The sequence below is a fragment of the Maribacter sp. C-4077 genome, assembly GCF_055378385.1.
On sequence record NZ_AP038807.1, the window covers coordinates 1,511,887 to 1,627,229 of the forward strand.

Consider the following 115,343-nt stretch of genomic DNA (forward strand, 5'->3'; position numbering starts at 1 on the left):
TCACTTTTATCGGTTATTGCAACGGGCTAAAAACGTTTATTTGTTATACAACACGGAACCCGATGTACTGGAAGGAGGTGAAAAAAGTAGGTTGATAACGCAAATACTAACGGATGGAAATAGACGGGATGTAATAGAAAAAATAGCATCTCCCAATATTGGGGAATTTACCGTACCACCAAAAATGGTCCATAAGACACCTAGCCTTATGGATTTATTGCAAAGTTATGCCCAAAAGGGATTTTCTCCCAGTTCATTAAGTAATTATATTAGAAATCCAATAGATTTTTATAAACAGAATCTATTAGGCATTCAGGATAATGAAGAGGTAGAAGAGAATATAGCTGCGAACACCATGGGTACCATCATCCACGACACGCTTGAAGAACTCTATACACCTTTCCTAGACAAAGAAATAGACCGCGAACAACTTATCAAGTCAAAGGATTCCATAGAATCCATCGTGCATAAAAACTTTCAGAAATCCTATATGGATGGCGCCTATGACAGTGGAAAAAATCTAATTGCCTATAATGTAGTGGTCCGGTATATAGAGAATTTCTTGGACCATGAAATTGAAGCGCTTGCATCGCACAGGATTAAAATTATAGGGTTGGAACGAAAACTATATCTGGAAATTATCCTTCCCAACTCCAACCAGAAAGTAGTACTCAAGGGAAAACTTGACAGAATAGATTTATGCGACGGCGTGACCCGTATTATAGACTACAAAACAGGAAAGGTAGAAAAGCGCCATATTGAGATAATCGATTGGCAAAATCTCACCGAATCCTATGACTGCGCCAAGGCATTTCAACTACTCTGTTATTCGTATATGTTTCTGGCCGAAAACCCCCTGGAGAATATACATGCGGGCATATACAGCATCAAAAATCTAAAGGACGGCCTGATGCTCTTTTACAAAAAATCATCTACCCGAGATTCAAAAAAGAATCCTAATATAGGCAAAGAGGTCATCCTTGAATTTGAAAAATTGTTGTTTCAATTGATAGAAGAAATCCTGAACCCTGATATCCCGTTTTTGGAAAAAGTAGTGTAATTTACTTTTTATCGGGCCGTGTAGGTCTTACCTCTATTTTGCTAGGCAATGTTCTTGGATGCATTTTCAAAAGGTCCAGAACCAATTGGCCTATATCCTCCGGTTGAATTTTCCAGGCATCGGAATCATCGGGAACATTATTATTAAAATGAGTTGCCACGGAGCCCGGCATAATAGTAGTTACTTTTATATCGTACTTTCGTAAATCCAGCATGGCAGCCTGGGTAAACCCGACTACACCAAATTTGGAAGCATTGTACCCAGCACCATTGGCAAAAAAATTGGTTCCCGCCAAACTGGCCAAGGTCATGTAGTATCCCTTTGACCTTTTCAATGCGTCAACGGAAGCTTTTAATGTATGAAAGACCCCATTCAAATTAGTGTCGATCATTTGGTGCCATTGTTCATCTGTCATTTCATCGATTGCGGCAAAATTTCCCACACCGGCATTTGCAAGTACAATATCTAGCTGTCCCCATTTTTCAAGGATGCCGTTAACGGCTTTTTGCTCATCGGCTATTTTGCATACATCAGAAACAATACCCAAAACCTTATCGCTCTTTAAGCTCTTTAGGCCCTGGTCCACACTGGCCTCCGATCTGCCACTAATGGCTACCCGCATACCGACATCCAACAACGTTTGGGCAACCCCCAAACCTATTCCCTTTGTACCTCCCGTAATATACGCTACTTTGTCCTTCAAATTCATAATAAAAAATTATTACAAAGCTATCAATCAATTTGGGTTAAAGTAGCGGATATAGGTAAACATTTAACGATTTCGATTTATTATATTTAACGGTTTCAAAAAATTAATAGATGAACAAAATTGTACGTTGGTCAATTACCGCTGCGTTAGCGGGCTTTTTATTCGGGTTTGATACCGTAGTTATTTCAGGGGCCGATAAAAAATTACAGGCACTTTGGGATAGTTCCGATTCATTTCATGGATGGGTAGTAATTTCCAGTGCTCTTTGGGGTACTGTATTGGGTGCCATCTTCGCAGGTATTCCTACGGATAAATGGGGTAGAAAAAATACCCTTATTGCCATTGGATTATTATACAGTATTTCTGCCATTGGATCGGCCTTGGCCAATGACCCGATAACCTTTGCCTTCTTTAGGTTCATTGGTGGCGTGGGTGTGGGTATATCCACGATTGCCGCTCCCGCCTATATTTCGGAAATCTCTCCTGCGGATAAAAGGGGAAAACTTGTAGGCTTTTATCAGTTCAGTCTAGTATTTGGAATTCTGATCGCGTTTTTGTCGAACTTCCTTTTAAGTGGAATTGGAGATAATGATTGGCGATGGATGGTGGGCGTAGAGGCATTTCCAGCCATCATATATACATTATTTATCTTATCTGTGCCCAAAAGCCCACGGTGGTTATTGATCAACGGAAAACCCGAAGAGGCGGGCAAAATACTTCAGTTAATCAATCCAAATAGAAACGTGGACGAAATGATCCAAGAAATTCAAAAAAATAATGCAATGCCAGAAAGTCATGAACACATATTCATGAAAAAGTATCGGTTCCCCTTGATCCTAGCTTTCCTAATCGCTTTTTTTAATCAGACTTCGGGAATCAACGCGTTCCTATATTACGCACCCAGGATTTTTGAAGAGGCCGGACTTGGGGAGAGCACGGCACTTTTGAGTAGTGTGGGCATTGGGGTGACCAATATGATTTTCACGTTGATAGGCATCAACTTGATCGACCGTTTGGGAAGAAGGCAATTAATGTATATAGGTTCTATTGGTTATATAATATCCCTCTCGTTAGTAGCCTGTGCTTTCTTCCTAGGGTGGGATGGAATGGCGGTTCCTATCTTCCTGTTCATTTTTATTGCAGCGCATGCCATTGGTCAAGGAACCATTATTTGGGTATTTATTTCTGAGATATTCCCCAATCACCTACGGGGGAGTGGTCAATCTTTTGGCTCATCAGTTCATTGGGTCATGGCAGCGGCTATCCCCGCCGCAGTGCCGTTTCTTTTTTCCAGTATCGGAGCGGGAATGGTATTTGCTTTCTTTGCTTTTATGATGGTTTTACAGCTTTTATTCGTAAAATTCATGATGCCCGAAACAAAAGGGATAACCTTGGAAGAATTGAGCAATATTCTTATAGGTAAAAAATAAGAAGCGCTAAAAAAATACCAAGAAGGAAAAATCAAGGAAGTTTGAAACTATATAATAAGGAAAAATACAACGATCTTGGTCTGGATACCAAAGTTCCTTCAAGTGGTTACAGAGCCCTTAATAAGGATGGTACGTTTAACGTTCATAAAGAAAATGTTTCCTTTTTTGAGGGAATGAATATTTTTCATTCCCTGGTTTCCATGTCATGGCTTCAATTTTTATTGGTTCTTGCCCTAGGATATTTTACGATTAATCTGGTTTTTGCATCCCTTTATTTATTAATTGGAACGGAGCACTTGACCGGAATATATGGCACGACCAAATTGGATCAATTCATTGAAGCTTTCTTTTTTAGTGCCCAGACCATTACCACCTTGGGATATGGCCAAATAGCACCTTTAAACCTAGCCGCTAACATTGTCGCCGCTTCAGAATCGCTTTTGGGCCTGTTGCTGTTTGCCTTGGCCACCGGACTTATGTATGGAAGGTTTTCAAAACCCGTAGCCAGCATTAAATACAGTTCCATTGCCGTAATTGCTCCATATAAAGAGATAAATGGCTTTATGTTCCGGGTAGTGAATCCCAAAAAGAACCAATTATTGGAGGTAGAAGTGAACGTAAACCTTTCCTTAAAAAGAGCGAATTCAGATTTACGCGATTTCTACTCCTTGGAACTGGAGCGTTCCAAGGTAGTCTTCTTTCCCACCATGTGGACCATTGTGCACCCTGTTTCCAGTGAAAGTCCAATTTATGGATTCAATCAACAAAATCTTATTGAAAAGGAAGCCGAGTTCATTGTTGTCATAAAAGCATTTGACGATTCATTTTCACAATCCGTCTATTCTCGATCATCCTACAAGGCCAATGAAATAAAATGGGGAGCCAAGTTCACATATCTTGCCAAGAGGAATGATACAGGCCTATCTATTGATGTGGGAAGAATTGATGACACCTTTGAAATAGACCTGAACCAATAATCAGACTCCTAAAAACAAAAAAGCCACACTTTCGTGTGGCTCTGGTGGAGAATACCGGATTCGAACCGGTGGCCTCTTGCCTGCCAGGCAAGCGCTCTAGCCAACTGAGCTAATCCCCCATTTTGCGTGGCAAAGGAAATACTTTTTCAGAACGTATCAAAATCCATCCTAATCTTTCTTTGTACTCAATATCAATACAGGGATGGGGACTGAGAACTCAGATTTTAAAATAGTACTCTTCTCCCAAAGCTTTTTAAAGAAGCCCCGCTTTCTTCTAAAGACACACAATAGTTCCGGGTGTTTGGATTGAAAATGCTCCAATACGCCCAAATAGGTAGTCGCATTTTCAGTGATTGTCAACTGGGAGCTTATGTCCATCAAGGCCGTATTTATCTTTAAATCTTCATCTGAATATCCCGGGGTCTTCACCAATAATAAATTAACCTTGGATCGATGCTTTTCAGAAATGGTAATCAAGGGGTTTAAGATTCTTTTCCTTTTTAGGATACCAGATCTAAAGGCGACCAATATATTATGAAATGGCTTGTACTGGGTTCCTTTGGGTACGACCAAGGTTGGGATATTTGTCTGTTTTACGATTTTACCAGATGTTGGACCCAAATAGACTTCCTCCCGTATGTCATTGCTTCTAGGAGCTAGAATGATCAAATCTATACCAAGTTCCTTATCGATTTCCACAAGTCCATCTACCAATTCCCCATTATAAGAAGCAATTTTTATATCGATTTGTTTTGCATCGATCTGTGCGATTACTCCCTTTAAACGCTCCTTTCCACTTTCGGCAACTTTTTCCGAAACATTGGCCAAGGTTCCTGTTTTGGAAGTAACGTTAAAGACTTCCATTACATAAACCTGGGCACCAAAATCGGTTGCAAAGTCTACGGCATATTGTAAGGTTTCGCTGGCATCGGGAGATGTGCCAATGGGAACAAGGATATTCTTCATGGTGGTTTTGTTGTTAAATCCTCTAAATTTACAATTTTAATACATCGGATGGTGATTCAGCCTGCAAAGATATCGGAAATTCCAGAAATTCTATCCATGACAAGGGCCTGTAGAGTGCACATGGAATCCAAGAATATTTTTCAATGGACGACAGAATATCCATCCGAGGAAAAATTCCTTTCAGATATAGAAAGGCAGGAATTATATGTCCTGAAGAAAGAGGAACATATTATTGGGTGTATTGTCATCTCTACGCTCATGGACGAAGAATATAGGGAGGTCGCCTGGTTATCGCCCAATTCCAAAAACCTGTACGTTCATAGATTGGCGGTACATCCAGAGCATCAGGGAAAGGGTTATGCCCAACAACTGATGGACTTTGCAGAGAACTATGCCCGGGAAAACGATTTTAAATCTATCCGGTTGGACACTTTTAGTCGGAACAAAAGGAATCAGCGATTTTATGAGGCAAGGGGTTATAAAAAATTGGAGGATATTTACTTTCCAGAACAGAGTACCTACCCCTTTCATTGTTATGAACTTGTAGTGTAAAGCCATTTTGAAATCCACTGTCACCTTAAAAAGAATCAATAGCCTGGCCATACCGGCCACGGTTGCCGGAATTGCAGAACCCCTACTTTCCATTACCGATACGGCGATTGTGGGTAATATTCCCATAGACGGGCTGGAATCACTTGCGGCGGCCGGAATCGTAGGATCCTTTTTATCCATGCTTATTTGGGTGTTGGGTCAGACCCGAAGTGCCATTTCGGCCATCATCTCCCAATACCTGGGAGCGGGAAAACTCGAAGAGGTAAAGACCTTGCCCGCACAGGCCATTTACTTAAATATAGCCCTGAGTGTGCTCATTTTGTTGTCCACCGTATTTGTAATCCGTGAGATTTTTGAGCTATTGAACGCCTCCGGTAAAATTCTGGAATATTGCATCAGTTACTACTCCATTCGGGTTTGGGGCTTTCCCCTTACCCTTTTCGTATTTGCCGTCATGGGTATTTTTAGAGGGCTGCAAAATACCTATTGGCCCATGGTCATCGCGATTATGGGAGCGGTACTCAACGTGATACTGGATTTTCTTTTGGTCTATGGGGTAGATGGAATTATTGCCCCCATGTATTTGGACGGAGCGGCATGGGCGAGCCTTATCGCACAATCCGTTATGGCCATTATGGCACTATGGCTCCTATGGAAAAAGACCGAAATAAGTCTCGTACTGAAATTTCCGATACATCCAGAATTGGGACGCTTGGTGATAATGAGCCTAAACCTTTTTGTAAGGGCCCTGGCATTGAACACCGCCCTTATTCTGGCGGTACGAGAGGCGACCGCCTTGGGCGATAAATTCATAGGCGCACATACCATTGCCATCAATCTTTGGCTTTTTTCGGCATTTTTTATCGACGGATATGGAGCCGCCGGAAACATTATGGGAGGAAGGCTTTTGGGGGAAAAGAACTATGCCGACTTATGGCTTTTGGCAAAGAAAATTGTGAAATATGGAATCTATGTAAGCTTGGTCCTTATGGCGGTATCCTTTCTGTTTTATAAACCAATAGGCCGACTCTTCTCCAACGAGGAGCTGGTGTTGAACGCTTTTTATGGTGTATTTTACATTATCATAATAGGCTTACCGATAAATACCATCGCCTTTGTTCTTGATGGCGTGTTTAAAGGGTTGGGCGAAATGAAATACCTGCGCAATACCCTGCTCATCGCAACCTTTTTAGGATTTATACCCGTGCTTTTCTTAGGGAGGTATTTAGGTTGGGGACTTACGGGCATTTGGGTAGCGTTTACGCTGTGGATGCTGATACGGGGTGGGGCCTTGGTCCTTAAATTCCGAAGAAAGTTTCGACCCCTGTTACAAAACCATTAATTTTGATGAAAACCTTTTTGTTATGGGAACCGATAGGGAAAACGGCAGTCTTTACACCAGTATGAACGGCAATGTGGCGACCATAGAGTTTGGGCATCCCGCCAGTAATTCCTTCGTGGCGGTTCTATTGGACCGGCTGGCCAAGGAATTTGACAAACTATCCGAAAACAAGGATGTACATGTGATCATTTTAAAGTCCGAAGGGGAAAAGGCCTTCTGTGCCGGGGCCTCCTTTAACGAATTGATGGCCGTATCCAACTTGGAAGAAGGCAAGGAGTTTTTCAGTGGGTTTGCCCATGTCATCAACGCCATGCGAACCTGTAAAAAAGTGATCGTAGGCCGCTTACAGGGAAAAACCGTGGGCGGGGGCGTTGGATTGGCCGCCGCCTGTGATTATGTATTTGCACATGAAAATGCCGCCATAAAACTATCGGAATTGAGTATTGGAATCGCGCCCTTGGTCATTGAACCGGCCGTGGAACGTAAAATAGGAACGGGCGGACTATCAGAGTTGTCACTGGCACCAACCGAGTGGAAATCGGCCTACTGGGCCCAGGAAAAGGGACTGTTTTCCAGGGTATTCGATTCCTTTTCAGAGATGGACAAGGAACTCGACTTTTTCACCCAAAAATTGGCCTCCTACAATCCAGATGGACTAACGGAATGGAAAAAGGTCTTGTGGAAGGGGACCGATCATTGGGGCCAATTATTGATTGAGCGTGCTGCCATTACAGGTACCTTGGTACTTTCAGATTTTACCCGAAATGCGCTTTCAAAATTCAAACAATAGGCAATATGACAAAGTTTATACCGTTGTTGTACGTAACAATTTAACTCCATGGAAATTCTGCAGTTTTTGAACGGGGATCTCATTTTTCCCATACTTGCCCTCTTTGTCGTAGTTGTGTATTTTGTGAACAGAATACGTACAAGGCGTAAGTTCAAACGCTAGCCCTAGCCATTCCTCAACTTCCAAAATTCAGAGGAAATTCCAAATTAACAGGGATTAGATCCGCGGTTTTAACCAGACACTGGACATAATCAAGTTTGAACTTGTGCTTGATATTTGAGCTTGAACTTGTATTTGTACTTGATATTTGAGTTTGTATTTGAATTTGAAACTTGAACTTGATCTTATGAACGTGTCTTCAACCAGCCCGTGATACTCAATCGTTGGCGGTTGGCCGGTTTTACCTCGTGTTCAATTTTTTGGCTTTCAAATATGACCGTCCTACCGGGCATTGGAAAAACCCGCTTGGCATATTCCTTTCCATTTTCATCGTTTAGGTAAAGTAACAACTCTCCCCCGTGTTCAGGTAACCAATCGTTCTCGTTCAAATAACACACGACGGAAAGTCTGCGCCCGTCATCATTTTGAAAGGTATCCAAATGCCGTTTGTAAAACTTGCCTTCTGGATATACCGCATAATGAAATTCCTTTTTTAAGATACCCAGAAAACAGGTCTTGTTGAGATAATCGGAAAGTTCGTTGATCCGATTAAAAAATGACGATTGGATAGTATTTAGTTTGGCCTCGTCCATCCAGAGAATGAAGTCGCCCCGTATTTCCGCTTTAATGATTTCATTGGTACGGTTCCCAATGGCCGCTTTTTTAAAATAGTCCTCTTCATATTTGTGGAGCAGGTCGGCACGTAGTCCGTTGATGGTTTCCTCGGGAAAAAATGTATCCAGGATACTGTAACCGTCCCTGAGGATATCCTCGATCAATCGCTCAAAAAGCGGATTCTCCTCAAAGTCAAGTTGTTCTACCAATCCGGCCATTTCGATTTTTTTAAAAAGCCGACAAATGTAATTCTAAATCAGATCGGTTTTACAAATTGAATACCTTTGTACAATCAATGAATTCTTATGGGAACTATTAGGATTACCAAACAGTTCAATTTTGAGACCGGCCATGCGCTGTATGGCTACGACGGCAAATGCCGAAACGTACATGGGCATAGCTATAAACTTTCGGTTACAGTAATTGGAAAACCCATTACGGATACCTCCCATGTGAAACTGGGAATGGTCATTGATTTTGGCGACTTGAAAAAAATTGTCAAAGAGGAAATCGTGGACAAATTTGACCATGCCACGGTATTCAACAAAAATACGCCCCATGTGGATCTTGCCAAAGAACTTACGGAAAGAGGTCATAACGTGATTTTGGCTGATTACCAGCCTACCAGTGAAAATATGGTCATAGACTTTGCAAAAAAAATTAAGGCCAGACTTCCCAAAAACATCGAACTATTCTCTTTGAAACTTCAGGAAACGGAAACCTCCTTTGCAGAATGGCACGCTAGTGACAATTAAGGCGCAAACATTTCCTATCTTTATCCATCATGACCACTATACATCTTCCCATTGGCAAAAAGGTATACTTTGCGAGCGATAATCATTTGGGTGCCCCCAATACCGAAACGAGCTTTCCAAGGGAGCAAAAATTCGTGAAATGGCTGGATGGGATTAAGACCGATGCCGGTGCCATTTTTCTTTTGGGCGACCTCTTTGATTTTTGGTTCGAGTATAAAACGGTTGTGCCAAAAGGTTTTACCAGAACTTTAGGGAAACTTGCAGAACTATCGGATGCTGGAATTCCCATTTATTATTTTGTGGGCAATCATGACCTTTGGATGAACGGCTATTTTGAGGAAGAACTGAATATTCCAGTGTATCATGCACCCAAACAATACCAGATAAACAAGGTTTCATTTTTTATAGGACATGGTGATGGCCTAGGCCCTCATGACAAAGGATACAAACGAATGAAAAAGGTGTTTACCAATCCAGTGGCCAAATGGTTCTTTAGGTGGCTACATCCAGATTTGGGGGTAAAGGTAGCCCAGTACTTCTCGGTAAAAAACAAATTGATTTCCGGCGATGATGATGCCAAATTCTTAGGGGAGGACAAGGAATGGTTGGTACAGTATGCCAAACGTAAACTGGAGAATCAGCACTACGATCACTTTATATTCGGACATCGACATCTACCCTTGGAAATCGACCTCAACGAAAAATCAAGGTATACCAATATTGGGGATTGGGTAACCTATTTTACCTATGCCGTTTTTGATGGGAAGCATCTTACCTTAGAAAAACATTAAAGTTTACTCCATTTCATTGGCAGAACGCAACCTTTTCTCAATTTAGTATCCTAATCCAAAAAAGGCTCGATGCTCAGAACACTGAATTTTCTCCTGGTATTTTCGGTTTTTATTGTTGGATTAACAGGTTGCGACAAAAATGAGGACCCACCCATATATGAACCTTATTCCCTCAACGGAAAATGGCATTTGGACAGCTATGGTGGGGGATTTACTGGTCAATTCACAAATTACAAAAGTGATATTATCATTTGGACTTTTGACACAATAAACAACCAAGTTCATATAAAGAACAAAAGAGATTATTTTGGGCCTGTGCAAGGCTTATATCCTTATCAAATTAAAAAATTGGGTGAGGATGAAATTCTCTATCTCAATGATTCCTTACAAGGGGCATTTTATATCAACGAGAACGAATTGATATTTAACCCTACTGGTCTTGTAGCTACATTTAAAAGATGATAGGTTGCATGATCATTCCTTTTCATGGTCCTCGATATCCTTGGAAAGATCCAATCTTCTAAAGGATGGCCATGCCAGCGCTGTTAACCCAACGGTTAGAATAGTCATACTTCCACCAAAAATAACGGCCGTAACCGTTCCCATAAGTTTGGCGGTAACCCCACTTTCAAAAGCGCCCAATTCGTTGGAAGAGCCCACGAACATGGAGTTTACCGATGCAACCCTACCCCGCATATTGTCCGGTGTCTTTAATTGTAGGATGGTCTGACGAATGATCATGGACACTCCGTCAACGGCACCGCTCACAAATAGTGCTATTACCGATAGCCAAAAATACGTGGACATCCCAAAAACGATGATACAGACCCCAAACCCAAAAACGGCCCAAAGGAGTTTTTTTCCCGCGTTTTTATGCAAAGGAAAGCGAGTAGACCCCAACATGGTAATGGATGCACCTACGGCTGGGGCGGCCCTTAGAATCCCAAAACCTTCAGAACCTACATGTAAAATATCCTGGGCAAAAACAGGTAAAAGGGCAACGGCGCCTCCAAAGAGTACCGCGATCATATCCAAGGTGAGGGCGCCTAAAATGGCCTTGGTATTGAATACAAACTTTAAACCCTCCTTTAAGCTTTGAAAGACCGGTTCCCCAATTTTGGGGTTCATGATCGGTTTTCGTGGTATTTGGAACAAGGTAATCAATGCCAATACCGAAAATCCAAAAATGACGCACATGGACCAATGTACCCCAATAAAACTAATGGAAAATCCTGCCAATGCAGGACCTAAAACCGAAGCCAATTGCCAGGTAGAGCTGCTCCACGTGGCCGCATTCGGATAAATTTTCTTCGGCACGATAAGCGCAATCAAGGAAAAAATCGTGGGACCCAAAAAGGCACGCACCAGACCGCCCAAAAAAACAAGGGCGTAGATTCCATACAAAATGGTCTTTGTTTGCCAAGTGTCTTCCAAACCGGGCCAACTCAACAAAAATAGACCGAAACTAATCACCGAAAAGCCCAAAATACATTTCACCAAAAGGTTCCGCTTTTCCTTTTGGTCCACGATATGGCCTGCAAAAAGTGCCATCCCCACGGCCGGGATTACCTCCATCAAACCAATGATGCCTAAGGACAACGGGTCCTTTGTCAAGGTATACACTTGCCATTCGATTACAATGAACTGCATGGACCAAGCAAAGACCATGGCAAAGCGCACCAATAAAAAAATATTGAATTCCCTAAACCGCAAGGCTGCATACGGGTCAATCTTTTTGGTCATGCATTCGCTATTTTATATCCCTGATTTTTAGCTGAAGACTGATGTTCCCCTGCCACTCATTTTCGTCGATGGAGAATACGGCATCAAAGGGTTTCCTACTGGTAACCCTGGCAAGTTTATTCCCAAGATTGAACCCAATGCCGTCAATCCTGTGGCTATCCTCCTGTGTAACGGATACCTTTAAATGGGCATCTTCCTGCCCTACAGTTCTGGCATAGCCCGTATCCACTAGATTTTGGGCCATAAAGACAGGAGCCATATTTGCCGGTCCAAAAGGTGCGAACTGGCGGATAATCCGTAATAATTTTGGGGTAATGTCCTTAAGTTCGATTATGGAGTCGACCAGGATTTCAGGAGATAAGAGGGCAGGATCTATGGTTTCCTTGACCACCTTTTCAAACTGCTCCTTGAATGCCTGATACTGTTCCTCCAATAAGGTGAGTCCGGCGGCATATTTATGGCCACCGAATTGCTCGATACAATCCGAACAACGTTCCAAGGCATTATACACATCGAAACCTTTAACCGATCGGGCGGAGGCGGCCAATTTATCCCCGCTTTTGGTAAAGACAAGCGTTGGTCTATAATAGGTTTCCGTCAATCTGGAGGCCACGATACCAATAACACCTTTATGCCAATGCTCTTGAAATACCACCGATGTGAATCGGTCTTCCTCCTTGTTGTTCTGAATCTGCAGAAGGGCTTCTTGGGTAATTTCCTGGTCCAATCCTTTTCTATCGGAATTATATTTCTCTATTTCCGATGCAAACCTCATAGCCTTGGAAATATCCGTTTCGGTGAGTAGGTTTACGGCATGTTGGCCGTGCTCCATTCTACCGGCGGCATTGATACGGGGCGCGATGATAAACACAACATCGGTAATGGTCAGGGTCGATTTTTTAAGTTGTTGTATGATGGCCTTGAACCCGGCCCTTGGATTCTGGTTGATAACCTGTAGGCCATAAAACGCCAAGATTCGGTTCTCTCCGGTTATCGGAACAATATCGGCCCCAATGGCAGTTGCCACTAAATCAAGGTAGTACAACAAATCATCTATAGTTTCACCTCGTAGAGAACCTAAAGCCTGAACCAGCTTAAACCCCACACCACAACCGCAGAGTTCATCATAGGGATAGTTGCAATCCTCCCGTTTGGGGTCCAAGACGGCAACGGCAGCGGGCAAAACAGAATCCGGACGGTGGTGGTCGCAAATGATAAAATCGATTCCTTTTTTGGAAGCATATTCAACCTTCTCAATAGCCTTGATACCACAATCCAAGGCGATGATGAGGCTAAACCCATTGTCCTCGGCAAAGTCGATGCCCTTATAGGAAACCCCGTAACCCTCATCGTATCTATCGGGAATATAGGTGGCCACATTGGGGTAATACGAAAGTAAATAGGAAGATACTAGGGCTACGGCCGTGGTTCCATCTACATCGTAATCGCCATAAACCAGGATATTTTCATTTTCGGCTATGGCCTTTTCTATCCGGGCTACCGCCAAATCCATGTCCTTCATCAAAAAAGGATTGTGCAATTCCTCCAATTGTGGCCGAAAGAATTTTTTAGCCTCCTCAAAAGTTGAAATACCCCGCTGAAGCAATAAATGGGCCACGATTTTTTCCACACCCAAGGCATTGGCCAATCGCTCAATCTCAACTTGTTCCGGTCTAGGTTTTATCGTCCAGCGCATTTTCTAAAGCTCAAGTTCAAACTCAAATATCAAGTTCAAAGGGTATCTTGTCCTTGTTTTTTGTTCTTGATAATAGTAGCAATAATTCTTACAAGTTGTTCTACTTCGTTCAACAATTTATTTCGCATTGAGCTGTCCCCATAGTTCACCCGGTCCAAAATTTTTAAATTTACCCTGGATTCTTTTAATTCTTTTAGAGTAATCGAGACCTTGTTGATATAATCTTTATCTGAGTTTGCGCCCTGTGCTTCGCCAAAATTCAATGCAGAACTACCACCAGATCTCAACAGTTGGTTACCATAATAATGACCTGTCATATCTGAGGGCATATCTCTGCAGAAGAAAACGATATCCGCTGCAAAATTTACAAGTCTTTCTTCTAAATCAAATTTCCTCTCGGGATTCATCGCTATTCCTTTGAACTTGAACTTGACGTTTGAATTTGAATTTAACTATTGTGAAATATAGTTTTAATATCCAACTCGGCAAACCTTCTAAACATCTCCATTACCCCGCAATATTTCTCTACCGATAGATCTACGGCGCGTTGTAGTTTTTTTTCTTCAAGGTTAGGGCCGTGAAAATGGTATTCAATAATGACCTTGTCATAGTATTTAGGGTGCTCGTCCGTAAGGTTGGCGATGGTTTCGATATGAAAATCGGTCACTTCCAATTTCATTTTTTTGATAAGCGCGGCAACATCCAAGCCCGAACATCCTGCCAATCCGGATAGCATCAACGCTTTGGGTCTTACCCCACTCCCATCGCCACCGTCTTCCTTGGCGATATCTATGCGTATCGTTTGCCCCGATGGATTATTGCTCTCAAAGGCCATGTTTCCCAACCATTTGGTGGTAATGTGATTTGTTGTACCCATAATTTTTTGTTTCTTGTGGACTACAAAAATACCATAATTAACCTCCAAAAAATAGCCTATGGCACTTGTAAATCCTTTGGACCCCAGCCACGACCCCGAAACAAAAAAATTAGCCGAATTTTTCAACGAGACTTTGGGCTTTTGCCCTAATTCCGTTTTGACCATGCAGCACCGTCCTGCCATTTCAAAAGCCTTCATAAACCTAAATAAAGCGGTGATGGCGAATGAAGGTAGGGTCACTTCCGCACTTAAGAGGATGATTGCCTGGGTCAGTAGTAATGCCACGGGCTGTCGCTACTGTCAGGCACATGCCATTCGAGCAGCAGAGCGATATGGGGCGGAACATGAACAATTGGAAAATATATGGGAATACAGAACCCACCCTGCCTTCTCCGATGCGGAACGGGCCGCTCTGGATTTTTCACTGCAAGCCTCCCAAGTACCCAACGCCGTGGATGCCGAAATAAAAGAACGACTTTATAAATACTGGAACGAAGGTGAAATTGTGGAAATGTTGGGAGTGATTTCCCTGTTTGGCTACCTCAACCGCTGGAACGACTCCATGGGAACCTCCATTGAGGATGGAGCGGTACAAAGTGCCGACCAATACTTGGGAAAACACGGTTGGGAGAAAGGGAAGCATGATGGCTCTCTGTATTAGTTAAAAGTTGATGGTTCATGGTTGTTGGTAAAAAAGTGATTTTTCTGTCACTTCGAGCGCAGTCGAGAAGTAATTTGTTTTTGAAACCTGCTCATTTACACCACAAAACTCCTAAATAACCAAATCGTCAACATCCCCCAAAAGGTACCCGTGGCCATACTCAAGATGGCCAAGACAATGGCATGGGGCATCCACTTGAGATTGTAAGCCGCAGTAACCGCCGGAGCCGTGGCAATACCGCCCACATTAGCCATACTGGCAATAGGTACCCAAGCCATATTCACGTTCAATGCTTTGGCGACCAAGACCATAAAAATAAAATGGCCCAAAAGCCAAACACATAAGAATCCGAAAAAAGGAAGGTTAAAACCTAGTGTGGCAATCTGTAATTTTAATCCCAAAACCGCCATCACCACGATAATTAAAATACCCCCTGACTTTAGGGCGAATCCAAAGTTCCATTTCGACAAAAAGTTACTCAAAGCCAACCCCAAAAACGAAAGTAGCACCACTTTTACAATGAAGCTGTCAATAAGGTAATTGCTTACAACCACTATGATAAGTAGCACCAAGGCACATAACCATGGGTTCCATTTGCTTCCCTTTTCCAAACGGATATCCTCAGGAATGGCAACATCCGATACCCGAAACCACTTATTTAATATTTCGCTCTTTTTGATGGTCTGGAACATCAAAATCGTCCAGACATTCACCAAAATATTGTCCATCACCAAAACCGTCAAAAAGATATTCTCCGGGCATTCCACCAACTCCTTTAATACGAGCTGACTCGTACTTCCCCCGATCCAACTGCCCACAATGGGCGGAATGCCCATCCAATAGTTTTCCGTTACCAAGGTCTTTGAAATCAACTCGGACTCTGAAAAAAGTAGCATAAGGACTATCGGGAAAACCGCTATAAAAAAAGAGCCGGCCACAAAAACAAGTATCGGCTTATAGCCTATGGACTTCAACTGACCCAAGGACAAACTGCTCATAACAGCTATGATGGCCAAGGGAATAAAATAATCCCGACTGAAATTATGGATTTCGGCTTGGGAATAGTCTACGTTAAAGGCATACGAAATAATGGCAGGGATAATGTAAGCAAGCAAAATGGCAGGAATCCAATCGAACAGTGACTTAATGTGCCTATTTTCCCATCGGTCCAAATAATAGACAGCGATTACCGTAAATCCGGAAATGATCCATGGTGCCCACATGGGTACAATTTAAGCTAAATTTTAATTGTGTTATGGAATTATTTTTTACCCCCAACTACAATCACTATCTCTCCTTTTGGAGGCTTTTCGGTATAGTGTTTTAGTACTTCCTCGGCGGTGCCACGGATGGTTTCCTCGTACATTTTGGTAAGTTCCCGGGATACGGAAACGGGCCTATCCGCACCAAAATACTCCACAAAACTGTTCAATGTCTTTTGAAGTTTATGCGGGGATTCGTAAAAAATCATAGTTCTGGTTTCTTCGGACAAAAGTGTCAGTCGGGTTTGTCTTCCCTTTTTGACCGGCAAAAAACCTTCAAATACAAATTTGTCATTAGGCAGACCACTGTTGACCAATGCGGGCACAAAGGCCGTGGCACCGGGCAGGCATTCCACTTCCACACCCGCTTCCACACAGGCGCGGGTCAATAAAAACCCAGGATCGGAAATGGCTGGCGTCCCCGCATCTGAAATCAAGGCAATTGTACTACCTGCCTGGATGCGATCCACAAGTCCGGATACGGTTTTGTGTTCATTATGCATATGATGGCTCTGCATGGGCGTAGATACCTCCAAATGTTGTAAAAGCTTTCCGCTGGTACGGGTATCTTCGGCCAAAACCAAATCGGCCTCCTTTAAGACCCGAATGGCCCTTAAGGTGATATCCTCCAAATTGCCAATGGGCGTAGGCACAATATATAGTTTTCCCATGGTTACAAAAGTAAAGACCCAACACCAAGTGCTGGGCCTTATTGCTATAAAAATACCGTCGCTTTATAAAAATCTACGTTCTATGAGTTCCATAAACCGTATCTCATACTCTTCCTTTCCTTCCCAATTATCATAATCCGGTTTTACCATATTCTTAATGAAGGATACGGAACGCTCATGACTGTCTATCGTAGTCAATTGAGACAATACCCTGTTGTAATCCTCTGCACTGCCGTTAAAAAGATGTTTTATAAAACCGAGCTTGTTGTTAAGATCTACTTGAAGTTCCCTTGTTGCCAATCGCTCGTTCAAGGATTTAGGGGTCTCCTGTTTTTTGGAAGTTGGCGGGGGCATGAACAACTCCTTGTCGTTCTTCATCAAATCCGGTTTGGACATGAACTCCGTCAAGACTTCTTCCAAATTTTCAGAATTGGGCATTTCTGAAACCATATCCTTTATCGTTTCCATACCCGGTGTCATGATATCCTCCTCATGTGGATTGCTTTCAGGAACGGAGGTATTGGCGCGCATTACGGCATTCGCCATTTTTTCGAACTTTTCGGCAATGACGTTTTTGGAAACGTCCACCTGAATGTCGTTCAGTTCCTCTTCTATAAACTTAAGTACCGCAATCTTCTCGTAAAGTTTCTTGGCAGCTTCGTACAAGTCCGTAATATCATTTATCTCCCTGGAAGTAATGATGTCTGTGGACATTTTAATCAAATCTGCCCTTAATTTTTCCTTCATAACTACAAATTAGTTTATTCCGCGCGAAAGCCGCACCTTTTTTTAATAACTTTAAGATTCTATAAATAGAACGGAAAAACCCCTTATTTTCGTTTAAAAATACAAAATGTTTCTCGAAAATACCGTTAATCACCAGGAACAATTCGGCTGGATAGAAGTCATTGCCGGGTCCATGTTTTCGGGCAAGACCGAGGAATTGATACGCAGGCTAAAACGGGCACAGTTCGCCAAACTCAAAGTGGAGATTTTTAAGCCCATGGTGGATACCCGATACGATGACGATATGGTGGTTTCCCATGATGCCAATGAAATACGCTCCACTCCTGTACCGGCAGCCGCGAACATTCGTATTTTGGCCGACACTTGCGATGTTATTGGCATAGACGAGGCACAGTTTTTTGATGATGAAATCGTTACCGTTTGCAACGACCTTGCCAATAAAGGGGTTCGGGTAATCGTTGCTGGGTTGGACATGGACTTCAAGGGCAACCCATTTGGACCAATGCCGGCGCTTATGGCCACGGCAGAATATGTGACCAAAGTACATGCCATCTGTACGAGAACCGGGAATTTGGCCAATTACAGTTTTCGAAAATCCAACAACGACAAGCTTGTCCTGTTAGGTGAAACGAACGAATATGAACCCCTAAGCCGTGGTGCCTTTTACAAGGCCATGTTAAAGGAAAAAGTGAAGCATATGAAGGTAGATTCTGTGGAAATCGAAAATCCCAATAGAAAACCAAATGCCTAAGGCCCTGGAGACCGTTCTGGAAATAGACTTGAAGTCCCTGGAACATAATTATCGTTTTCTTCGGTCCAAATTAAATCCGGGCACCAAATTTCTTTCGGTCGTCAAGGCCTTTGCCTATGGTAGCGATGCGGACCAAATTGCCTTGAAACTACAGGAACTGGGAACCGACTATTTTGCCGTGGCCTATGTAAAAGAAGGCGTTGCCCTGCGTAAAGCTGGGATTACGAAACCCATTTTGGTACTCCATCCCCAACCCGTTAATTTAGAAATCCTCATCGCGTTCCAGTTGGAACCCAGTATGTATTCCTTTGGGATCCTGAACCAATTCACTGCGTTATTGAATCGGAAAGAAATCAACCGATATCCGGTACATATCAAGTTCAATACCGGATTGAACCGATTGGGATTTGCGGAAAAGGACGTTGAATCCCTTTTGGAGCTATTGGAAAATAAGGATACTTTGAAAATTGTTTCCCTATTTTCCCATTTAGCCGCCACCGAAGACCCAAAGGAAGAAGCGTTCACCAGAAAGCAGATTGCCAAATTTGAAAAAATTAGTGTTGAAGTAACCAATCGGTTAAAAATTCAACCCATAAGGCATATTCTCAACACTTCTGGAATCCTGAATTATCAGGAAGCACAATACGATATGGTACGAAGCGGAATAGGCTTGTACGGTTATGGAAATGAAGCCAGATATGACGCGGAACTAAAACCCATCGCCACGCTAAAAACCATCATATCACAAATACACCATTTGAGTCCAAGCGATACCGTAGGCTATAACAGGGCTTATGTTTCAAGGTCTTCCCGTGTTTCGGCTACCTTGCCCATTGGCCATGCAGATGGTATTGGAAGACAATATGGCAAGGGCAAAACCTTTGTGTTGGTCAACGGTAAAATGGCGCCAATTATTGGAAACGTCTGTATGGATATGATTATGATCGATATTACGGATATCCCCAGTAAGGAAGGGGATGAGGTGATTCTATATGGCCCTGAGCTATCCGCCCATGAAGTGGCAAAAACCGCGAACACCATTTCCTATGAGTTGATTACAGGGATTTCACAACGGGTAAGAAGAATATATTCCAGTTAAAATTTGATTTATTTCACATTTTATTAAGAATTATTTTTTCTTACATTGCATCCTTATAAACCAATAAAACACTAAATCATGCTAAAAGAATTTAAGAATTTTATTATGACCGGAAATGTCATTGACCTGGCAGTTGCGGTTATACTTGCCGGGGCCGTTGGTCTTGTTGTCAACGGGTTTGTTTCAGATATAATGATGCCGATCGTAGGACACTTTGCCGGTGGTCTGGACTTTGCCGACATGAAAATCGTATTGGACGAAGCTGTTGTAGGTGCCGATGGAGAGGTTACAAAACCAGAAAATGCCATTATGTACGGAAAATGGGTCAACGCCATCATCAACTTGATTACCGTAGGCTTTGTACTGTTTATGATCGTTAAGGCCTACAACAAGACCAAAAAGAAAGAGGAGCCTGCTCCGGAAGCACCAAAAGGCCCAACAGCCGAGGAGTTGCTTATGGAAATTAGGGACGCCTTGAAAAAGTAATTATCCCTTTACAGGATAAACCGCTGCACCGCAGTCTAACTTTAAAAACCGTCAACATTGCTTCGCTAGCAGTTTGGCGGTATTTTTTTATCCGATAGTCAGATTTAAAAACACTCTAAAAGCTAGGGAGACAATCAATTTAGGACTTTACAAGGCTGGATTATAGGTTTTGCACAAAATGTTATTTTTGAAACTTTTTGTTATATTTTAATTATTAATTCCGAATTCCCTTGTCCAAGTTAGGGTAATACCTATTTTTGCGCGAGAATTTTAAACTAAAGAATTATGAAGGTAGCTGTAGTTGGCGCCACGGGCATGGTAGGTGAGGTGATGTTGAAGGTATTGGCCGAACGCAATTTTCCCATTAGTGAACTTTTGTTGGTCGCCTCGGAACGATCTGTAGGCAAAAAAATGCCCTATAAAGGTGAGGAATACTCCATTATTGGATTGGCTGATGCCGTGGCGGCCAAGCCGCACATCGCCATTTTCTCCGCAGGTGGGGATACCTCATTGGAATGGGCACCAAAATTCGCGGAAGCTGGAACGACCGTTGTTGACAACTCATCCGCTTGGCGTATGGACCCGGATAAAAAATTAGTGGTTCCGGAAATCAATGCCAATGTTTTAACTAGCAATGACAAAATAATTGCGAACCCAAACTGCTCTACCATACAATTGGTCATGGCACTTGCACCGCTTCACAAAAAATATAAAATGAGACGGGTCATTGTATCCACGTACCAATCGGTTTCAGGTACGGGGGTGAAGGCCGTTCAACAATTGGAGAATGAAATCGCAGGGGTAAGCGGCGAAATGGCCTACCCGTATCCCATTGGTAGAAATGCCCTTCCCCATTGTGATGTATTCCTAGAAAACGGGTATACGAAAGAGGAAATGAAGTTGGCCCGAGAGCCCCAGAAAATATTGGATGACAGAACCTTTTCGGTTACTGCGACCGCCGTACGTATTCCAACTTCCGGAGGACATTCAGAATCCGTCAATGTGGAGTTCCACAATGATTTCGATTTGAACGAAGTCAGACAAATCCTAAACGACACGCCAGGCGTTACGGTCCAGGACAACCCGGACACCAACACCTACCCCATGCCCATCTACGCGCATAATAAGGACGAAGTTTTCGTGGGTAGGATCCGTAGGGACGAAACAAATCCCAACACTTTAAACATGTGGATCGTTGCGGACAACCTTAGAAAGGGTGCGGCCACGAATGCGGTCCAAATTGCGGAATATTTGGTGGAGAAAGGTTTGGTTTAAACTCACACTATAGAATGTTAAAACCTTCAAAACACGCCCGTTTTGGAGGTTTTTTTGTGGTATTTTTAATCCAACTAATTTTAAAAACCATGCGAAAGATCCTTTTCTTTTCCTGCGCTGCCCTAGCTTTGCAAGCCTGCAAGACAGAAACAAAAAAAGAACCGATTGTTGTGAACTATCCAGAAACTGCCAAAGTCGACACCGTAGACACCTATTTTGGAACCGAGGTTAAAGACCCCTTCCGTTGGTTGGAGGATGACCGAAGTCCGGAAACCGAAGCTTGGGTCAAAAAACAGAACGAAACCACTTTTGGGTATTTGGAAAACATCCCTTACAGGAACGACCTAAAAAAACGGTTGGAAAAGCTTTGGAACTATGAAAAAGTAAGTGCCCCATTTACGGAAGGCGACTATACGTACTTCTATAAAAATAACGGGCTGCAGAACCAATATGTGGTCTATAGGAAAAAAGGGGATGCCGAAGCCGAGGTGTTCCTAGATCCCAACACCTTTTCGGAGGATGGTACCACCTCCTTGGCCGGACTGGAGTTCACCAAGGACGGATCCCTGGCAGCCTACCTTATCTCGGAAGGGGGAAGTGATTGGCGCAAGGCCATCGTGCTGCGTACGGAAACCAAGGAGGTTGTTGAGGATACTTTGGTCGATATCAAGTTCAGCGGAATTTCATGGAAAGGAAATGATGGATTTTATTATTCCAGTTACGATAAGCCCGAAGGCAGTGAGCTTTCCGCCAAAACGGACCAACACAAGGTCTACTACCATAAATTGGGAACCCCACAATCGCAGGACGAACTTATTTATGGCGGTATCCCCACGGAAAAACACCGCTATGTTGGGGCCAGTGTTACCGAAGACGAAAAATACCTGGTCATTTCAGCGTCTATTTCCACCTCGGGAAACAAATTGTTCATTCGCGATTTACAGGACCCCAACGGACTCCTGATCCCCATTGTGGATGATACGGATTCTGACAATTATATCATTGAGAATGTAGGTTCCAAACTCTACATCGTAACCAATAGAAATGCACCCAATCAAAAAATCGTTACCGTGGATGCCAAAAATCCTTCCCCGGAGAATTGGGAGGATTTTATTCCCGAAACGGAAAATGTATTGAGTCCCAATACGGGAGGCGGCTACTTCTTTGCCGAGTATATGGTAGATGCCATATCCAAAGTATTTCAGTACGATTACGAGGGTAATTTGGTGCGAGAGGTACAGCTTCCGGGTGTGGGAAGCGCCAGTGGTTTTGGCGGGAAAAAAGACGAAAAGGAATTCTATTTTTCCTTTACCAATTATAACACTCCGGGTTCATCCTATAGATACAATGTAGACACCGGGGAGTACGAGCAATATTGGAAACCGGAAATCGATTTCGATCCAGATGATTATGAATCCAAACAAGTTTTCTACGCTTCCAAGGACGGGACCAAAATCCCCATGATCATCACCCATAAAAAAGGCATCGAATTGAACGGAAAAAACCCGACCATCCTTTACGGGTATGGCGGTTTTAATGTAAGCCTTACCCCTTCGTTCAGTATCGTAAACGCCGTTTGGATGGAACAGGGCGGTGTGTATGCCGTTCCCAACCTACGAGGTGGTGGGGAATATGGCAAGAAATGGCACAATGCGGGTATCAAGACCAAAAAACAAAATGTTTTTGACGACTTCATCGCCGCTGCGGAATACCTCATCGACAACCAATATACCTCCAAGGAATATCTGGCCATCCGCGGGGGTTCCAATGGCGGACTTTTAGTAGGCGCCACCATGACCCAGCGTCCCGATTTGATGCAAGTGGCCCTGCCTGCCGTAGGGGTCATGGATATGCTTCGCTATCACACCTTTACCGCCGGAGCCGGTTGGGCCTATGACTATGGTACCTCAGAGGACAATGAGGAAATGTTCAACTATCTCAAGGGCTACTCCCCCGTTCATAATGTAAAGGAAGGAACGGCGTATCCTGCAACCTTGGTCACTACGGGCGACCATGATGACCGCGTGGTGCCTGCCCACAGCTTTAAGTTTGCCGCGGAGCTACAGGAAAAACAGGCCGGGGACAATCCAACCTTGATTAGAATCGAGACCAATGCCGGCCACGGTGCGGGAACTCCTGTGAGTAAGACCATAGAACAATATGCCGATATTTTTGGGTTTACCCTTTTCAATATGGGCTTTGAGGAACTGCCCAACCAATCCGTATTGAAGGAATTCAAGGAATAAGGGTTTAAATCAATAATTAAATGGAAAATCCGTTCTTATTTTTGGAACGGATTTTTTGTGCCCAACAGAACAGCACACTGGTTATGCTACGAATAGAAAATGTTTCTTTTGGTTATAATGCCGATACCGTACTGGAAAACATAGACCTTAGGGTCCAGCGCAGGGAACATGTGGCCCTCATAGGGGAGAGCGGGTGCGGGAAAAGCACCCTTTTAAAAATTCTATATGGCCTGATGGATTTGGAACAGGGCCAGATCTTTTGGGAAGACGAACCTGTTCTGGGACCGGCCTACAATCTGGTGCCTGGTGCCCCGTTTATGAAATACCTTTCCCAGGATTTTGACCTGATGCCCTTTACAACCGTATCGGAAAATATCAGTCAATATCTTTCCGTTTTCTATCCGAAGGAATTAAAGGAGCGTACCCAGAAACTTTTGGAGATGATCGAGCTTACCGATTTTGCCCATACCAAAGTCAAAAACCTGAGCGGGGGGCAGCAGCAGAGAGTAGCACTGGCGCGTGTATTGGCCCAAAAACCGGAAATTCTTCTTTTGGACGAACCTTTTAGCCATATTGACAACTTCTTGAAAAACAGCTTACGAAGAAACATTTTTAAGTATTTAAGGGACCACGGTATTACCTGCATTCTGGCTACCCATGATTATCAGGATGTGCTTCCTTTTACGGACAGGGTAGTAGTACTAAAGGACAAGACCGTTTTGGCCAAAGGAAAACCCATGGACCTGTATGCAAACCCCAAAAGCCTATATATTGCCTCCCTGTTTGGCGAGGCCAACAGTATTTCTATCGATGTGCTCAAATCCTACGCCAACACCAAGCGAAAAATCATCGTGTATGCCCATGAGTTCAGGATTTCTGAAAATTCCGGTATCACTGTTTTCGCCAAAGAATCGTATCCTATGGGCCCTTATTATTTGATCAAAGGAGCATCCGAAGAAGGGGATACCCTATTCTTTCATTCCCCCTTTCCATTGGAACCGGAAAAGAAAGTGTATCTCAACGTTTCCATCGAAACCATAAACCAACGATTGCAAGGAGGAACGACAGTTTAACGATAAAATAGGGAAATGGGCCAATTCTCAGCAAAATTTTGCCCTTCCATAAACTAATCCGCACTTTGGACCGTTATTGGGTTCATTTACAATTAATACGAATTATGAAAAGAGTACATCTTATCCTGACCCTAGTCGTTTTTACCTTACTACTAGCACCCCTTTTTATCAACTAAGAACTCACTCCAAAGCAGTTTCTTACCTTTGTTCAAAACAGCTGATTGGACAAGGAAGGAATTTTAAAGGAACTCCAATTTAAGGCCATCCGCAGTAGCGGGCCAGGTGGACAACATGCCAATAAGGTGTCCTCCAAGGTGGAGCTGTCCTTTGATGTAGTAAATTCATCGGTTCTTTCCGAAACCGAGAAATCACGTATTTCCAAAAAACTGGGTTCCAAATTGACGAATGAAGGGGCCTTGTTATTGCAATGCGACGAATCCCGCAGTCAGCATAAGAACAAGGATTTGGTCGTTGAGCGGTTTTTTGCACTTTTGGAAGCCGCACTTAAAATTCCCAAAAAAAGAAAAGCCAGTAAGCCCTCCAAATCGGCCATAGAAAAGCGGTTGAAATCTAAGAAAGCTAATGCCGAAAAAAAAGCGAATCGGTCCAAACCGGAATTCTAGAAAACGGTTCCTAAACATATAAGAACATGTCTTTTTTTGGATGTTATGCAAACAGCGTATACAAAACAAACACGGCCAACGCCCCGGTTAAGCCGAGTATTCCGCTTCCCAAGCTAAATAATCGATAGCCATTTTTTACGTTCATACCGCTCATTTGGGTAACCACCCAGAAAAAACTATCATTGGCGTGGGACACTACGGCCGATCCTGCACCGATCACAATCACCACCAAGGCTTTTTGTATCTCCGTTTCAAATCCTAGGGACGTCATCATGGGAAAAATAATCGAGGCCGAGGTCACCAACGCCACGGTGGAAGATCCCTGCGCCGATTTTATGGCAGCGGCAATGACAAAGGGCAGAAAAATACCCAAATTATATCCGCTGAGCAAATCGCCCAAGGTTTCGGCAATACCGGAATTTTGAAGAATCTTTCCAAAAATACCGCCCGCTCCTGTTATCAAGATGATAGATGCCGCATCCATAATGGCCTTACCAATCCATCCCGAGGAGGAGACCATATCGTACTCCAGTTTTTTCGGCAATAGTAAACACAGAAAAACACCTATAAGCAAAGCAATAACCGGCTCCCCGACAAAATTCAGGAAGTCGACAAAACCATTATCGATTCCGGTTCGTTCCGGGTTCAATATCGATCGTAAAACGATCAGTAAAATGGGTATAATGATGGGAACAGAAGATTTCAAGGCACTTGGCTGTTCCTTGTATATCCTTTCAGAATCCGCACCCCCGATCAAGTCGGGTTCAATATAAGTTTGGGAGGCATACTTCGATGCAAATACGAGCCCTGCAATCAAAGCAATGATACTCACCGGAAAGCCAAAGGCAATGACCAAGCCCAAATCGGCCCCTAAAATACCTGCCGCCGCTATGGGACCCGGTGTTGGTGGCACCATTGTGTGGGAGGCCATAAGGCCAAGTCCAAGAGCGATGGCCGGACCTGCAATGGAAATTTTTGCTTTTTTGGAAAGACTTTTGGATAATGGGTGCAACAATAGAAATCCACTATCTGCAAAAACGGGAATAGAGACAATATAGCCCAAAACCCCCATAGCGGTAATGATCCGTTTCTTTCCGATGAACTTCAAGACCTTTTCGGCAATGGCAAAGGCGCCTCCGGTATTTTCCAAAAAAGCTCCGATGATCACGCCTAGGACAATGATCAGTCCAATTTTCCCCAGCGTGCCCCCAAAACCATCGTTAATGGAGGCAATGATTTCAGAATAGGACATACCTGAAAACAGGCCGTAGGCCAAGGAAACGATCAAGAGTGCCATAAAGGCATGGACCTTCAATCGGGTCGTTAGGAAAATGATGGCCACAATGGCCAAAAGCAAATAAATCAGTACCATATCAGTGTAAATCCCGTTCTACCTTGGATCCTGAGCCACCTACCAAAAAGTCCAAATCGGCACCCAAATCGGCCTGCTCCACATGGTCAATATATAGTTTCACATACCCCCTGTCCGCAACGGGTTTTGGTGGGATCCATGCTTTCTTTCGTTTCGCTAATTCGGCATCGTCAATATCCAAATGCAAGGTTCTTTTGTGTACATCCAGTTCTATCCAATCCCCGTTCTCTACCACGGCCAACGTTCCTCCCACCGTTGATTCCGGTGAAACATGAAGTACGACGGTTCCGGCTGCGGTGCCGCTCATACGTCCATCGGAAATACGGACCATATCAGTAATGCCCTTGGCCAACAGTTTTTTGGGCAAATCCACATTCCCCACTTCGGGCATGCCGGGATAGCCCTTGGGCCCTACCCCTTTCAGGACGATAACACTATTCTCGTCGATGTCCAGATTGGGGTCGTCTATGCGTTCGTGGTAATCTTCCATCGTTTCAAAGACCACGGCCCTGCCACGGTGTTTCATCAGTTTGGGCGAAGCAGCCGAAGGTTTGATCACCGCGCCATTCTCACAAAGATTTCCTTTGAGTACGGCAATGCCCGATTTCTCCTGAAAAGGTTTTTCAAGCTTCGCAATAACATCGGTATCATAACAAATGGCGTCTTCATAATTTTTCGTCAGTGTTTTTCCGTTGACCGTAACCGTCTCCGGATGTAACAATGGCGTCAATTCCTTCATTACCACGGGGAGACCTCCGGCATAATAGAAATCCTCCATCAAGTATTTCCCGGAAGGTTTCATATTCACCAATAGTGGAATCTTGCTTCCAATGGTATCAAAATCCTCCAATTTTAAATCGACACCGATCCTGCGGGCTATGGCGGTAAGGTGAATTATCAAGTTAGTGGATCCTCCAACCGCTGCGTTCACAATGATGGCGTTTTCAAAGGCATTGCGCGTCAAGACTTTGGATAGGGTCAAATCCTCTTTCACCATCTCCACGATCCTGCGACCAGAAAGTTGTGCATACATTTTCTTTCTGGAATCCGCTGCGGGAATGGAGGAATACCCCGGAAGGGTCAATCCCAAGGCTTCGGTCATAGTGGCCATCGTTGATGCGGTACCCATCGTGTTACAGTGACCGATGCTCCGTGCCACACAGACTTCGGCTTCCCGAATATCGGCAGCTGAATATCCTTGGTTTTCCTGCCGTTCCTTGATCATCCAGTTCATTGATCCGGAACCTACCTTTTCTCCTCTAAAACGACCGCTTAACATGGGGCCGCCGGGTACTACAAGCGTGGGAAGATCCACACTGCAGGCTCCCATTATGGTGGACGGGGTGGTCTTGTCACAACCCGTCAACAGCACGATGCCATCCAAGGGATTGGCCCGGATGGATTCCTCTGTATCCATACTTGCCAAGTTGCGAAAGAGCATGGTTGTAGGTTTCATAATCGTTTCCCCTAGGGACATCACGGGAAACTCCATAGGCACGCCCCCAGCTTCCAAAATCCCCTTTTTAACCACTTCGGCGAAATCACGAAGTTGTCCATTACAAGGAGTTAATTCCGACCAGGTATTGCAAATACCAATGACGGGCCTACCCTCAAAATAATCATCGGGATATCCTTGGTTTCGCAACCAAGAACGGTGTACAAAACCCATCTTACCGTCATCCCCGAACCATTCAGAACTTCGAAGCTTTTTCTTTTTATCCATAGGAAAGTCGCAACAAATATTAATTTGGTGTCAAGATAGGCAAAAAATCCACGGATTATTTAGGATATCGATAAAACGGAAAAAGCGTTCCCGTTAAATAAAAAACTCTCCCCGGTAGTTTTTCCCAATAACAATTTGCCGATGGGTGTCGCCGGGGAAATACAGTAAATAGGAAGGCCTTCGGTAGTAATCGCCCCTGCGGAAATTGCAATAAAGTAATACCGATCTTCCGTTTCTACCAAGGCCCCCAAGCCTCCCATGGAGTTCAGGGAATCTAGCTGTACCCTATGGAGCAGTTCCTGCATTTTTTCACATTCGGCCAGTTGATTGCCCAGTTTTTCCCGTTCCAACTGCAACATGGCCCTTCCGGTTTCATGCTTGTCCCCGGCACTACTTTTGGTCTCAGAAGTCAAGGATTCCTGAACTTCCTGAATTTGCTTGGATATTCTGGACATACGATTGGATACAAATTCCTTGCAGTGTTCGTAGGCCCGTTTTTTAATTTCCCGATGCTTCTTCAACGTGATATAAATCGGCTAATTTATAGATCAGGAAGTTAATCATTTGGTCCGAACCTTTGCCCTCCTGCATCATTTCTTGGATGGCTTCCCTGTTTTCCCTTTTAAAATAATCCAAATCCCCGGATCTGTCGTCACTGAAGATATTCCAGGACCGTAAACCACTCAGCATGGCCCTGTGTGCCTGAAACTTGCGCTCAACCTCCTCCCTTTCCTTCTTTGAAAAATTTTCGGGGTTGTTCTGTATCTGTTTATATTCGGCAGTAATACGGGTGTCCAATTTCTCTGCTTCGGTAATGATTTTAAAGTAGGCCCTTGAAACAAGGGATTGATATTGGCTCTCGAAAGCCATTTCGTAATTTGTAGTAGATTCGTCCAAGACTTCCTCGTCATCCAAACTCGCGTAAAGTCCCACTGCTGGATCAACATTCTTGCCCTTTAGCGATTCCATCCAGGCCTGGGATTGTATCATCTCCCGCCAAACCTCATTATACCTGCGCTGATATTTGGTCTGGTTCACCGCACAGGACGAAAGCAGACAAACAAAAATTAATGCAATAAGGAAACTTCTTCCCATATAACGGAGTTCTATTTTAAACATAAAAAAGCAAAAAGGTAGGAAGACATTATAAAGGCTTGGGGCACTTTATTCCCAGAAACGGGAACATGCAATATAGGAAGAAAATAGCATCTGCAATAGGGTGAGGGATAAGATGGATTAAAAATAGGTGTACGGTATATTTTCCTTAAAACAGGTCGCCCAATTGCCTTCCTACAGAGGTTCCAATGGCGATGCCCATACCTCCTAAGCGTACGCCACAGGCCACGTTTTCAGAAAGTGGTTTGATGATAGGCCGTTTTTGGGAACCTACGCCCATGATGCCGCTCCAACCATAATCGATCTCAACCTCTTGATGAGGCAAAATCATCGTTTGTAAGAGGTCTTTCAATTTATCCTGAACGACTTGTGTGGAACCGAATTCCATTGTTTCCTCCATATTGAAATCGAGGTTTCTTCCGCCACCAAAGAGGATTCGGTTATCGATGTTACGGAAGTAATAATAGCCCTCATCAAAATGGAAGGTACCCTTGATGGCCAGACCTGGAATAGGCTTGGTGATGATTACTTGGGCTCGGGCGGGTTGTACTTCTTCGTGCAACAATTGATTGGCAAAACCGTTCGTGGCAATCAAAAGTTTATTTGTTTTAAAGTCAAAATGTGCACAAGAAACCAAAACCGATCTTCCCAAATCTTCGATTTTTTCAACCTCGGTGGCATTCAAGATCTGTATTCCCGTTGTTTGTACTATCTGAAGCAGGGACCGCATCATATTCCCCGTATCTATTTGCCCTTCCAGCCGATGGGTGATATAGTTCTCCTGGATACCTTTGAAACGAAACCTATTGTCCGAAACTTCAAAAGGAGCTTGCTTAAAAATAGGCCTCAGCAAGGCATTGATATACTCCAATTTATCCAAGCATTGTTCGTATAAGTCGGCATCCTTTTCCAAAAACACTTCATGCCCCCCATACTTGTAATACCCGATGTTATCATCGCCCAAAAGTTCCCGAAGGGATTGGATGCCCCAATAGCGCTGTTCCACCAAGGACAATAGTTCCTCCTCGGAATGGGATTTTAGGTCGGACAGGATTTCCGAAATACTTCCAAAACAAGCAAAACCGGCGTTTTTGGTGCTGGCGCCCTGGGGCAAAACGCCCCGTTCCAAAACCAAAATGTTCGCTTTAGGATGTTTTTCGCGAAGTCGTAACGCGCAGGTCAGCCCTACGATTCCACTACCGATGATGGTGAAATCTACCTCGGACAACCACGATTTTCGTTCCCAATAGCTCAGGTTCATGGCCGTACCTGTTTTTGGATCCATAACAGCATTGTATTAAGTGCTTCCGGGGCCAGGGTCTGGGAAATCTGCCCATATTCGGTTGGAGAACCCGTAGTACTTTCCTGGAACAAATGGTTCAGCGTTGGGAGTTCCTTGATGGTCACCTGCGTATTTCCTCCACCTTCCAAGGCTTCTTGGATAGCGGTCAGATTTTCCCGTGGTGGCACCTGTACGTCCATTTCCCCGTTAATGGCCAGTACAGGACATGCCACTTCCCCTAACGTACCCGCCGGGTCATAACGGATAAAATGCAGCCACCATGGATTCAGCAACTGATCTACCCGTAATTGGGCATACGTATCTACATCAACCCCTGGGGGTTTGCTTGGTCCCGGATGTTCTTTAAAGTATTGGGTAAGGTCCGCACTTAATTGCGTCAGGTCCGTGGATTCCTTGATCATGGTAAAGACAGTCCTGTTGGCCGTTTCTATGTCCATGAGCGTATTTTCACTGAGTCCGGACACTTTTCCAACGGCACGTTGCTGTAGCAAAAGCAGCTCATCACCGGGAATCCCTACCCCTGCCATGAGTACGATAAAGGCGATGTCCTTATCCCGACTCGCCACCATGGGCGCGATCATGCCCCCTTCGCTGTGGCCGACAAGCCCTATATTATTTTTATCGATTTCCTTTCTCGTCTGTAAATAGGCTATGGCAGCTTCCACGTCCTCTGAAAAATCTTCACTGGTGGCCGATTCAAAATTCCCGGTGGACAGGGCCGTGCCGCGGTCATCATAGCGGAGGACGGCAATGCCGTTACGCGTTAAATGGTCTGCCAAGACCAAAAAAGGCCGATGCCCGAACAATTCCTCGTCCCGATTTTGGGGCCCGCTGCCACTGATCAAGACCACCACGGGAAAAACGCCCTCTTTTTGGGGCAGGCTCAAGGTCCCGGCCAGCTCTATATCCGCCTTTTCGTTTCTAAAGGTGACTTCTTCCGTGTAATAGGGATAAGGCTTTACAGGTTCTTGGGGGCGCAAAACCGTTTCCTTTTGTGCAATTTCCCGGCTCAGTTCCAAGGGCATGATTTGCCCAAATTGATTAAAATCTCCGGATATAGTGCCCGCCTCGTTTAAAGTACCTTCGTAGACAATCCCCAGATTGGGCATGTTTATTTTTAATACTTGATTTTCAAAAGACGTGGAAGTCACGGGAATGTCTTTGGCTCCCTGATCCGGACTATCCATGGTTGCGGTATAGCCCTCGCCCTCTTCCTGAATATGAAACACCAGCCGCAGTTGCATGCCCTGCACTTTTAGCATCCCGTGCCAGTCGCCAGTAATGTCTTGGGCGGTTATCGTGAGTGCCGTAAGGAATAAAATAAGGACTGTAGGGAGGGTTTTCATATAGGATTAAACTTCTTGCTTAAAGGTAATTGATTGCAAGGAATTCAAAATGGAAATTCTAAAGACAATAAATTTTAAACGATACTAGCAATAGTTATTTAATTCTTCCAGTATTCTCCACTAACATTGTTACATTCTACTACAACCTCCTCGATTTTAGTTATTTGCTTGGCTTCTATTTTTTTGATTATGTTCGGATATTCAGATAAGAATCTTTTAAGGCTTTTATTTTTATGGAGTGGTTTAGAATTTAATTTCTCAACAATATCCTTAAAGGGTGTCTCTCCCGCTCTTCTTGTAAAAGACAAGGTAATAACATTATTATTCTTGTCTTTTAGGTATTTATAGCGATATTCATTATTCAAGACTTTTGGTAATACACCGTCCATATCTAATAGTCCAGGAAAAACTTCAGTGGCCTCATTTCTATAATAAAGAGTCATATTCGGGCCTAGGATAATTCGTTTGGCCAAGACAAAAAGTTTAGAGTTTATAATTAATGTTTCAAAGAATTCTTTACCCCTTTCATAGCTCTTAATACTATCCACTGCAACTTTTTTTTCATTTCCTTCATTATCTAGGTAAATAATTTTATTAAAACTCCTAAACCTATTTTGTACTTTAATCTGCCCCTTCAACGTGTCTCCTTTTCTTGTGATAATTTTTCCGTCTAAAAATTCGGATTCTTGACTTGCGAGATTAAAACAGAAGAATACGACTAAATAGGTAGAAGTGATTAACTCTCTCATAATTATTATTCAACGTTGTATGTATGATTAGTGCGAGTTTTTAGAACGGAAATATTCATTTGATATTTCCGAAAATCCACCTGGAATTGATTTTACATTTTTTTAGCAAACGTTTTCTAACTGCTCATTTTATGCATTCCAACTACGGCCATTCCTAAACCAAGAGCCGGACCATAGGCTAATATAAATTGGTCACCAAGATCTAGAATTCCGAGATAGGTGGTTGTAGTCCCCAGTATACCGCAGGCCATAATAGCCAATCCACCGTAGAACATTTGTTTTCCCTTGCTTCTTGTAATATCGGCAGCAGCCATGCGACTCAAATCACGGTCCACTCGCTTCATAATAATTTCTATGTCCTCAGAATCCATTATTCTCAATTGCAATTCCTTCCGAAAATTGGAATATTCCAAGTGCCCGGACCTAATTTTATCACAATATTCAGTAACATATTCTTTCCTAGATTTTCCCGTTCAATGTCTAGTCCTGAAATATGGCTACAGGTTAAAAATAGATTTACGCTGTTAATTTATATACCATATTAGGTGTTTTGTATTCTAAAGATAATTGATTGCAGGAATTTCCAGTTGGAAATTCCGGCCACAATTAATTATACACCGCTTAAGTTTGCTTCTGAATTTTATTATTGTATAATTAAATGAAGAGAAGAATCTATCAATAAATTCTTCAAACAAAAGAAATCAGTAAAAGAACTTATCACTTTCTATTACCCATTGATTTCCCCTCCTGTTTATAAATTTGGCTTCAACCTTAGGAGTAACTTTTAAAATATTTTCATTCGTTTTTATGACCTTATCCAAATAATCAGGATAACTTGAGATACCATCATAGCTATTAAGTAGTACCCTTTCTATTAAAAGGCTGTTAGAGCTATGTAAACTCCCAAACTCTGAATTCTTTAGATCATCTGGTAATTCTGGTAAGATTATCTTTTCAGTATTCTGGCTATCAAAGAGGTAACTCCAATTGTAAATGGTTCTTTTTCCATTTATAATGGCTTCATCATTTAAATTATTTAAAAAAATCTTGCCAGAAGTATGGCCATCTCCGTTTTTGATAATATCTATTTCTTTTCCATTTTGAATATATTCAAATGACCATGCCGGGATATTATAAGATTCTAATGGCACCCCTATTCTATTTGTATAATAGTCTTCCCATTGGTAAATATGACTATATGTTTCAAAAGTTGTGTTTAAAAAATACGGTATAGTATTGACTGTGGGGAATGAGGCATCTATTGCATGGTTTCTTTGCCATAGATAATGAAAAATACCATCCTGAAAATCTTGGGAATTATTATAGCCCAATATGGTCAAATAGCCAAATCTACCATCTCCTTTGCCATCATTGTAAGAAGCATCGAAAATTCTTGACTCTATACCGTCCCTAAGTAAATTATTGAAGTCCAATACAAAATCTGATGATAGTTCTTGTTTATTAAGCCAGATATAAGCGTAATCGTTTTGAGATAAGTTATGATAGGGAACATAGTAATTTGTTATATCTCTATCTTCAAAATTCATTTCAATATTGTCCACAACGAAGGTTTTCGTGTTAGAATAATACCCTACATCATATCCGTAACTTGGAAAAACTGTACCGATATTGATTACATCATCATCTGGGAATCCATTAGTGCTATATTCACTTCTTGACGAAGCACCGTAATATAATATCCCTTTGGGTGAAAATAAAGGTAAATTGTTCCTGGTGAGGTCTTTAATTGTAAATAGATTGGTTAATGTATACGTATTATTTATATCTCTAGCTATAGCCGCATAGGTAAGCGAATAAGGCGTCTCTGGAGAAATATCGATTGGTGTTGTTAATTTGAAATTTTGGGATATGGGGTCAATTTTTATTGATGCCAATAATGATCCATCTATAGCTGATGCGAAAAAATAAAAATCGACAAATTGGGGTGGTAAGAAAAAGTTTTCTTTTAAATCCAATTCCAATAGAACTCTATGAAAGCTTATAGGATAATTGTGTTGGGTAATATTACCGTTTGCATCTGTGATTATTAAGGTTAAGATAGTGTCTCCTGCGGGAAAATTATCAGGGTTCAAGTTTATCCCCAATTCTTTGCCATCTTCTACTTGAGCAACAATTTCATCAGCAATTTGAGCTTCTATTTTCGATATTCCAAGCTCATTGTTTTTAATAGATAAGGTGAAATACACGCTCTCATATATAATGGGATTTTCCAATATATAAGAAATGTCAATGTCTTCATTTTCTAAAACTTCATCTATTATATCTATTTGCTTTTCCGTAGAGGTTTGTTCTTTTTCACAACCTATTATTAGTATGATTAGTGTTAAAAGGTAATATTGTCGCCTCATAATTTTTTATGCTAAAACGGAAATATATATTTAAAATGATTATTAATGTATAATCATTCTTGTGTTTCAATATTACTGGCAACAATTACATATAATCATTTGATCATATACCCACAGTGCGCCTAAGATAATTAAATCCTTGTTAGGAAAAGTATTACAGGTTTGTGGTTGGTCCGTTTTTGATGATGGTTTGACACAAATCTATTATTGATAATTCTTTAGGAGGTTGGCATTTCGTCTCCCTTCGACTATCCTTCGCTTCCGTTCGACTCTCCCTCGACTCCCTTCGACTCCGCTCAGGGTACACGCTCAGGACAGGCTACTCTGGGAATACGCTTGGGGACAAGCAATCTTCTCAATGCCCGAATGGACTTATTTGGGTCACTTCGACTCCGCTCAGTGACCCTTATATAGCAAAAAAAACTCCAACATCGCTGTTGGAGTTTTGAACTTTAATTTTCCTTTGGGGGATCCATCTTAAAATCGTTCATAAAGGCGGTGGTATAGTTCCCCGCCAAATAATCCGGATGGTCCATCAACTGCCTATGGAAAGGTATCGTGGTCTTTATCCCCTCGATCACAAACTCGTCCAAGGCCCTTTTCATTTTATTGATCGCTTCTTCCCGAGTCTGTGCCGTGGTAATCAACTTGGCGATCATGGAATCGTAGTTGGGCGGTATGCTATAGCCGCTGTATACGTGCGTATCCATACGTACGCCATGTCCGCCAGGCGTGTGCAATGTTGTAATTTTTCCAGGGGAAGGCCTAAAGTTGTTATAGGGATCTTCCGCATTGATCCTACACTCAATGGAGTGTAGTTTTGGAATGTAGTTTTTACCAGAGATAGGAACTCCGGCCGCAACCAAAATCTGCTCACGGATCAAATCGTAATCGATGACCTGTTCCGTAATAGGGTGCTCCACCTGTATACGGGTGTTCATCTCCATAAAGTAGAACTTTCGGTGTTTGTCCACCAAAAACTCTACCGTACCGGCTCCTTCGTATTTGATATATTCCGCTGCCTTTACGGCCGCTTTTCCCATTTCGTCCCGGAGTTTGTCCGTCATAAAAGGAGATGGGGTTTCCTCCGTTAATTTTTGATGGCGACGCTGTACGGAACAGTCACGCTCGGACAGGTGACAGGCCTTCCCATATTGGTCGCCCACCACTTGGATTTCAATGTGTCTAGGCTCCTCGATCAGCTTTTCCATATACATCCCTCCGTTCCCAAAAGCCGCCTTGGCCTCTTTTACGGCACTTTCAAAGTGGGCCTCCATTTCGTCCTCGCTCCAAACGGCCCGCATTCCCTTACCACCACCTCCGGCAGTAGCCTTGATCATGACGGGATAGCCCATTTTCTTGGCGGTCTTCTTAGCATCGGCCAAATCCTTTAAGAGTCCGTCAGAACCAGGTACACAGGGAACCCCGGCCGCTTTCATGGTCGCCTTGGCCGTGGCCTTATCGCCCATACGGTCTATCTGTTCAGCGGAAGCCCCAATGAACTTGATATCGTGCTCCGCACATATCTTGGAGAACTTGGAGTTTTCCGAAAGGAAACCGTAGCCCGGGTGAATCGCGTCCGCATTGGTAATCTCGGCCGCTGCAATGATATTCGGTATCTTTAAATAGGATTCGCTACTGGGTGCAGGTCCTATACATACGGCCTCATCCGCAAAACGCACATGAAGGCTTTCCTCATCGGCCTTACTATAGACCGCTACCGTTTTTATACCCATTTCCTTACAGGTACGGATAACGCGCAGCGCAATTTCTCCCCTATTTGCAATCAGTATTTTTTTAAACATAACAGTTTCGAATTCCAAACTTCAAATTCCAAATTCCAAAATAGCATTTTTGGTATTTGGCACTCGATGCTTGCGGTTTAACCTTATGATGGATCTACTAAGAACAATGGTTGATCAAACTCCACTGGTGAGGAGTCATCTACCAATACCTTAACAATGGTACCGGCCACTTCAGATTCGATATCGTTGAACAACTTCATGGCCTCTATAACGCAAAGAACGTCACCGGCAGCAATCTTGTCCCCAACTTCCACAAAGGCAGGTTTGTCCGGAGATGGCTTTCTGTAGAAGGTTCCAATAATGGGCGATTTGATCGTGATGTATTTGGAATCGTCCTCTTTCTTTTCCGTTTCCTTGGCAGGGGTCGCAGGAGTAGCAGGTGCTTCTGGCTGCGTTTGTGGGGCAGCGGTAGGTGCTACGGGCGCTTGGGCCATAGGAATGGATTGTACAAACGTGGTTTCGCCACTGCCTGGGCTTCCGGTACGGATGGTGATCTTGATGTCATCCGTCTCCAATTTCACTTCACTAGCTCCCGATTTAGCTACGAACTTAATAAGGCTTTGAATTTCTTTAATATCCATAGTTGTAAATATATGTTAGTTTGGTCTCCCAATTAATAGGCCCACTTTAAATAAATGGATCCCCATGTAAATCCACCACCAAAGGCGGCAAAAACTAAATTATCTCCTTTTTTTAATTTATCCTCGTAATCACTTAACAGCAAAGGCAGCGTTGCCGATGTGGTGTTCCCGTACCGTTGAATATTCATCAATACCTTGGATTGGTCCAGCCCCATTCTATTGGCCGTGGCATCGATGATACGTTTATTGGCCTGATGCGGTACCAACCAGGATACATCGGTATCGGTTAGGTCATTGCGTTTCATGATGCGCTCCGCTACATCGGCCATATTGGAGACCGCAAACTTGAATACGGTCTTCCCGTCCTGAAAAATAAAATGCTTTCCATCCTTTACGGTCTGTTCCGTTGCGGGCATTAAGGAGCCTCCCCCTTCCATGCCCAAAAACTGACGACCAGAGCCATCGGCCCTAAGATATTCGTCCTTTAGTCCCAATCCCTCCTCATTGGGTTCGAACAGTACGGCACCCGCACCATCCCCAAAGATGATACAAGTCGTACGATCGGTGTAATCTATGATGGAGGACATTTTATCGGCCCCGATCAACAATACTTTTTTATATCGGCCAGATTCTATATACCTGGCGGCAGTGGACATCCCGAACAAAAAGCTGGAACATGCCGCCAAAAGATCATAGGCAAAAGCGTTCTTCGCACCAATTTCCGATGCTACAAAGGCCGCAGTAGAGGCGACCATACTATCCGGTGTGGCGGTGGCCACGATGACCAAATCTATTTCCGCCGGGTCCAGGTTTTTCTTTTGAAGGATCTGTTTAGCCGCCTGGATGGCCAAATAGGAAGAACCTTCCCCTTCCTCTTTTTTTAATATGCGTCGTTCCTTGATTCCCGTTCTGGTAGTAATCCACTCATCATTGGTTTCTACCATTTCTTCCAACATTTTATTGGTGAGGATAAATTGGGGAACATAGCCTCCCACAGCGGTTATGGCTGCTGTAATTTTGGTCATATTTTAATTGCTTTCGTGTGAAAAACTTTCAAAAACACGTCAAAAGTTGTGAAAATTAGTGATTTTCGCCGACTTTTTGTGGCAAAACAACCTGTTTTTGAAAAAATTAATGTGTTTGGTACCGATGCACTCTTAAAAAGCCTAAAGCCGATTATTTCGGAAAACATTTGGATTATGGCTAAAAAAAACTCCCGCTTCATATGAAGTGGGAGTCGATAATCCGTTTATAAAAGGCGCATTATGCCTCTACTTCCTCTGCTTTGTCAATCAAAACCTGGCCTCTGTAGTACAATTTACCCTCGTGCCAGTGGGCCCTGTGGTACAAATGCATCTCACCAGTTGTAGAATCTGTAGCCAATGTAGGTGCAACCGCTTTGTAATGTGTTCTTCTTTTGTCTCTCCTGGTTTTGGATGTCTTTCTTTTAGGATGTGCCATTTGTAACCTTATTTATCCGTTAATAGTTTTTTTAATTCGTCCCAACGGGGATCGCTTGCTTCGTTTTCGTTTTTCTTGTCTTTTGGCTGAAGTTCTTGAAGCCGCTCCAAGGCTTCGGATTTCAACGTACCGTCCGCAATACCTGGATGCACCCTTTTTTGGGGTACGGCCAAGATAATCATCTCATAGATATACTGTGCAACGTTCACCTGATGCTCTCCGTGCGGTAAAATGAGGATTTCGTCGTCTTCATCGTCGTATTCCTCACCAAATTTTACCACGAGCTCCAAGCTCCCTTCTATAGGCTGATCGTAGGGTTCGCTGGTCATATCACAGTCAACGTTCACCGTTCCCGTCGCTTCAAAATCAAGTTCCAACATGGTACTTGTTTTGTTGAGAACAATCGTGAGGTCAACAGCTACTTCATTAAATTCGTCGTAACCAAAAGATTCAAAGAACTTGTTGTCGATTTCATACTTAAAGTCGTGTTTTCCCTGTTTCAACCCTGAAAAAGGAATAGTATACTCCTTTTGCTTCATCACGTACAACTCTTAATATTAAATCCTTACCTTAAAAGGCGGGTGCAAAGATACTATTATTTTGATAACGGGCAATAGTTATCAACTATTTATCTTCATAACTTTTTGGGTGCCAAAAACTAACGTTCGCGCTTGATGCGCTGTTTTTTCAAAACGTTTTCCGTAAGCTTCAAATACTCTGTTCTGTTCCTAAAAATCTTGATGGCCATAAATACGGCTTCCTTGAAGGAACTATGGTCTGCCTGTCCTTTGCCGGCAATTTCATACGCTGTACCGTGATCCGGAGAAGTGCGCACCTTATTGAGTCCCGCCGTAAAATTAACGCCCCTTCCAAAGGAAAGGGTCTTAAAGGGAATCAGTCCCTGATCGTGATAGGCCGCCAATACGGCATCAAAATTCTTGTAATTATCCGAACCGAAAAAGCTGTCCGCGGAGTAGGGCCCAAAGACCAAATGTCCGTTATTGGCCATTTCTTTTATAACGGGTTTCAATACCTCCTCGTCTTCATTGCCTATCACCCCGTTGTCCCCACTATGCGGATTGATGCCCAAAAGCGCGATTTTGGGTTTTTGGATGCCAAAATCCATTTTCAGGGATTTCTCGATCGTATTTACCTTATCCCGAATCAATCTGGGTATAATGGCCGATGCCACATCCTTAACAGCTACATGGTCCGTCAACAGCCCTATCTTGAGGTCGTCCGTAACCATGAACATCAAACTTTCCCCTTCCAGCTCCTGCGCGAGATAATCAGTATGACCGGGAAACTTAAAATCCTCCGCTTGAATGTTGTTCTTGTTGATGGGAGCCGTAACCAGGACATCGATATCGCCATTTTTTAAGGCGGCCACAGCGGCCTTTAGGGACTGGAGAGCGAAATCACCCCCTTCCTTGGTAGCCTGGCCAAATTGTATCTCAGGAACTTGTTTCCATACATTGACAATGTTCAGTTTTCCGTCCACGGCCTTAGAAGCCTCATGAACCCCGTTAAAGGGAATGGAAATGTTGAAAGCCTTTTGCTGGCCCGAAATGGTTTTGTTGGATGCAAAAATAATGGGAGTACAAAAATCGAGCATACGGCTGTCCTCAAAAGTCTTTAGGACCACCTCGCAGCCAATTCCGTTTAAATCCCCAATGGATATCCCCAACTTAATGTTCACGTTTTCCTCCATTATATCTGTATCTTTGTGAGCTAATTTAGACTTCAAAATTACTTAAATTAAACGACACATGTTTACCGGAATCATTGAAACATTGGGAACAGTAACACATTTGGAATCCAAGGGTGGAAACCTTGATATCACGGTATCTTCCGGCATTACCTCTGAATTAAAAATAGACCAAAGTGTGGCGCATAATGGCGTTTGTTTGACCGTTGTGGAAATATCAGGCAATGCATATAGGGTAACCGCCATTGCAGAGACCTTGAAAAAGACCAATTTGGGCGATTTAAAGGTAGGCGACAGAGTGAATATGGAACGTGCCATGATTATGGGTTCCAGATTGGACGGGCATATCGTCCAGGGACATGTGGACCAAACTGGCGTTTGCACGAACATCCAAGAAGAAAACGGAAGTTGGATATTCTCCTTTGAATATGACCCGGCCACCGGAAACCCTACCATAGAAAAAGGATCCATTACTATTGATGGCACAAGTCTGACAGTAGTGAATTCAGGAACAAACACTTTTGATGTGGCGATAATTCCCTACACCTACGAGCATACGAGATTCAATACCTATAAAGTGGGCACGGTAGTTAATCTTGAATTTGATGTTATAGGGAAGTACGTGGCCAAGTTGATGGGGCAATCGAAGTAACAGGAATCAATTTAGGTAAATTGAAGGAAAACCTATTCAATTGGAAAACTTCATTTCGTTATTGACTTTCTACAGCGTATGCACTAAGAATTTCAAGCGAGGTAAATTTTAGTGCCTTAATATGTGTGGCTTCCAATAGTACCTTGGGTGCCTTTCCTACTTTCTCCGCCTGTAGCCAACGAGAAATGCACAGGCACCATTTATCACCTTCTTGAAGTCCGGGAAAATTCCATTGGGGAATTGGTGTAGATAGATCATTGCCCATGGACTTCGTATATTCCAAAAATTCCTTGGACATTATGGCACAAACCACATGGGTACCCACGTCCTCAACACCTGTTTTACAGAATCCGTCCCTGTAAAAACCGGTCTTGGGTTTATGGCAACAGGCAATCAGTGTTGTACCCAAAACATTTTTTAGCGAGCTTTCCATTCGTTATAAAAATTTACTACCTGATAGGGGAATTTAAATTCCTTGCTTCGGATTTTGTCGGCCAGAGGTGGACAATCGCTAAAAAATTGAATCAACAGGTTCCGTTTTAATCCTAAGAGTCCTTGGTCTGCCCTTACCAATGTAGGGTTATCCCGCTTTTTTAGATACGCGATATCCATTACCATCCCTTCACCTTGTTCCTGCAATTCAAACTTATACAGAGAAACTACTCCCTCTACTTCCAAACGAAGAAACCTGTCCTCTCCGTCCAAATTAAACGATCTGTAAATGGAATCGCCTTTTCTATAGGATTGGATGTTATCTGCTGAATATCGCTTCTTACGCCCGTTGCCCTTAAATTTGATTTTAGTAAAAATGCCTCCAAACGGACCCATTTTTCGGTCACTAACATTGCCGATCAAAGTGTCTCCTTTCAAGGTGACAACATAACCAGGGAGATACACTTCCTGCGCCTGGATTTCATTTATATTAACTGAAAAAATGAACAGAAACGATAAAAAGTAAGTTTGTCGAACCGGAAGCCGTGAAATCATACTTTGAAAAAAATCTTCCGTTGGTACAACACATATCCCAAAAATGCGTAAAAGGCCAGAACGGTAAGTCCATATAACAAGGAAGACATTTCCATGGAGATGGCATTATGGACATAGATTTTCTGGAACAACCAACCATGCAGGGAAGTGTCACCCACTTGAATCTGCCCCATTACCTTGGCAATAAAGCTGGAAAGAAAATAGATGATAATGGCGTTGGCCCCGGCATATCTAAAAATACTCCCAAACTTGATTTGTTTAACATCGGTCAAATAATAAATCAAGGCCAAAATCAAATTGGCCCAACCTGCGGTAACCAACACAAAACTACTGGTCCATAAGGCCTTGTTGATAGGAAATACTAAATCCCATAAGTGCCCAATGATCAAAAGACTGCCTCCAATACCCATTAAGAGCGTTGCTTTCTTCTCCTGCTTGGAAACCAGTATCAATCCGGTAAAAATCCCCAGTAGGGAACTGACTATGGAAGGTATGGTGCTCAAAAGTCCTTCGGGGTCATAATCCGGCTTGTAATTATGCGACCCGAATACTTTAACATCCAACCAATTGGCAAAATTGTTAGGAGCCCTTTCCAAGGTTGAGGCAACGCCGTCCACAGGCACCAAGGTCATTAACAACCAATATCCTACCAAAAGTCCAATAGCGATACCAACCAAAGTTTTCCATTTAAAATTGATGAAAAGAATAGACGCGAAAAAGAAAACCACACCAATCCGTTGCAATACCCCTGGAAAACGAATATTCTCCCAAGCTTTAAAAAAAGGAAACTCGATGATAAAGGCCCCCAGAAATAGCCCCAAACCTATAAGTTTAAGGGTCCGAACGATAATTTTTTTATAGGTGTTGGAATTCACCTCTTTGTTCCGATATGAAAACACAATGCTTGTTCCCACAATAAACAAAAAGAAGGGAAATACCAGATCGGTTGGGGTATACCCGTGCCACTCGGCATGTCTAAAGGGGGCATATACGTTCGTCCAAGTACCTGGTGTGTTTACTAAAACCATTAACAAGATGGTCGCACCCCTAAAAATATCAACGGAAAGAATTCTGTTTTGCATAAGACTAAAATTAAAGGATGTTATCTTTCATTCTATTCCAAGCCTTTACCAACAGAAAGCCCGTAACCAAGGCAATACCCGTTAAGATGAGGGCACTTGTACTCCTCCCATAAATCCAATAGCCCGTTGCAAACATGATGGAATAGATAAGGACGCAACCTAAAAGCATTGCCGTAATTCCTTGGGGTACGCTCCATTTTTCGTCCTTCGCGATTTGGACTCCGTCCGTTTCTGCTTCCTGGACAATTTTTGCCCAGCCCGGACCCCCAGGCTGAATTTTCTTATAAAAAGAGCGTAGCGTTTCCTTGGATTCCGGTTTGGTCATAAATGTAGTGGCAAGCCAAATGGCCGTGGTAAGCAGTACTACAAATACATACTCGCTCCAACTTGGAAAAACTCCCGTTTCTTCGGCAAAAAGAAATGGTCCGATAACGGTTGTCTTTAAAAGAATGGAAATAATTCCAGATGCGAACATGGCAGCGATTTCGCTCCATGCATTGATACGCCACCAAAACCATCGTAATATGAATATGAGCCCGGTCCCGGCACCAAATGTCAAAAGGATGTCAAAAATCTGAAGGGCGTTTTCAAGAGCAAGTGCCAAGGCGGCGCTCAATACCATTAAGATGACCGTTGAAATTCGGCCCACGGCCACCATTTGTTTTTCGGTGGCGTTGGGATTCAATTGTTGTTTGTAAAAATCAAAAACGATGTAAGAAGAACCCCAGTTCAATTGGGTTGAAATGGTACTCATGTACGCGGCGATCAAGGAGGCCAAAACGACCCCCAAAAGACCACTTGGCAACTTCGTCAACATGGCCGAATAGGCCAAATCCTGTCCCAATTTACCTTCATCGATATTGGGAAAGGCCTCTTGGATGCTTGCAATGTCCGGGAAAACGACTAAAGAAGCCAAGGCGACCAAAATCCAAGGCCAAGGTCGTAAGGCATAGTGCATAATGTTAAAGAAAAACGTAGCTCCTATCGCATGATTCTCGTTCTTGGAAGCCAACATTCGTTGTGCGATATACCCGCCTCCACCAGGTTCGGCCCCGGGATACCAGGCGCTCCACCATTGCACCGCCAAGGGTATGATGAGCAACATTATGAGCGCTTTTTTATCGCTAAAATTCGGGAGAATATCAAGTTTCGTTTTTACCAAGTCGTTTGCCATTAAGGCCTCCACACCACCTACTTCGGGGATGTTTACCAAATAATACGCCGCTCCAATGGCACCGGACATGGCAACGAAAAACAAAAGGAAATCGGTATACACTACACCCTTAAAACCTCCAAGGGCACTAAAGGTCACGGTAATCAAGCCCGCTCCTACAACGGTTTCCCATGGTTCAAGTCCCAACATAATACCTCCAATTTTAATGGCGGCCAACGTAACGGAGGCCATGGTAATAATGTTGAACAAGGCGCCTAAATATACCGCCCTGAATTTGCGCAGGAAACTTGCCGGTTTACCTCCATACCGCATTTCATAAAACTCCAAGTCTGTATTTACATTGGAACGTCTCCATAATTTGGCATACACAAAGACCGTAAGCAAACCGGTTAATAAGAAGGCCCACCATACCCAGTTTCCTGAAACACCATTGGTACGTACGATATCGGTCACGAGGTTCGGCGTATCGGTTGAAAACGTCGTGGCTACCATGGAAAGCCCAAGTAACCACCAAGGCATGGTACGCCCTGAAAGGAAAAATTCCGAAGAGTCCTTCCCTGATTTTTTGGAGACATAAATCCCTATACCTAGGACAATCGAGAAAAAGACCACTATAAAACTGTAGTCGAGGGTGCTTAATTCCATAGTTTGGTTGTTAGTTAGCTACTAAAGATAAAATAATTTAAGATACTTTTGTGATTTGCCCCATAAACCGTTCGGTAATTACTTTCGTACCATGGAAATTTCTTTAACGTCCTGGATTTTGGCCACGCTGGCTGCCTTTGTAATTGGGATGTCCAAAGCCGGAATTAAGGGTATTGCGGTCATTAATGTCACCTTTATGGCCTTGGCCTTTGGTGCCAAGGAATCGACCGGTATGGTGGTTCCCTTACTGATTTTGGCCGATATTTTCGCGGTCATTTATTACAACAGGCATACGCAATGGAGCTACGTATTCAAGGTGCTTCCTTGGATGGTATTCGGGTTGATTATAGGCGTATTCATTGGGAAAGACCTGCCGGAAAGTCTTTTTAGGATCGGGATGGCCGTAATCATCATCATTACCGTATTTATGATGTATTGGTGGGATCGAAAAAAGGTGAAGACCGTTCCCACGCATTGGACGTTTTCGGGTGCCATTGGTACCTTGGCGGGTATCACTACGATGGTTGGAAATTTGGCAGGTGCCTTTTCCAATATTTATTTTTTGGCCATGCGTTTGCCCAAAAATCATTTCATAGGCACGGCAGCTTGGCTGTTTTTGATCGTCAATGTATTAAAGTTGCCATTTCATTTCTTTGTCTGGAAGACCATCACTTGGGAATCCTTGATGCTCAACGTAAAGTTGCTACCAGGAATTTTCTTGGGTTTCTTTGTGGGCATCCGCATCATTAAATTGATAAACGAGGAATTCTTTCGGAAAATGATCTTGGTGCTGACCGCTTTGGGGGCCCTTTTGATTATGGTGGGATAACTACAAAACACCAAATTTCAAGTACAATATTTAGTGCCCTGATATAAAAAAAGCCTATCATTACATTGACAGGCCTTTACCGTTCTCGTTTGTTTTAACTATTCCGATGCTCCCTCGTACAGCGCATTGAAAATCAGTTTATAAGTGCCCCTGGGCTGTGCCCTGAATTGGGGCCTGAACGCAAACAGGATAACGTCGCCCTCGCCATAGGCCACTTTGACCATGGCGGGTTTTTTAGCGATGTATTTTTCCTCGCCCATGGCCCAGCCACTCATCAACAAGTTTTTTGCGGCATAATTAGCGATTACCTCAACGTCCGGCGCAGGGGCATCGGCAATTTTCTCCTCTCCACCTTCGCCTTTCTTACTTTGTTTGTCGATTGTGAATGCCCGACTCCTATTGAAGGAAACCGCAACGGTATCCTGCATGCCAAATGCCAATGGGTGTTTGGTGTCGATTCCCGTTTTGATTAATGATCCAGGAATAAAGAAATCCTTACTGTCCGCCCCTTCTGTAGCATCCTTGAGGGGTAATCCAAACTGTTCGATTACATAGTTACTGGCTTCGTCAAAAGCCAACAGGGCTCCTCCGTTCTTTACGTATTTACTAAGGGCGACCGTACCTTCCAAACCGATACCTCCGGTAAACTTTTCGGGCATTTCCAAATTGGAATGGCCGTGTAAAATAGACCCAGGTCTTTGCGAAGGAATGATTAGCGCGTCGTATTGGGACAGGTCGGCCGTTTGGATATCCCTATCGTGTAAGGTATCCATTTCAAATTCATATTCATCCATGACAAAGCGTGTCCATCCTTCATCCATGTTGGACACCCATGATTTGTAAAGTCCCACTTTGGGCAAGTGGATTTTTGTAAGCCCGATTTCCGGTCTATCCGCAATTCCGATAACTTCCAAACCGTACTGGCCTGCCAATTCGGCAACGGATGCACTGCCCCCAGAAACGATATAGGAACCTGCGGGCAAGGACGTTTTACCAATCTTCATTTCCTCTTTTGTCTTGTAGGCCGTTCCTCCAGCTTTCAAAACTTTGTTGGTGACCATAACGGAAACGTTTGTATTGGCGCTCAGGGCGAATCCAAAAGAACCTTTACCGTCCACATCGCCCTCCTTGTAAGTTGCCGCATCCGTGACCTTCTCGGTGCTGACGTCAAAAGAATCCTTTATTTTATCCACGGTCACGCCCATCTGCATGGGAAGGGTCCAACCGGCCAAATCGTAGGGAGTATCCGGCGGACCCCCTGGGTACTGGAAACGTGTAGGGTAGTTCTGTTTTTCCATCAAGTCCAATAAATAAGGCCTAAAGGCCTGTCCGCCATAAATGACATAGGATCCCTTCTCGTATTTCTTATCGCCAACGGTAAAACTCTTGGTCGCCTTTTCAATTTCGATACCGCCTTTAAGGAGCACGTTCACCAAGTTGACCGCTTCAAAATGGTCCCATTGGTCGGTCCCGATGACATAGGCAAATGGTCCTTCGGTTTTGGCTTTTTCAATAGCCGAAGCGCCCATTTTGTAGATGTTGTATAGGTAATTGCTTTTTCTATCGGCAGCAAGGTCCAAAGTCGCCCAGGTAGCCGTTAACATATAATCTACGGCATCCCTAAAATGGGATTCCCCACCTTTCCATGGATCGGGATACATGATATCAGTTCCATCGGTCGGAGTTGTTCCTGCTACGGTTTTGGGCAGTTTTTCAGGGTCATAGAAACGAGGGGTGGGTGTGGTATGACCCGTTTCGGTCAGGATACCGATCATATTGTGGTAGTAGGGCACGGTTCTTCCACCGCCGTTCCAAAACATGGTATAGAAGTTGTCCGCAATGGCTCCAGGCATGTTTTCCAAGGAAAAGCGCTTGGACATGGCGGAGCCGACCTCGCTCACCGCGGCGGTAACCGCTGGGTGTATTTTTGGGTTAACCGGATCTGCATAGGGAGGTATGGAAATTTTTGTCCATGCAGGGGATGATTGGTGGTGATTGTACACAATCTGTGGGTACCATTCATTGTATAAAATTTTGGTGACGTTATAGGTTTCCGGCATGGTGTTCATGAACCAATCCCTATTATTGTCGTGCCCCATGTAATAGTGATATAAAATTGGCGGACGCGAAGTTTCATAGGGTGTTCCCAAATTCTTCTTGTACCAATCCACAACAATATCCAGCCCATCCGGATTCATTACGGGCATGAGGATGGTAATGACATTCTCCCTGATTTTTTTCATTTCCGTAGTTTCGGAAGTGGCAAGGGTAAAGGCCAGTTCAGAGGTCATTTGACCATGGGCCAGTTCCGTGGAATGCATGCCTCCATCGACCCATACAATAGCTTTACCTTCTTCGGATAACTGTAAGGCCTCATCATCAGAAACGCTTACTCGGGCCAGTTTTGCACTGATATCCTTCCACTTGTCCAGGGAAGCCAGGTTCTCTTCGCTCGAAATAAATAGGATGTACATTTTTCTGCCCAGGACGGTGGTACCGATCTCCTGCATTTTCACCCTATTGGAGGCAGCCGCCAATTTCCCCAGATAATCCTCTATCTGGGCATAATCCGCCAGTTTATAATCGTCACCCACCCTAAAACCGTAAACATCCTTGGGGGAGGGAACATTCTGTGCCATGGTCTGGAAAAGACATGACAGTAACACTACTGCGGTCATAATCATGACCTTGTATCCTGTTGATTTTGAACTCATTTTTTGAATTAGTTTGATTTGAGTCAGGAATTTAAGCATTCCTCTGGAAGTATTAAAACCGAAACGCTTGGTTTGCCCTTGTTCTTCCGACTTTTTCCAAATTGGCAATATATCATTGCGGTTTTTATCGATTTATATATAAAGAAAAGAGGCTGACTAAAAAGTCATTTCTACTGTCAATTCGAGCCGAGTCGAGAATTATAACTTTCTGGTTTTTAACGCATCTCGACTGCGCTCGATGTGACATATGAATGGAATTGTGACTTTTTGGACAGCCTCATTGCAAAAAGCTTTTTAAATGATTACAAAACCTTCGTCTTGCCCGGTGTCGGGATTTCGTAGAATCCATCTGCTTTTGGTAGTACCGGTGGTGGGGTATCCCAGGTCATGTCATCGGGCACCAGTTGGAGCGTGGATTGCATGGCATCCTCCCACTTGATAACCTCCCCGCTGTAGGTGGCCATACGGCCCATAATGGCCGTTAAGGTACTTTTGGCACCGTATTCCGCATTATTAAGTTCTGTATTTTCGCGAATCGCCTTGAACAAGCGGTTATGCTCTTCCTGGTACGGGTTATGCCCGGATGAATTTTCAAACTTCCCTATTTCGTTCCCTTCCAGATCATATAAGAAGGCCGCAGCGGCATCATTGGTACTAACAAATCCTTTGGTTCCCTGAAATTGTTCCGCTACCCTATTGTACGTACCCGGCTGATGCCTGCACTGACTGGAAATGACAGCACCGCTAGGATAGGTGAACTCTACGAAGTGATGGTCAAAAATCTCCCCATGGTCCTTGCCCGTACGTACCTGTCTTCCTCCCATACCCTGTGCCGAAACGGGAAATTCATCCAAAAACCAGTTGGCCACATCGATATTGTGAATGTGCTGCTCCAAAATATGATCCCCACAGAGCCAATTAAAATAGTACCAGTTGCGCATTTGGTACTCCAGCTCCGTATATTCCGGTTTTCTTGGCCGTACCCATACCCCGGCACTGTTCCAATACACCTGTCCTCCCACTAACTTACCAACCGCGCCTTTTTTAATTTCCTCCAATGCGGCCAAATAGTTTTCCTGATACCTGCGCTGCAGCCCTACTACCACTTTTAGGTTTTTGTCCTTGGCTTCCCGAGCATACTTTAGTACCTTTTGAATGCCGGGAACATCAGTAGCCACTGGTTTTTCCATAAATACATGCTTCCCATTTTCTACGGCATAGGCGAAATGGGCGGGCCTAAATCCCGGCGGTGTTGCCAAAATGACGACATCCGCAAGGTCAATGGCTCTTTTATAGCCATCAAATCCTACAAATTTGTTTTTCTCCTTTACGCTGAACTTACTGGTATCCTTGTACTTCTCATACAAGTTGTTGTAACTTTCGGTGAGCCTGTCCTCAAAAGCATCGGCCATGGCCACCAATTCGATGTTTTCATCGGCCTGTAGGGCCTGGTTTGCGGCACCGGAACCCCTTCCTCCACAACCTACCAAGGCTACTTTTAATTTCTTTTCATTGAAAATATTGAACATTCCCTTTGATTCAAGTGAAGGGGTCAATACCAATCCTGCCGAAGCCATGGTACTCCTTTTTACAAAATCCCTGCGTGTATTTTTCATTTTGCTTTGTTGTTTTTATTGATGGTTCTGTTGTTACTTTAACATGTTATGCTTAGGGTATTTAAAAATCAGTTGGCTTTTATCCAAAACGTATTGTCCTCTTCTATTTCGGGAACATTCATTGGTCTTACAATTCTAAACCCGACAAAGGCGGCATCCGTATTCCACCATTTGCTTTGGGGAAACTGGGGGTCGCGTACCTTCCATACCAAATCAGACCCCATACGGACCGTTGAACCTACTTCTTCGGCCGTATCCTTAAATGACCCTCCTCGAACCACAGTAGGATACGGTTTTGTAATAGGATGAAATACCTGGTCATTCGTATAGGCATCCTCAACATATTGGTCCAAGGTCCACTCGGCCACATTGCCATACATGTCATAGAGGCCCCATGGGTTGGGTTTCTTTTGTCCTACTTCGTGATAGCTCTCTCCACTATTTTCATCGAACCATGCGTACTCCTCTAGATTTCCATCATCCTCAAAAAAATAGGGTCCAGCACTTCCGGCCCTTGCAGCATATTCCCATTCGGCCTCTGTAGGCAATCGGTAATATACCCCGGTCAAAGCGGTAAGCCATTTACAGAACTGTGATGCGCCTAGCACGGTTACATTTGCCACTGGCAAGGAACCTTCGGAACCCATGCCCAACCCCATATCCACATAGGGGATGGTTGCTCCGGTAACGGCATCGATTTCAATAGTTTCGTTCTTCATGGCAGCGCCATCCAATTCCCGTTTTAAGAACTCGCGGTAAAGCTCCCAGGTAACCTCCTTGGAGGACATCCAAAAACCATCTACAGAAATCTTCCTTTGTGGATACGCATTTTTGTCTTCCGGATCGGTACTTCCCATTTGGAACGAACCGGAGGGAATCGCAACCATTTCAATTTCCAAATCGCTTCCAAACAGCTTCTGCGTATAGGCTTTTGGTTCCTGATGTACGTATACCAGCAGCATCATGGCGATTATAAGGGTAGTGATTTTCATATTTGAAATTCCTTATGAAGTTGGTATCTAGTAAATATATGAAATCATACTAATTCTTGATAACCATAGAAATGTCCGTTTTATAAAACCAACAATCGGTATCCATTTTCCTGCCATATGGGTTTGGTAACAAATGTTACTGCACAGCTTATTTCCCCAATCTAATTTTGTCCAAAATATATTACAACAATGAAATACCTACTAGGATATATTATTCTTTTCTCCTGCTATTTTGGGATAGGTCAAAATACCACGCCCATTACGAAGGAAGAAGTTATGACAAAAGTAATGCAGGCCAATAATACTCTTAAAATTGCCGCGCAAGATGCCCTTGCCGCCAAAGGGGATTACCTGCAGACCAATGCAGTTTTATTGCCGAACATAAGTGTTTCCCATACGGGAATCGCCACTACAAATCCCCTGATGGCCTTTGGTTCCAAATTGAACCAGCAGATCCTTACGGCGGCGGACTTCGACCCAACCCTATTGAACGACCCCAGGCAAATAGAGGACTATGCCACCAGGGTAGAAGTACAACAGCCCTTGATCAACGTGGACGGTATGTTTCAACGAAAGGCTGCCAAGGCGAAGTGGACGGCTACCGAATTGCAATCGGAACGCACTGGCGATTACATGGCTCTTGAAGTTGAAAAAGCCTATATGCAATTACAACTTGCCTATAAAACGGTGGACGTATTGGAAAAAGCGAAGGAAACCGCTTTGGAAAACCAGCGTATTGCGGAAAACAGCTTTGCCCAGGGATACCTACAGAAGTCGGACGTCTTGGCCGTTCAGGTACGGGTCACGGAAATAGACAACCAATTGCACTATGCCCAGAGCAATGTCCTCAATGCCAGCAACTATATATCGGTTCTCATGAACGAGACCCGTACTGCGGTGCTGAAACCGACGGACTCCCTCTCCGTGTCCTATTCGGACATCGATGCAGTATCGCTTTCCGAAAACCGTAAGGATATTTTGGCTATGGATTCCGCTACCGAGGCCTACAAACAAATGCACAAGGCGGATCAAATGTCCTTTCTCCCCAGATTGAATGCCTTTGGCACCTATGAAATGCATGACGATGAAGTCTTTCAGGGCGATGCTGATGGATATTTGTTCGGGGCAGAACTCAAATGGAACCTTTTTGAAGGAAGCAAGCGGTTTGGTAAATCACAGAAAAGCAAGGCCGAATACGACAAGGCCAAACTACAATTGGAGCAATACAAATCTGAAAGTGCGCTGGAACTGAACAGGGCAAAACGAAACTTGGAGAACGCCCAGAATAAGTTAAGGCTTACCCAATTGGCCTTGGAACAGTCCCAAGAATCCCTACGGATCCGTACGAACCGATTTGAGCAGGGCCTGGAAAAAACGACCGACCTGTTATTGGCCGAAACCCAATATTCCCAAAAAACTCTAGAATACTATAGGACCATTTTTGAACACAACTATGCCTTGGCATATGTACAGTTCCTGACAAAAATTTAATAATCAATACAGGTTAATGTAAGACCAAATACAAGAAGAAACATGAAAAATAAACTTTATATATCAGTAATGGCTTTGGCGGCACTCACCATATTTGCCAGTTGTGGAAACGACCAAAAAACAGCTGTGGCAACCAAAGGTGCTGCCATTTCGGTTACCACAAGTACCGTTACACAAAACAGCAATGACCCGTTCCTTACCGTAAGCGGCAAGGTGGAAGCGGCCAGAAGTGCGAACATCAGTACGCGTATGATGGGGTATGTGGATAAAATATACGTACAGGTTGGTGAAAAAGTGACCAACGGGCAGCTCTTGTTGAGCGTGAACAATGCGGATGTATCCGCCAAGTTGGCCCAAGTGAATGCCCATATTGCCGAGGCAACCGCCGCTTATAACAATGCCGAAAAGGATTATAACCGGTTTACCGCCCTTTTTAAGGAGAACAGTGCTTCCCAAAAGGAACTGGATGACGTTACGGCACATTATACTATGGCCAAGGCCCGATTGGAGTCGGCCAAACAAATGAAGAACGAGGTGAATGCACAAATGGGCTATGCGAACATTCGAGCTCCCTTTGGCGGCGTGGTGACCAATAAATTTATCAATGCCGGGGATATGGCAAACCCCGGAATGCCCCTTTTGGAAGTAGAGGCGCCAGGAACCTACCAAGTGTTGGCCATGGTTCCGGAATCCGAAATCACTGAAATAAAAAATGATACCCCTGTAAACGTCCTTATCAAATCCTTGGGGCAAAATGTAAAAGGTAAAGTGACCGAGGTAAGTTCCTCCTCTAAAAATACGGGAGGACAGTATTTGGTAAAGGTGGTTTTGGAAAAAACGGACATTCCCATACTATCCGGAATGTATGCCACCGTACAGTTCCCGGTAACCAAAAAAACGAACAATGCCGCGATTATGATACCTACGGATGCCTTGGTGACGAACGGAAGTCTCACCGGTGTGTATACCGTTAGTGAAAGTAATACGGCCCTCTTGCGATGGTTGCGATTGGGACGCACTTTTGGCGATCAGGTAGAGGTGTTGTCCGGTCTTACGCAGGATGAAAAATACATAGTTTCCGCGGAAGGAAAACTGTACAACGGAGCAACATTGGCGATACAATAAAAGGAAACGCGTTAGGGATTGCAGTGGTTACCCCGCACCTGCCTTGGCAGGGAGGCGTATGAACGGAAAGCCCGCCCGCCTGCCCCATTGGCAGGTGAAAACGCCCAACTAATAAAAAATAAAATGAAGGAAGGTTTAGCTGGCAAGATTGCCAAAATGTTCATAGGCAGTAAGTTAACGGTGCTACTAATGATCGTATTTATGGTCATTGGGGTCTATAGCTCCTTTTTGATCCCACGGGAGGAAGAACCACAGATCGATGTGCCCATGGCCGATATTTTTGTGGGATACCCCGGGGCGAGCCCAACCGAAGTGGAATCAAGGGTCATAAAACCCTTGGAGCAGCTCATCAGTAACATTAAGGGGGTGGAATATGTGTATTCCACGTCCATGAAGGAACAGGGAATGGTCATCGTGCAATTCTATGTGGGCGAAGATATTGAGCGCTCTTTCGTAAAGCTCTACAACGAGATCAACAAGCACATGGACCAGATGCCACAGGGGGTGACCTTTCCCTTGGTAAAGACCCGCGCCATAGATGACGTGCCCATGTTGGGGTTGACCCTTTGGAGCGAAAGCTACAGCGGCTATCAATTGGGGCAAATGGCCCAGGAGTTGGAAGCGGAAATCAAAAAAGTCAACGATGTGGCGGTGACCCATAAAATTGGGGGGCAAAACCGACAATTACGCGTGGTTCTGGACAAGGATAAATTGGCCGCCAGTGGGCTGGATTTCCTAAGTGTTTCCGAAATGATAAAAGGCAACAACGCCCAACTGAATTCGGGTAGTTTTGACCGAAACGATACCGAATTTTTAGTGAGTACCGGAAAGTTTTTGGAATCGGTAACCGATGTGGAAAACCTGGTCGTGGGCGTACAACAGAATAGACCGGTCTATCTCAAACAGGTGGCAGAAATTATCGATGGTCCGGAGATACCCCAAAATTACGTGAGTCTGGGCTTTGGCCAGGCCAGTGAAAAAGCTTCGGGATATCCATCCGAATATCCTGCCGTAACCCTATCCGTAGCCAAAAGGAAGGGAGCGGATGCCATGAAAATAGCAGAGGTAATCATAGATAAAGTGGACCATTTAAGAACTACCTTGATCCCGGACGATGTGCATGTGGAAGTCACCCGTAACTATGGCGAAACGGCCTCGCATAAGGTATCAGAATTATTGCTGCACCTCATAGGATCCATCATTGCCGTGACCTTTGTGGTCATGCTGGCCATGGGATGGCGCGGCGGTTTGGTCGTATTCCTTTCGGTGCCCATTACCTTCGCCTTGACCTTGTTGAGCTACTACATGCTGGATTATACATTGAACCGAATCACCCTTTTCGCCTTGGTATTCGTAACAGGTATCGTGGTGGACGACTCCATCATCATAGCGGAGAATATGCACCGACATTTTAAGATGAAACGGCTACCCTTTAAACAGGCCGCCCTATATGCCATCAATGAAGTGGGTAACCCAACCATTTTGGCAACTTTCACCGTAATTGCATCGGTATTGCCCATGGCCTTTGTATCCGGTTTGATGGGTCCTTATATGGCGCCAATGCCTATAGGTGCATCCATCGCCATGATCTTGTCGCTCTTTGTGGCCTTGACCATCACCCCGTATTTGGGATATATCTTCCTACGTGAAAAGGACAAAAAGGAGACCGTGGAGAAAGAGGAAAAACCCTTGGAGGATACATTGATCTATAAATTTTATGACAAGTTTGAGCGCCCCTTGATCGAGCACAAGGGAAAACGTTGGATGTTCCTTGGATTCACCTTCTTTTTGCTCATAGGGTCTATGTTGCTGTTCTTTACAAAATCGGTAGCGGTAAAAATGTTGCCTTTTGACAACAAGAATGAATTTCAGGTGGTCATCGATATGCCAGAAGGTACTACTTTGGAACGTACCGGAGTCGTAGCCCAGGAAATTTCCCAATACTTGGCCACCAGGCCAGAAGTGGTAAACTATCAAAATTATGTAGGTACTTCCGCCCCCATTACCTTCAACGGTTTGGTACGGCACTACGATCTTCGTGGCGGTAGTAATGTGGCGGATATTCAGGTAAACCTTATCGACAAGGGCGAACGAAGTGCCCAAAGCCATGATATTGCCAAATTGCTACGACCTGAAATACAACGCATCGCCTCAAAATACAATGCCAATGTAAAGGTGGTAGAGGTACCACCAGGACCCCCTGTACTTTCCACCATCGTGGCGGAAGTATACGGTCCGGACTACGATACCCAAATGCAAATTGCGGATAATGTTCAGGATATCTTGAAAAACACTCAAGATGTGGTAGATATCGATTGGATGGTAGAATCGGATCAAACAGAGTATCAGTTTGTCATAGATCGGGAAAAAGCCATGTTGTATGGGGTGGCCCCACAACAGATAGCCTATACCATGAATATGGCATTGAGCAATAGACCTATTGCGAATCTATATGATGAGAACGCCGTTCAGCAGGTGGGATTGGTATTGGCCTTGGATGAAAAGGAGAAATCTACCATAACGGACATTGCCCAATTGAAGGTAAAGTCGCAACAAGGGAATATGGTTCCCATTGCCGATTTGGTCGATATACAGCCCGTCACCAGTGCTAAGAGTATCTACCGTAAGAACCAGAAACGAGTGGTGTATGTCATAGCGGATATGGCCGGAGCATTGGAGAGTCCCGCCTATGCCATTTTGGGTATGGACGAGAAGTTAAAGGAAATTCCTTTGCCACAAGGCTATGAAATGAACGAGCTATACTTGGGCCAGCCCGAATATGAAGATGATTATACCGTGAAATGGGACGGTGAATGGCAGATTACCTTGGAAGTGTTCCGTGATTTGGGCATTGCCTTTATGGGGGCCATTATTCTCATCTATATTTTGATCGTGGGATGGTTCCAGAACTTTAAAGCGCCCGTGGTCATGATGGTGGCCATTCCATTGTCCTTAATCGGGATTATCCTAGGGCATTGGTTGATGGGTGCCTTCTTTACTGCGACTTCTTTTATTGGGATGATTGCCTTGGCAGGTATCATGGTGCGGAACTCGGTCTTGTTAATCGATTTTATCAACCTGCGTTTGGCCGAGGGCGTATCCTTAAAACAGGCGGCCATTGAAGCGGGCGCCGTACGTACGACCCCCATCCTATTGACAGCAGGAACGGTGGTTATCGGGGCATTCGTCATCCTTTTTGACCCTATTTTCCAAGGCCTGGCTATCTCCCTCATGGGAGGAACCATTGTCTCTACCGTATTGACATTATTGGTAGTGCCCTTGGTGTATTATATGATCGAAAAGAAGAATTATCCGGAAAGCTCCCTTACCCCCGAAGGAGGAACAACGGATGATGAGATTGACAGTATTTGATTTTCAGGGATTGGATGGTGCTTCAACTTCCAGAACGAGTGAAACCATGTAGCTGATATAAATTGGTTATAGGAAGCTGAAATGAAAACAATTGGACTTGAACTTGACATTTGAGCTTGAACTTGAAATTTGAACTTGAATTTTAACCGTATGAAATGAGCCATAACAAGTCTTGATACCAACCTTGATGGTTATTGGCGAATTGCATCTGACCTTTTATTAATATTAAATATAAACAGATGAAACTATTGATCGTCACCGTAGTGGAGGAGTTCGATACAGAAATCCTTCAAATGTTTAAAAAAGCACATATCGATAGCTATAGCGGCTCCGATATTGACGGCTATAAAAATGTTGCGCCCATGGTACGAACCGCCAGTTGGTTCCCCAGCGAAAAAGGCGGTGTGGAGTCCAGCCTTTTCTTCTCCTTTACGGAGGATGAAAATATCGACCAGCTTTTCGGCCTCATTAAGGAATTCAACAGTAAGATGGAAACCAATAACCCAATTAAAGCTGTTGTGGTCCCCATTGAAAAATCAATTTAAAAACTAAATCCAAAAAATATGATCAACAGATATATTCGTGCAATTGCCGGTACTTTTATCATCATTAGCGTACTATTGGCTCTCTATGTTAACATTAATTGGTTATGGTTCACCGTATTCGTTGGAGCCAACTTGTTGCAATCCTCTTTTACCAAATGGTGCTTGATGGAAGATATCCTTAGAAAAATTGGTGTCAAGGATGCCGATAAAGGATGTGAGGCCTAAACAAAATAGTTGCCCACTAACTTCTTCTACACAAAAAAAGCTCCCCACCCGGTTCTGGGAGGGGTGTTTCTAGATAGCGGAACGGGGAGGGTCGGGCAATAAATAGATTCTTCTTCCTCGCTATGCCCGTCATAAGAATGACAACAGACACCGATTTATCTTATTGAGCAAAGCGAAGTATCCGTTGTGGGAAAGATTGCCCAAAGGGATACCTAGCAGAGAAAATGGGGTCTGTCTCCGATACTTTTTCCATTGCCGAAAAAGTATCCAAATAAAGCTAGGCTGATAGTGGGATACTTAAAATCCAAGCAGTCCTTGGTCCACATCGCCCAAGCCGTTTTCCCCTAAACATCAATTCATTTCACTTGCCTTTTTTTACAACTAAGAAAAGCTCCCCTACCTGGTCAGGGAGGGGCGTTCCGCGAGAGCGGAACGGGGAGGGTCGTTCGGCATTAATCTCCATCCAAAACAAATCCGCCAATTTTTAGTAGCTTGTAGGAAGAAAATCGAACACCATGAAACCGACCTTTTCCCTGCTTTTATGCTCCCTTTTGATACTTGGCTGTAAAGAGGAACAAACAACCGAAGCTCCCAAACCACAAAAACCAAACATAATTTACATTCTTGCCGATGACCTAGGGTACGGTGAACTAGGCGTCTATGGACAGGAAAAAATAGAAACCCCAAACATAGATGCCCTCGCCAAAAGCGGTATGCTTTTTACCCAACATTATACCAGTGCGCCGGTCTGTGCCCCGGCTCGGTACATGTTATTGACCGGAAAACATTCCGGGCATGCCTATATAAGAGGCAATGATGAGTGGGGTGTACGGGGCGATGTATGGGATTATCGGGCAATGGCCAAAGATTCTACCCTAGAGGGGCAGCGGCCCATTCCTTCCGGCACAGTCCTATTACCACAAAAACTCAAGGAAGAAGGCTATGCCACGGGCATGGTGGGGAAATGGGGCTTGGGAGCCCCGCATACGGAGTCCATTCCCACGAAAATGGGGTTCGATTTTTTCTTTGGCTATAATTGCCAAAGGCAGGCACATACATATTATCCCCTTCATTTGTATCACAATGAAAATAGGGTACATCTGCAGAACGATACCATTGCACCGTCCACCAGATTTCCAGACGGAACGGACCCCAATGACCCCGCAAGCTATGCGGATTATACCCTAAAGGACTACGCCCCTGATTTGATGTTCGACCAAATGATCAACTTTATTTCCAACCAACAGAAAGACCCGTTCTTTTTTTATTGGGCCACGCCCATACCCCATAATGCGATACAGGCCCCGCAACGCTGGGTGGACTATTACAAGAAAAAGTTTGGTCCGGAAGAACCCTATTTGGGCGACAAGGGGTATTTTCCCCATCAAAATCCACGCGCAGGCTATGCAGCCATGATTTCCTATCTCGATGAGAATGTAGGCAAACTTATCGATCACCTTAAAAAAGAAGGCCTTTATGAGAATACGCTGATTATTTTTAGTTCCGATAATGGGGTCACCTTCACTGGAGGAACCGATGGCACTTTCTTCAACAGCTCCGGACCTTTTGGTGAGGAACGGGGCAAGGGAAAAGGCTTTGTGTATGAGGGAGGTATCCGCGTTCCAATGATCGCCAGTTGGCCGGGCCATATTCAAGCAGGTTCCAAGACGGACCATATTTCGGTACAGTATGATGTGATGGCTATGCTGTCCGATTTAATCGGCTATGAAAAACCTTCGGACACGGATGGTATCAGTTTTTTACCCACGTTGTTACAGCATGAAGGACAGGAGGAGCATGAATTCCTTTTTTGGGAATTCCCGGAATACGGGGGTCAGGTCGCCATTCGGATGGGCGATTGGAAAGTGGTACGTCAACATTTAAAGGATGACGAAAGTCCCACTTTGGAACTTTATAATCTACAAACGGACCCCGCCGAAACCGAAAATGTCGCTGCCCAGCACCCCGAAATTTTGGAAAAGGCCGCTGCCATTTTTGCTAGGGAACATACCAATGCGGAAACGGAACCGTTTCGGATTCCATTGATAGAATCGGGATTATTGGGTTCTTGATCTTGAGGGATGTGTTCATTATTTAGCCATGATCTACCCTAAAATCACTGTTAATGGTTTTATAAATACCGTAGTTCATCCACAAAACAACACTTTTCATCGATATTGTCGGCTCTTGATATTTAGCATCACGTAGGTATAAGGAACCGGGTTCATACAGACCATTAGCTAGGTCAACGTTCTTTATTTACTATTAAATTTCTTTACGATGAAAGCAAAACAGATATTGTCCATCCTTACCATACTAACCATCTGTTTGTCTACCAAGGCCCAAGAAAAAGTGCACTGTATCTATGAAGATTGTGGCTTTGAACCCGGGCAGACCGTGTACCTATTTGGCGACCAGGTACAACTACGGGAAGCGCCTACCACAAATTCCAAAGTGCTGAAAACCCTTTCCATAGGTTCGCCTTTGGTTATCCAAGAAAAGCACGAAAACTCATGGCCCTATAAAGGCGTTGACCACCCATTTTACAGGGTAACCTATAAGGGCGTAGCGGGCTATGTCCTTGGCGGACTCATTTCCTTGGAAAAAAAGGTGATAAATGATGTGGTCCATCTTTTCGGGCGGAGCAAAACGGGCGATGAGGATTATCTCTTGATACGCTCCTTAAAGAACGATGGCAGTTTTATCGAAAAATCCACCCGGTTGGCCAATGGCCAGTTCTATTTAAGTGCTTTGGGAAATAAGGGTCTCCCGAATATTGAGGGAATCCTATTTATAGATTATCTGGCTGAAGCCTGTGGGGTCGAAGGCGGTGGCATTTACCTTTTTCAACAGGAAGGCGCCCTGCACCAAGTGGCCCGACTTTCCCAAACTTCCGATGCAGGGGTCTATTATTACTGGGAGGAATTCATTTTCCCCGAAGACCAATATGGCGTACCTGGAAAAATCCGCTATAAAAAGGAAATAGGGGAAAACTTTAATGAAGCGGCCGAGTGGGAAAAGATGAGCAAAGAGACCAAAATACTGGTCTGGAACAATCTTAATCTGGAGCTGGCACAGCGATAATAGCAATGATTTCGATCTAAACCTGTCATCAAGAGTGACAGGTTTTTGTTTTGTAATACCACGGTCTGTTCGTCACTTCGAGCCCTTGGAAAAAATTTTCGTTGAAATGTGAATGGCATTTTTTTGAACGGAGTGTGTAGATTTCAATGGTGGTTCTATATTTATAAATTAGAGTTTGTAGTGTCCGTTGAAAATCAGCGATAATGAACGAAGGGTTGGAAGTACGGTGCGTTGGCACAACGCATGTAAACCCGATAGTGAATGGTGCGCAGCAATTGCCTATTTTCAACTTGATTTTTTTGCTTCGTTTTTTTATCAAGAAAAAAATGAAGGGAAAGCCACGAGTATAGATGCAATCTAAATATCCGGCAATTTTTATGTTAAGAATTATGTCATTGGTAGTGAATTTTTGAGGTACGAGAAAATTTGTATCGATAAGCATTCGGGTAAACAAGGAGCCTGCCCTGAGCGAAGCCGAAGGGTTCTCGATACAACGTCTCTTTCAGGAAGCCACTCGAACAGAAAATCGTAGAAACACCCTTCAATAATAAGAGAAGAAGGCTCTTGTGGATTTCCCGTAGTCCCGATGGGCATCGGGGACTCTGTCGAAATGACTAAAATAAACCAAATGTCATTTTGAACCGACCGATAAGGAGCGTGAGAAATCTAAAATTCCAACCAACATTTTTGAAACCTTTTTTCGGCGATGGAAAAAGTGTCGAATTCCAACCCTCCCCATTTCACTAAAGCGAAAGACCCCTCCCTACTCAGGGAGGGGAGCTTTTTCTGGGTAAAAAATATGGGCATTTCCAACTTGGGAAAAGCAGCTTGGAAAAATGACGGACAATGACCAAATACCGAATTTTTGATTCCCCTTCCAGAAGAATACATCGAGAAAGCTCGGAAAGGTACCTGTTCCGTGCAACGGAACGGCCGAGTTTCGAGATGGGTTTTACGAAGTAAAAATTCCTACTGGAAAGTACACTTTCTTTTTGCTTCGTTTTCTTTAGGCAAGTAAAGAAAATGAAGAATAATTGTGTTCATTTTTTGTCTTCCCGATGGGAATAGGGATTCCGTCGAAATGACTAACTTGAACCAAATGTCATTTCGAACCGAAACAGAGTGGAGCGTGAGAAATCTAAAATTCAAATCTATTCTTTTTGAAACCTTTTTTCGGCGATGGAAAAAGTATCGGAAAACCAATCCACTAAGTTTTACTAAAACGAAACAACGCTTCTTGGACAGAAAAGATAGTTTTTTTGGATTTCTCTTAGTCCCGACTCCTATCAAAACTCAGTGGAAATGACTAGTTAAACACAGTATGTCATTTCGAACTGAATGTAATGAATGTGAAAAATCTAGGCTTATGAAATGAGATTTCTCAGTCGCAAGCTCCTTAGAAATGACTAAAGTGAACCAAATACCGTTTCGAGCCTGTCAGACTGAGCGGCTCGCCCTGAGCGCAGCCGAAGGGAGTCGAAGTCGACTGAAAAGACCGTGAGAAACCAATAGAAAAACCTTCCATTATCTCCTGAAAAGCTACCTCCTATTTCTTTGAAAATTAATCTGTAGCTTTAGGTATAATCATTCTTGGCCTGACATATGAGTTTAAAAAACACTTTATTTCTACATAGTTCCTATGGATTTCTGATTGTATACTTTTCATTGCTATGCTTTTCCTGTAGAGAAATTCCTAGTGAGAATAAAGACCCTAAAAAAGAACTCCTCACGGCATTGGAAGCTTCATTGGATACCTTAGCGAAGGTCTGGTATCCAAAGACTGTCGATAGCACCCATGGGGGATTCTGGTCGGACTTTGATTATAAATGGGACAAGATTGGAAAGCAAAACAAGATGTTGGTGAGTCAGGCTCGGCATGTTTGGACCGCCTCCACCTTGGCAATGTATTACAATGACCCCAAATATCAGCAAATCGCCAAACACGGATATCAGTTCTTAAGAGATCATATGTGGGATTCCCAGCACGGTGGTTTCCATACCCTGTTAGGTGTAGAAGGGGATTCCCTGAAGCTATTATCCACTGGGAAAAGCGCCTATGGCAATTCTTTCGCCATTTACGGACTGGCCACATATTACAAGGTCTCAAAAGATACAACAGCTTTGAATTTGGCAAAAAAAACCTTCCATTGGTTGGAAGAACATGCCCATGATCCAGAATATGGAGGCTATTTTGATGTGTTGCAAATGGATGGTTCCTGGATGTTAGATGTTACTGAAAATGATCTTAATTATGACAATTATATCCGGAAGAACTGGAAGGATCAAAACTCGTCGATACATCTATTGGAGAGTTTTACAGCTTTATATGAGGTATGGCCCGATGCCTTGGTAAAAGAACGGCTGGAAGAACTTTTGGTGCTGATTAGGGATACCATCACCACGGAAAAAGGCTATCTCACCCTGCACTTGCAACGGGACTGGACACCCGTTTCCTATAAAGATTCTACGGAAAGTGTCCGCAAAGAAAACTTCTTCTTGGACCATGTCTCCTTCGGTCATGATGTAGAAACCGCCTTTTTACTCTTGGAAGCCTCCCATGTGCTGGGCAAGAAAAACGATACGCTTACCATGGGGAAGGCAAAAACCATGGTAGACCATGCCTTGGATTGGGGCTGGGACAGCTCAAAAGGTGGATTTTACGAAGGGGGTTACTATTGGGGCGAAACCAATACAAGAACCATTGAAGACACCCGGAAGGTATGGTGGACGCAGGCAGAATGTCTGAACACGCTGTTGCTCATGTCCAAACTGTATCCTGAAGAACCTCGTTATTACGAGTTGTTTGAGAAACAATGGCACTATATTAACACCTATCTGATAGACCATACCTATAACGGTTGGTTTGACGCTGGTTTAGATAAAAGTCCAGAAGCGGAAAAAAAGGCCAAGGCCCAGATTTGGAAGGTAAACTATCACAATGTCAGGTCGTTGATGAACGTCATAAAAATAATGAAGGGCGAATTTGAATTGACCGATTCCCACCAATAAATGCTTTTGGAATCCTTAAAGTTTCCAGCTACCGGCCAAACGGCTTTTCTTTTTTTGCTAACTTAACGGAAACTAAATGATTATGGCTACCTATTCACTGAATATTAATGGAACCTCATATGAGGTCGATGTAGCCCAAGGCACTTCTTTACTTTGGGTATTGCGGGAACACTTGGGACTTACGGGTGCTAAATATAGTTGCGGTATCGCGCAATGTGGTAGTTGCACCATCCATTTGGATGGGAATCCGGTCAGGGCCTGTGTCCTTCAAGTGGACAATGTGGCCAATGGACAGAAAATCAAGACTATAGAAGGTCTGTCTGAAAATGGTGACCATCCCTTGCAAAAGGCGTGGGTAAAAGCGCAGGCACCTCAATGTGGCTACTGCCAATCGGGGCAAATCATGCAGGCGGCCGCACTCTTGGAAAAAAATCCGAATCCGTCACGAGAAGAAATCAAAAGCCATATGAACGGGGTGCTTTGCCGTTGTGGCACCTATTTACGCATCCTAGAGGCCATAGAAATGGCCAAGGAACAAACCACTACAACTTCCTAAGGCCATGAAAAATATCAGCAAAAAAACAATAGCACCGGTAGGCCGCAGGCAGTTTCTAAAATCCTCTGGAGGAGCGGCCCTTTTTATTGGAGTTTCGGGACTATTGCCCAATTTAATCTCCTGTACGGATGCCAAAGGCATGCAGGGCCAATTCGCAAAACACGACGTCACGGCTTGGGTACGCATCACCGAAGATGGCCAGATAACCATCTACAATCCCGCGGCAGAAATGGGCCAGGGATCCATGACGGCACTTCCGGTCATTTTTGCCGAAGAAATGGATGCGGATTGGTCCAACGTGAACGTAGAATTTTCTCCCCAGGAATCGGACATTTACGGTTCCCCGGGATGGCAACCCGGCACCAAGCTTATGTTCACTGTGGGCAGCCGCACCACGAATAGCTATTATACCGTAATGCGCAAAGCGGGGGCTCAGGCCCGTTATGTGTTGCTACATTCCGCGGCAACTCATTGGAAGGTGCCCATCGAAGAATTGACTACGGGTTCCAGTACGATCATTCACGAAAAAAGCGGGCAAAAAATATCCTATGGTGACTTGGTAGCCTATTTGACCATGCCCGAAACCTTGCCCGATTTTAATGATGGGGGATTAAAGGATCCTAAAGATTTTAAATTAATCGGAAGTCAAATACCCCGTACGGAAATCCCACAAAAAGTGGACGGCAGTGCCCAGTTCGCCATCGACCTTCGTTTACCCGATATGGTCTATGGTGTTTTGGAACGGGGTGCCTTACATGGGGCCAAACCCACCCTGAACAACGAATCGGAAATCCTGGCCATGGATGGTGTTTTAAAAGTTGTGCCTTTTGACTATGCTATTGGTATTGTGGCCAATACCTTGGAGGCTGCCTTGACAGCCAAAAAAGCGCTTAACATTTCATGGAGCGATGCGCAGGCCTCCGGATTCAACTCGCAGGAAATTTACGATGTGTATGCCCAAATGGCCAGTGCCCAAGAAAAGGGAAATACCGTTAATGAAGTGGGAGATGTGGACCAAGCTTTTCGGACGGCGGCCAAAACCTATGAGGCCGAATTTAAGAACGATTACGTATACCATGCCCAAATGGAACCACTCAACGCGGTGGTTAAAGTAGCTGCTGATGGCCAAAGTGCCGAAGTCTGGGTAGGTAGCCAACAGGGTGCGGATACCAAATTGGGGATTCCCGATCTCTTGGGCATTCCCCACGAAGCCGTTAACATTCACCTGCAATATTTAGGCGGAGGCTTTGGACGACGTAGTATGAACGATTTTGTCCTGGAATGTGGTCGCCTTGCACAGGAAATGGCACCCAAGCCCGTAAAGTTGATTTGGACCCGAGAGGATGATGTACGCTATGGTGCCTATAGACCCTTAACGTTACAGCGACTCAAAGTAAGTGCCGATGCCCAAGGAAACCTCAGCGGTTTCTCGCACTGTGTGGTGGGCGATGGTGGCAATCTGGTGGCCGGCGGAACCCGAAACGACCATTATGCCATCCCCAACCAATGGGTGGAATGGCGGGAAGCCTCGCATGGGGTACGTCTAAAACATTGGCGTTCCGTGGGGCATGGCCCAAATAAGTTTGCTATTGAGGCCATGATGGATGAGGTGGCCCAGGACCAGAACATAGATCCCGTGGCATTGCGAAAAAAACTGATGGCCGATTCCCCGCGCGCTCTGGCTACCTTGGAAAAAGTGGCCGAAATTTCGGAATGGGAAGCTCCCTTGCCCGAAGGTCGGGCCAAAGGCGTCGCCTTTGTGGAACATGGTTCCTTGGGAACCGGCGTATGTGAAATTTCGGTGGACCGCAACACGGGAAAAATCAACGTGCACCATTTTTGGATCGCCCTGGATGCCGGTGTGGTGGTACAACCGGACAATGTAAAGGCCCAGATGGAAGGGGGCATTATTATGGGCATCAGCTCCGTACTCAAAGAACAGATTACCTTGGTGGATGGCCAAGTACAACAAAGCAATTACGACAATTATCCACTCTTGCGCATGCAGGAAGTACCCGATAGTATTGAAACGGTGATTATTCCCTCAGCAGAACATCCGGAAGGTGTGGGCGAGACCGCTACCCCCATGGTGGCCGGGGCTATTGCCAATGCCTTTTTAAAATTGACGGGCAAACGCTTGCGGCACCTACCTTTTACCCCAGACCGGGTGTTGGCGGTGTTGAATAGTTAGAGTAATGGTCTATAATATCAATAAAAGAATTTCGGAGTCAATACATATAAACCCGAAAACAACTAAAAATAAATGTCCGTAGACACCTATAGAACCTGTCAAAATTGTGGAACCGAAAATTTAAATCGGGATTATTGTAAAAACTGTGGGGAAATAATCAATATTAATTTAAAAAGAAAGCTTGAACGCCAGCAAAAGGCAAAGGAAAAGAGAGAAACCCAAAAGGTAAAGAAAAAAAATAAAATAACCCTCTTTTTTGAAGACGCAAAGCAACATGAGAATATAGTCATCCGGTATACCGCCCGCTTTTTTTACTCGATTTGGATTGTGGTACTGGCCATAGGTTCTTTTTTAGCGTTGGTTTTTGGATATATTGCGGCTTAGGATTTGAAACCATTCCGATGAAGCAGGTCTTTCTAACATTTCAAAAACACTATTTTCAGGTATTTTCACTCTTTGCGGTGTTGATCTATTTGGCGCAACGCTTGGAGATATCCCTTCCAGCGCTAGCAAATAATTATCTGAACGATTTCTTGTGTATGCCCATTGTACTGAAAATTTGTTTGGAAGGGGCGCGATTTATAAAATCGGACAATAGATTGCAATTGCCCCCTATGTTGTGCTTCACAGTCACCCTGCTATTCGCTGGCTACTTCGAAGGATATCTGCCCATTATAAATGCGCGCTATACACAAGACCCTTGGGACTTACTTTGCTACGCCGCAGGAATGTGCTTGTTTTTTTGGTTAGAGCGAAGAATACGTACAGAATGATCATCATTTTGTAGACCATAGCTTGCAGGTGTCGAACGGTTACCTGATTCACAAATTGACCAATATGTCATTTCGAATCGAGTATAGAAATCCAAAAAATATCGAATAAACATTCTGTCACTTCGAGTGTTTTCAAACGAACGGTAGTGAAGTCGAAAATGTATCGAGAAGCTTTCTAGTAAAAAAACTGCCTTGATCGGCCAGTCCACAGCTTGTTCACTGAGCTGAGTCAAAATGACCCAATCACTCCCGATGTCATTTTGAACTGAATATAATGAACGTGAAAAATCTAAAATTCCATTCTATCGTTTTTGAAACCTTTATCGGCGATGGAAAAAGTATCGAATTCTAACCCTTCCCATTTCACTTAACGAGAAACACCCTTTTCCTCCCAAACCGATATGGCCTCCTTAGCCAATAGCTGCGTCATTCTAAATTCCTTGTGCCGCTGGTCGCTATCCATTTCGTAGTAACAATTGGAATACACATATCCATAATCCTTGGCATCCTGCGCAGAGGCCCCAAAATAAACGGCTTTAAACTGCGCCCAATAACAGGCTCCCAAACACATCATACAAGGTTCGCAACTGGTATATAGCACACAATCTTGTAAGCCATCCTTACCCAGTTTTTTAGCCGCAATTTGAATGGCGTGTAGCTCCGCATGCTGCGTAATGTCCTGTTCCTTTTTTACTTGGTTGTGTACGGCGCACACCACTTGATCTTTTAATACGATTACCGCCCCAAAAGCACCTCCGGTAGAAGCGCTTTTCCCCTCTTTGGCCTTTGTGATGGCCATTTGCATATAGGTCTCGTGTGTCATGGTGTTTTGTTGTTAAAGATAAGTCGATTGATTGCGACTACCGTGCTCGTTCACCCGAACATGGGATATAATCTTTATTTGGAACTATCTTTCTCAGTTGATGACCAATACCTTTTTTAAGGTTTATAGAAAATATCATTTCGAATGGAAGCTGAGCCAAAAACAGGAAAGTGTGAAAAATATTAAAATATGCCGTGGGATTTCTGATTTGTCAATATTTTCAATTCTTAAGCATTTGCCTATAATATTAAACTTTACTTCTTATATCCAACGAAAATATCCCCATAATTGGGTATTTTTTAGTTTGATTCCGCATCCTTTCTTTGTGCCCGTAAAAATAGGCCCATTTCTGGATAGCAGCAATAACATATTTCGGGGGAACATTGAAATTGCGAACAGGGTGGGCCTTTACAAGATACGTGATTATCCTATAATATACCAAATTACTTTCCTGAAGGCATCGAACCTACTAGGCCCAACATTCAAAAGCGCATCCTAAAAGCGTGCGGCTATACCGGCCATTTTAACGAAATAGCCTTATGGAATATCGTAATGTCCCAAATGCCTTGTAAATTTTGACTTGGCTGTTAGGAAACAATCAAATTTAAGTATCTTGATTACCTAACGTAAAACGTGATCATGAAAGGTAAAAAAATCTGCTCCATGCCATTTTTGGCCATATTCTTTCTTGCACTGTGTGCTGGAAAAACGCTTAACGCCCAACAAGAATTTCTATACGGTGATCTCTTACCGGATGCGCCGAAACTTGCCGCACGGGGCAAACACACCGTAGGGGTCCAAACCATGGAGCTCTTCCATAAAGATCAAATTGACATCCTAAATTCTAAAGGAGGAAAGGACGTGCTTTACGATCGACCTCTGACCGTTGAAGTTTGGTATCCTGCAGCAGTAGCATCAGCCAACAACGTATTGACGACATATGAAGAAGTAATGGGCACGCGTGGGGATAGCCTGCGCCCATTGATTCCCTTTACTTTTAAAGGCAGGGCCGTTCGAGACGCAGCACCAAAAACAACGGAAGGTGCTTTTCCCTTGGTAATAGTTTCGCATGGCTATGTAGGTTCGCGCTATTTGATGACCTATCTCACAGAAAATTTAGCATCCAAAGGGTATGTAGTTGTTGCCATTGACCATACCGATTCTACTTTTAGGGACGCCAATGCGTTTTACAGTACCTTGCTGAACAGGGCCAAGGACATCACATTTGTTTTAAATGAAATGGCTGCTTTGACCAATACCCCCTTTGGGAAAATTACGGATGTAGACCGTACGGGCATAATTGGTTATTCCATGGGCGGCTATGGTGTTTTAAATGTGGGTGGTGCGGGTTATAGTGATGGTGCTGCTGGTTTCTTCGGACAAATGACAGGGGGCAGCACGGCTATCCAATCCCTAGTAGCTAGCAATCCCGATTATCAAGAATCCATTGATCCACGCATAAAGGCGGTCGTAGCCTTTGCCCCTTGGGGTATGGCGCGGGGGGTTTGGGATGCTGAAGGGTTAAAAGGGTTAAAAAAACCCACTTTTTTCATTGCCGGCAGTCAGGATGATATATCCGGCTATGAAAATGGTATCAAGGCCCTATATGAAGGAGCTATCAATGCAGACCGATACCTGCTTACCTATATGAATGCAAGGCATAATGTGGCCCCAAATCCACCACCGACCGAATCCTTGGCGCCCGGACTCCACATGGATGAATATTATCGCTATGCAGATTCCTCATGGGACCAGCGTAAAATAAATAATGTTAATCAACACTTTGTCACCGCATTTCTGGGTACCCATCTAAAGGGAGAGGACCATTCCCTACTCTTGGACATTCCTAAAAACTCCAATGAGAAGGATTGGCCCGGTTTTAAACCACGCTCATCCACCGGCATGGAATTGTTACATGCACAGGGAATGGAATAGAAAAAATAGATAGTTCAATCTGATGCAAATTATAAGGTCTTGGTTTGGCTTTTTGGTCCAAGACCATTCAAGACAGTGTTCTTTACAGGTCCATTTATTGACCTAAAGTTTTGCTTAAGGGCATTTATCGCTAAAGTCGTTGATGTACCTTGACAAATAATACTCATTTTGATAAACAAAAAGAGGCTAGTTAAAGATAGGTAGACCACCTCACTTGGTGCAACAACAAAAACCTACCCTTGGTTAGCATTTTTGTTTGGTGGACTCTTCTCTTGACCAATGGCATTTGTGATGGAACATTAAAACGGGAAAGCATTTTGGTAAACAGTTTCTTATTAAAGGGCAAACTTATTGGAGACTGCTGGTATCCGTGGAATCGGTCGTTACAAAAAAGTCCTTGATCTCGGGGTCTATGCCCTTGTATACCTGAAGTGCGGGACGCTCTTTTTGAAGGGCTTCCAGAGCCGCATCGGAGATATTCGTATCCCAAACATAGAGTTTGGAGAGCTTCGGCAACTGTTTGAAAACTTCTACGCTCCGATCCGTTATTCCCGTTTGGTATACCTTGAGGAGGGTCAGGTTCTGCAAATTCGTAAGCGATTGTAACTCTTTGTCCGTCAACGGGGTTCCATCAATTTCCAACCATTCCAGATTCGTACAGGAGGCGATTGTGGCCATCTCCTCAGTGCCAACCGGCAGGCCGCTCACATCCAATTCCACGAGGTTGTCCGCTACCCGTTTTAAATCCGTTATCGGTTTGGGGTCATAGTTTGGTGGCGCATAGACGTCCACACTAAGGGCGTTGGAGTTGGCCGCCATTCTTTCAATGGTGAGATAGTCCGAGGACAGGTTCTGCAAGGTACTATCCGCAACCGTGGCAAAACTCCTCCATTTTTCTTCGTGGTCCGGCGTCCTCATTTCCTGTATGAGCGCTACCAGCGGTTCCGAGGGTTCTAGCTGGTCCAGTCGTACCGTATCGGGAGCGCCCAGGGTAATCCAACGTTCCAAGATATTGATTTCGAGTTCGCTCAAAGGGGTCTTTCCCTCTGGTGGCATATGGTCCTCGTCCTCTTTGGGCAGCCGTACACGCCGTACCAACAAACTCTTTTCCAAATCCCCGGGTACCACGGCCGGGCCGTGTTCTCCCCCTTTAAAAAGTTGGTCAAGGTTTGTCATCAAGAGTTCGCCTTTTTGTTTGTTGGGGTTGTGGCAGGATAGGCAGGTATTGTCCAAAATACGCATCACGACATCCGAATAAATATTCGGGTTTTCGGGTATTTTATCCAGTCTTTTGCTTTGTGGAAAGGCCAAAAAATCCGGTCCATGGGTGACCATTCCCCCATAGTGGCCCGTAAACCCAATAAGTCCTATGAGTACGACCTGGATTACTTGTTGGTAGCGTATTTGGGTTGGAAACATATTTACAAAGGCATACCATACAGTCGATAGCAATGCCAGGGCCCCACCCAACCATTGGTGCCAAACGAGCAGGTCTCCTTTTACCAAGGTATCCTTCCCTAGAAAAAATCCTGATATGGCCGTAACCAAGGCCGATACAACCGCAACTATTAGCAACCTTTTCGGCACATTTTTACCTGTTAGGCTCAAGAAAATTGCTATAAGCAGCAGCACAATGGGGAAATGCAGCACCAAGGGATGCCACCGTCCCAACCAGGATACCCATGCCGGCAATTCCATGTAGGATTCAAACAAAAGGCAGAAAACCAAAAAGACGGAAAGCCCCAAAATGAGGTAGTCTACCCAGCGTTTTTGCGTAGACTTTGTCATCGGGTTATGCTAAAAGATCTTTGATGACGTTCCCGGCCACGTCCGTCAATCGAAAACGACGCCCCTGATACTTATATGTGAGCTGTTCATGGTCCAGCCCCAAGGCATACATCAAGGTTGCATGAAAATCGTTGATATGCACCGGATTTTCAATGACGTTGTACCCAAATTCATCGGTCTGACCATAATTCAAGCCTTGCTTTATGCCCCCACCGGCCATCCAGATACTAAAGGCCCTGGGGTGGTGGTCCCTGCCGTAATTGGCCGGGTCGAACTTTCCTTGGCAGTAATTACCTCTACCAAATTCACCTCCCCAAATCACCAAGGTATCCTCCAACATGCCCCGTTGTTTCAGGTCCAAAACCAAAGCGGCCGAAGCTTGGTCAACATCCTTCGCCTGACCTGCCATTTCATTGGGCAGATTGCCGTGCTGGTCCCATCCCTGATGGTATAATTGTATGAACCTCACCCCATTTTCCGCCAGCCTTCTGGCCTGTAGGGCATTCGCGGCATAGGTTCCGGGTACCTGACAATCCTCGCCGTACAGGTCGATAATGGATTTGGGTTCCTTGGAAATGTCCATGACATCGGGCACCGACATCTGCATGCGGTACGCCATCTCATACTGGGCAATACGTGATTCTATCTCGTCATCGCCCGTTTCCACATGATGTAGCTTGTTCAGTGCGGATACCTCGTTCAACAGGTCTCGCTTTTCCGATCTGGAAATGCCATCCGGGTCATTGAGATAGAGTACGGGGTCCTTTCCGGAACGCAACAGCACCCCTTGGTGCTTGGAATCCAAAAACCCGCTGGACCAAAGTTTTGAATAGAGCCCTTGACTATTGCCATCTCCCCTAGAGGTCAATACGACAAAAGATGGTAAATTTTTGTTTTCGCTGCCCAGGCCATAGCTCATCCAGGAACCCATACTGGGCCTACCGGATATCTGGCTCCCAGTCTGAAAAAACGTGATGGCGGGATCGTGGTTGATCGCTTCGGTATGCATACTGCGGATGACCGTGATCTCATCGGCAATTTTAGCCGTGTAGGGAAAAAAATCACTGATCCAAGTGCCGCTTTGCCCGTGTTGCCTGAAATTGACGGCCGGCGGCATCAACGGGAACTTTTCCTGATTCGCCGTCATGCCTGTCAAGCGTTGCCCGTTTCGGATGGATTCCGGCAAATCCTCACCCATGCGCTTGCGCAACATCGGTTTATAGTCAAAAGTTTCCAATTGCGAGGGCGCCCCGGCCTGAAACAGGTAGATGACCCTTTTTGCCTTGGGGGCAAAATGGGGGATGCCCATAGGTTGTTGGGCCAACTCTTTGGAGCCGTTCTTGAACAGATCGGGAATTAAAAGGGACCCTAAGGCCAAGGAACCTATGCCCACGCTCAACTGTGAAAAAAAGTGGCGCCTATTGACCTTTAAGGGGTTTTCGTTTTTATGTTCTTCCATACGCTTACTCTTTGGTGATGGTTTCGTCCAAATTATAGATTACCTGTGCGGTGAGCATGAGTGCGGCCGTCTTTGCGGCATCGGTTTCCAGCCTGGGATATTCGCCTACCGCAATCAATTTTTCCGCCTCTGCCGGTTGCTCCCTATATCCCTTCAAGGCATCCTTGTAGTAATTGGTAAGTGCCACCAATTCCTGCTCTTTGGGAGGCCGGACTAGGATGCGCCTGAAGACATCGGTCACATAATCTTTTCCATTTGGGTCTTCATGAACCAAGTTTTGGGCCAGTACCCGAGCAGCTTCCAAGATCTGCACATCGTTCTGGAGCACCAAGGCTTGTAAAGGGGTATTCGTCTTTTGCCGTCGAACTTCCGAAAAATCACGGGTAGGTGCATCAAAAATGGTCATATTGGGCGGTGGCAGGGTCCTTTTCCAAAAGGTATACAGGGAGCGCCTATAGAGGTCGGCACCCTCGTCCTGAATATAATTCGTTAGGACACCCCTGTTTCCGCCTGCGTTCGTTTCTTCCCAAAGACCGGGAGGTTGGTAAGGCTTTACACTAGGGCCGCCAATTTCTTGGTTAAGAAGTCCGCTAGTGGCAAGTACGTAATCGCGTATCATTTCCCCGCTCATCCTGAACCGAGGGGCTCGCGCCCACCATAAATTTTCGGGGTCCGCCTGTTTCAAGTCGGGCCTTAACTCCGATTTTTGTTGGTACGTGGCCGAAAGCATTATTTTTTTGAGCAGGTACTTGATGTCCCAACCATGTTCCATGAAATCCACTGCCAACCAGTCCAACAATTCCGGATGCGTAGGTAGGCTTCCCTGAACCCCAAAATCCTCTACGGTTTCCACAAGACCCTTTCCAAAAAGCGTGGCCCAGATGCGGTTCACGAATACCCTTGCGGTTAAAGGATGCTTTTGGTCCGTGAGCCATTGTGCGAGTCCCAGGCGGTTTTTGGGAAGATTATCGGGAAAAGCGAATATCGATTTTGGTGTGTTTGGAAGGACGGAATCTGTAGGTTGATCGTATTCCCCACGGTTTAAAATATAGGTGGTCTTGGGTGCGGAATCGTTCATGACCATTACGTTGATCTTGGGGGTATCCTTCATGTTGATAAAGGAAAGTACGCCGTTTGTTTCCGCTGCCGAAATCTGGATAAACGGGGGGTCGGCAAAAAAAGCCTGGTTCTTCGCCTGCACGGCATCCATCTGAAGTCCCTTCTCATCCACTTGGTTGAAAAAGGCGAACATTTCAAAATAGTCCTTTTGGGAAATGGCATCGTATTTATGGTCATGGCAACGTGCACATTCCAGGGTAAGCCCTAAAATCCCTTTCCCCAAGGTGTTGGTACGGTCCAGCACGTAATTGACCCTATATTCCTCCTGTATGACCCCTCCCTCCTGGGTTATGGGATGATTTCTGTTGAATCCCGTGGCCAAGATCTGTTCCTTGGTGGGATTGGGCAGGAGGTCGCCCGCCAACTGCCAGGTTAAAAAGATGTCGTACGGTAGGTTCTCGTTGAAGGCATGTATGACCCAATCGCGCCACGGCCACATGGTACGGTAACTATCGTCCTGATAGCCGTGGGAATCAGCATAACGCGCCACGTCCAACCAGGATTGGGTCATACGCTCGCCATAGGCCGGGGAGGCCAAAAAAGTATCGATGATATGCGCTATGGTATCCTGGGAAGCCGGGGCCAAAAGCTGGGCAACGGATTCTGGATCTGGGGGAAGTCCCGTGAGGTCCAAACTGATTCTTCGTATCAAGGTCTCATTGGATGCTTTGTCAGAGGGAACCAAGTTGTGCTCTTCCAATTTTTTGAGAACAAAGGCATCGATTTCATTATTCCCCCAAGTGCTTTTGGTTTGGGGAAGGGACGTTTTTTCCGGGGGGATGTACGCCCAATGTTTTTCAAATGGAGCCCCTTGCTCGATCCATTTTTTGATGAGTTTTTTCTCATAGGCCGATAGGGACAATTTGGAATCGGCGGGAGGCATCTGTGTTGTAGGGTCCTCCGAAAGTATAGCTTGATAGGCCTTGCTCTCCCGAAGGTTTTTTGGTACAATGGCGAAGTGACCAGGAGATTCCGGTAGTTCCGATAACGCGGATTCCCGACCGTCCAAACGCAGGCCGGCCTTGCGTTTATTGGCATCGGGACCGTGACAGGTATAGCAATTATCGGAGAGAATCGGTTTTATATGAAAATTATAATCTACGGTTTCAGGTAACGACAGGCTGGCATATTCTTCGTTTTCGTATTCAAAAAGGCCCGCTTTATAGGCATACAATCCGCCAATAAGAGCTGCCAAAACCAGGGCCGTAATAACTTTGTAATTCATTTGGGTTGGGTTGAAATCCGGTCGCCCTCTAAATGTAATCAATTTACCCTTAATTTCAATTACTTAGCAACCCTCAAACAAAGGTAACGGTAGTTGATGCCCAAAAAAATAATAGGAATAATTGATACTTTTGCAGCATGGAAAAAGAAACATCCAGGCTACTATACGACTACTTGCTAAAGACCGGAATCAGTGAAACGCTTGCCGCATATCTAAACGTAATCATCCTGATGGCAGCGGTACTCGTTTTGGCATGGATTCTGGACTGGGTCATTTGGAAGTTTTTAAGGGCCTTTTCCATAAGAATTGCCAGGCAATCAAAGACCAATTTCGATAATTTTTTGGTTGCCAATAGGGTGCCTAGGTACTTTGCCCATTTGGCACCCATGTTTCTCCTATTCAAAACGGTGCCCATCGCTTTTATCGATTTTGACTTTGCCCGCGGCATTGCAATGAAAACCCTACAAGTATTGTTAGTGCTCTTGGCCTTGTCGATTATCAAACGTGTATTCAGGAGTATCAATGATTACCTAAAGACCAAGCCAAGGTTTAGGGACAAGCCCCTTGATAGCTACATACAGGTATTTATGATTTTTGGCTGGTCCGTAGGTATTTTGGCCATTCTGGCCATAGTGACCAACGTACAGGTCTGGAAATTCTTTACGGCCTTGGGTGCAGGGTCGGCCATAATTCTTTTGATATTCAAGGATTCCATTTTGGGTCTTGTGGCAAGTATCCAAGTAAGCGCCAATGATATGGTACGCATAGGCGACTGGATCACCTTTGATAAATATGGGGCGGACGGGGATGTGATAGAGATCAACCTTGCCACGGTAAAGGTCCAGAATTTTGATAAGACCATTACCACCATTCCCACATATGCCTTGATATCCGACTCGTTCAAAAACTGGCGGGGCATGCAGGAATCGGGAGGGAGACGGATCAAAAGGGCCTTGATCATCAGTCAAAAAAGTATTCGCTTTCTCTCCGATAAGGATGTGGAAGCGCTCAAAAAAATCCAATTGATACAATCGTATTTGTCCGAAAGAAACGAGAAAATAAAGGCCTACAATATTGAAAATGGCCGAAACAAGGAACTGGCGATCAACGGCAGAAACCTCACTAACATTGGCGTCTTTCGCAAGTATATTACGGACTATTTGGAAAACCACTCTGCCGTGAATAAGGGCATGACCCTGATGGTTAGACAACTGGCTCCTACCCCGCAAGGTATTCCTTTGGAAATCTATGCCTTTAGTGCGGACAAACGCTGGGAAAACTATGAATATGTGATGGCGGACATCTTCGATCACCTGATGGCGGCCCTTCCCTTTTTCGATTTAAAGGTTTTTGAGCTCCCGATGGATTTTGGACAAAACGTTTAAGAATCTTAACGAATTGAAGTCCCAATAATACCATTCTCGCCCAAAGTTCATTCCACAAAAAAAGTCCTAGCTTACGCTAAGACTTTTTGACCACTCCGTGGTCCCACCTGGGCTCGAACCAGGGACCCCCTGATTATGAGTCAGGTGCTCTAACCAGCTGAGCTATAGGACCCGCAAATTGCGGATGCAATATTACCACTTATTTTTATATGCCACAACATTTTAGGTTGCCAATTCAACCGGCCCGCAATGACGAATTGCCTATTTGATTTCTTGGCATAATTCTATCAATACACCGTTCGTGGACTTAGGATGCACAAAGACCACCCATTTATTATCGGCGCCTCTTTTTGGTTCATCACCCAAGACTTCAAAACCCTCTTGTTTTAAACGCGCTATTTCTGCACGAATATCGGCTACTTCAAAAGCCACATGGTGAATACCCTCGCCCTTTTTTGCCAAAAACTTGGCAATGGGGCCATTATCATTCAAGGACTCCAAAAGCTCTATTTTGTTGGGGCCATTTTTAAAAAAAGACGTTCGAACACCTTCAGAGGCAACCTCCTCTTCCTTATAAGGTGCTTCTCCCAACAATTTTTCGAACAGCGCATTGGAATCTACCAAATTTTTTACGGCAATTCCCAAATGTTCAATTTTTTTCATCACATACAGTATCTGTACCCTATAGAATAATAACAAGATACATTATTCTATGTATTTTTGCCGTATGGAAACACAAAGACAAAGAAAGATCGCCGGGGTCATTCAAAAGGATATTGTAGCTATCCTTCAAAAAGCCGCCATAGAAGGGGGGCTTAGGGGTACCTTGATTTCCGTTTCCAAGGTTTCCGTCACGACCGACCTTTCCATAGCCAAGGTCTACATCAGCATATTTCCAACAGAACAGGCCAAGGAATTGTTGGAAGGTATTAAATCCAACCAGCCCTTGATTAAGCACGAACTGGCCCAACGTACCCGAAACCAATTGCGCAGGGTGCCGGAACTATTGTTCTATTTGGACGACTCGCTCGATTATATAGAAAAAATAGATAAGTCCTTGAAAGGGGAGGAAAACCCTATTGAGAACAGGGACTTGCTGCCTAGAAGAAAAAAGTCCTGATTCTTGAACTTTCCGCTCTATATCGCCAAAAGATATGTGCGCTCCAAGAGCTCACAAAATGCGGTAAACATCATTAATTTTATCACTTTTCTTGTCATCGTCATTGGTTCAGCGGCGCTTTTCATAGTACTTTCCGGCTTCGCGGGACTTAAAACTTTCAGCCTTTCCTTCACCAATTCCTTTGACCCGGAGCTGAAGGCACAACCCACATTCGGAAAATTCTTTTCCATTACCCCAGAACAAGAACAACGCTTGACCGGTATCAGTGGCCTGGCCTACTATTCCAAGGAAATTGAGGAAAAGGTATACCTGGAACATAAGGGAAAAAATCACATTGCCTACATCAAGGGCATCGATTCCAACTACACCAAGGTGGTAAATACAGATAGCATATTGTATTTAGGAAACTGGACCATCAATGACCAACAGGTGGTTTCGGGGATAGGTATTGCGAATATCCTTAGCGTTACCATCAATCAATTTCGAAGCCCTATGCAGATCTATGCCTTTAAGCCAGGCAAGGGATCCCTTTCCCAAGGAGGCGTTGGTGTGAGTGCTTTGTATAACCGACTTCCCGTCATCATTGGAGGTGTATATGCCGTAGAGGCCGATTTGGACAATAAATACGTTTTTGCCGACCTTTCCCTGACCCAAGCCATATTGGAAAAAACCGAAAACGATATTTCCGGTATCAATTTTAAATTGAAGGATGGTACGGATGAGCAAACCGTCCGTTCCGAAATCGAGGAGGTTTTAGGGGATTCTGTCATGGTAAGGAATCGGCAGGAATTAAATAGCACGCTCTATAAAATGTTGAATACCGAAAATATGGCCACCTACCTCATCTTTACGTTGGTGTTGATCATTGCACTGTTCAATGTGGTGGGGGCAATTATCATGATGATCTTGGACAAACAACAGAATTCAAAAACCTTGTACAGTTTGGGAACTACCATAAAGGAATTGCGCAACATTTATTTTGTTCAAGGAATCTTGGTTACAGGATTTGGGGGATTGATAGGGGTATTGCTGGGATCGCTATTGGTATGGTCCCAGATTTTCTTTGGGTGGCTTAAGATTACACCCTCTCTGGCCTATCCGGTTGAATTTCAATTGATCAATGTTTTGATTGTGTTAGCGACTATTCTGGTATTGGGCGTTATCGCTTCAAAAATTGCCAGCAGCCGAATCAATAAAAAGTTGATTGCAGCTTAAACCTGCTCGAACTGATAGTCTCCAAATTTTTCAAGCACCTCATCAAAGGCATCAAAAACATCCACGGCATCGTCACTGGTTACCATTTTCATGCGATATTCCTTAAAATTGGGAATCCCTTTGAAGTAATTGGTATAGTGTCTTCTGGTTTCAAAAACGCCCAACTTTTCCCCTTTCCAGTCTATGGACATCTGTAAATGCCTTCTTGCCGCCTCAACACGCTCCTGAATCGTTGGTGGTGCTAATAGTTCCCCTGCCTTAAAATAGTGTTTTACTTCCCTAAAAAACCAAGGATATCCAATACTGGCCCGTCCGATCATGGCACCGTCCAGCCCGTATTCATCGCGCATTTTCATAGCGGCCTCGGGAGTGTCCACATCCCCATTTCCAAAAACGGGTATATGCATCCTGGGATTGTTCTTTACTTCCGCAATAGGTTCCCATTTTGCGTAGCCCTTATACATTTGGGCACGGGTACGCCCATGAATGGAAATGGCCTTGCAGCCAACATCCTGTAAACGTTCCGCAACCTCAACGATTTTTATGGAATCCTCGTCCCAGCCCAAACGGGTCTTAACGGTAATGGGGAGTTTGGTATGTTTTACCATGGCATCCGTAAGGGAAACCATCAAGTCGATATCCTTCAAAATACCAGCGCCTGCACCCTTGGATACTACTTTTTTGACCGGGCAACCAAAATTGATATCTATGATATCCGGGTTTGATTTTTCCACAATCTCCACGGATTGCAACATACTATCCAAGTTGGCCCCAAAAATCTGGATGCCCACAGGTCGTTCCTTTTCATAGATATCCAACTTCATGACACTCTTGGCGGCATCACGAATCAACCCTTCGGAAGAAATGAACTCGGTAAAAACCACATCGGCTCCCTGTTCCTTACAAAGGGCACGAAAGGGTGGATCGCTCACATCCTCCATAGGAGCCAGTAGCAACGGAAAATCAGGTAGTTCTATATCACCGATTTTGGGCATAACCAAATCATTTGAGGTGCAAAAATAGTAAAAAACGGTCTTTACAAAGGATGCTAATTCAACCCTCCCCATTCCTTTTTCATGGAAGCACCCCTCCATAATCAGGGAGGGGAGCTTTTTTGGGTTTTAAATTCAGCAGGTAACATAAATGAATTTTAGGGAGTAAACCGGCCTATTTTGGGATACGTAGTAAATCCGGGAGTCCTTGGAATTGGCCAAAGGAAATCGCCCACAGAGTATTCCGATGCAATCGGAAACGGCCTGGGCGATGCGGGCCAAAGACTTCTTGGATTTCAAGTATCCCAGAATCAGCCTAGCCTTTTTGGATACTTTTTCGGCGATGGAAAAAGTATCAAAAGAAAAACCCGGACCCTCCGCGTTCCATTTTCGCGAAACACCCATCCCTAATAAGGAAAAGAAACTTTGAAGCAAAGACCTTTTTATTTCAACCTAAAACGAAATAGTTGCTTTGATTTTCTCGCCATAGCGATTAACGATAACTTCCGTGGCATCGCCCTTCTCAAAAATGGAAAGTGCGCGCATGTAGCTCATCATATCCGTTACGGTACTATCGCCCAATTGAATGACCACGTCCCCCTTTTGGAGTCCGGCCGCGGCTGCAGGCCTGCCATCAGTAACACCGTCTATGCGCATCCCGTTTCCATCAAATAAATAATCGGGCATTACACCCAGCGCTACTTTAAATCTTGGGGTTTCCTCACTTTCGTTTTTCGTTTTTCTAAAAGCCAGCTTTGCGTCATTGTCCAAATCATAAATGACGGAAAGGATGTAATCCGTGATCATTTCCATCCCTTCATAATTCAGTTTGTCAAAATCGTCCGAAGGCTTATGGTAATCCTCGTGTTGCCCCGTGAAAAAATGTAGTACTGGAATATCCTGTAAATAAAAAGAAGTATGGTCGCTGGGGCCCATGCCCGATTCGCTCAACACCAATTTGAATCCGGGGTTGTTACTGTTTAATACCTGACCCCAAATGGGGGCCGTTCCGGTGCCGCTAATGGAAAGGGTCTTGTCCTCCCGCATGCGCCCTACCATATCCATGTTGAGCATGTAATTCGCCTTTGACAAATCGATCGTGGGGTTTTTTGAGAAATAATTACTTCCCAAAAGGCCCATTTCCTCTCCGGAAAAGGCCATGATAAGGTAGTTGTGCTGGGTAATGGTATCCTTGAGTTTAGCCGCCAATTGCAACAATACGGCCACACCGCTGGCATTATCGTCCGCACCGTTATGAATGGCCTCGCCATCGGCATACAAAGATCCTTCCCCGCCCATCCCCAAATGGTCGTAATGGGCGCCAATGATAACGGTCTTATCGGCCTTATTATCAATATACCCTATGACATTGGTTCCGGTAATGGTGCTATCGCCATCCACAAATTGTACTTCGGCATGCGGGTCATTTTTCGGCTTGAAACTAAAGGTCTGGAAATAGGTGCCTGCGTTCCCTTTGGGCAACAATCCAATACTCCGCATACGTTCTTCCAAATACCGGGCCGCCTCTTTTTCGTACGGAGTACCTGTTTCACGCCCTCGTAGGCTGTCGTTCGCCAAAAAGGCTACATCTTCACGTAGGGTGACCTTCTTTTGTACTTCTTGTTTGCAGGAGGTCAATACGATAAAAAATACGGACAAAAGTATTAGATTGCGCGGCATAGCTTTTATTTTTGACAAAAATACGCATCTCCATGAGAATTTTATTCCTTTTAGGGCTTATCTGCCTTGTTTTCAGCTGTAAAAACGAAACCAAAAAGACCGAAACATCTCCCGAGCCAACCACCTCCTTAATGGCGGGAGAGGACACCTTGATCTATCCGGAAGAAAAGTATTTTAAAAGCATCCGGCAGATCACTTTTGGCGGGGACAATGCGGAAGCGTATTGGAGCTGGGACGACAAACAGATGATTTTTCAATCAAACAACGTCAATTGGGGACTCAATTGTGATCAGATGTTCTTAATGAACGTGGCCGATGGTATTACGGATTCCATTCCTCCCATGGTCAGCACTGGGTACGGACGTACCACCTGTGCCTATTTTTTACCGGACAACATACATTTTGTATACGGTTCCACCCATTTGGCGGATAAGGAATGTCCTGAAGTACCGCTTCGCAAAAATGGGAACTACGTCTGGCCCGTCTATGATTCCTTTGATATTTTTGTGGCGGACCTGGAGGGAAATATCACGGCGCAATTGACGGATGAGCCCGGATATGATGCCGAGGCGACCGTTTCCCCAAAAGGCGATAAAATCGTATTTACTTCCACCCGAAGCGGCGATTTGGAACTATACACCATGAACTTGGACGGAACGGACGTAAAACAGATTACCAACGAACTGGGCTATGACGGCGGGGCTTTTTTCTCCCCGGACGGCACTAAGCTTATTTTTAGGGCATCCAGACCCAAAACCCCCGAGGCCATAAAAAAGTATAAGGATTTATTGGCCGAAGGCTTGGTAGAACCAACGGAAATGGAGCTCTTTATTTGTAATGCCGATGGAAGCGATTTGAAACAATTGACCTTTTTGGGCAATGCCAACTGGAGCCCGTTCTTTCATCCTTCGGGGAAAAAGGTATTGTTCTCCAGTAACTTTGAGGCCGAAAAGGGGTTTCCTTTTAACCTCTATTTCATCGATATAGACGGTAAGAATTTGGAACGAGTAACCCATGGGGAAACGTTTGATGCCTTCCCTGTTTTTTCCAACGACGGTAAATACTTGGCCTTTTCCAGCAACCGAAATAATGGTGGCACCAGGGATACGAATCTCTTTATTGCGGAGTGGCAAGAGTAGCATTTTATTGCTTTTAAATGACCATCCCCTTTGAGCCCGTCATTTTTGGTATACATCTGAACATGCACCTCATATTGGAGTATGTTGCCTTCTTTGTAGGATTTCGTTATTATCTTTTCCTAAGGAAAAATTCCACGGACAATATATCCTCCAACAACCGACTTTCCATTATTATCGGAGCCATTTTTGGCGCCCTTTTTTTCTCACGAGTGGTCGCCTTTTTGGAAAACCCCTTGCTACATTGGGAACAAGGGTGGGTTGCTATTTTGAACAATAAAACCATTATGGGCGGACTTTTTGGGGGGGTGCTTGGAGTTGAAATGGTCAAAAAAATAATCGGGGAAAAACAGTCGTCCGGCAATCTATTTACCCTCCCCATTATTTTAGGAATCATTATTGGTAGGATAGGCTGCTTTGTATCGGGTATCAAGGAGTTTACCTATGGGAAAGAAACCGCTTTTTTTCTAGGAACGGATTTGGGCGATGGTGTCTATAGACATCCCATTGCCCTGTATGAAATCGTATTCCTAACAGTCCTTTTTATCCTCATAAAAAAGTTCCGGAAACGACGGGAGCAATTTGAAAGTGGCATGCATTTCAAGATTTTTATGATAACCTATTTCCTGTTTCGATTTTTCATAGAGTTTTTAAAACCGAATTCCTTTTTGGTTTTGGGGTTGAGCAGCATCCAAATTTTATGTCTAATTTGCCTATTATATTACTGGAAAACTATCCGCCAATTCTTCACACATGCCCGAAGCAAAATACACCTATTATGACTATACGATAAGCCTTTGTCCAGACTGTCTTCGCAGGATCGATGCTAAAATCGTCTTTGAGGATGAAAAGGTGTATATGTTGAAAAACTGTCCGGAGCATGGGCGTTCCAAGGTGTTGATTGCCGATGACATTCCCTATTATAAGAATATAAGGAACTACAATAAAGCTTCGGAGTATCCTAAGACATTCAATACAAAGACCCTTTACGGATGCCCCTATGATTGTGGGCTTTGTCCTGATCACGAACAACACTCTTGCTTAACTGTCATTGAGGTAACGGACCGATGCAACCTAACTTGCCCCACCTGTTACGCGGGCTCTTCCCCTAACTATGGCAGGCACAGGACCTTGGACGAGGTTAAAGCTATGCTGGACGCGATTGTAAAAAACGAAGGGGAACCGGATGTGGTTCAGCTTAGTGGTGGCGAACCTACCTTACATCCTCAGTTTTTTGAGATTTTGGACTATGCAAAGTCCTTGCCCATTCGGCATTTAATGGTCAACACAAACGGCATACGCATCGCCAAGGAATTTGATTTTGCGGAGCGACTTGCCACCTACATGCCGGATTTTGAAATCTACCTACAGTTCGATTCCCTGGACAATCACGTTTTACGAACTTTGAGAGGGGCAGACCTGGCAGATATCCGCCTTAAGGCATTGGAACATTTGAACCAACTCAACCTATCGACCACTTTGGTTGTTACCCTTCAAAAGGGGTTGAACGACCACGAAATGGGAAAGACCATAGATTTTGCCCTACAACAAAAATGTGTGCGCGGGGTAACCTTTCAACCCACACAGATAGCTGGGCGGTTGGAAAATTTTGAGGTGGACGAAAACAGGATTACGCTTACGGAGGTGCGGAGAAAGATTTTGGAACAATCCCCTATTTTTGAACCGGACGATCTTATCCCGGTTCCCTGCAACCCAGATGCTTTGGTCATGGCCTATGCCTTAAAATTGGGAAATGAAGTTAATCCTTTAACACGCTACATCAACCCGGACGATTTATTGAACGAAGGAAAAAACACCATCATTTATGAACAGGACGAACAACTACATGGAAAGATGATCGAACTTTTCAGTACAGGAAATTCTGTGGAAAAGGCATCGGAGAACCTAAAAAGCATCATGTGCTGCCTCCCGGAAATCGATGCCCCGGAACTTGGTTATGACAACCTTTTCAGGATAATCATCATGCAATTCATAGATGCCCATAACTTTGACGTAAGGGCCATAAAAAAATCCTGTGTGCATATTGTGAACAAGGACAATAAAATAATCCCCTTTGAAACGATGAATCTTTTCTATAGGGATGATAAAATAAATCGGTTACAAGAATTACAAAAAGAAATAGTATGAGTTTAATTCCAATGGAGGTAGGGAATTTGGATGGTTTGTTCGTGCTGATACTTCTCATCATGTTCGGTCCGGCCGCACTTTTAGGCATCATTGGCGTTGTTTTGATGGGTAAAAACAAAAAGAAGACGGGCAAGGTGTTTCTGATCTTGGCAGGTGTCTACATGCTGATTAGCCTTGGAGTGTGTGGGTCGATGATTATAGGGCTCTAATTTAAATCCTATCCCCCTCGTCCGTACTTTTTCGTTTTTGGTTGTCCCGTATTTTGTTGTTCCCAAACCTATATCTGAACCCAATATAAAACAATCGCGTTTCCCTTCTGGAAAAAGTGCTGTTGTCCTGATTGAGATAGTTACGGGTATAGAAGAAGTTGCCATCGTTGAAGACATCATCAAAGGAAAAGGACAATGCCGCCCTTCGCTGCCAAAACGTCTTGCTAAGTGAAAGTATAAGTTGGCTTGTGGATTCCCTTCTGGAATTACCAAGTACCATTGGCGAGGAGTACCTGAAAAGAACATCCGCATATAGGGAACGATTCTTTAAGAGCGTAAAATAATTGTTGAACCTAACGTTTCCCGTCCATAAACCATTGCTTACGATCGCTCCGCTATCGATATCCCTAAAACTAGTCTGTTTATTGTAATAGGTAAGTAACAGGTAGGTATCCCAAAAACCCGTCCAACGCTTATTCATTCTAAACTCGGCACCATAAGTGACATTGGATTCCAAATTGACGCTCAAAAAACGGAGCAAATTGCTTTCATTGTCTTGGACCACTTGCTCAAAGAAATCATTGTTATCATTAAAATAATAGACTTCCAATGAATAATCCCTTTTGATGCCGTACTCCAAGGAAACATAGTTCCTAATGGCGGGCCTTAGATTTGGGTTGCCCTCTACCACCGTATTATTGCTCTGAAAAAATTGGAATGGGTTTAAATCACTATATCTAGGCCTAGTAATCCTTCTGTAGTAACGCAAGGCCAAATTGTGCTTGTTTTTGAAATCATGTTGGGCCGAAACAGAGGGAAAAAGCTCCAAATAGGAATTTTTTATAGGCGCACTTGCCGTGTTCAGGTCTCCTATAGTCTCCGTGTATTCAGACCTAAGCCCCATGTTCAATTGCCAAGTGTCCCAATTGTTGTTGAGACTTGCATAGCCCGCCATAATCTTCTCGTCATAGTCAAAAACACCCGCCTCTGTTGGGTCAATACCCGGTTGGGTCCTATCAAAACCTGTTTGGCCAATGGTCGATTGGGAGTTAATACCGGAATACCGCATACCTGTTTCCAAGGTGGTGGTTTTTTTTATGGGGTTGTTGTAATCTACTTGGGCACTGTAGATGGCCGTCTTTTGGTTGGATTGTGTGGTGAAATCATTATCCCCGGTAAGAATCCCGTCGCTGTCAAAAAAATCAGTATCCAAATCCTGTCCCCTGTTATATTGATAATAGGTATAATTGGAGGCCAGGGAAATTTGTTCGCCTTTCTTATTGAACTTATGGGTCCAGTCCAGATAATATGCCGAGTTAAGGGCGTCATAATCGGAATCGTTTACCGTTAGAAAACTGGATAGTAAATCACCTGAAGTATCTTCAATGAGGGTGCTGGAATCGATAAACCTATTGGCGGGAGCCGTAAACGAATTGATCGTAGAAAAACTAAGGCTGTTTTTGTCATTGACCTGATAATCGAAAAACCCATTAATGTTATGTTCATTGCTCCTGGTAACGGTCCTTTGTTCGGTCGTCCATACGTCCGTAATAGCTCCGGAATCGAAAAAATTGGTAATGTCCGTAAATCTTCTTAAATCCTTGCTTTTTCTAAAACTGTAGGAAAGTGAAAAATCGGTTTTCTTGCCCTTAAAAAAGTGATCGGTACCGATTATATGTTTTGGGAATACCGCCTGTGTGTATCTATTGTAGACGGACCCATTATATCCGGAAATGAGGTTTTTCTTCATTTTTATGTCTAACAAAAGTCCGCCCTCAGCACTGTATTTGGCCGGAGGATTCAAGATTACCTCCACGGATTCCACATTGTCGCCGGAACTACCCGAAAGCAGATTGACTATATCGGCTTGCGGGATGTTCACCAACCTGCCATTGATCATGACCCCAATATTGGAACTCCCTTTGATGTTGATCTTATCGTTCACGATGATAACACCCGGGGTCTGTTTTAAAATATCCCAGATATTCCCTTGGGACAAGGAAGTATTTTCAACGTTAAAAATGAGTCGGTCCGCCAATTGCTCTATAGTAGGTTTTTTATACACGACCTCAACCTCATCCAATTGGGTCTCGATCTGTAGAATGATCAAATCCTCTGTTCTCAAATCCTTGGAAACCTGTATGGAACGGGTTTCACTTGTATTGTCTAAATAACTCGCAGATATTAGATAGATTCCTTTCTCAACGTTGTTCAGGATAAATAGGCCCGACTCGTCCGTAGCGGCACCTTGAATCAATATCGAATCCTGATTCTTCAATAAAACGTTTGCAAAGACAAGCGGGTCTCCGTTTTGGTCCTTTACACTACCCGAAATTTCAAACTCTTGGCCGTTTATTGATATGGAAATAAGTAACATGAAGAAAAGGAGTGGTAAGGCTGGCTTCATTGGCTAATGGTAGTCGCAAGCGAATATAAAAAAGTTATTCGGAAATATCTTACAGCAAATGTTTCTATGTAAGAATATTGTATGAACAGTCGATTTTGGCACTTATTCGGAGCCAATTCGGTCCCTTTCCGCTTTTTCTATTTGGCGCTGATTATCCTCTAGACGGAAGTTTCCAAAATTATAGGTGAAAGATAGACGTACGTTTTGGGTTTCCTCTACCGCGATGTATGAATTGTCCTGATTTAAATATTTTGAGGAAAACCATGGGTTTGCCTTGCCCAGGATATCGTTGAAGTTGAGACTAAGTTCCGCCCTTCTGTTCCATAGGGATTTTTGGAGGCCCATGGTAAGGTTTGTTGTTTCGGACATGGTATAGGAACCTGCTAAAAATCCAGATAAATAGGCCAGTCCCAATTCACCCTTAAAAGTACCGTCCTTGGAAAGGGTCAAATAATTGGTTACATCTATATAATAACCGTTTATTTCATTGGTGGCAGAGAAAGCATCGCTCTCCAAGGCCAAGAAGGTTTCATCCTCATGAAAGAATGATAGATAGCTGTACACGTACCAGTTGTTGGTAATGGATTTGCCGTAATTAAAATCCAACCCGTAGGAAGTACTTTCCAATACGTTCTGTGTGATATCTCTAAGTACTTGGTTTTCATTGTCTTGAAAGGAAAGTGTGGAGATATAATTGCCATTGTCCCGGTAATAAAAATCAAAGAAAAACTCCTGGTTCAAGGTATAGTTCAGGTTAAAGTTATTGCTGAAGTTGGGAACAAGAGTGGGGTTTCCTTCGTAAAAAATATTTTCATTGATAAAGGTTCGAAAGGGGTTCAAATCCTCATACCTGGGCCTTTGCAGTTTTCGGGAATAATCAAAGGCAAGGCTATGGTTTTCGTTAATGGTATGGAGCAGGTAAACCGACGGAAAAAGTTCAAAATACTCTAATTCGTTCACCGTGGAAAGTGCTAGTGAGTTTCCGGAACTTTGGGTATGCTCCGCCCTAAGTCCTGCCTTGAGGCTCCATTTTTCCCAATCCTTGGAAGCGCTTACGTATGCGGCATATACATTTTCATCGTACAAAAAGTTATCAGAAAGATTAGGCACAAAAACGCGTCCGTTATTTTCCGTAAAGAACTGTAAGCGACTTTCAGAATTGATCAAGGAAAGCTTCGCCCCGGTTTCAAAACTCACCGTACCCAAAAGGGTACTGTAATCCAATTGGGCCGTTATGATTTCGATATCCTGATCGGCATCGGTAAAGAAGCTATAGTTTCTTATAAAATCGCCAGTAGGCAGAAAATAGTCGGAACTGGCACGTTGTGTTCTGCTTAGGTCAAAGGCGGTGTAATGTCCGTTCATCTGTAAAGTACCGTTTTCCTTAAAGGTGTGCTTGTAGGTTACATCCCCGGAAATATTGTTCTTGGTCTCGTCCAAAAAACTGGCCGTGGTAAAGGTCGAATCCAAAACGCCAATTCCATTGGTAATAACGGTGCTCTGAAAATTGTCGTATTCCCTTTTGGGGGAAAGTTGCATATTGGAGGTTAGGTTGATTTCGTTGCGGTCGTCGATCGTATAATCCAACGTTAGCCCTCCTATGTGGGTTTCAAATCTATTGGTCTTGTCAAAATCCGTATCCCAGCGGGAAAATACACCCGTATCGTTGATAAAATTGGTCCTGTTTTGCACATCCTTAAAATCCTTCCTTGGGGCATAGGCGTAGGAAGCATTTAAATTTAGCTTGTTGGTCTTGTAAAAATGAGAGGTGCCAAAATTGTATTTGGGAAAGATTCCTTGGGTGTAAATTGAACTAAAATTGCCTTTATAGCCCAATGAAATGTTTTTATTAGTAATAATGTTCAAAACTGCACCTCCTTCCGCATCGTACCGGGCCGGGGGATTGTTGATGACCTCTACGGATTTAATGTGCTGCCCTTGATAATTTTCGAGCAGGCTTCTTACTTCAGATGGTGATAATTGGACTTTCCGGTCGTTGATGTAAACCACGGCGGGCTGGTTTCGAATCTGTAGCTCGTCCTGCATGAGTATTACGCCTGGGGTCTGTTTTAGGATGTCCCAGGAATTGCTTTGGGACAATACGGTATTTTCCACATTAAAAACCAACCGGTCCACTTTTCGCTCTACCCGGGGCCGTGCCGATACAACGACAACCTCATCCAATTGCTCTGCTTGTTGTGGAATAATCAAAGCGCCAATTTTGATGTCGGACCGAATGTCCAGGGGAAGCCCTTCCGAACTTTTTCCAATATAGGAACACTGCACGATATAAAGTCCCGGGGTGATATCAGAAATCAAGAAAATGCCCGTCTCATCTGCCGAAGTGCCTTTTACCATGGTAGAATCAGTGGCCTGTAACAAAAAAACCGACGCAAAAGGGATGGTTTCGCCCAGCTCGTCCTTTACCGTTCCGGTGAGTTGGTGGGTCTGGCTTTGCGCCGCTTGGGAACCTCCTAGTAGCGCCAGGAAAAATAGCAGTAGCGGTCTCAATATTAGTTTGGGTTGAACATCAAATCTAACAAAATAATACTGTATATTTTTACGATTGGCTCTTTCCGCTTTGTTTTTAGCACAATATTGCCTATTTATTTAGTCGAAGCTTCCTAAAATCTAGATGCTATTTAGACTATATTTGCAATTGCTTTTTAAACGGGTAGATTCCAAAGTTTAAAAGGAGCTATTTTTTCAATTGACGCTATGAAAAACATTCGAAATTTCTGCATCATTGCCCATATTGACCACGGTAAAAGTACCTTGGCGGACCGTCTTTTGGATTTCACGGGTTCCGTCACCGAAAGGGAAAAAAAGGAACAGCTGTTGGACAACATGGATTTGGAGCGTGAGCGTGGAATTACCATAAAAAGCCATGCCATTCAAATGGACTATGTATACAATGGAGAAAAATATGTTTTGAACCTCATAGACACCCCTGGGCATGTAGATTTCTCCTATGAAGTTTCAAGATCCATTGCGGCCTGTGAAGGCGCGCTTTTGGTGGTAGATGCCGCACAGAGCATTCAGGCCCAGACCATATCGAACCTGTATCTGGCCCTGGAAAACGATTTGGAAATCATACCGGTTTTAAACAAGGTGGACCTTCCCAGCGCAAATCCAGAGGAGGTTACGGACGATATTGTGGACCTCTTGGGCTGCGATGCGGAGGACGTAATCCCTGCCAGTGCCAAAACGGGAATTGGTATCGAGGAAATTCTAAAGGCCATCATAGAACGTATTCCGGCGCCAAAAGGAAATCCGGACGAGCCCCTTCAGGCCTTGGTGTTCGATTCTGTCTACAATCCGTTTAGGGGGGTGGAAACCTATTTTAGGATTATCAACGGGACTATCCGAAAAAATCAGAAGATAAAATTCGTGGCAACAGGTAAAAGTTATGATGCCGATGAAATTGGCACCTTAAAACTGACCCAGCATCCAAAACCCATGATAAGCGCCGGTGACGTGGGATATTTGATTACAGGTATAAAAGATGCCAGAGAGGTAAAGGTAGGCGATACTATTACCGATGCCGCCACGCCCACTAAAAATGCCATTGCCGGTTTTGAGGATGTAAAACCCATGGTTTTTGCCGGAATTTATCCGGTGGATACGGAAGATTTTGAAGAACTGCGTTCCTCCATGGAAAAGCTGCAGCTGAACGATGCATCCCTAGTTTTTACGCCGGAAAGTAGTGCGGCCCTGGGTTTCGGTTTTAGATGTGGTTTCTTGGGGATGCTTCATATGGAGATCATTCAGGAGCGACTTGAACGGGAATTTGACATGACCGTCATTACCACCGTGCCAAACGTTAGTTACCATGCCTATACCCGTAAGGACCCGGAAACCGCCATCATCGTTAACAATCCCAGTGACCTTCCCGATCCCTCTACCATAGACCGTGTGGAGGAACCTTATATTAAGGCAACCATCATTACAAAGGCGGATTTTGTAGGCAACGTAATGTCACTCTGTATTGAAAAACGAGGCCAGATTACCAACCAGACCTATTTGACGACGGAACGGGTGGAACTGAACTTCGATATGCCCTTGGCGGAAATTGTTTTCGACTTCTACGATCGTCTAAAAACGGTTTCCAAGGGATATGCCTCCTTTGATTATGCCCCCATTGGAATGCGTGCATCAAAACTGGTCCGCGTGGATATCTTACTGAACGCCCAGCCCGTAGATGCCTTGTCCGCTTTGATTCATTTTGACAATGCCGCCAACATTGGTAAAAAAATGTGCGAAAAGTTGAAGGAACTTATTCCTAGACAACAATTTGACATTCCTATACAAGCGGCCATAGGTTCCAAGGTTATTTCCAGGGAAACGATCAAGGCCCTTCGTAAGGACGTAACTGCAAAATGCTATGGTGGGGATATTTCCAGAAAACGAAAGCTGTTGGAAAAACAGAAAAAGGGCAAAAAACGGATGCGCCAAGTTGGAAACGTAGAAATACCGCAACAAGCATTTATGGCCGTACTGAAACTGAACGATTAAGTTTTTATTTGTTTGTTAGGTGAATTCATTTCTTCCTCTTTTTGGAGCTCCTCTTCAACAGGAAGGGCTTTTCCAAGATATACCAGTTTTGAGCCTTCCTCGATATCCGTAAAATCTTTACTGAACGAGGAGATTATTTTGATATCGTCATCCGGAGTTTTTAGGAATAAAGGAATTATGTCAGGATCGGCCTTGGTAATTTCAATAAGTCCTTCATAATGTTCCGTGTCCTTCAATTCTATTTCGCGAATAACAGGGTTTTTTCTGGCGGTTTCGGTCAGTTTGATGAAATCGTCCGTATGGGAAAAAAGACCTTCCTTGGGGTTGTTTTCAGGGTCGTTCATTTCTTCTGAATCGACCAAGCGGAAGGAGCCATTTTCACCAAACTCACCTTTAAACTTATCAATGGCATACTTGTTTATATCAGAGTTTCCTGTTAAGGCCATAAGATAGCCCACATCGTTAAGCTCAATATAATCTCCCAAGGAATCCGAATAAATATTGGCACTAAAAGCCTCTAATCCCGCCTTACGCGCCTTGGCAACGTTCGTATCGTTATTGTCCACCAAAACCACATGCCTGTTGTTCTTCTGTAGATACTCCGCTATAAGCCTGGAAACCCGTGAGGCGCCAATGACCAAAATGCCTTCTGATTTGTAAAGGAATACACCTACCAACTTGGCAAATAATCTGGCGGTAGTCGCATTCAATAAGACCGTTCCCAAAACGATCATGAACACCAATGGCGTAATATATTCTGAGCCAGGTTCCCCTTTGGCGAGAAGCTTTGATCCAAATAAAGACGCGATACCTGCAGCCACGATACCCCTAGGACCTACCCAACTAACAAAGAGTTTTTCGTTGAACTTAAGGTTGGAACCCATGGCACTTAGGAACACCCCTAAGGGCCTGATTATAAAGACTATGGTCGCAAACAAAATCACGGTATTCCAGTTATAAATCAATTCCATATCTGAAATATTAATATTGGCAGCCAAAAGAATAAAAAGGATGGAAATTAGAAGTACACTGAGCGATTCCTTAAAATATAATAGTTCTTTTATGTTGGGCAGATTCATGTTTCCCATGACCATCCCCATGACCACTACTGCCAATAGACCGGATTCATGTGCGAACAGATCGGACTCCACAAAGACCAGCAGAACTACGGAAAGCGACACCACGTTCAATAGGTAATGTGGTATGAAATTCTTTTTTATGGCAAATGCCAAACCATGGGCAAAGGTAAACCCAAAGGTAAAGCCAAAGAGCAAAATCTTACCGAATTCCACGAGTGCGGTCAATGTATAGGCCTGACCCTCGCCTACACTAATAAACTCAAACACCAAAACGGCCGCAAGCGCACCAATGGGGTCGATCAATATCCCCTCCCATTTTAAAACAGCGCTAACATCCTTTTTTAACGGTATATTTCTTAAAATAGGGGTGATTACCGTAGGGCCAGTAACAATGATCAAAGCCGCAAAGAGAAAAGAAATCTGCCAGCTAAGGTCAAAGATAAAATGGGCCGCCAAAGCACCCACGAAAAAGGTTACCAAACTTCCCAAGGTGATTAGCTTTGTAATAACTGGAGCCGTATTTCGTATTTCTGACCGCCGTAGCGTTAACCCTCCTTCAAATAAGATGATACTTATTGCCAAGGACACAAAGTAATAAAGCCCCTCCCCTGGGAACAACCCCTTCTGCCCATTCCAAATAGGTTCTATAAGCTTGGACCCATCTTCCGTATATAAAGTTGATAACGGGCCCACTATCAAACCGATCAAAATTAGGGGAAGAATAGCCGGTAATTTGAAGCGCCATGCTACCCACTGCGCTATAATGCCTAAGATGATAATACCTGCAAGTTCTAGCATGGAATACTTTTTTGTTAAAAATAAGAATTAAAAGGCAGTTGTAACAAAATGAAAATCCAATACCACAATTAAAAAAACTCAAATTTTGTTACATGAAGATATTTTTCCAAAACAAGGTAATGTATCCTTTTCGCGCAAGGAAAAAATCTTTTTGTAACATTTTACTTACGTTTTTTGATTGAAAATACAAGAATTGGAAAATGCTTTTCTATTTTTGTCCCATTGCCCCTCCCCAAAAATGATGAAAGTTCGTAAAGACCATCCCTAAATCTTACCCTTGGCCGCCTTACCGTCGCAAAGTGAATCTGTGTAAAGTTATAGTTAGTTGATGATACGTAAGTAATAGGTGCAAATGAAGTTGATATTAAAACCCTTAAAATATATTAAACTAGGGATGTCCCAGTTTTCTGGGCTTTTGGTATTTGTTTTTGTTTTTGGACTCACCACTTATTTGAGCTATCAAAGGTATCTTATTCTAAAAAGCTCCGAAGAGAATGAATTGAGAAGACAGGCTTCCCAAGTTGAAAATGAAATAAAAAGGGTATTGGAACAAGGTTTTTCAAGCACTCAAAATTTGGCATTTTTAACTGAAAACTATGGAGTTCCAGAAGATTTTCCAAAAGTTGCCAAATTGATTCTTGGGACAAATAGTAACATAGATGCGCTTGAGCTGGTCGACAGTACCGGTCTTATTACCAATGTTTATCCTTTTGAAGGAAACGAAGTTTTGGGATTTAATATTTTAAAGGACTCCATAGGTAAAGAAGGCGCTTTAAAAACAATGGAAAAAGGGGGGTACTATGTTACCGGGCCCATTAATTTAAAGCAGGGAGGTTCAGGTTTTGTTTGCCGTACCCCTATTTATGTCGAAAACCAATTTGCCGGTTTTGCCGCAGCCGTAATTAAACTTGAGTCCTTGTTGTCGGAAGTTTCCTTGAAATCTTTAGAAAATAATCCGTTTTCATATCAACTATATAAAACTAATACGGACGGTTCCGAACAAATGTTTTATGCCACAAAAGAAGTGTTTTCAAATAACGCAATGAAACACTTCATAAGTGATTACAATGGTGAATGGAAGCTATATGTGATTTCTGAAAAAAAACTGGCACTATATGGTTTTTATGTTTTAGGGGGACTTGGCCTTATTCTTTCTATTATTGCCGGCGTTTTTACCACATTTCTACTGGAGCAGCCTAGAACTTTACGAAAAATGGTTAATGAAAAAACCCACTTGCTTCAAGAAAATGAACAGAAACTTAGGGCTTTTATAGCGCAAGCTTCAGATGGTATATTTTTGGCTGATTTCCATGGAAATCTTTTGGAAGCCAACATTAAGGGCGTGGAATTATTTGGTTATCCAAAAGAGGAGCTACTTACTAAAAACCTTGTTGAATTAGCAACAAAATCCGACTTAAAAAAGGCTCCCTTGAGATTCAAAGAAATAAATAAAGGACATTCCGTTCTTACAGAAAGAAAGCTTCTTAGAAAGGACGGCTCCAGTTTCTATGGAGAAGTAAGTGCAAAAAAATTGAATGATGGCACCATCTTGGGCATCGTTAGGGACGTTACGGCCAGAAAAAAATTGGAGCATGCCGCAAATGAAAACCTCAAAAAATTTCAAAAAGCATTTAATAGCCAGACCATAGGCATGGCCATCTTTGATAATGAATTAAAATTTGCCGATGCCAATCAGTACTTTTTGGAATTGCTAGGTTTTCAGTTGAAAGAAGTAATTGGTAAAAAATTCGAAGAACTAGGAATCATAATCGATGAGGAATCAAAGCGAAAGGAAGCCCTAGAGTCACTAAATAGTAGTGGAAAAGTATTATCAATGGAACTCATAGCCCGGCCAAAGGAAAAGGAGAAAATTTTTATTACGGCCTCAGCGGAAACGTACGAAGTAAATAAAAAAAAGTACATTCTAGCAACCTATTTGGACAGGACTGATGAAAGGAAGGCACAGAAAAAAATTGTTGCAAGTGAAAAAAAATATCGAGAGTTGACCGAGCGAATTTCTGATGCGTTCATTTCCATTGATAATCATTGGAACCTAACCTATGTTAATGCTAAGGCACAAGAGTTAATTCAAAAAAAGAAAGAGGAGCTTATAGGCAAAAATATATGGGATGTTTTTAAAAACACTATAAGTTCAAGTACGAGGGGCAAAATTGAGGGCGCTTTAAAAAAGCAGGAATATGTTCATTTGGAGCAGTTCCATCCCAGAAACAATATTTGGATTGAAAGCCATGTATATCCTTCTCCAGAGGGTCTTACTGTCTATTTTAGAGACATTACGCAACGAAAGGTTAGTGAAGAGGAAAATCAAAAACTATTGGCAGTAATTGAAAAAAGCCCTGGTTTTATAGGGTTGTCCGGTATGGATGGTGGTGGTATCTATCTTAATGAATCCGGAAGGGAACTTGTGGGCCTATCCAATGAAGACGCAATTTCCAATTATTCCATTTTGGATTTTTTTCCTGAGGACTCAAGACAGGTAATCAAAGAGGAGTACATGCCTATAATTTTCAAAAATGGTTCTTGGAGCGGGGAAGGTTACCTCAAAAGCTTTAAGGAAAACAGGAATATTCCAGCAGCACTTTCTGCCTTTCTCATTAACGACAAAAATAATAACAAGCCAATAGGCATAGGTTCCGTGGCCTTTGATCTTACAGATCAAAAGAAAACGGAACGGGAAATTCTTGAGCTCCAAAATAAAATGAACGCTGCCATTCGCATTGGAAAGATTGGGTATTGGAACTGGAATTTTGAAAAGGATATTATCGATTGGTCTGAGAGGATGTACGAAATATATGATGTTGAACCCGGAAGAAAAATAGATGTTGCCTTTACTAAAACATTAATACATCCAGATGACCTTGTCATGCATGATACAATTATTGACACCAAAATTTCGCAAAGGGACAATAGTTCTTTCTCCTACAGAATAATACATAGGGATAAATCCATAAAATATGTAAAAGTCCAAATGGAAGTGACAACGGACGCTAGTGGCAAAGTTATAGCTTCTCAAGGAACCGCGGTGGACATTACTGAGGCCAAGGAATTCGAAAAAAGGCTTGAAAACCAAAATGCAGAACTGAAAAAGACCAACTCTGAGTTGGATAGTTTTGTCTATAGTGCCTCACATGAACTTCGTGCTCCTCTCGCTTCCATAATGGGCCTACTGGACATAATAAAAAAAGAAAAGGGGGAACCGGAAACAATTAATAGATTGGAGATGATGGAGAACTCCGTAATGCGTCTAGACGCGTTTATTGAAGATATAATTTCCTATTCCAGAAATAAACATATGTCATTGAAATGTGAAAAAGTGAATTTTAAGGAAATTATTGACAAAGCTTTGCAAGATTTATGGTATCTTAAAAACACTAAAAAAATTCACTTATCTACCAATTTAAAGACTGATTGTGAGTTTTTTTCAGACCGTAGAAGTATAGCCGTATTGATCAGTAATTTCTTGTCGAATGCCATAAAGTACCATGACAAAACAAAAACCACACCGTCTATTTGGATTGACGTGAATACTAACGAAGAAAAGGCGGTAATTGAAATTAAGGATAACGGGATAGGTATAAAGAAAAAGAGCCAAGAAAAAATATATGATATGTTTTACAGGGACTCAACCGATGAAATGGGCTCGGGAATAGGGCTATTCATTGTAAAGGAAATTATAAACAAGTTGGATGGAACCATTGAACTGGATTCCAAACCTAAGATTGGAACGACTTTCACCCTTACCTTGCCAAATACATATCCTAATAACTAAATTCTACCGCCATGAAGGTATTATTGATAGATGATTCTGAAATAGACAACTATATAAACAAAGCGATAATATCAAAATCCAAACTTATAACAGAGGTTGAGGTCAAAACTTCGGGTTTAAAGGCGCTTAATTATTTAAAGGAATTGGAGGGTAATCTGGAGGAATTTCCAGACGTGATTTTTTTGGACATCAGAATGCCGGAAATGGACGGTTTTGAGTTCATCGAACAATATAAAAACCTGTCAAAGGAAACCAAGGACAAATGCCGTGTATTCATGCTCAGCTCTTCTATAAACCCCAAGGACCTGGAAAGGTCGGAAAGTTATGCAGAGATTGAAAAGCACCTGGCCAAACCTTTGGCGCACCATTCCCTGGAGGAATTGCTGCTTTGATTTACATTCGGCCATATTAAATACTAATCACATTTAGTATCCAATAATTACTTCCCCAAAACCCAAATCCAAAGTGGGCTTGCGTTAAAAACTCTTAAACAGCCTGTTTTTCCTATCCTTTTTAATTAAATTTCCGGATTTATATTGTTACCCGGTAGGTTCATGAATCTATACCCCGTTGAAACTGGAAATTTTAAGTTGGATGGCGGCGCCATGTTTGGAGTGGTTCCTAAATCGCTTTGGCAGCGAACGAATCCTGCGGATAACAACAATCTAATCGATATGGCCGCAAGAAGCCTCCTGGTTCAAAGTGGGGACCGACTCATTCTTATCGATTCCGGGCTTGGAAATAAACAATCCGAAAAATTTTTTGGCCACTACCACCTTTGGGGCGATTTTACCTTGGATAAATCACTACATACTATTGGTCTTTCCAAAGAGGATATTACCGATGTTTTCCTAACCCATTTGCATTTTGACCATTGTGGGGGTTGTATTCAATGGAACAAGGACAGGACAGGGTATGAACCGGCATTTAAGAACGCCAAGTTTTGGACCAATAAGGAACATTGGGAGTGGGCCGTAAAGCCAAATGCCAGGGAAAAGGCATCCTTTTTAGCCGAAAACCTGTTGCCCATGGAAGAAAGCGGGCAATTGAACTACGTAGAAACCTCACGGGATTCGGCCTTTCGGGAGAATTTAGAATTAGGTTTTGGCATCTATTTTGTAGATGGGCACACGGAAAAGCAAATGTTGCCAAAAATCGACTATAAAGAAAAGACAATCGTGTTTGTGGCAGATTTACTGCCTACCATAGGCCATATCCCTTTGCCCTATGTTATGGGTTATGATACAAGGCCTTTGCTTACACTCACCGAAAAAGAAAAATTCCTCAACGAGGCGGCGGAAAAAAACTATTTTCTTTTCTTTGAACACGATGCGCATAACCAGCTTTGTACGGTCAAAAAGACCGAAAAAGGCGTTAGGTTGGATCAAACCTTTACTTTCAATGAAATTTTCAATTAAAGAACCAAAATTAAATTAACTACTATTTTATATGATACGTACAATCACTAAATCGCTCTTGGCATTTTCTTTTGTCGCACTATTGGGTTGCGGTGGGACGGGAGGCCTTATTTTAACTCCCGTGGAGAACATTGATGCCGTTCCCTTAAAGATTTCGGAACTGACCGAAGCGGAGAAGAAAAACTGGGGCCATTTGGACCTTGCAACTGATACCATTCCCGGGATGAGCGTAGACAAAGCGTATGCTGAAATCATCAAGAACAAAAAAGGGAAAAAAATCATAGTGGCCGTTCTGGACTCTGGAATCGATTTGGACCACGAAGATCTGGATGGGGTTCTATGGACAAATTCCGATGAAAAACCCGGCAACAACAAGGACGATGACAACAATGGATATGTGGACGATATCCACGGTTATAATTTCTTGGGAGAATCCTACAACGAGCAATTGGAATATGTACGGATGTTGCGCCTGAACATTGGTGACCAAGCAACATTGGCCAAGGCAAAAGCCAAATTGGACGAGGAGTACACCTCCGCACAACAGAACAAGGAGCGATATGAACAAATCCTTCAAGCCGTTAAAAATGCGGACACGGAGGTTAAGGCTTTTTTGGGCAAGGAAACCTATACAAAAGAGGATGTTATGGGTATGGAAGCATCCACGGAGGCCATGCAACGCAATAAATCCATTTTGTTGCAAATGTACTCCTTCAAGGATTCCATTCCAGAAGTCATTGAAGAGCTGGGAGATGGCATCACCTATTTTTCGGAGCAATTGAACTACAACCTCAACAAGGATTTTAACGGTAGGGAAGTTGTGGGTGACGACCCCTATGATTACAATGACACGGATTATGGAAATGGAAATCCCAACAATCGTGTAGACGATGAAAGCCATGGCACCCATGTAGCGGGAATAATCGCCGCGGAAAGAAACAATGGCCTTGGTGCGAACGGAGTAGCCAACAACGTGGAAATAATGAGTATTAGGGCCGTTCCCAATGGAGATGAGTATGACAAGGATATCGCAAGGGGCATACGTTATGCCGTGGATAACGGGGCCAAAATTATCAATGGAAGTTTTGGAAAATCCTTCTCGCCAAATGCACAATGGGTCTATGACGCCATTAAATATGCTGCGGACAACGATGTGCTTTTCGTACACGCCGCAGGTAACGATGGGGCCAACTTGGACGATCCCGCCAATCCAAATTATCCCAACGATCAGATAAACAATGGGGCGGAATTTGCCGATAACGTGATTACTGTAGGTGCCTTGGACAATAAATATGGGTCGGAATTGGTAGCTTCCTACTCCAACTATGGTAAGATCAATGTGGATGTCTTTGCCCCTGGTACGGATGTCTATTCTACCTATCCAAACAACGAATACGAGTATTCACCAGGCACCTCCATGGCGGCACCAGCGGTTTCGGGGGTAGCGGCCTTGGTCTGGTCACAATATCCCGACCTAAGCGCAAAACAGGTGAAGAAAATTATTTTAAATTCCGGGCTTCCCGTAAAGACCAAAGTCGTTCTAGGGGGAGACAACACCAAAAGTGCCAGTTTGGCGGAGATATCCACTTCGGGTAAAATGGTCAATGCCTATAATGCCTTGATCATGGCCAGCAAGGTGAGCAATGGTCAACTACAATTATAATATAGAATATTAAAATGATGAAGAAAATACTTCTAGCTACTTTATTGTTTGGTTGTGTAAGCATGGCCTTAGCCCAAAACCAGACCGGGTATTGGCAGCAACATGTGGACTATACCATGGACGTGAACATGGATGTTGAGAACTATCAATATACGGGAACCCAAAAACTCGTGTATACGAACAATTCCCCAGATGCATTGAGCCGAGTATATTACCATTTGTATTTCAATGCGTTCCAGCCTGGAAGCGAAATGGATATACGACTTCAAAACATCCAAGATCCGGATAGAAGAATGATAACGGAAGACAAGAAAAGTCGTATCGCCGGTCTTTCCGAAAGTGAAATTGGATACCTACATGTGGAATCCTTGACCCAAGATGGGGCGAACGTAAGCTTCCATGAAGAAGGTACCGTACTGGTCGTGGACTTGGCAAAGCCGATTCCCTCTGGAGGTAAAACGACGTTCGAAATGACATTTAAAGGTCAGGTTCCCGTTCAGATCAGAAGGTCTGGCCGTAATAATGCCGATGGAGTAGCCCTTTCCATGAGCCAATGGTATCCCAAATTAGCGGAATACGATTTTGAAGGATGGCACGCGGATCCATATATCGCTAGGGAGTTCCACGGTGTTTGGGGCGATTTTGATGTAAAGCTCACTTTGGATAAGGACTATATTGTTGGTGGAACCGGTTATCTGCAAAATCCGCAGGAAATTGGTCACGGTTACGAAGCTCCGGGAACATCGGTCAAGAAACAAAAGGGAAAGACTTTAACATGGCACTTTAAGGCGCCCATGGTCCATGATTTTATGTGGGCGGCAGACCTGGAGTATGTGCATGACACATTACAAATGGAGGATGGCCCAACCCTTCACTTTTTCTATAAAAACGATCCTAAGTTTTTGGAGACATGGAAAGCGGTACAGCCCATGACCGAAAAGGCGATGAACTTCTTCAGCCGTAATATCGGAGCATATCCTTACGAGCAATATTCTGTCATCCAAGGGGGGGATGGAGGCATGGAATATGCCATGGCCACCTTGATTACGGGTGGCGACAAACCCGGAAGTGTCATTGGTACCATGATCCACGAGTTGGCCCATTCCTGGTTTCAGCATGTGTTGGCCACCAATGAGGCAAAGCATGAATGGATGGATGAAGGGTTTACTTCATTTATATCGGCATTATGCAGCAACGAGATCAGGGAGCAAAACAAGGAAAACCCTTTTGAAAACTCCTATAAAAGCTATTATAATTTGGCCCTTTCCGGAAAGGAACAGCCCATGAGCACGCATGCGGATCGGTATGACCTTAATTTCGCCTATGGGATATCGGCCTATAGCAAAGGGGCCGTTTTTCTTGCCCAGTTGGGGTACGTTATGGGTCAGGATAAGTTAATGGAAACACTCCGGAAATACTATGAGGATTTCAAGTTCAAGCATCCGGTGCCCAATGACATCAAAAGAACCGCGGAGAAGGTGTCCGGAATGGAGTTGGATTGGTATTTGACCGATTGGACACAGACCACCAACACGATAGATTACGGAATAAAGTCGGTAGAACCGGAAGGTGAAGGCACTAAAATCACCATGGAAAGAATTGGCTTGATGCCAATGCCCATCGACATATTGTTGGTATATCAAGACGGCAGCCGAGAAACATTCTATGCACCCTTGCGGATGATGCGCGGCGAAAAGGAAAATCCGTATCCGCAAATTGAAAGAACCGTGTTGCCAGATTGGCCTTGGGCATATTCCAACTATGACTTTACGATCAATAGGCCCATTTCGGACATTCAGGCGATGGTAATCGATCCCTCCCAACTCATGGCGGATATCAACGAGGAAAACAATGTCTGGCAAGCCGAAGAATAAGGCTTGGTGCTAAAAAATGGACGTGCCCGAACAAAAAAAAGACGTTTCCTTCGGTAAGAAAGAGAAGCTAAAAAGCCAAAAAAGTATTGGCCAACTCTTTACCGAAGGAAAAAGTCTTTCCATATTCCCCCTTAAACTTATCTATTTGGAAACCGCTCAGCAAGATGTTCGCATAAAAGCCGCGGTGACCGTTCCAAAAAAAAACTTCAAACGTGCCGTTCATCGAAATAGAATCAAAAGACTGCTACGGGAGTCCTACCGATTGAACAAAGGCCTGGTTTTTAACAATACACAAGGAAACTTTGCGTTTTTATTTTTATACCTTGGAAAGGAAATGCCTGCTTTTGTGGATATAGAGTCCAAAATGAAGCTACTTTTAGAGAAATTTAATGCCCGGATTCATGAAAAAACTAGTGCGTAAAAGAGTTGTAATTCCCGTTCTAGCCCTTACTTTTCTTATTGTTGGAAGTAGTTTTAAAAGCGATTTTTTTGAAATAGCGAAGCAAATAGAAATTTTCACTACGCTTTTCAAGGAGCTTAATATGAACTATGTGGACGAGACAAATCCTGCGGAACTTATGGATACCGCCATTAAGAACATGCTGGAGGATTTGGACCCTTATACCAAGTTTTTAAACGAACAGGATGTAGAATCGTACCGAATAAACAATGCAGGGGAATATTCCGGTATTGGAGCGTTGGTACGCACCTACAAGGACAGGCTGTTGATCGTTGAACCACATCAGGGATATCCTGCGGACAAGGCCGGTTTAAAGACCGGGGACCAGATCATTCAAATAGGGGATATCAAGGTGGCGGATTTTGAGGACAACGCCAGTGAGCTTCTTAAAGGTTCCGAAGGTTCCACCGTGGACATTATTTACAAGCGACAAGGGAAGATAAACAGTACTACCATTGAACGGGGAGGAATTGAAGTGGATGCCGTGCCTTTCTACAAAATGATAGACGACAAAACCGGGTACATTGTTTTGTCAAAATTCAATGCCAAGGCCACGGACCAAACAAAAAGTGCCTTGCTCGACCTCAAAGGAAAAGGGGCCGAAAAAATAGTACTGGACTTGCGCGACAATCCGGGAGGGTTGCTGTCAGAAGCCATAAACGTCACAAACTTATTTGTTCCCAAAGGCGAATTGGTGGTGACCACAAAATCCAAAGTAAAGAAATTCAATAGGGAATACCGCACAAGCAACCAACCCGTGGATACCGATATTCCTTTGGTGGTCTTGGTAAATGGGAGCAGTGCCTCTGCAAGTGAAATCGTCTCGGGCAGTTTACAGGACTTGGATCGGGCAGTCATTATGGGGGCCCGTAGTTTTGGAAAGGGCTTGGTGCAAAGACCCTTAAAATTGACCTATGGTACGCAGTTAAAGGTGACCATTTCCAGGTATTACACGGCATCCGGACGTTGCATCCAGGCCTTGGATTACTGGAACCGGGATGAAAATGGCAATGCCATCAGAAATACCCAATTCAATGATTTTACGACCAGGAACGGAAGAAAGGTTCAGGATGGCGGGGGCGTCTTGCCCGATGTTGAAATCGCCGCGGTCAAAACGAACGATTTAACCATGGCATTACTGCAAAACAATGTCATTTTCGACTATGCTACGGATTACTACTTTAGCCATAAAGTAGCCGATGTAGGCGATTTTCAGTTTTCAAATTCGGATTTTAACGCCTTTAAGGCCTTTGTAAGGGAAAGCGATTTTTCCTTTGAGACCAAAGCGGAAAAAGCAATTACCGAAGCACTTTCCGGTCCGGAAAACGATTTTTTGGGCCAGGAAGTAAAGGATAGTTACAAGACCTTGTTGGCCAATATTCAAAAAGGCAAGATCAATGCCCTGGACAAGTATCAAAAAGAAATCCAGAAAAATTTAGAGGACGAAATAATCAAGCGCTATTTTTATCGTGATGGTCTTTATCAATACTATCTGTCCCATGACGATGCTATTTTAGCGGCGTCGGAACTACTGGAAAATTCCTCAAAATATAACAGTATCCTAGGAAATAGGTAATTATCGGAAGTCACAACTATTGGGGTCCGGCTCAACATAGTACGGTTTATAGTTGACGGCCTGAGGGTCCATACAGCCCTTTAAGTTCCTGATTTTTACGTTGCGGAAATCTATCGGCTGACCTTCACTTTGTAAGGCTATAAAACCCTCCTTCAAGGGTGTACCCGGTGTAAAGATGTTTGGATCGTACCCATTGACGACGCCACCACCCATTTGCGGTTTTGTATATTCCAATACCGTTTTACCGTTGATGATATGCTGTACCAAGGAATCCCCGTACACGATAAGCTCCGCTTTTACCCATTGATCGCCAAAATAGGTGTCGGAAATCGAATTGACACAATGATTGGGATCGAGCTTTCCGTTGTAGAAAATATCCGTTCCAGGGGAGCACATATTCCCTGTGGGCCGTTCTTTTCCTTCCTCCACACCAGCCAAGAATTGCATCTCGACGGAAATGGGCCAATCCTGTTCCTTAAGAATCGTTCTAGGGTCTTGGGAGTGGAACATGACCCCACTGTTCAAAAGGGTATAGTCCGGAGCACCCGGAAATAGGTCGCCTACAAAACGATATTCCATGGATAGGTGAAAATAGGAATACGGTTGGTCGTAATACAGATGTCCAAAGCGATCATTGAACAAGCCCTCATATTGGTCATATCTGACCTTTATGATGCTATCCTCCACCCTAAAAGTATCCCCATAGTTGTCAAAAACATCATAATGGTGGATTTTGGCGGTCCATCCGGTCAAGTCTTTTCCATTAAAAAGAGAGGTCCAACCGGTGTCGGTAGTTTCTTGTGAAATAACATCGGTATTAACTGTCAACAAAATGGACAAAACCAGATACGTTTTCCAATCTATAAAATATGTAAACAACCGTTTTATCTTGGAAAGATGCATTTCATGGTTTTTGGTATGTTATTCAAAAACCGAATCGGAATCGGATTTTGGGGCTTCAAACTTTCGTAGGTAAACGAACTTCCCATTTTTTGACTTACGGTCCATAAAATCGGCTTCCGTTAGCATGGGGTCGATTTGGCTGTAGTGGCATCGGTAGGATTTAGCGGCCATTTCCAGGTCTTCATCGGTGTAGGGAACTTTCGTTCTTAAATATTTGCTTGCCTGCCCTCTTAGAACTTTTCCATCGGCATCATCGATGTTGTCCAACGGTGTTCCATAAAAGTATAGCGACATGGGCTTTTGCCAATCCTTGCTTAAATACACCTGTGTAATGGAGGCACCAACCAGTCTATGGTCCATGTGTGTGGAACCGCCATCAGGGCCCCACGTGATGATGGCGTCGGGCTTGGTTTTTTCTACAATATCGTTTAATTGTTTCACCATTTCCCTGGCGTGGGGAACATGGCCGTCATAGCCCTCTGCTGCCCTAAGTTGGTCATGAAAGTTTAAATGTGTCAGTTCAACGCCCAACAATTCTGCTGCGCAGCGCATCTCTTCCCTTCGTGTAACCACCAGTTCGTCCCCCGCCTTATGGTCATGGAAATCGTTGGTGCCATACCTGCCGTCCGTTACGACCACCAAGTGCACCTTGGCGCCTTCCCTGGTATATTTTGCCAGTATGGGGGATATCGTACTTTCATCATCAGGGTGGGCAAAAACCGCCAACAAGGTCTTTCCTTCATAAGGCTTTTGGGCCCAAGAACTGGCTCCAGACAGTAAAATGACAAGCAACGCAAATAGACCTTGTCTTAGCATTTGATTTATGGATCGTCGATGTTTTTGCATGATGGATGTTTTTTGGTCCCTGCCCGTTTCTAGACTTTGAAATAAATCCTTCGTTTGTCCAGATAATACGTGATATACCATAAAAATAGGAGAATTAACAATGATTCCAAAACCAATATCCAATCCTTATACGCCTCTAGGGCATGAAAAAGACCTGTGTTCCAAAGAATGTCGAATTCCCTGAATATCAAATGACCAAAGGTCTCAGCGAACAAATAGATGAAAATGGAGTTGGTGCCAACGACCGCAAAAAATTGAAGCCAGTTTTTCTTGTATCCTTTCACGTCGATTATCCAATAAAAAAAGGCAAGCGCTAAAATTGAAATTCCGCCAGATGCCAAGGTAAACGATGAGGTCGCAATACGTTTGATGATCGGTGTAATTTCAAAAAAGTCGAGTGCAAAACCTAGAACGGTGGCCAACACCCCCCAAAGAAGAAAGTTCCTGACTTTATTTGTTTGGGCAGTAGGGTTCAGCAATAGTTGACCACATACAACGCCCCAGATGGTATGGGCGGCAGTTGGAAGAAAATTTATGAATACCCAATATCCGCCGTTTACCTTCCCCATCACCAATAGGTCGACCCAGGAGCCAAAGGTTTCATGCCCTTGGGCATAGGGAGCATTTGGGTTATAAGATCTGTATAAAATTTCCGTCAGCACCAATAGAAAAATTGAAAACCCTATTTGAAAGGTGGCACTTTTACGCATAATGGCATAGGCAATCAGGATTGTAAATGCCAACTGTACCAAAACATTCCATAGTTCCCATACCGGACCATGGCTGTAGACACAGTGCAATAACACCCCAAATAGGAACAACTTTAGGCATCGCATGGCGATGTGCCTATTCAATTCGGAACGGTTTCCAGATGCCAATCGCTTTTTAAAGGAAAATGGCATGGCCACCCCAACGATGAACATAAAAAAAGGCTGTATAAGGTCCCAAAAACGAAGACCGTTCCAAGGATGGTGCTGTAATTGAAGGGCCAAAGGATACAAGGAGGACTCTTCCGTTAAACCGGCAAAACTTTCATGAAAACCCGCAGCTTCGGCAATCAAAAGAAACATAATAAGCCCCCTGAAAACATCCAAGGAGTACAGGCGCTGTGACAAAGGTTTGGCGAATTGCGACATACAATTCAGTGGTTAGGTTTAGCCCTGAAATGTACAACAATTTTTAAATGAAATGATTACCTTTCAAATACCATTTAATAGCCCGACATTTATGCATAAAATAGTACTTTTTTTCTTGTTTTTTATCTCAGGTATAACCCTTCATTCCCAATCCGATGCCCAGGAACAAGACCAGAAACCCATTCCCGATGCCAAGAGTTTTGAAACCCTCCATCAAGGGGTGTTTGGAGGAAAGACCATCAGTTATACAGCAACGGGCAAGGAAACCTTTTTGACCAATAAAGCAGGCGACTCCATAGCCACATTTTGGTCCGTAGCCTATACCAAAAACCCAATTGGTGATGTAACAAAGAGACCGGTTACCTTTATCTTCAATGGCGGGCCGGGTTCCGCTTCCCTATGGCTACACATGGGGCTTTTTGGGCCCAAAATCATAAAAGTGGATTCAGAAGCCAAGAAAGACGATGGGGCCGCGCCCTACGATCTTGTGGCCAATGAACATGGCCTTTTAGACCTTACCGATCTTGTATTTATAGATCCCGTAGGCACGGGGTATAGCAGGTTGGTAGGCAAAGGCAAGGGTAAGGACTTTTACGGACTTAACGAGGATGTTGCCTCATTTGCCCAATTTATTAGGAAATGGGTCACGGACAACGGGCGCTGGTTCTCTCCCAAATATTTGGCAGGTGAAAGTTACGGTACCACAAGGGCCGCTTATTTGGGAAAGGCCTTGGAGGGCTCAGGTCAAAATATGGCGCTCAACGGTATGATCCTTATTTCCCAAGCTTTGGATTATGCCGGCTCCACCTCTATCCATTATAACATTACCTCCTACATCACCTATTTGCCGAGTATGGCCGCCACGGCTTGGTACCATAAAAAAGCAGGGGAAGGAAAAACACTGGAAGCCTTTGTAAAAGAGTGCAGGGAGTTTACCTATGGCGATTACACCAAGGCCCTGTACAAGGGCAATCTATTGAACAATGCCGAAAAGGATGAAATCGCCCAGAAGCTCAGTTATTTTATTGGTTTGGACAAAGACTACATCCTTAGGTCCAACCTGCGCGTTCTTGTGGAACGATTCCAGAAAAAACTTTTGGAGGATCAAGGTTTGGCGATTGGACGTTTGGACGGAAGATTCATGGGCGACGAGGCTGATGACGTAGCCGAAAGTCCCCACTTGGGAGATCCGGCAAGCTATCAAATTGGTGCGGCCTATACCGCAGGGATCAACCATTATTTTGCGACCGATTTAAAAGTTAACATGGACCGGCCCTACATCACTTCCGGAGGTGGCGAGGGATGGCGATGGCGCACCGCTCCCGATGATGCCTATTGGGAGCCAATGCCCGTAAACACGGCCCCGTTTCTTGGAGAAACCATGAGGCGTAACCCAGAAATGAAGGTGATGGTAGCCAACGGCTATTACGATCTTATAACGCCTTTTTTTGATGCCGAATATACCTTTGCCAGAAATGGCATTGTCACAGATAGGGTAACCATGAACTATTATGAGGCCGGCCACATGATGTACACCCATGAGCCGGATCTAAAAAAACTGTCGGAGGATATTCGGGCATTTTTATCCCAATAAAAGGTTGAGGTTTCGTTGCTTAAATATCGCTTTTCTTTTCCTTCTACCCCACCTGAGCATTGCCCAGCATTCGTTTGTCGCCAATGACAAGGAAGGCGTGGAAGTATTCGTTTTGGGAACGGTCCAGGACGGGGGAAGTCCGCACATAGGTTGTGAAAAAGAATGTTGTGCGCAACTTTTTGAAAAAGGTGACCATTCCAGAAAGGTCGTTTCCCTGGGTGTCGTCGATTTTAATAACAACCAAACAATTCTTATCGAGGCCACTCCAGACCTGCCGGCCCAAATAAGGGCATTGCGCGAAATGGCGCCTTTCAGGCAAAATGATTACCCAGACGGTATCTTTCTGACCCATGCCCATATTGGGCATTACGGTGGTCTTATGTATTTGGGCAAGGAAGTTGCAAACACCAAAAACATTCCGGTATATGCCATGCCCAGAATGCATCGGTTTTTGACGGAAAATGGGCCTTGGGGACAGTTGGTGGCAACTAAAAATATCAGGCTTGTTCCAATAGAAAATGAAAGATCGGTTCAAATATCGGAGCAATTGGCCATCGTTCCTTTTGTCGTTCCGCATCGGGACGAGTATTCAGAGACCGTGGGATATAAGATTATCGGTCCCAACAAAACCTTGTTGTTTATTCCGGATATAGACAAATGGGAAAAGTGGGAAAAGGACATTCGGGAAGAAATCAAAACTGTGGACTATTCCTTGATAGATGCCACTTTTTTCGATGCCGAAGAGGTTAATTATAGGGACATCTCAGAAATTCCCCATCCCTTTGTCATTGAAAGCATGGTAACGTTCAAAGATTATCCCAAATCCGAAAGAAACAAGGTCTACTTCATTCATTTCAACCATACGAACCCTTTGTTGAATCCCGATGCTCCGCAAACAAAAAAAGTGTTGCAGGAAGGTTTTCAAATAGCAAGAAAGGGCATGGCCCTAAAATTATAAACGGGTTTGGACAAAGAACTTATTGCATATCTAAACTACTTGCTATACACAAAAATAGAGCAGGTTTCCCCAATTTCCGGAGGGGATTTCTCTAGGGCCTATCTTTTGGAATCCGAAACCGAAAAATTCTTCTGCAAAATAAACGGGCAAAACAAGGCCCTTGCAATGTTCCATGCCGAGAAAAATGGGCTCCAGGAACTCTTGAAAACCAATACGATCGCCGCCCCGCGGTCCTTTCATGTAGAACCCTATGAAGCAGGTGCTTTTTTCCTGATGGAATATGTTGAAAGTAAGACGGCAACTTCAAAAGAAATGGCGCTTTTTGGCCGCCAACTGGCCCAATTACATCAATTATCCAATAGCCGGACATTTGGGTGGGAGGAAAACAATTTCATCGGCAGTTTGGATCAATCCAATAGAAGACATTTGGATTGGACTTCGTTTTATGTGCAGGAAAGACTCCTTCCTCAGCTACATTTGGCATTTGAGAAGGGACTCTTGGCGAAAACCGATATCCCTTCAAGAGAAAAAATGGTTGCGGTGTGCAACAACTTCTTTCCCAACGTAAAACCCTCTTTGTTACATGGCGATTTGTGGAGCGGCAATTTTTTGATTTCAAAGGATGGTATTCCGTTTTTAATAGACCCGGCCATCTATTATGGCCATCATGAGGTGGATATTGCCATGACCCGTCTTTTTAGTGGTTTTGGGGATTCCTTTTACAATTCGTATCGTGAAATCATTCCTCCCGAACCAGGTGAAGAAGAACGAACAGATTTGTATCAATTGTACTATCTCCTTGTCCACCTCAACCTTTTTGGAGCTTCCTATAAGCCTCCTGTAAAAAGAATTTTGTCCGCCTATTTTTAGGATTTGGCTACCTTTAAAGCAAACATTCATTTTATGAAGTCGCTCAAAATAATCGGTCTATTGCTTCTGATATTGGGAATAGGTTCCTGTGAAGAAAATGTAAAGGAAGCACCTGCACAAAAAGAGTATACTACTTGGTCCTCCTATTTGGGCGATGCGGGAAGGACCCATTTTTCCACATTGTCGCAGATTACCAAAGAAAATGTTGCATCCCTCAAAGTGGCTTGGACGTATGAATCCGAAGATTGGGGGCAAATGCAGATGAATCCTATCGTTGTGGATTCCATGTTCTGTGGGGTTACGGCCGCACTTCGGGTAGTGGCGCTCCATGCCGGGACGGGAGAAGAAATCTGGCAGTTTGGGGATTCCGTTAAAGTGTGGCATTCCACAAGCAGGGGCGTATCCTATTGGTCCAAAGGTGAGGATAAACGAATACTGTGTACTCGAGGTGCTTTCCTATTCGCTCTGGACGCACGCACTGGGAAACCCATCCCGACTTTTGGTTCGGGCGGTAAGGTGGATTTACGTTCCGGTATGCCTAAAAGCGCTGAAAACAAGTTCGTCATTTCCAATACCCCTGGCACTGTTTTTAAGGATTTAATCGTCATGCCGCTAAGGGTTTCCGAAGGAGCAGGGGCCGCTCCTGGGGATATCATGGCGTTTAACATTGTTACAGGTGCGTTGGAATGGTCGTTTCACACCATCCCGCATCCTGGGGAATTTGGCCACGAAACATGGCAAGATTCCACAACCTATAAGAGTTCCATTGTGGGCGGCGCCAACAACTGGGCAGGTATGGCTGTAGACGAGGAGGCTGAAATCATATATGTGCCCACGGGCTCCGCCGCTCCCGACTTTTACGGAGGTGTCCGGCTTGGACAGAACCTGTTTTCCAACTCGCTCTTGGCCTTAAATGCCAATACGGGAGAACGGCTTTGGCACTTTCAGTTTACCCATCATGATATTTGGGACCGTGACCCGCCCGCTCCGCCCAACCTGTTGATGGTGGAACGGGAGGGTAAAAAAATACCCGCCGTGGCCCAAGTGACCAAACAGGGATATGTATTTGTATTCAATCGATTGACCGGGGAACCCTTGTTTGACATTGAAGAAGTGCCCGTGCCCAAATCGATGTTGGAAGGGGAAGAGACCTGGCCCACCCAACCCATACCGGCACTTCCAAAGCCTTTTGCACGGCAATCCCAAGACCTAACGGAAGCGGACATCAGCCCTTTTGCCGAAAACAAGGAGGAGTTGGCATCAAAATTTAGATCTGCAAGCAAAAGTCAGTATGCCCCTCCAAATACAGAACCCGTTTTATTACTGCCCGGTTACGATGGGGCAGCAGAATGGGGCGGGGCCTCCGTAGATCCGGAAGACGGGATTCTGTACGTGAATTCCAATGAGATGGCCTGGACACTTCTAATGAGCGAAAATACCGGCGATGTGTTCGACGGCCCTTTGGGAGAGGCTACCTATCAAAAATATTGTGTTACCTGCCATCAAGCAGATAGAAAAGGATATGCCGCAAGTGGATATCCCAGTTTGCTCGACCTGCAGCTCCGAAAAAACAAAAACGAAGTGGCCGAGATAATTACCAAAGGAAAGGGCATGATGACGGGATTTCCCCAGCTTTCAAAAGAGGAAATGGAGGCCCTACTAGCCTTTCTATTCGATGAGGAAATAAAACATTCCGTTGCTTCGGAAAATGTACCCCAAGACACCGTTCAGGAACGTTACAAACATGCCGGATACACCAAGTTTTTGGACAGCAATGGACTGCCGGGGATTTCACCGCCCTGGGGTACGATGCATGCCATCGATTTGAATACCGGCAACTTTAAATGGTCCATTCCCTTTGGCAATACCCCGGAGTTGGGGGATGAAGGTATAGGAACCGGAACTGAAAATTATGGCGGTGCCGTGGTGACCAAAAACGGACTGCTGTTCATTGCGGCAACACGGGATGGTTATTTTAGGGTTTTCGATAAAGAAAATGGGGGGCTTCTTTGGGAATATGAATTGCCCGCGCCAGCATTTGCCACACCGGCCATGTACGAATTTAATGGAAAGCAGTATATTGCCATCGCCTGTGGCGGGGAAAAACTCGGTACCAAAAAAGGGAATAAAATCATTGCCTTTGCCCTGCCCTAATGGCTTAAGAACAAACTGACCAACGATGTTAACACTATTTGAGCGCGCCAAAAGTTTTGGTGAAAGAAAGGCTATATCCTCCAACAATCAAGATTATAGCTATGACCAGCTTATTGCTTCTTCCAATGCTGTAGCTTCTAATTTGTTAGGTAATTCCACCGATTTAAATGAGAGTAGAATTACCTTTTTGGTGCCTCCTTCTTTTGAATATACCGCCATTCAATGGGGAATCTGGAAAGCGGGAGGCATCGCGGTTCCCCTATGCGTATTACATCCTTTGCCCTCCATTCAATATGTGCTGGAGGATACCCAAGCGGAAATTGTCATTGCCCATAAGGATTATGTGGACTTTTTAAGGCCCTTGGAGGCAATGTTGGGTATTTCCGTGGTTCCTATGGAAGATGTTTTGGTGGCCAGAAAAGCAACCCTTCCCAATCTTTCCCCAGGCAGAAGGGCCATGATCTTGTACACCAGCGGCACTACCAGCAAACCTAAGGGCGTCGTGACCACGCACGCCAATATTGAAGCGCAGATTACGGCTTTAGTAAATGCCTGGGAATGGGAAAAAGACGATTATATTTTGAACATTCTACCCTTACATCACGTCCATGGGATTATCAATGTGATGAGCTGTACGCTATGGAGTGGCGCCTGTTGTGAATTTTTGCCGAAGTTCAACGATGAAAAAGTCTGGGAAATCATTACTTCGGGTAGGCTTACGCTCTTTATGGCCGTGCCGACGATTTACTACAAACTGATTGCCTTTTGGGATCATGCCAGCGACGGGGAAAGGAAAAAAATGTCCGAAGCGGCCTCCAAACTACGACTGATGGTCTCTGGATCTGCCGCCTTACCGGTGCCCGTACTTGAAAAATGGCGCACCATTTCGGGGCAAACCCTTTTAGAGCGTTATGGAATGACGGAGATTGGCATGGGCCTTTCCAATTCCTATCGCGGGGAACGTAGGCCTGGCCATGTTGGTTTGCCCTTGCCAACGGTAGAAATGCGCTTGGTTGACCAGGAGAACAATCCTGTAGGGGCCAACGAACCGGGAGAGTTCCAGATTAAGGGACCAAGTGTGTTCAAGGAATATTGGCAAAAACCCGATGCAACGGCA

Annotated in this window: 97 protein-coding genes and 2 tRNA genes (2 of these 99 only partly in view); 51 read left to right on the top strand and 48 right to left on the bottom strand. The window is 43.9% G+C overall.

What is annotated here, in order from left to right; all coding sequences use genetic code 11:
• Nucleotides 1-1,060: the final stretch of a PD-(D/E)XK nuclease family protein gene (locus ACZ41C_RS06570; protein ID WP_464565000.1), read on the top strand. It extends 1,706 nt beyond the left edge of the window; the window shows 1,060 of its 2,766 coding nt (coding positions 1,707-2,766); the start codon falls outside the window, past its left edge; its stop codon occupies nucleotides 1,058-1,060.
• Nucleotide 1,061: 1 nt separating this feature from the next.
• Here the strand turns inward: ACZ41C_RS06570 and ACZ41C_RS06575 are convergent, their stop codons facing one another.
• On the bottom strand, nucleotides 1,062-1,769 hold the full coding sequence (locus ACZ41C_RS06575) for an SDR family oxidoreductase (protein WP_138256774.1): 708 nt from the start codon (nucleotides 1,767-1,769) through the stop codon (nucleotides 1,062-1,064).
• A 110-nt stretch (nucleotides 1,770-1,879) separates the two neighbouring features.
• On the opposite strand from ACZ41C_RS06575, the gene ACZ41C_RS06580 reads away from it, so the two are divergent.
• Both ACZ41C_RS06580 and ACZ41C_RS06585 read left to right on the top strand, forming a co-directional pair.
• Entirely contained in the window at nucleotides 1,880-3,199 is a 1,320-nt protein-coding gene (locus tag ACZ41C_RS06580; protein WP_464565001.1) for a sugar porter family MFS transporter, read from the top strand.
• Nucleotides 3,200-3,240: 41 nt separating this feature from the next.
• The gene (locus tag ACZ41C_RS06585) at nucleotides 3,241-4,176 is read left to right on the top strand and encodes an ion channel (RefSeq protein WP_464565002.1); all 936 of its coding nucleotides are present in this window, start codon (nucleotides 3,241-3,243) and stop codon (nucleotides 4,174-4,176) included.
• Nucleotides 4,177-4,218: 42 nt separating this feature from the next.
• Here ACZ41C_RS06585 and ACZ41C_RS06590 read toward each other — a convergent pair.
• A tRNA-Ala gene (locus tag ACZ41C_RS06590) sits at nucleotides 4,219-4,295 on the bottom strand.
• 49 nt (nucleotides 4,296-4,344) lie between these two features.
• Nucleotides 4,345-5,142 (bottom strand): universal stress protein, encoded by a 798-nt coding sequence (locus ACZ41C_RS06595; RefSeq protein WP_138256771.1) that lies wholly within the window; start codon nucleotides 5,140-5,142, stop codon nucleotides 4,345-4,347.
• Nucleotides 5,143-5,193: 51 nt separating this feature from the next.
• On the opposite strand from ACZ41C_RS06595, the gene ACZ41C_RS06600 reads away from it, so the two are divergent.
• The 3 genes from ACZ41C_RS06600 to ACZ41C_RS06610 are packed head-to-tail and all read left to right on the top strand — an operon-like array spanning nucleotide 5,194 to nucleotide 7,826.
• The gene (locus tag ACZ41C_RS06600) at nucleotides 5,194-5,694 is read left to right on the top strand and encodes a GNAT family N-acetyltransferase (protein WP_138257326.1); all 501 of its coding nucleotides are present in this window, start codon (nucleotides 5,194-5,196) and stop codon (nucleotides 5,692-5,694) included.
• 7 nt (nucleotides 5,695-5,701) lie between these two features.
• Nucleotides 5,702-7,036 carry an MATE family efflux transporter gene (locus ACZ41C_RS06605; RefSeq protein WP_464565003.1) on the top strand — a complete coding sequence of 445 codons (1,335 nt, stop codon included), beginning with the start codon at nucleotides 5,702-5,704 and terminating at the stop codon, nucleotides 7,034-7,036.
• A 22-nt stretch (nucleotides 7,037-7,058) separates the two neighbouring features.
• Nucleotides 7,059-7,826: an enoyl-CoA hydratase/isomerase family protein gene (locus ACZ41C_RS06610; RefSeq protein ID WP_464565004.1), complete on the top strand. Its 768-nt coding sequence runs from the start codon at nucleotides 7,059-7,061 to the stop codon at nucleotides 7,824-7,826.
• A gap of 344 nt (nucleotides 7,827-8,170) precedes the next feature.
• Here the strand turns inward: ACZ41C_RS06610 and ACZ41C_RS06615 are convergent, their stop codons facing one another.
• Nucleotides 8,171-8,818 carry a 2OG-Fe(II) oxygenase gene (locus tag ACZ41C_RS06615; RefSeq protein WP_464565005.1) on the bottom strand — a complete coding sequence of 216 codons (648 nt, stop codon included), beginning with the start codon at nucleotides 8,816-8,818 and terminating at the stop codon, nucleotides 8,171-8,173.
• An 87-nt stretch (nucleotides 8,819-8,905) separates the two neighbouring features.
• On the opposite strand from ACZ41C_RS06615, the gene ACZ41C_RS06620 reads away from it, so the two are divergent.
• The 3 genes from ACZ41C_RS06620 to ACZ41C_RS06630 all read left to right on the top strand — a co-directional run bounded on the left by ACZ41C_RS06620 (nucleotide 8,906) and on the right by ACZ41C_RS06630 (nucleotide 10,608).
• On the top strand, nucleotides 8,906-9,355 hold the full coding sequence (locus ACZ41C_RS06620) for a 6-pyruvoyl trahydropterin synthase family protein (RefSeq protein WP_464565006.1): 450 nt from the start codon (nucleotides 8,906-8,908) through the stop codon (nucleotides 9,353-9,355).
• A gap of 38 nt (nucleotides 9,356-9,393) precedes the next feature.
• Complete coding sequence (locus ACZ41C_RS06625) at nucleotides 9,394-10,146, top strand: UDP-2,3-diacylglucosamine diphosphatase (RefSeq protein WP_464565718.1); 753 nt, start codon at nucleotides 9,394-9,396, stop codon at nucleotides 10,144-10,146.
• Nucleotides 10,147-10,215: 69 nt separating this feature from the next.
• Nucleotides 10,216-10,608, top strand: coding sequence for a hypothetical protein (locus ACZ41C_RS06630; RefSeq protein ID WP_464565007.1), 393 nt, complete (start codon nucleotides 10,216-10,218; stop codon nucleotides 10,606-10,608).
• Nucleotides 10,609-10,620: 12 nt separating this feature from the next.
• On the opposite strand, the gene ACZ41C_RS06635 is transcribed toward ACZ41C_RS06630, so the two are convergent.
• From ACZ41C_RS06635 to ACZ41C_RS06650, 4 genes are read right to left on the bottom strand one after another with little or no spacing between them, the layout of a single operon-like run.
• Nucleotides 10,621-11,889, bottom strand: coding sequence for an MFS transporter (locus tag ACZ41C_RS06635; protein WP_464565008.1), 1,269 nt, complete (start codon nucleotides 11,887-11,889; stop codon nucleotides 10,621-10,623).
• A gap of 7 nt (nucleotides 11,890-11,896) precedes the next feature.
• Nucleotides 11,897-13,585 (bottom strand): single-stranded-DNA-specific exonuclease RecJ, encoded by a 1,689-nt coding sequence (gene recJ, locus ACZ41C_RS06640; protein WP_464565009.1) that lies wholly within the window; start codon nucleotides 13,583-13,585, stop codon nucleotides 11,897-11,899.
• A 35-nt stretch (nucleotides 13,586-13,620) separates the two neighbouring features.
• Nucleotides 13,621-13,992 carry a four helix bundle protein gene (locus ACZ41C_RS06645; RefSeq protein WP_138256763.1) on the bottom strand — a complete coding sequence of 124 codons (372 nt, stop codon included), beginning with the start codon at nucleotides 13,990-13,992 and terminating at the stop codon, nucleotides 13,621-13,623.
• A gap of 41 nt (nucleotides 13,993-14,033) precedes the next feature.
• Nucleotides 14,034-14,462: an OsmC family protein gene (locus ACZ41C_RS06650; RefSeq protein ID WP_464565010.1), complete on the bottom strand. Its 429-nt coding sequence runs from the start codon at nucleotides 14,460-14,462 to the stop codon at nucleotides 14,034-14,036.
• Nucleotides 14,463-14,520: 58 nt separating this feature from the next.
• On the opposite strand from ACZ41C_RS06650, the gene ACZ41C_RS06655 reads away from it, so the two are divergent.
• Nucleotides 14,521-15,123, top strand: a complete 603-nt coding sequence (locus ACZ41C_RS06655) for a carboxymuconolactone decarboxylase family protein (protein WP_464565012.1) — start codon at nucleotides 14,521-14,523, stop codon at nucleotides 15,121-15,123.
• A 95-nt stretch (nucleotides 15,124-15,218) separates the two neighbouring features.
• Here ACZ41C_RS06655 and ACZ41C_RS06660 read toward each other — a convergent pair whose 3' ends face one another.
• The 3 genes from ACZ41C_RS06660 to ACZ41C_RS06670 form a co-directional block, all read right to left on the bottom strand.
• Nucleotides 15,219-16,346: a DUF819 family protein gene (locus tag ACZ41C_RS06660; protein WP_464565014.1), complete on the bottom strand. Its 1,128-nt coding sequence runs from the start codon at nucleotides 16,344-16,346 to the stop codon at nucleotides 15,219-15,221.
• 38 nt (nucleotides 16,347-16,384) lie between these two features.
• Nucleotides 16,385-17,056: a 16S rRNA (cytidine(1402)-2'-O)-methyltransferase gene (gene rsmI, locus ACZ41C_RS06665; RefSeq protein ID WP_464565016.1), complete on the bottom strand. Its 672-nt coding sequence runs from the start codon at nucleotides 17,054-17,056 to the stop codon at nucleotides 16,385-16,387.
• 63 nt (nucleotides 17,057-17,119) lie between these two features.
• Nucleotides 17,120-17,803 (bottom strand): hypothetical protein, encoded by a 684-nt coding sequence (locus ACZ41C_RS06670; protein ID WP_464565018.1) that lies wholly within the window; start codon nucleotides 17,801-17,803, stop codon nucleotides 17,120-17,122.
• 106 nt (nucleotides 17,804-17,909) lie between these two features.
• Between ACZ41C_RS06670 and ACZ41C_RS06675 the strand changes: the two genes are divergently transcribed.
• From ACZ41C_RS06675 to arfB, 7 genes are all read left to right on the top strand, one after another.
• A complete protein-coding gene (locus ACZ41C_RS06675) occupies nucleotides 17,910-18,554 on the top strand; it encodes a thymidine kinase (RefSeq protein ID WP_154917827.1) in 645 nt (214 codons plus the stop codon).
• The gene (gene alr, locus ACZ41C_RS06680) at nucleotides 18,547-19,653 is read left to right on the top strand and encodes an alanine racemase (protein ID WP_464565020.1); all 1,107 of its coding nucleotides are present in this window, start codon (nucleotides 18,547-18,549) and stop codon (nucleotides 19,651-19,653) included. The genes ACZ41C_RS06675 and alr overlap by 8 nt, the downstream gene beginning before the upstream one ends.
• Nucleotides 19,654-19,731: 78 nt before the next feature.
• Nucleotides 19,732-20,139: a large conductance mechanosensitive channel protein MscL gene (gene mscL, locus ACZ41C_RS06685; protein ID WP_125221951.1), complete on the top strand. Its 408-nt coding sequence runs from the start codon at nucleotides 19,732-19,734 to the stop codon at nucleotides 20,137-20,139.
• A 285-nt stretch (nucleotides 20,140-20,424) separates the two neighbouring features.
• Complete coding sequence (locus ACZ41C_RS06690) at nucleotides 20,425-21,414, top strand: aspartate-semialdehyde dehydrogenase (protein WP_138256754.1); 990 nt, start codon at nucleotides 20,425-20,427, stop codon at nucleotides 21,412-21,414.
• Nucleotides 21,415-21,503: 89 nt separating this feature from the next.
• The gene (locus ACZ41C_RS06695; RefSeq protein WP_138256753.1) at nucleotides 21,504-23,660 is read left to right on the top strand and encodes a prolyl oligopeptidase family serine peptidase; all 2,157 of its coding nucleotides are present in this window, start codon (nucleotides 21,504-21,506) and stop codon (nucleotides 23,658-23,660) included.
• A 20-nt stretch (nucleotides 23,661-23,680) separates the two neighbouring features.
• Nucleotides 23,681-24,733, top strand: a complete 1,053-nt coding sequence (locus tag ACZ41C_RS06700; RefSeq protein ID WP_464565024.1) for an ABC transporter ATP-binding protein — start codon at nucleotides 23,681-23,683, stop codon at nucleotides 24,731-24,733.
• A 221-nt stretch (nucleotides 24,734-24,954) separates the two neighbouring features.
• Nucleotides 24,955-25,356 (top strand): alternative ribosome rescue aminoacyl-tRNA hydrolase ArfB, encoded by a 402-nt coding sequence (gene arfB, locus ACZ41C_RS06705; RefSeq protein WP_138256752.1) that lies wholly within the window; start codon nucleotides 24,955-24,957, stop codon nucleotides 25,354-25,356.
• 43 nt (nucleotides 25,357-25,399) lie between these two features.
• Here arfB and ACZ41C_RS06710 read toward each other — a convergent pair whose 3' ends face one another.
• The 15 genes from ACZ41C_RS06710 to pdxA all read right to left on the bottom strand — a co-directional run bounded on the left by ACZ41C_RS06710 (nucleotide 25,400) and on the right by pdxA (nucleotide 40,892).
• Entirely contained in the window at nucleotides 25,400-26,728 is a 1,329-nt protein-coding gene (locus tag ACZ41C_RS06710) for a GntP family permease (protein WP_464565027.1), read from the bottom strand.
• Nucleotide 26,729: 1 nt separating this feature from the next.
• Entirely contained in the window at nucleotides 26,730-28,451 is a 1,722-nt protein-coding gene (locus tag ACZ41C_RS06715; protein WP_464565029.1) for an IlvD/Edd family dehydratase, read from the bottom strand.
• A gap of 59 nt (nucleotides 28,452-28,510) precedes the next feature.
• Entirely contained in the window at nucleotides 28,511-28,906 is a 396-nt protein-coding gene (locus ACZ41C_RS06720) for a GreA/GreB family elongation factor (protein ID WP_138256749.1), read from the bottom strand.
• Between the two features lie 43 nt (nucleotides 28,907-28,949).
• A complete protein-coding gene (locus ACZ41C_RS06725; protein ID WP_464565031.1) occupies nucleotides 28,950-29,546 on the bottom strand; it encodes a hypothetical protein in 597 nt (198 codons plus the stop codon).
• A gap of 169 nt (nucleotides 29,547-29,715) precedes the next feature.
• Nucleotides 29,716-30,828, bottom strand: coding sequence for an NAD(P)/FAD-dependent oxidoreductase (locus ACZ41C_RS06730; protein ID WP_464565720.1), 1,113 nt, complete (start codon nucleotides 30,826-30,828; stop codon nucleotides 29,716-29,718).
• Complete coding sequence (locus ACZ41C_RS06735) at nucleotides 30,825-32,216, bottom strand: alpha/beta hydrolase family protein (protein ID WP_464565033.1); 1,392 nt, start codon at nucleotides 32,214-32,216, stop codon at nucleotides 30,825-30,827. The genes ACZ41C_RS06730 and ACZ41C_RS06735 overlap by 4 nt, the downstream gene beginning before the upstream one ends.
• Nucleotides 32,217-32,314: 98 nt before the next feature.
• Nucleotides 32,315-32,965 (bottom strand): hypothetical protein, encoded by a 651-nt coding sequence (locus tag ACZ41C_RS06740; protein ID WP_464565035.1) that lies wholly within the window; start codon nucleotides 32,963-32,965, stop codon nucleotides 32,315-32,317.
• 116 nt (nucleotides 32,966-33,081) lie between these two features.
• On the bottom strand, nucleotides 33,082-33,378 hold the full coding sequence (locus ACZ41C_RS06745) for a hypothetical protein (protein ID WP_464565037.1): 297 nt from the start codon (nucleotides 33,376-33,378) through the stop codon (nucleotides 33,082-33,084).
• 288 nt (nucleotides 33,379-33,666) lie between these two features.
• Nucleotides 33,667-35,334, bottom strand: a complete 1,668-nt coding sequence (locus ACZ41C_RS06750) for a hypothetical protein (RefSeq protein WP_464565039.1) — start codon at nucleotides 35,332-35,334, stop codon at nucleotides 33,667-33,669.
• A 452-nt stretch (nucleotides 35,335-35,786) separates the two neighbouring features.
• Nucleotides 35,787-37,139 carry an acetyl-CoA carboxylase biotin carboxylase subunit gene (accC, locus tag ACZ41C_RS06755; protein WP_138256746.1) on the bottom strand — a complete coding sequence of 451 codons (1,353 nt, stop codon included), beginning with the start codon at nucleotides 37,137-37,139 and terminating at the stop codon, nucleotides 35,787-35,789.
• A gap of 83 nt (nucleotides 37,140-37,222) precedes the next feature.
• Complete coding sequence (accB, locus tag ACZ41C_RS06760) at nucleotides 37,223-37,720, bottom strand: acetyl-CoA carboxylase biotin carboxyl carrier protein (RefSeq protein ID WP_464565042.1); 498 nt, start codon at nucleotides 37,718-37,720, stop codon at nucleotides 37,223-37,225.
• Between the two features lie 32 nt (nucleotides 37,721-37,752).
• On the bottom strand, nucleotides 37,753-38,745 hold the full coding sequence (locus tag ACZ41C_RS06765; protein ID WP_138256744.1) for a beta-ketoacyl-ACP synthase III: 993 nt from the start codon (nucleotides 38,743-38,745) through the stop codon (nucleotides 37,753-37,755).
• A gap of 238 nt (nucleotides 38,746-38,983) precedes the next feature.
• Nucleotides 38,984-39,181 (bottom strand): 50S ribosomal protein L32, encoded by a 198-nt coding sequence (rpmF, locus tag ACZ41C_RS06770; RefSeq protein ID WP_125221936.1) that lies wholly within the window; start codon nucleotides 39,179-39,181, stop codon nucleotides 38,984-38,986.
• An 8-nt stretch (nucleotides 39,182-39,189) separates the two neighbouring features.
• Nucleotides 39,190-39,720 (bottom strand): YceD family protein, encoded by a 531-nt coding sequence (locus ACZ41C_RS06775; protein WP_464565045.1) that lies wholly within the window; start codon nucleotides 39,718-39,720, stop codon nucleotides 39,190-39,192.
• Nucleotides 39,721-39,839: 119 nt separating this feature from the next.
• Nucleotides 39,840-40,892 carry a 4-hydroxythreonine-4-phosphate dehydrogenase PdxA gene (gene pdxA / locus ACZ41C_RS06780; RefSeq protein WP_464565722.1) on the bottom strand — a complete coding sequence of 351 codons (1,053 nt, stop codon included), beginning with the start codon at nucleotides 40,890-40,892 and terminating at the stop codon, nucleotides 39,840-39,842.
• Nucleotides 40,893-40,950: 58 nt separating this feature from the next.
• Between pdxA and ACZ41C_RS06785 the strand changes: the two genes are divergently transcribed.
• Nucleotides 40,951-41,541: a riboflavin synthase gene (locus tag ACZ41C_RS06785; protein WP_464565047.1), complete on the top strand. Its 591-nt coding sequence runs from the start codon at nucleotides 40,951-40,953 to the stop codon at nucleotides 41,539-41,541.
• Nucleotides 41,542-41,599: 58 nt separating this feature from the next.
• Here ACZ41C_RS06785 and ACZ41C_RS06790 read toward each other — a convergent pair whose 3' ends face one another.
• From ACZ41C_RS06790 to ACZ41C_RS06805, 4 genes are read right to left on the bottom strand one after another with little or no spacing between them, the layout of a single operon-like run.
• Nucleotides 41,600-41,974: a DUF2237 family protein gene (locus ACZ41C_RS06790; protein ID WP_138256741.1), complete on the bottom strand. Its 375-nt coding sequence runs from the start codon at nucleotides 41,972-41,974 to the stop codon at nucleotides 41,600-41,602.
• Nucleotides 41,959-42,528 carry a hypothetical protein gene (locus ACZ41C_RS06795; RefSeq protein ID WP_138256740.1) on the bottom strand — a complete coding sequence of 190 codons (570 nt, stop codon included), beginning with the start codon at nucleotides 42,526-42,528 and terminating at the stop codon, nucleotides 41,959-41,961. The genes ACZ41C_RS06790 and ACZ41C_RS06795 overlap by 16 nt, the downstream gene beginning before the upstream one ends.
• Nucleotides 42,525-43,610, bottom strand: a complete 1,086-nt coding sequence (locus ACZ41C_RS06800) for an acyltransferase family protein (RefSeq protein WP_464565050.1) — start codon at nucleotides 43,608-43,610, stop codon at nucleotides 42,525-42,527. The genes ACZ41C_RS06795 and ACZ41C_RS06800 overlap by 4 nt, the downstream gene beginning before the upstream one ends.
• Before the next feature lie 10 nt (nucleotides 43,611-43,620).
• Nucleotides 43,621-45,429: a sodium:solute symporter family protein gene (locus ACZ41C_RS06805; RefSeq protein WP_138256738.1), complete on the bottom strand. Its 1,809-nt coding sequence runs from the start codon at nucleotides 45,427-45,429 to the stop codon at nucleotides 43,621-43,623.
• 91 nt (nucleotides 45,430-45,520) lie between these two features.
• Here ACZ41C_RS06805 and ACZ41C_RS06810 point away from each other — a divergent pair, with 91 nt between their 5' ends.
• Nucleotides 45,521-46,258: a sulfite exporter TauE/SafE family protein gene (locus ACZ41C_RS06810; protein WP_154917807.1), complete on the top strand. Its 738-nt coding sequence runs from the start codon at nucleotides 45,521-45,523 to the stop codon at nucleotides 46,256-46,258.
• Between the two features lie 98 nt (nucleotides 46,259-46,356).
• Here the strand turns inward: ACZ41C_RS06810 and ACZ41C_RS06815 are convergent, their stop codons facing one another.
• The 3 genes from ACZ41C_RS06815 to ACZ41C_RS06825 all read right to left on the bottom strand — a co-directional run bounded on the left by ACZ41C_RS06815 (nucleotide 46,357) and on the right by ACZ41C_RS06825 (nucleotide 51,580).
• Nucleotides 46,357-48,972, bottom strand: coding sequence for a M14 family metallopeptidase (locus ACZ41C_RS06815; RefSeq protein WP_464565053.1), 2,616 nt, complete (start codon nucleotides 48,970-48,972; stop codon nucleotides 46,357-46,359).
• A gap of 302 nt (nucleotides 48,973-49,274) precedes the next feature.
• Nucleotides 49,275-50,588, bottom strand: coding sequence for a Gfo/Idh/MocA family protein (locus ACZ41C_RS06820; protein WP_464565055.1), 1,314 nt, complete (start codon nucleotides 50,586-50,588; stop codon nucleotides 49,275-49,277).
• Nucleotides 50,589-50,656: 68 nt separating this feature from the next.
• Nucleotides 50,657-51,580, bottom strand: a complete 924-nt coding sequence (locus ACZ41C_RS06825; RefSeq protein WP_464565057.1) for a formylglycine-generating enzyme family protein — start codon at nucleotides 51,578-51,580, stop codon at nucleotides 50,657-50,659.
• 189 nt (nucleotides 51,581-51,769) lie between these two features.
• On the opposite strand from ACZ41C_RS06825, the gene ACZ41C_RS06830 reads away from it, so the two are divergent.
• From ACZ41C_RS06830 to ACZ41C_RS06880, 11 genes are all read left to right on the top strand, one after another.
• Nucleotides 51,770-53,071 carry a TolC family protein gene (locus ACZ41C_RS06830; RefSeq protein WP_464565059.1) on the top strand — a complete coding sequence of 434 codons (1,302 nt, stop codon included), beginning with the start codon at nucleotides 51,770-51,772 and terminating at the stop codon, nucleotides 53,069-53,071.
• 42 nt (nucleotides 53,072-53,113) lie between these two features.
• Nucleotides 53,114-54,196, top strand: a complete 1,083-nt coding sequence (locus ACZ41C_RS06835; protein ID WP_464565061.1) for an efflux RND transporter periplasmic adaptor subunit — start codon at nucleotides 53,114-53,116, stop codon at nucleotides 54,194-54,196.
• A 123-nt stretch (nucleotides 54,197-54,319) separates the two neighbouring features.
• Nucleotides 54,320-57,568 carry an efflux RND transporter permease subunit gene (locus ACZ41C_RS06840; protein WP_464565063.1) on the top strand — a complete coding sequence of 1,083 codons (3,249 nt, stop codon included), beginning with the start codon at nucleotides 54,320-54,322 and terminating at the stop codon, nucleotides 57,566-57,568.
• A 239-nt stretch (nucleotides 57,569-57,807) separates the two neighbouring features.
• On the top strand, nucleotides 57,808-58,113 hold the full coding sequence (locus tag ACZ41C_RS06845) for a hypothetical protein (protein ID WP_138256730.1): 306 nt from the start codon (nucleotides 57,808-57,810) through the stop codon (nucleotides 58,111-58,113).
• An 18-nt stretch (nucleotides 58,114-58,131) separates the two neighbouring features.
• Nucleotides 58,132-58,338 (top strand): YgaP family membrane protein, encoded by a 207-nt coding sequence (locus tag ACZ41C_RS06850; protein WP_464565066.1) that lies wholly within the window; start codon nucleotides 58,132-58,134, stop codon nucleotides 58,336-58,338.
• Nucleotides 58,339-58,853: 515 nt separating this feature from the next.
• Entirely contained in the window at nucleotides 58,854-60,410 is a 1,557-nt protein-coding gene (locus ACZ41C_RS06855) for an arylsulfatase (protein WP_464565068.1), read from the top strand.
• Between the two features lie 208 nt (nucleotides 60,411-60,618).
• Complete coding sequence (locus ACZ41C_RS06860; protein ID WP_154917798.1) at nucleotides 60,619-61,422, top strand: SH3 domain-containing protein; 804 nt, start codon at nucleotides 60,619-60,621, stop codon at nucleotides 61,420-61,422.
• Between the two features lie 1,602 nt (nucleotides 61,423-63,024).
• On the top strand, nucleotides 63,025-64,431 hold the full coding sequence (locus ACZ41C_RS06865; protein ID WP_464565071.1) for an AGE family epimerase/isomerase: 1,407 nt from the start codon (nucleotides 63,025-63,027) through the stop codon (nucleotides 64,429-64,431).
• Nucleotides 64,432-64,513: 82 nt separating this feature from the next.
• Nucleotides 64,514-64,987, top strand: a complete 474-nt coding sequence (locus tag ACZ41C_RS06870) for a (2Fe-2S)-binding protein (RefSeq protein ID WP_464565073.1) — start codon at nucleotides 64,514-64,516, stop codon at nucleotides 64,985-64,987.
• Between the two features lie 4 nt (nucleotides 64,988-64,991).
• Entirely contained in the window at nucleotides 64,992-67,178 is a 2,187-nt protein-coding gene (locus ACZ41C_RS06875; RefSeq protein ID WP_464565075.1) for a xanthine dehydrogenase family protein molybdopterin-binding subunit, read from the top strand.
• Nucleotides 67,179-67,579: 401 nt separating this feature from the next.
• Nucleotides 67,580-67,951 carry a hypothetical protein gene (locus ACZ41C_RS06880; RefSeq protein ID WP_138256722.1) on the top strand — a complete coding sequence of 124 codons (372 nt, stop codon included), beginning with the start codon at nucleotides 67,580-67,582 and terminating at the stop codon, nucleotides 67,949-67,951.
• Nucleotides 67,952-68,318: 367 nt separating this feature from the next.
• Here ACZ41C_RS06880 and ACZ41C_RS06885 read toward each other — a convergent pair whose 3' ends face one another.
• Nucleotides 68,319-68,774 (bottom strand): nucleoside deaminase, encoded by a 456-nt coding sequence (locus ACZ41C_RS06885; protein ID WP_138256721.1) that lies wholly within the window; start codon nucleotides 68,772-68,774, stop codon nucleotides 68,319-68,321.
• A 639-nt stretch (nucleotides 68,775-69,413) separates the two neighbouring features.
• Between ACZ41C_RS06885 and ACZ41C_RS06890 the strand changes: the two genes are divergently transcribed.
• Entirely contained in the window at nucleotides 69,414-70,709 is a 1,296-nt protein-coding gene (locus ACZ41C_RS06890) for an alpha/beta hydrolase family protein (protein ID WP_464565078.1), read from the top strand.
• Nucleotides 70,710-71,057: 348 nt separating this feature from the next.
• Here the strand turns inward: ACZ41C_RS06890 and ACZ41C_RS06895 are convergent, their stop codons facing one another.
• From ACZ41C_RS06895 to ACZ41C_RS06905, 3 genes are read right to left on the bottom strand one after another with little or no spacing between them, the layout of a single operon-like run.
• On the bottom strand, nucleotides 71,058-72,497 hold the full coding sequence (locus ACZ41C_RS06895) for a c-type cytochrome domain-containing protein (RefSeq protein ID WP_464565080.1): 1,440 nt from the start codon (nucleotides 72,495-72,497) through the stop codon (nucleotides 71,058-71,060).
• A 4-nt stretch (nucleotides 72,498-72,501) separates the two neighbouring features.
• Nucleotides 72,502-73,956: a DUF1501 domain-containing protein gene (locus tag ACZ41C_RS06900; RefSeq protein ID WP_464565082.1), complete on the bottom strand. Its 1,455-nt coding sequence runs from the start codon at nucleotides 73,954-73,956 to the stop codon at nucleotides 72,502-72,504.
• Nucleotides 73,957-73,960: 4 nt separating this feature from the next.
• On the bottom strand, nucleotides 73,961-76,300 hold the full coding sequence (locus ACZ41C_RS06905) for a PSD1 and planctomycete cytochrome C domain-containing protein (protein WP_464565084.1): 2,340 nt from the start codon (nucleotides 76,298-76,300) through the stop codon (nucleotides 73,961-73,963).
• Nucleotides 76,301-76,437: 137 nt separating this feature from the next.
• On the opposite strand from ACZ41C_RS06905, the gene ACZ41C_RS06910 reads away from it, so the two are divergent.
• A complete protein-coding gene (locus ACZ41C_RS06910) occupies nucleotides 76,438-77,685 on the top strand; it encodes a mechanosensitive ion channel family protein (RefSeq protein WP_464565086.1) in 1,248 nt (415 codons plus the stop codon).
• Nucleotides 77,686-77,783: 98 nt separating this feature from the next.
• Here the strand turns inward: ACZ41C_RS06910 and ACZ41C_RS06915 are convergent.
• Together ACZ41C_RS06915 and mce are read right to left on the bottom strand one after the other, a co-directional pair.
• Nucleotides 77,784-77,857 (bottom strand) — tRNA-Ile (locus ACZ41C_RS06915).
• Nucleotides 77,858-77,946: 89 nt separating this feature from the next.
• A complete protein-coding gene (gene mce, locus ACZ41C_RS06920; protein ID WP_464565088.1) occupies nucleotides 77,947-78,348 on the bottom strand; it encodes a methylmalonyl-CoA epimerase in 402 nt (133 codons plus the stop codon).
• Nucleotides 78,349-78,412: 64 nt separating this feature from the next.
• On the opposite strand from mce, the gene rbfA reads away from it, so the two are divergent.
• A complete protein-coding gene (gene rbfA / locus ACZ41C_RS06925; protein WP_464565090.1) occupies nucleotides 78,413-78,805 on the top strand; it encodes a 30S ribosome-binding factor RbfA in 393 nt (130 codons plus the stop codon).
• Nucleotides 78,806-78,808: 3 nt separating this feature from the next.
• Nucleotides 78,809-80,020 (top strand): ABC transporter permease, encoded by a 1,212-nt coding sequence (locus ACZ41C_RS06930; protein ID WP_464565092.1) that lies wholly within the window; start codon nucleotides 78,809-78,811, stop codon nucleotides 80,018-80,020.
• Here ACZ41C_RS06930 and dusB read toward each other — a convergent pair.
• The 3 genes from dusB to ACZ41C_RS06945 all read right to left on the bottom strand — a co-directional run bounded on the left by dusB (nucleotide 80,017) and on the right by ACZ41C_RS06945 (nucleotide 82,692).
• On the bottom strand, nucleotides 80,017-81,015 hold the full coding sequence (dusB, locus tag ACZ41C_RS06935; RefSeq protein WP_464565094.1) for a tRNA dihydrouridine synthase DusB: 999 nt from the start codon (nucleotides 81,013-81,015) through the stop codon (nucleotides 80,017-80,019). The two genes, ACZ41C_RS06930 and dusB, sit on opposite strands and share 4 nt — an antisense overlap.
• A gap of 132 nt (nucleotides 81,016-81,147) precedes the next feature.
• Complete coding sequence (locus ACZ41C_RS06940) at nucleotides 81,148-81,447, bottom strand: hypothetical protein (protein WP_464565096.1); 300 nt, start codon at nucleotides 81,445-81,447, stop codon at nucleotides 81,148-81,150.
• A gap of 18 nt (nucleotides 81,448-81,465) precedes the next feature.
• Nucleotides 81,466-82,692: a M28 family peptidase gene (locus ACZ41C_RS06945; protein WP_464565098.1), complete on the bottom strand. Its 1,227-nt coding sequence runs from the start codon at nucleotides 82,690-82,692 to the stop codon at nucleotides 81,466-81,468.
• 32 nt (nucleotides 82,693-82,724) lie between these two features.
• Between ACZ41C_RS06945 and ACZ41C_RS06950 the strand changes: the two genes are divergently transcribed.
• The 4 genes from ACZ41C_RS06950 to ACZ41C_RS06965 are packed head-to-tail and all read left to right on the top strand — an operon-like array spanning nucleotide 82,725 to nucleotide 86,185.
• Nucleotides 82,725-83,831: a TolB family protein gene (locus tag ACZ41C_RS06950; RefSeq protein ID WP_464565100.1), complete on the top strand. Its 1,107-nt coding sequence runs from the start codon at nucleotides 82,725-82,727 to the stop codon at nucleotides 83,829-83,831.
• Between the two features lie 17 nt (nucleotides 83,832-83,848).
• The gene (locus ACZ41C_RS06955; RefSeq protein WP_464565102.1) at nucleotides 83,849-84,610 is read left to right on the top strand and encodes a prolipoprotein diacylglyceryl transferase family protein; all 762 of its coding nucleotides are present in this window, start codon (nucleotides 83,849-83,851) and stop codon (nucleotides 84,608-84,610) included.
• On the top strand, nucleotides 84,582-85,976 hold the full coding sequence (locus tag ACZ41C_RS06960) for a radical SAM protein (protein WP_464565104.1): 1,395 nt from the start codon (nucleotides 84,582-84,584) through the stop codon (nucleotides 85,974-85,976). Before ACZ41C_RS06955 ends, ACZ41C_RS06960 begins: the two co-directional genes overlap by 29 nt.
• A complete protein-coding gene (locus ACZ41C_RS06965; protein ID WP_464565106.1) occupies nucleotides 85,973-86,185 on the top strand; it encodes a hypothetical protein in 213 nt (70 codons plus the stop codon). Before ACZ41C_RS06960 ends, ACZ41C_RS06965 begins: the two co-directional genes overlap by 4 nt.
• 1 nt (nucleotide 86,186) lies before the next feature.
• Here ACZ41C_RS06965 and ACZ41C_RS06970 read toward each other — a convergent pair whose 3' ends face one another.
• Nucleotides 86,187-88,592 (bottom strand): TonB-dependent receptor domain-containing protein, encoded by a 2,406-nt coding sequence (locus tag ACZ41C_RS06970; protein ID WP_464565108.1) that lies wholly within the window; start codon nucleotides 88,590-88,592, stop codon nucleotides 86,187-86,189.
• A 102-nt stretch (nucleotides 88,593-88,694) separates the two neighbouring features.
• Nucleotides 88,695-91,103 carry an outer membrane beta-barrel family protein gene (locus ACZ41C_RS06975; RefSeq protein ID WP_464565110.1) on the bottom strand — a complete coding sequence of 803 codons (2,409 nt, stop codon included), beginning with the start codon at nucleotides 91,101-91,103 and terminating at the stop codon, nucleotides 88,695-88,697.
• Between the two features lie 207 nt (nucleotides 91,104-91,310).
• Here ACZ41C_RS06975 and lepA point away from each other — a divergent pair, with 207 nt between their 5' ends.
• Nucleotides 91,311-93,107 (top strand): translation elongation factor 4, encoded by a 1,797-nt coding sequence (lepA, locus tag ACZ41C_RS06980; protein ID WP_464565112.1) that lies wholly within the window; start codon nucleotides 91,311-91,313, stop codon nucleotides 93,105-93,107.
• On the opposite strand, the gene ACZ41C_RS06985 is transcribed toward lepA, so the two are convergent.
• The gene (locus ACZ41C_RS06985) at nucleotides 93,104-94,984 is read right to left on the bottom strand and encodes a cation:proton antiporter (RefSeq protein WP_138256693.1); all 1,881 of its coding nucleotides are present in this window, start codon (nucleotides 94,982-94,984) and stop codon (nucleotides 93,104-93,106) included. The two genes, lepA and ACZ41C_RS06985, sit on opposite strands and share 4 nt — an antisense overlap.
• A gap of 352 nt (nucleotides 94,985-95,336) precedes the next feature.
• On the opposite strand from ACZ41C_RS06985, the gene ACZ41C_RS06990 reads away from it, so the two are divergent.
• From ACZ41C_RS06990 to ACZ41C_RS07020, 7 genes are all read left to right on the top strand, one after another.
• On the top strand, nucleotides 95,337-98,774 hold the full coding sequence (locus ACZ41C_RS06990) for a PAS domain S-box protein (protein WP_464565114.1): 3,438 nt from the start codon (nucleotides 95,337-95,339) through the stop codon (nucleotides 98,772-98,774).
• A gap of 11 nt (nucleotides 98,775-98,785) precedes the next feature.
• Nucleotides 98,786-99,166 (top strand): response regulator, encoded by a 381-nt coding sequence (locus tag ACZ41C_RS06995; RefSeq protein WP_464565116.1) that lies wholly within the window; start codon nucleotides 98,786-98,788, stop codon nucleotides 99,164-99,166.
• 162 nt (nucleotides 99,167-99,328) lie between these two features.
• Nucleotides 99,329-100,192, top strand: a complete 864-nt coding sequence (locus tag ACZ41C_RS07000; RefSeq protein WP_464565118.1) for an MBL fold metallo-hydrolase — start codon at nucleotides 99,329-99,331, stop codon at nucleotides 100,190-100,192.
• Between the two features lie 31 nt (nucleotides 100,193-100,223).
• A complete protein-coding gene (locus ACZ41C_RS07005) occupies nucleotides 100,224-101,855 on the top strand; it encodes a S8 family peptidase (protein ID WP_464565120.1) in 1,632 nt (543 codons plus the stop codon).
• A gap of 17 nt (nucleotides 101,856-101,872) precedes the next feature.
• Nucleotides 101,873-103,729 carry a M1 family metallopeptidase gene (locus ACZ41C_RS07010; RefSeq protein WP_464565724.1) on the top strand — a complete coding sequence of 619 codons (1,857 nt, stop codon included), beginning with the start codon at nucleotides 101,873-101,875 and terminating at the stop codon, nucleotides 103,727-103,729.
• 22 nt (nucleotides 103,730-103,751) lie between these two features.
• Nucleotides 103,752-104,150: a ribonuclease P protein component gene (rnpA, locus tag ACZ41C_RS07015; RefSeq protein WP_246160824.1), complete on the top strand. Its 399-nt coding sequence runs from the start codon at nucleotides 103,752-103,754 to the stop codon at nucleotides 104,148-104,150.
• Entirely contained in the window at nucleotides 104,131-105,765 is a 1,635-nt protein-coding gene (locus tag ACZ41C_RS07020) for a S41 family peptidase (protein ID WP_464565123.1), read from the top strand. Before rnpA ends, ACZ41C_RS07020 begins: the two co-directional genes overlap by 20 nt.
• Here the strand turns inward: ACZ41C_RS07020 and ACZ41C_RS07025 are convergent, their stop codons facing one another.
• From ACZ41C_RS07025 to ACZ41C_RS07035, 3 genes are read right to left on the bottom strand one after another with little or no spacing between them, the layout of a single operon-like run.
• Entirely contained in the window at nucleotides 105,766-106,668 is a 903-nt protein-coding gene (locus ACZ41C_RS07025; protein WP_464565125.1) for a 3-keto-disaccharide hydrolase, read from the bottom strand.
• An 18-nt stretch (nucleotides 106,669-106,686) separates the two neighbouring features.
• Complete coding sequence (locus ACZ41C_RS07030; RefSeq protein ID WP_464565127.1) at nucleotides 106,687-107,514, bottom strand: PIG-L deacetylase family protein; 828 nt, start codon at nucleotides 107,512-107,514, stop codon at nucleotides 106,687-106,689.
• A 29-nt stretch (nucleotides 107,515-107,543) separates the two neighbouring features.
• Nucleotides 107,544-108,650, bottom strand: a complete 1,107-nt coding sequence (locus tag ACZ41C_RS07035; protein WP_464565129.1) for an acyltransferase family protein — start codon at nucleotides 108,648-108,650, stop codon at nucleotides 107,544-107,546.
• A 91-nt stretch (nucleotides 108,651-108,741) separates the two neighbouring features.
• On the opposite strand from ACZ41C_RS07035, the gene ACZ41C_RS07040 reads away from it, so the two are divergent.
• The 5 genes in view from ACZ41C_RS07040 to ACZ41C_RS07060 are tightly spaced (at most 33 nt apart) and all read left to right on the top strand, a layout consistent with a single transcriptional unit that may run on beyond the window.
• Complete coding sequence (locus ACZ41C_RS07040; RefSeq protein ID WP_464565131.1) at nucleotides 108,742-110,244, top strand: S10 family peptidase; 1,503 nt, start codon at nucleotides 108,742-108,744, stop codon at nucleotides 110,242-110,244.
• A 4-nt stretch (nucleotides 110,245-110,248) separates the two neighbouring features.
• On the top strand, nucleotides 110,249-111,202 hold the full coding sequence (locus ACZ41C_RS07045; RefSeq protein WP_464565133.1) for an MBL fold metallo-hydrolase: 954 nt from the start codon (nucleotides 110,249-110,251) through the stop codon (nucleotides 111,200-111,202).
• A 6-nt stretch (nucleotides 111,203-111,208) separates the two neighbouring features.
• Nucleotides 111,209-112,072: a fructosamine kinase family protein gene (locus tag ACZ41C_RS07050; RefSeq protein ID WP_464565135.1), complete on the top strand. Its 864-nt coding sequence runs from the start codon at nucleotides 111,209-111,211 to the stop codon at nucleotides 112,070-112,072.
• Between the two features lie 33 nt (nucleotides 112,073-112,105).
• Complete coding sequence (locus ACZ41C_RS07055; protein ID WP_464565137.1) at nucleotides 112,106-114,226, top strand: c-type cytochrome; 2,121 nt, start codon at nucleotides 112,106-112,108, stop codon at nucleotides 114,224-114,226.
• A 25-nt stretch (nucleotides 114,227-114,251) separates the two neighbouring features.
• Nucleotides 114,252-115,343 carry the 5' portion of an acyl-CoA synthetase gene (locus tag ACZ41C_RS07060; RefSeq protein ID WP_464565139.1) on the top strand. Its footprint extends 387 nt past the window's final position, so the window shows 1,092 of its 1,479 coding nt (coding positions 1-1,092); its start codon is at nucleotides 114,252-114,254; the stop codon falls past the right edge of the window.

Coding starts and splice junctions, on each gene's coding strand:
- ACZ41C_RS06870 (WP_464565073.1), top strand. CDS start 64,514: ATGGCTACCTATTCACTGAATATTAATGGAACCTCATATGAGGTCGAT.
- ACZ41C_RS06595 (WP_138256771.1), bottom strand. CDS start 5,142: ATGAAGAATATCCTTGTTCCCATTGGCACATCTCCCGATGCCAGCGAA.
- ACZ41C_RS06675 (WP_154917827.1), top strand. CDS start 17,910: ATGTTTCTCGAAAATACCGTTAATCACCAGGAACAATTCGGCTGGATA.
- accB (WP_464565042.1), bottom strand. CDS start 37,720: ATGGATATTAAAGAAATTCAAAGCCTTATTAAGTTCGTAGCTAAATCG.
- ACZ41C_RS06785 (WP_464565047.1), top strand. CDS start 40,951: ATGTTTACCGGAATCATTGAAACATTGGGAACAGTAACACATTTGGAA.
- ACZ41C_RS06720 (WP_138256749.1), bottom strand. CDS start 28,906: ATGTCCAGAATATCCAAGCAAATTCAGGAAGTTCAGGAATCCTTGACT.
- ACZ41C_RS06820 (WP_464565055.1), bottom strand. CDS start 50,588: ATGAAAAATACACGCAGGGATTTTGTAAAAAGGAGTACCATGGCTTCG.
- ACZ41C_RS06855 (WP_464565068.1), top strand. CDS start 58,854: ATGAAACCGACCTTTTCCCTGCTTTTATGCTCCCTTTTGATACTTGGC.
- mscL (WP_125221951.1), top strand. CDS start 19,732: ATGCTAAAAGAATTTAAGAATTTTATTATGACCGGAAATGTCATTGAC.
- ACZ41C_RS06670 (WP_464565018.1), bottom strand. CDS start 17,803: ATGAAGGAAAAATTAAGGGCAGATTTGATTAAAATGTCCACAGACATC.
- ACZ41C_RS06750 (WP_464565039.1), bottom strand. CDS start 35,334: ATGAGGCGACAATATTACCTTTTAACACTAATCATACTAATAATAGGT.
- ACZ41C_RS07040 (WP_464565131.1), top strand. CDS start 108,742: ATGCATAAAATAGTACTTTTTTTCTTGTTTTTTATCTCAGGTATAACC.
- ACZ41C_RS06740 (WP_464565035.1), bottom strand. CDS start 32,965: ATGAGAGAGTTAATCACTTCTACCTATTTAGTCGTATTCTTCTGTTTT.
- rbfA (WP_464565090.1), top strand. CDS start 78,413: ATGGAAACACAAAGACAAAGAAAGATCGCCGGGGTCATTCAAAAGGAT.
- ACZ41C_RS06690 (WP_138256754.1), top strand. CDS start 20,425: ATGAAGGTAGCTGTAGTTGGCGCCACGGGCATGGTAGGTGAGGTGATG.
- ACZ41C_RS06615 (WP_464565005.1), bottom strand. CDS start 8,818: ATGGCCGGATTGGTAGAACAACTTGACTTTGAGGAGAATCCGCTTTTT.
- ACZ41C_RS06985 (WP_138256693.1), bottom strand. CDS start 94,984: ATGCTAGAACTTGCAGGTATTATCATCTTAGGCATTATAGCGCAGTGG.
- ACZ41C_RS06825 (WP_464565057.1), bottom strand. CDS start 51,580: ATGAAAATCACTACCCTTATAATCGCCATGATGCTGCTGGTATACGTA.
- ACZ41C_RS06890 (WP_464565078.1), top strand. CDS start 69,414: ATGAAAGGTAAAAAAATCTGCTCCATGCCATTTTTGGCCATATTCTTT.
- ACZ41C_RS06950 (WP_464565100.1), top strand. CDS start 82,725: ATGAGAATTTTATTCCTTTTAGGGCTTATCTGCCTTGTTTTCAGCTGT.
- ACZ41C_RS06790 (WP_138256741.1), bottom strand. CDS start 41,974: ATGGAAAGCTCGCTAAAAAATGTTTTGGGTACAACACTGATTGCCTGT.
- ACZ41C_RS06710 (WP_464565027.1), bottom strand. CDS start 26,728: ATGGTACTGATTTATTTGCTTTTGGCCATTGTGGCCATCATTTTCCTA.
- ACZ41C_RS07035 (WP_464565129.1), bottom strand. CDS start 108,650: ATGTCGCAATTCGCCAAACCTTTGTCACAGCGCCTGTACTCCTTGGAT.
- recJ (WP_464565009.1), bottom strand. CDS start 13,585: ATGCGCTGGACGATAAAACCTAGACCGGAACAAGTTGAGATTGAGCGA.
- ACZ41C_RS06765 (WP_138256744.1), bottom strand. CDS start 38,745: ATGACCAAAATTACAGCAGCCATAACCGCTGTGGGAGGCTATGTTCCC.
- ACZ41C_RS06580 (WP_464565001.1), top strand. CDS start 1,880: ATGAACAAAATTGTACGTTGGTCAATTACCGCTGCGTTAGCGGGCTTT.
- ACZ41C_RS06900 (WP_464565082.1), bottom strand. CDS start 73,956: ATGGAAGAACATAAAAACGAAAACCCCTTAAAGGTCAATAGGCGCCAC.
- rpmF (WP_125221936.1), bottom strand. CDS start 39,181: ATGGCACATCCTAAAAGAAAGACATCCAAAACCAGGAGAGACAAAAGA.
- ACZ41C_RS06735 (WP_464565033.1), bottom strand. CDS start 32,216: ATGAAAACCCTCCCTACAGTCCTTATTTTATTCCTTACGGCACTCACG.
- ACZ41C_RS06960 (WP_464565104.1), top strand. CDS start 84,582: ATGCCCGAAGCAAAATACACCTATTATGACTATACGATAAGCCTTTGT.
- ACZ41C_RS06800 (WP_464565050.1), bottom strand. CDS start 43,610: ATGCAAAACAGAATTCTTTCCGTTGATATTTTTAGGGGTGCGACCATC.
- ACZ41C_RS06970 (WP_464565108.1), bottom strand. CDS start 88,592: ATGAAGCCAGCCTTACCACTCCTTTTCTTCATGTTACTTATTTCCATA.
- ACZ41C_RS06695 (WP_138256753.1), top strand. CDS start 21,504: ATGCGAAAGATCCTTTTCTTTTCCTGCGCTGCCCTAGCTTTGCAAGCC.
- ACZ41C_RS07020 (WP_464565123.1), top strand. CDS start 104,131: ATGAAAAAACTAGTGCGTAAAAGAGTTGTAATTCCCGTTCTAGCCCTT.
- ACZ41C_RS06860 (WP_154917798.1), top strand. CDS start 60,619: ATGAAAGCAAAACAGATATTGTCCATCCTTACCATACTAACCATCTGT.
- ACZ41C_RS07005 (WP_464565120.1), top strand. CDS start 100,224: ATGATACGTACAATCACTAAATCGCTCTTGGCATTTTCTTTTGTCGCA.
- ACZ41C_RS06880 (WP_138256722.1), top strand. CDS start 67,580: ATGAAGCAGGTCTTTCTAACATTTCAAAAACACTATTTTCAGGTATTT.
- ACZ41C_RS07055 (WP_464565137.1), top strand. CDS start 112,106: ATGAAGTCGCTCAAAATAATCGGTCTATTGCTTCTGATATTGGGAATA.
- ACZ41C_RS06905 (WP_464565084.1), bottom strand. CDS start 76,300: ATGAATTACAAAGTTATTACGGCCCTGGTTTTGGCAGCTCTTATTGGC.
- ACZ41C_RS06945 (WP_464565098.1), bottom strand. CDS start 82,692: ATGCCGCGCAATCTAATACTTTTGTCCGTATTTTTTATCGTATTGACC.
- ACZ41C_RS06815 (WP_464565053.1), bottom strand. CDS start 48,972: ATGAGTTCAAAATCAACAGGATACAAGGTCATGATTATGACCGCAGTA.
- ACZ41C_RS06990 (WP_464565114.1), top strand. CDS start 95,337: ATGAAGTTGATATTAAAACCCTTAAAATATATTAAACTAGGGATGTCC.
- ACZ41C_RS06955 (WP_464565102.1), top strand. CDS start 83,849: ATGACCATCCCCTTTGAGCCCGTCATTTTTGGTATACATCTGAACATG.
- ACZ41C_RS06835 (WP_464565061.1), top strand. CDS start 53,114: ATGAAAAATAAACTTTATATATCAGTAATGGCTTTGGCGGCACTCACC.
- ACZ41C_RS06995 (WP_464565116.1), top strand. CDS start 98,786: ATGAAGGTATTATTGATAGATGATTCTGAAATAGACAACTATATAAAC.
- ACZ41C_RS06775 (WP_464565045.1), bottom strand. CDS start 39,720: ATGAAGCAAAAGGAGTATACTATTCCTTTTTCAGGGTTGAAACAGGGA.
- ACZ41C_RS06650 (WP_464565010.1), bottom strand. CDS start 14,462: ATGGGTACAACAAATCACATTACCACCAAATGGTTGGGAAACATGGCC.
- rsmI (WP_464565016.1), bottom strand. CDS start 17,056: ATGGGAAAACTATATATTGTGCCTACGCCCATTGGCAATTTGGAGGAT.
- alr (WP_464565020.1), top strand. CDS start 18,547: ATGCCTAAGGCCCTGGAGACCGTTCTGGAAATAGACTTGAAGTCCCTG.
- ACZ41C_RS06630 (WP_464565007.1), top strand. CDS start 10,216: ATGCTCAGAACACTGAATTTTCTCCTGGTATTTTCGGTTTTTATTGTT.
- ACZ41C_RS06965 (WP_464565106.1), top strand. CDS start 85,973: ATGAGTTTAATTCCAATGGAGGTAGGGAATTTGGATGGTTTGTTCGTG.
- ACZ41C_RS06845 (WP_138256730.1), top strand. CDS start 57,808: ATGAAACTATTGATCGTCACCGTAGTGGAGGAGTTCGATACAGAAATC.
- ACZ41C_RS06700 (WP_464565024.1), top strand. CDS start 23,681: ATGGAAAATCCGTTCTTATTTTTGGAACGGATTTTTTGTGCCCAACAG.
- ACZ41C_RS06575 (WP_138256774.1), bottom strand. CDS start 1,769: ATGAATTTGAAGGACAAAGTAGCGTATATTACGGGAGGTACAAAGGGA.
- dusB (WP_464565094.1), bottom strand. CDS start 81,015: ATGCCCAAAATCGGTGATATAGAACTACCTGATTTTCCGTTGCTACTG.
- pdxA (WP_464565722.1), bottom strand. CDS start 40,892: ATGGAGGAAAACGTGAACATTAAGTTGGGGATATCCATTGGGGATTTA.
- ACZ41C_RS06895 (WP_464565080.1), bottom strand. CDS start 72,497: ATGACAAAGTCTACGCAAAAACGCTGGGTAGACTACCTCATTTTGGGG.
- ACZ41C_RS06655 (WP_464565012.1), top strand. CDS start 14,521: ATGGCACTTGTAAATCCTTTGGACCCCAGCCACGACCCCGAAACAAAA.
- ACZ41C_RS06660 (WP_464565014.1), bottom strand. CDS start 16,346: ATGTGGGCACCATGGATCATTTCCGGATTTACGGTAATCGCTGTCTAT.
- ACZ41C_RS07010 (WP_464565724.1), top strand. CDS start 101,873: ATGAAGAAAATACTTCTAGCTACTTTATTGTTTGGTTGTGTAAGCATG.
- ACZ41C_RS06730 (WP_464565720.1), bottom strand. CDS start 30,828: ATGAACCTGAGCTATTGGGAACGAAAATCGTGGTTGTCCGAGGTAGAT.
- ACZ41C_RS06810 (WP_154917807.1), top strand. CDS start 45,521: ATGGAAATTTCTTTAACGTCCTGGATTTTGGCCACGCTGGCTGCCTTT.
- ACZ41C_RS06830 (WP_464565059.1), top strand. CDS start 51,770: ATGAAATACCTACTAGGATATATTATTCTTTTCTCCTGCTATTTTGGG.
- ACZ41C_RS06875 (WP_464565075.1), top strand. CDS start 64,992: ATGAAAAATATCAGCAAAAAAACAATAGCACCGGTAGGCCGCAGGCAG.
- ACZ41C_RS06910 (WP_464565086.1), top strand. CDS start 76,438: ATGGAAAAAGAAACATCCAGGCTACTATACGACTACTTGCTAAAGACC.
- accC (WP_138256746.1), bottom strand. CDS start 37,139: ATGTTTAAAAAAATACTGATTGCAAATAGGGGAGAAATTGCGCTGCGC.
- ACZ41C_RS07000 (WP_464565118.1), top strand. CDS start 99,329: ATGAATCTATACCCCGTTGAAACTGGAAATTTTAAGTTGGATGGCGGC.
- ACZ41C_RS07025 (WP_464565125.1), bottom strand. CDS start 106,668: ATGCATCTTTCCAAGATAAAACGGTTGTTTACATATTTTATAGATTGG.
- ACZ41C_RS06865 (WP_464565071.1), top strand. CDS start 63,025: ATGAGTTTAAAAAACACTTTATTTCTACATAGTTCCTATGGATTTCTG.
- lepA (WP_464565112.1), top strand. CDS start 91,311: ATGAAAAACATTCGAAATTTCTGCATCATTGCCCATATTGACCACGGT.
- ACZ41C_RS06805 (WP_138256738.1), bottom strand. CDS start 45,429: ATGGAATTAAGCACCCTCGACTACAGTTTTATAGTGGTCTTTTTCTCG.
- ACZ41C_RS06620 (WP_464565006.1), top strand. CDS start 8,906: ATGGGAACTATTAGGATTACCAAACAGTTCAATTTTGAGACCGGCCAT.
- mce (WP_464565088.1), bottom strand. CDS start 78,348: ATGAAAAAAATTGAACATTTGGGAATTGCCGTAAAAAATTTGGTAGAT.
- ACZ41C_RS07030 (WP_464565127.1), bottom strand. CDS start 107,514: ATGCAAAAACATCGACGATCCATAAATCAAATGCTAAGACAAGGTCTA.
- ACZ41C_RS06645 (WP_138256763.1), bottom strand. CDS start 13,992: ATGAATCCCGAGAGGAAATTTGATTTAGAAGAAAGACTTGTAAATTTT.
- ACZ41C_RS06850 (WP_464565066.1), top strand. CDS start 58,132: ATGATCAACAGATATATTCGTGCAATTGCCGGTACTTTTATCATCATT.
- ACZ41C_RS06725 (WP_464565031.1), bottom strand. CDS start 29,546: ATGGGAAGAAGTTTCCTTATTGCATTAATTTTTGTTTGTCTGCTTTCG.
- ACZ41C_RS06795 (WP_138256740.1), bottom strand. CDS start 42,528: ATGATTTCACGGCTTCCGGTTCGACAAACTTACTTTTTATCGTTTCTG.
- ACZ41C_RS06635 (WP_464565008.1), bottom strand. CDS start 11,889: ATGACCAAAAAGATTGACCCGTATGCAGCCTTGCGGTTTAGGGAATTC.
- ACZ41C_RS06610 (WP_464565004.1), top strand. CDS start 7,059: ATGGGAACCGATAGGGAAAACGGCAGTCTTTACACCAGTATGAACGGC.
- ACZ41C_RS06715 (WP_464565029.1), bottom strand. CDS start 28,451: ATGGATAAAAAGAAAAAGCTTCGAAGTTCTGAATGGTTCGGGGATGAC.
- ACZ41C_RS06885 (WP_138256721.1), bottom strand. CDS start 68,774: ATGACACACGAGACCTATATGCAAATGGCCATCACAAAGGCCAAAGAG.
- ACZ41C_RS06840 (WP_464565063.1), top strand. CDS start 54,320: ATGAAGGAAGGTTTAGCTGGCAAGATTGCCAAAATGTTCATAGGCAGT.